The organism is Pseudarthrobacter sp. KH_020_B (assembly GCF_057840185.1).
On sequence record NZ_CM174506.1, the window covers coordinates 2,689,530 to 2,804,872 of the forward strand.

General features: G+C 63.6%; 105 protein-coding genes, 2 tRNA genes and 1 pseudogene (2 of these 108 cut by a window edge). 31 read left to right on the forward strand and 77 right to left on the reverse strand.

All coding sequences use genetic code 11. The features are described from left to right. Positions 1-343 precede the first annotated feature (343 nt). Positions 344-1,081, forward strand: coding sequence for an alpha/beta fold hydrolase (locus AC3IT0_RS12355; RefSeq protein ID WP_489320091.1), 738 nt, complete (start codon positions 344-346; stop codon positions 1,079-1,081). A 142-nt stretch (positions 1,082-1,223) separates the two neighbouring features. Here the strand turns inward: AC3IT0_RS12355 and AC3IT0_RS12360 are convergent, their stop codons facing one another. The 6 genes from AC3IT0_RS12360 to AC3IT0_RS12385 all read right to left on the reverse strand — a co-directional run bounded on the left by AC3IT0_RS12360 (position 1,224) and on the right by AC3IT0_RS12385 (position 5,414). Further along, on the reverse strand, positions 1,224-1,739 hold the full coding sequence (locus tag AC3IT0_RS12360; RefSeq protein WP_489320092.1) for a putative immunity protein: 516 nt from the start codon (positions 1,737-1,739) through the stop codon (positions 1,224-1,226). Between the two features lie 225 nt (positions 1,740-1,964). After that, positions 1,965-3,200, reverse strand: coding sequence for an RNA polymerase sigma factor (locus tag AC3IT0_RS12365; RefSeq protein ID WP_489320093.1), 1,236 nt, complete (start codon positions 3,198-3,200; stop codon positions 1,965-1,967). Next, complete coding sequence (locus AC3IT0_RS12370; RefSeq protein WP_489320094.1) at positions 3,197-3,520, reverse strand: YciI family protein; 324 nt, start codon at positions 3,518-3,520, stop codon at positions 3,197-3,199. Before AC3IT0_RS12370 ends, AC3IT0_RS12365 begins: the two co-directional genes overlap by 4 nt. Before the next feature lie 162 nt (positions 3,521-3,682). Further along, the gene (locus AC3IT0_RS12375) at positions 3,683-4,042 is read right to left on the reverse strand and encodes an MmcQ/YjbR family DNA-binding protein (RefSeq protein ID WP_489320095.1); all 360 of its coding nucleotides are present in this window, start codon (positions 4,040-4,042) and stop codon (positions 3,683-3,685) included. Positions 4,043-4,129: 87 nt separating this feature from the next. Further along, a complete protein-coding gene (locus tag AC3IT0_RS12380; RefSeq protein WP_489320096.1) occupies positions 4,130-4,495 on the reverse strand; it encodes a nuclear transport factor 2 family protein in 366 nt (121 codons plus the stop codon). A 307-nt stretch (positions 4,496-4,802) separates the two neighbouring features. Then, positions 4,803-5,414: a dihydrofolate reductase family protein gene (locus AC3IT0_RS12385; protein WP_489320097.1), complete on the reverse strand. Its 612-nt coding sequence runs from the start codon at positions 5,412-5,414 to the stop codon at positions 4,803-4,805. Positions 5,415-5,947: 533 nt separating this feature from the next. On the opposite strand from AC3IT0_RS12385, the gene AC3IT0_RS12390 reads away from it, so the two are divergent. Further along, positions 5,948-6,364 (forward strand): recombinase family protein, encoded by a 417-nt coding sequence (locus tag AC3IT0_RS12390; protein ID WP_489323785.1) that lies wholly within the window; start codon positions 5,948-5,950, stop codon positions 6,362-6,364. 57 nt (positions 6,365-6,421) lie between these two features. Here the strand turns inward: AC3IT0_RS12390 and AC3IT0_RS12395 are convergent, their stop codons facing one another. Beyond that, positions 6,422-7,483: an NAD(P)/FAD-dependent oxidoreductase gene (locus tag AC3IT0_RS12395; RefSeq protein ID WP_489320098.1), complete on the reverse strand. Its 1,062-nt coding sequence runs from the start codon at positions 7,481-7,483 to the stop codon at positions 6,422-6,424. A 123-nt stretch (positions 7,484-7,606) separates the two neighbouring features. On the opposite strand from AC3IT0_RS12395, the gene AC3IT0_RS12400 reads away from it, so the two are divergent. Continuing rightward, positions 7,607-8,191, forward strand: a complete 585-nt coding sequence (locus tag AC3IT0_RS12400) for a helix-turn-helix domain-containing protein (RefSeq protein ID WP_489320099.1) — start codon at positions 7,607-7,609, stop codon at positions 8,189-8,191. 72 nt (positions 8,192-8,263) lie between these two features. Here AC3IT0_RS12400 and AC3IT0_RS12405 read toward each other — a convergent pair whose 3' ends face one another. The 3 genes from AC3IT0_RS12405 to ribA all read right to left on the reverse strand — a co-directional run bounded on the left by AC3IT0_RS12405 (position 8,264) and on the right by ribA (position 12,743). Then, positions 8,264-9,727, reverse strand: a complete 1,464-nt coding sequence (locus tag AC3IT0_RS12405) for a protein adenylyltransferase SelO (protein ID WP_489320100.1) — start codon at positions 9,725-9,727, stop codon at positions 8,264-8,266. 117 nt (positions 9,728-9,844) lie between these two features. Further along, positions 9,845-10,816, reverse strand: coding sequence for a dienelactone hydrolase family protein (locus tag AC3IT0_RS12410; protein WP_489320101.1), 972 nt, complete (start codon positions 10,814-10,816; stop codon positions 9,845-9,847). Between the two features lie 73 nt (positions 10,817-10,889). Beyond that, the gene (gene ribA, locus AC3IT0_RS12415) at positions 10,890-12,743 is read right to left on the reverse strand and encodes a GTP cyclohydrolase II RibA (protein ID WP_489320102.1); all 1,854 of its coding nucleotides are present in this window, start codon (positions 12,741-12,743) and stop codon (positions 10,890-10,892) included. Positions 12,744-12,880: 137 nt separating this feature from the next. Here ribA and AC3IT0_RS12420 point away from each other — a divergent pair, with 137 nt between their 5' ends. Then, entirely contained in the window at positions 12,881-13,378 is a 498-nt protein-coding gene (locus AC3IT0_RS12420) for a MarR family winged helix-turn-helix transcriptional regulator (RefSeq protein ID WP_489320103.1), read from the forward strand. Between the two features lie 98 nt (positions 13,379-13,476). Here AC3IT0_RS12420 and AC3IT0_RS12425 read toward each other — a convergent pair whose 3' ends face one another. From AC3IT0_RS12425 to AC3IT0_RS12480, 12 genes are all read right to left on the reverse strand, one after another. After that, entirely contained in the window at positions 13,477-13,746 is a 270-nt protein-coding gene (locus AC3IT0_RS12425; protein ID WP_489320104.1) for a type II toxin-antitoxin system RelE family toxin, read from the reverse strand. Further along, complete coding sequence (locus AC3IT0_RS12430) at positions 13,743-14,024, reverse strand: type II toxin-antitoxin system Phd/YefM family antitoxin (RefSeq protein WP_489320105.1); 282 nt, start codon at positions 14,022-14,024, stop codon at positions 13,743-13,745. The genes AC3IT0_RS12425 and AC3IT0_RS12430 overlap by 4 nt, the downstream gene beginning before the upstream one ends. 90 nt (positions 14,025-14,114) lie before the next feature. Continuing rightward, entirely contained in the window at positions 14,115-15,902 is a 1,788-nt protein-coding gene (locus AC3IT0_RS12435; protein ID WP_489320106.1) for an FAD-dependent oxidoreductase, read from the reverse strand. Positions 15,903-15,914: 12 nt separating this feature from the next. After that, on the reverse strand, positions 15,915-16,754 hold the full coding sequence (locus tag AC3IT0_RS12440) for an aldo/keto reductase (RefSeq protein WP_489320107.1): 840 nt from the start codon (positions 16,752-16,754) through the stop codon (positions 15,915-15,917). Next, the gene (locus AC3IT0_RS12445) at positions 16,751-17,620 is read right to left on the reverse strand and encodes a sugar phosphate isomerase/epimerase family protein (protein WP_489320108.1); all 870 of its coding nucleotides are present in this window, start codon (positions 17,618-17,620) and stop codon (positions 16,751-16,753) included. Before AC3IT0_RS12445 ends, AC3IT0_RS12440 begins: the two co-directional genes overlap by 4 nt. Further along, positions 17,617-19,686, reverse strand: coding sequence for an FAD-dependent oxidoreductase (locus AC3IT0_RS12450; RefSeq protein ID WP_489320109.1), 2,070 nt, complete (start codon positions 19,684-19,686; stop codon positions 17,617-17,619). The genes AC3IT0_RS12445 and AC3IT0_RS12450 overlap by 4 nt, the downstream gene beginning before the upstream one ends. Positions 19,687-19,695: 9 nt before the next feature. Further along, the gene (locus AC3IT0_RS12455) at positions 19,696-20,820 is read right to left on the reverse strand and encodes a Gfo/Idh/MocA family protein (protein ID WP_489320110.1); all 1,125 of its coding nucleotides are present in this window, start codon (positions 20,818-20,820) and stop codon (positions 19,696-19,698) included. A gap of 46 nt (positions 20,821-20,866) precedes the next feature. Then, positions 20,867-21,610, reverse strand: coding sequence for an SDR family NAD(P)-dependent oxidoreductase (locus tag AC3IT0_RS12460; protein ID WP_489320111.1), 744 nt, complete (start codon positions 21,608-21,610; stop codon positions 20,867-20,869). An 8-nt stretch (positions 21,611-21,618) separates the two neighbouring features. Further along, positions 21,619-22,539 (reverse strand): shikimate dehydrogenase, encoded by a 921-nt coding sequence (locus tag AC3IT0_RS12465; RefSeq protein WP_489320112.1) that lies wholly within the window; start codon positions 22,537-22,539, stop codon positions 21,619-21,621. Further along, entirely contained in the window at positions 22,536-23,921 is a 1,386-nt protein-coding gene (locus AC3IT0_RS12470) for an MFS transporter (protein WP_489320113.1), read from the reverse strand. Before AC3IT0_RS12470 ends, AC3IT0_RS12465 begins: the two co-directional genes overlap by 4 nt. Before the next feature lie 168 nt (positions 23,922-24,089). After that, complete coding sequence (locus AC3IT0_RS12475; protein WP_489320114.1) at positions 24,090-24,992, reverse strand: LysR family transcriptional regulator; 903 nt, start codon at positions 24,990-24,992, stop codon at positions 24,090-24,092. A 67-nt stretch (positions 24,993-25,059) separates the two neighbouring features. Further along, on the reverse strand, positions 25,060-25,953 hold the full coding sequence (locus AC3IT0_RS12480) for a ribonuclease Z (RefSeq protein WP_489320115.1): 894 nt from the start codon (positions 25,951-25,953) through the stop codon (positions 25,060-25,062). 58 nt (positions 25,954-26,011) lie between these two features. Between AC3IT0_RS12480 and AC3IT0_RS12485 the strand changes: the two genes are divergently transcribed. After that, positions 26,012-27,076, forward strand: a complete 1,065-nt coding sequence (locus tag AC3IT0_RS12485; RefSeq protein ID WP_489320116.1) for an FAD-dependent oxidoreductase — start codon at positions 26,012-26,014, stop codon at positions 27,074-27,076. 179 nt (positions 27,077-27,255) lie between these two features. Further along, positions 27,256-28,119, forward strand: coding sequence for an SDR family NAD(P)-dependent oxidoreductase (locus AC3IT0_RS12490; RefSeq protein ID WP_489320117.1), 864 nt, complete (start codon positions 27,256-27,258; stop codon positions 28,117-28,119). Positions 28,120-28,166: 47 nt separating this feature from the next. Here the strand turns inward: AC3IT0_RS12490 and AC3IT0_RS12495 are convergent, their stop codons facing one another. After that, on the reverse strand, positions 28,167-28,985 hold the full coding sequence (locus AC3IT0_RS12495) for a CPBP family intramembrane glutamic endopeptidase (RefSeq protein ID WP_489320118.1): 819 nt from the start codon (positions 28,983-28,985) through the stop codon (positions 28,167-28,169). A gap of 203 nt (positions 28,986-29,188) precedes the next feature. Here AC3IT0_RS12495 and AC3IT0_RS12500 point away from each other — a divergent pair, with 203 nt between their 5' ends. Next, complete coding sequence (locus AC3IT0_RS12500) at positions 29,189-29,656, forward strand: DUF4383 domain-containing protein (RefSeq protein ID WP_489320119.1); 468 nt, start codon at positions 29,189-29,191, stop codon at positions 29,654-29,656. A gap of 147 nt (positions 29,657-29,803) precedes the next feature. Continuing rightward, entirely contained in the window at positions 29,804-31,333 is a 1,530-nt protein-coding gene (locus tag AC3IT0_RS12505; RefSeq protein WP_489320120.1) for an FAD-dependent oxidoreductase, read from the forward strand. Positions 31,334-31,340: 7 nt separating this feature from the next. Here the strand turns inward: AC3IT0_RS12505 and AC3IT0_RS12510 are convergent, their stop codons facing one another. Next, positions 31,341-31,745 (reverse strand): hypothetical protein, encoded by a 405-nt coding sequence (locus tag AC3IT0_RS12510; RefSeq protein ID WP_489320121.1) that lies wholly within the window; start codon positions 31,743-31,745, stop codon positions 31,341-31,343. Beyond that, on the reverse strand, positions 31,742-32,125 hold the full coding sequence (locus tag AC3IT0_RS12515) for a cupredoxin domain-containing protein (protein WP_489320122.1): 384 nt from the start codon (positions 32,123-32,125) through the stop codon (positions 31,742-31,744). The genes AC3IT0_RS12510 and AC3IT0_RS12515 overlap by 4 nt, the downstream gene beginning before the upstream one ends. 296 nt (positions 32,126-32,421) lie before the next feature. On the opposite strand from AC3IT0_RS12515, the gene AC3IT0_RS12520 reads away from it, so the two are divergent. Further along, positions 32,422-32,718 carry a hypothetical protein gene (locus AC3IT0_RS12520; RefSeq protein ID WP_489320123.1) on the forward strand — a complete coding sequence of 99 codons (297 nt, stop codon included), beginning with the start codon at positions 32,422-32,424 and terminating at the stop codon, positions 32,716-32,718. Continuing rightward, a complete protein-coding gene (locus AC3IT0_RS12525) occupies positions 32,715-32,876 on the forward strand; it encodes a hypothetical protein (RefSeq protein WP_489320124.1) in 162 nt (53 codons plus the stop codon). The genes AC3IT0_RS12520 and AC3IT0_RS12525 overlap by 4 nt, the downstream gene beginning before the upstream one ends. Positions 32,877-32,955: 79 nt before the next feature. Here AC3IT0_RS12525 and AC3IT0_RS12530 read toward each other — a convergent pair whose 3' ends face one another. Further along, positions 32,956-34,710, reverse strand: coding sequence for a plasmid pRiA4b ORF-3 family protein (locus AC3IT0_RS12530; RefSeq protein ID WP_489320125.1), 1,755 nt, complete (start codon positions 34,708-34,710; stop codon positions 32,956-32,958). 632 nt (positions 34,711-35,342) lie between these two features. Here AC3IT0_RS12530 and AC3IT0_RS12535 point away from each other — a divergent pair. Both AC3IT0_RS12535 and AC3IT0_RS12540 read left to right on the forward strand, forming a co-directional pair. Then, positions 35,343-35,765 carry a hypothetical protein gene (locus tag AC3IT0_RS12535; RefSeq protein ID WP_489320126.1) on the forward strand — a complete coding sequence of 141 codons (423 nt, stop codon included), beginning with the start codon at positions 35,343-35,345 and terminating at the stop codon, positions 35,763-35,765. Further along, positions 35,762-35,920, forward strand: a complete 159-nt coding sequence (locus tag AC3IT0_RS12540; RefSeq protein ID WP_489320127.1) for a hypothetical protein — start codon at positions 35,762-35,764, stop codon at positions 35,918-35,920. The genes AC3IT0_RS12535 and AC3IT0_RS12540 overlap by 4 nt, the downstream gene beginning before the upstream one ends. A gap of 430 nt (positions 35,921-36,350) precedes the next feature. On the opposite strand, the gene AC3IT0_RS12545 is transcribed toward AC3IT0_RS12540, so the two are convergent. From AC3IT0_RS12545 to AC3IT0_RS12555, 3 genes are all read right to left on the reverse strand, one after another. After that, positions 36,351-37,658 carry a hypothetical protein gene (locus tag AC3IT0_RS12545; RefSeq protein WP_489320128.1) on the reverse strand — a complete coding sequence of 436 codons (1,308 nt, stop codon included), beginning with the start codon at positions 37,656-37,658 and terminating at the stop codon, positions 36,351-36,353. Positions 37,659-37,848: 190 nt separating this feature from the next. Continuing rightward, positions 37,849-38,505, reverse strand: coding sequence for a DUF4352 domain-containing protein (locus AC3IT0_RS12550; protein WP_489320129.1), 657 nt, complete (start codon positions 38,503-38,505; stop codon positions 37,849-37,851). 41 nt (positions 38,506-38,546) lie between these two features. Next, positions 38,547-39,209, reverse strand: coding sequence for an Rv1352/Rv1906c domain-containing protein (locus AC3IT0_RS12555; RefSeq protein ID WP_489320130.1), 663 nt, complete (start codon positions 39,207-39,209; stop codon positions 38,547-38,549). 240 nt (positions 39,210-39,449) lie between these two features. Here AC3IT0_RS12555 and AC3IT0_RS12560 point away from each other — a divergent pair, with 240 nt between their 5' ends. The 8 genes from AC3IT0_RS12560 to AC3IT0_RS12595 all read left to right on the forward strand — a co-directional run bounded on the left by AC3IT0_RS12560 (position 39,450) and on the right by AC3IT0_RS12595 (position 51,924). Next, positions 39,450-41,510 carry a hypothetical protein gene (locus tag AC3IT0_RS12560; RefSeq protein ID WP_489320131.1) on the forward strand — a complete coding sequence of 687 codons (2,061 nt, stop codon included), beginning with the start codon at positions 39,450-39,452 and terminating at the stop codon, positions 41,508-41,510. Next, positions 41,510-43,189: a class I SAM-dependent DNA methyltransferase gene (locus AC3IT0_RS12565; protein ID WP_489320132.1), complete on the forward strand. Its 1,680-nt coding sequence runs from the start codon at positions 41,510-41,512 to the stop codon at positions 43,187-43,189. The genes AC3IT0_RS12560 and AC3IT0_RS12565 overlap by 1 nt, the downstream gene beginning before the upstream one ends. Before the next feature lie 50 nt (positions 43,190-43,239). Further along, positions 43,240-44,400, forward strand: a complete 1,161-nt coding sequence (locus tag AC3IT0_RS12570) for a restriction endonuclease subunit S (protein WP_489320133.1) — start codon at positions 43,240-43,242, stop codon at positions 44,398-44,400. A gap of 159 nt (positions 44,401-44,559) precedes the next feature. After that, a complete protein-coding gene (locus AC3IT0_RS12575) occupies positions 44,560-45,627 on the forward strand; it encodes a PDDEXK nuclease domain-containing protein (RefSeq protein ID WP_489320134.1) in 1,068 nt (355 codons plus the stop codon). Next, positions 45,624-47,039 (forward strand): ApeA N-terminal domain 1-containing protein, encoded by a 1,416-nt coding sequence (locus tag AC3IT0_RS12580; RefSeq protein ID WP_489320135.1) that lies wholly within the window; start codon positions 45,624-45,626, stop codon positions 47,037-47,039. Before AC3IT0_RS12575 ends, AC3IT0_RS12580 begins: the two co-directional genes overlap by 4 nt. Continuing rightward, positions 47,036-50,230, forward strand: coding sequence for a type I restriction endonuclease subunit R (locus tag AC3IT0_RS12585; protein ID WP_489320136.1), 3,195 nt, complete (start codon positions 47,036-47,038; stop codon positions 50,228-50,230). Before AC3IT0_RS12580 ends, AC3IT0_RS12585 begins: the two co-directional genes overlap by 4 nt. 78 nt (positions 50,231-50,308) lie before the next feature. Beyond that, a complete protein-coding gene (locus tag AC3IT0_RS12590) occupies positions 50,309-51,394 on the forward strand; it encodes a helix-turn-helix domain-containing protein (RefSeq protein WP_489320137.1) in 1,086 nt (361 codons plus the stop codon). Further along, entirely contained in the window at positions 51,391-51,924 is a 534-nt protein-coding gene (locus AC3IT0_RS12595; protein WP_489320138.1) for a hypothetical protein, read from the forward strand. Before AC3IT0_RS12590 ends, AC3IT0_RS12595 begins: the two co-directional genes overlap by 4 nt. A 314-nt stretch (positions 51,925-52,238) precedes the next feature. Here the strand turns inward: AC3IT0_RS12595 and AC3IT0_RS12600 are convergent, their stop codons facing one another. Then, a complete protein-coding gene (locus AC3IT0_RS12600; protein ID WP_489320139.1) occupies positions 52,239-55,466 on the reverse strand; it encodes an NACHT domain-containing protein in 3,228 nt (1,075 codons plus the stop codon). Between the two features lie 719 nt (positions 55,467-56,185). Next, on the reverse strand, positions 56,186-57,088 hold the full coding sequence (locus AC3IT0_RS12605; protein ID WP_489320140.1) for a zinc-ribbon domain-containing protein: 903 nt from the start codon (positions 57,086-57,088) through the stop codon (positions 56,186-56,188). A 210-nt stretch (positions 57,089-57,298) separates the two neighbouring features. Between AC3IT0_RS12605 and AC3IT0_RS12610 the strand changes: the two genes are divergently transcribed. After that, entirely contained in the window at positions 57,299-57,670 is a 372-nt protein-coding gene (locus AC3IT0_RS12610; RefSeq protein WP_489320141.1) for a hypothetical protein, read from the forward strand. A 511-nt stretch (positions 57,671-58,181) separates the two neighbouring features. Here AC3IT0_RS12610 and AC3IT0_RS12615 read toward each other — a convergent pair. The 7 genes from AC3IT0_RS12615 to AC3IT0_RS12645 form a co-directional block, all read right to left on the reverse strand. Continuing rightward, positions 58,182-59,288, reverse strand: coding sequence for an ATP-binding protein (locus AC3IT0_RS12615; protein WP_489320142.1), 1,107 nt, complete (start codon positions 59,286-59,288; stop codon positions 58,182-58,184). A 5-nt stretch (positions 59,289-59,293) separates the two neighbouring features. Continuing rightward, the gene (locus AC3IT0_RS12620; protein ID WP_489323786.1) at positions 59,294-60,112 is read right to left on the reverse strand and encodes a Mu transposase C-terminal domain-containing protein; all 819 of its coding nucleotides are present in this window, start codon (positions 60,110-60,112) and stop codon (positions 59,294-59,296) included. Between the two features lie 163 nt (positions 60,113-60,275). Next, a complete protein-coding gene (locus tag AC3IT0_RS12625; RefSeq protein ID WP_489319918.1) occupies positions 60,276-61,295 on the reverse strand; it encodes a tyrosine-type recombinase/integrase in 1,020 nt (339 codons plus the stop codon). Next, entirely contained in the window at positions 61,285-62,256 is a 972-nt protein-coding gene (locus tag AC3IT0_RS12630) for a tyrosine-type recombinase/integrase (RefSeq protein ID WP_489320143.1), read from the reverse strand. Before AC3IT0_RS12630 ends, AC3IT0_RS12625 begins: the two co-directional genes overlap by 11 nt. Then, complete coding sequence (locus tag AC3IT0_RS12635; RefSeq protein WP_489319920.1) at positions 62,253-63,497, reverse strand: tyrosine-type recombinase/integrase; 1,245 nt, start codon at positions 63,495-63,497, stop codon at positions 62,253-62,255. The genes AC3IT0_RS12630 and AC3IT0_RS12635 overlap by 4 nt, the downstream gene beginning before the upstream one ends. Before the next feature lie 58 nt (positions 63,498-63,555). Next, entirely contained in the window at positions 63,556-64,812 is a 1,257-nt protein-coding gene (locus tag AC3IT0_RS12640) for a hypothetical protein (protein ID WP_489320144.1), read from the reverse strand. Then, entirely contained in the window at positions 64,809-65,570 is a 762-nt protein-coding gene (locus AC3IT0_RS12645) for a TnsA-like heteromeric transposase endonuclease subunit (protein ID WP_489320145.1), read from the reverse strand. Before AC3IT0_RS12645 ends, AC3IT0_RS12640 begins: the two co-directional genes overlap by 4 nt. Positions 65,571-66,066: 496 nt before the next feature. On the opposite strand from AC3IT0_RS12645, the gene AC3IT0_RS12650 reads away from it, so the two are divergent. Continuing rightward, complete coding sequence (locus tag AC3IT0_RS12650; RefSeq protein WP_489320146.1) at positions 66,067-66,411, forward strand: hypothetical protein; 345 nt, start codon at positions 66,067-66,069, stop codon at positions 66,409-66,411. Positions 66,412-66,562: 151 nt separating this feature from the next. Here AC3IT0_RS12650 and AC3IT0_RS12655 read toward each other — a convergent pair whose 3' ends face one another. Both AC3IT0_RS12655 and AC3IT0_RS12660 read right to left on the reverse strand, forming a co-directional pair. Further along, positions 66,563-67,336: a metallophosphoesterase family protein gene (locus AC3IT0_RS12655; RefSeq protein WP_489320147.1), complete on the reverse strand. Its 774-nt coding sequence runs from the start codon at positions 67,334-67,336 to the stop codon at positions 66,563-66,565. Between the two features lie 361 nt (positions 67,337-67,697). Next, positions 67,698-67,904, reverse strand: a complete 207-nt coding sequence (locus AC3IT0_RS12660; protein WP_489320148.1) for a hypothetical protein — start codon at positions 67,902-67,904, stop codon at positions 67,698-67,700. An 89-nt stretch (positions 67,905-67,993) separates the two neighbouring features. Between AC3IT0_RS12660 and AC3IT0_RS12665 the strand changes: the two genes are divergently transcribed. Next, entirely contained in the window at positions 67,994-68,338 is a 345-nt protein-coding gene (locus tag AC3IT0_RS12665) for a helix-turn-helix domain-containing protein (protein WP_489320149.1), read from the forward strand. Positions 68,339-68,738: 400 nt separating this feature from the next. On the opposite strand, the gene AC3IT0_RS12670 is transcribed toward AC3IT0_RS12665, so the two are convergent. Next, a complete protein-coding gene (locus tag AC3IT0_RS12670) occupies positions 68,739-69,905 on the reverse strand; it encodes an EcsC family protein (RefSeq protein ID WP_489320150.1) in 1,167 nt (388 codons plus the stop codon). A gap of 284 nt (positions 69,906-70,189) precedes the next feature. On the opposite strand from AC3IT0_RS12670, the gene AC3IT0_RS12675 reads away from it, so the two are divergent. Genes AC3IT0_RS12675 through AC3IT0_RS12685 form a run of 3 tightly spaced genes read left to right on the forward strand, consistent with a single transcriptional unit; the run spans position 70,190 to position 76,244 of the window. After that, entirely contained in the window at positions 70,190-71,740 is a 1,551-nt protein-coding gene (locus AC3IT0_RS12675) for a type I restriction-modification system subunit M (RefSeq protein WP_489320151.1), read from the forward strand. Further along, positions 71,737-72,927, forward strand: a complete 1,191-nt coding sequence (locus AC3IT0_RS12680; protein WP_489320152.1) for a restriction endonuclease subunit S — start codon at positions 71,737-71,739, stop codon at positions 72,925-72,927. Before AC3IT0_RS12675 ends, AC3IT0_RS12680 begins: the two co-directional genes overlap by 4 nt. Next, positions 72,927-76,244: a type I restriction endonuclease subunit R gene (locus tag AC3IT0_RS12685; protein ID WP_489323787.1), complete on the forward strand. Its 3,318-nt coding sequence runs from the start codon at positions 72,927-72,929 to the stop codon at positions 76,242-76,244. Before AC3IT0_RS12680 ends, AC3IT0_RS12685 begins: the two co-directional genes overlap by 1 nt. Positions 76,245-76,354: 110 nt before the next feature. On the opposite strand, the gene AC3IT0_RS12690 is transcribed toward AC3IT0_RS12685, so the two are convergent. The 12 genes from AC3IT0_RS12690 to AC3IT0_RS12745 form a co-directional block, all read right to left on the reverse strand. After that, the gene (locus tag AC3IT0_RS12690) at positions 76,355-77,155 is read right to left on the reverse strand and encodes a DUF6602 domain-containing protein (RefSeq protein WP_489320153.1); all 801 of its coding nucleotides are present in this window, start codon (positions 77,153-77,155) and stop codon (positions 76,355-76,357) included. Then, a complete protein-coding gene (locus AC3IT0_RS12695) occupies positions 77,152-77,643 on the reverse strand; it encodes a Mov34/MPN/PAD-1 family protein (RefSeq protein ID WP_489320154.1) in 492 nt (163 codons plus the stop codon). The genes AC3IT0_RS12690 and AC3IT0_RS12695 overlap by 4 nt, the downstream gene beginning before the upstream one ends. Then, the gene (locus tag AC3IT0_RS12700; RefSeq protein WP_489323788.1) at positions 77,640-78,818 is read right to left on the reverse strand and encodes a HesA/MoeB/ThiF family protein; all 1,179 of its coding nucleotides are present in this window, start codon (positions 78,816-78,818) and stop codon (positions 77,640-77,642) included. Before AC3IT0_RS12700 ends, AC3IT0_RS12695 begins: the two co-directional genes overlap by 4 nt. A gap of 122 nt (positions 78,819-78,940) precedes the next feature. Further along, a complete protein-coding gene (locus AC3IT0_RS12705; protein WP_489320155.1) occupies positions 78,941-79,504 on the reverse strand; it encodes a hypothetical protein in 564 nt (187 codons plus the stop codon). A gap of 17 nt (positions 79,505-79,521) precedes the next feature. Then, positions 79,522-80,481, reverse strand: a complete 960-nt coding sequence (locus tag AC3IT0_RS12710; RefSeq protein WP_489320156.1) for a nucleotidyltransferase domain-containing protein — start codon at positions 80,479-80,481, stop codon at positions 79,522-79,524. 279 nt (positions 80,482-80,760) lie between these two features. Continuing rightward, positions 80,761-81,735 carry a class 1b ribonucleoside-diphosphate reductase subunit beta gene (gene nrdF, locus AC3IT0_RS12715; RefSeq protein ID WP_024368367.1) on the reverse strand — a complete coding sequence of 325 codons (975 nt, stop codon included), beginning with the start codon at positions 81,733-81,735 and terminating at the stop codon, positions 80,761-80,763. 96 nt (positions 81,736-81,831) lie between these two features. After that, the gene (nrdE, locus tag AC3IT0_RS12720) at positions 81,832-83,952 is read right to left on the reverse strand and encodes a class 1b ribonucleoside-diphosphate reductase subunit alpha (protein WP_489323789.1); all 2,121 of its coding nucleotides are present in this window, start codon (positions 83,950-83,952) and stop codon (positions 81,832-81,834) included. Positions 83,953-84,005: 53 nt separating this feature from the next. After that, entirely contained in the window at positions 84,006-84,479 is a 474-nt protein-coding gene (nrdI, locus tag AC3IT0_RS12725) for a class Ib ribonucleoside-diphosphate reductase assembly flavoprotein NrdI (protein ID WP_489320157.1), read from the reverse strand. 57 nt (positions 84,480-84,536) lie between these two features. Beyond that, the gene (gene nrdH / locus AC3IT0_RS12730; RefSeq protein WP_009356333.1) at positions 84,537-84,782 is read right to left on the reverse strand and encodes a glutaredoxin-like protein NrdH; all 246 of its coding nucleotides are present in this window, start codon (positions 84,780-84,782) and stop codon (positions 84,537-84,539) included. A 353-nt stretch (positions 84,783-85,135) separates the two neighbouring features. Further along, a complete protein-coding gene (locus tag AC3IT0_RS12735) occupies positions 85,136-86,509 on the reverse strand; it encodes a class I SAM-dependent methyltransferase (RefSeq protein WP_489320158.1) in 1,374 nt (457 codons plus the stop codon). Then, complete coding sequence (locus tag AC3IT0_RS12740) at positions 86,506-87,237, reverse strand: DUF1365 domain-containing protein (protein ID WP_489320159.1); 732 nt, start codon at positions 87,235-87,237, stop codon at positions 86,506-86,508. Before AC3IT0_RS12740 ends, AC3IT0_RS12735 begins: the two co-directional genes overlap by 4 nt. Then, on the reverse strand, positions 87,234-88,616 hold the full coding sequence (locus tag AC3IT0_RS12745) for an NAD(P)/FAD-dependent oxidoreductase (protein ID WP_489320160.1): 1,383 nt from the start codon (positions 88,614-88,616) through the stop codon (positions 87,234-87,236). Before AC3IT0_RS12745 ends, AC3IT0_RS12740 begins: the two co-directional genes overlap by 4 nt. A gap of 180 nt (positions 88,617-88,796) precedes the next feature. Here AC3IT0_RS12745 and AC3IT0_RS12750 point away from each other — a divergent pair, with 180 nt between their 5' ends. The 3 genes and pseudogenes from AC3IT0_RS12750 to AC3IT0_RS12760 all read left to right on the forward strand — a co-directional run. After that, a complete protein-coding gene (locus tag AC3IT0_RS12750) occupies positions 88,797-89,714 on the forward strand; it encodes a LysR family transcriptional regulator (protein WP_489320161.1) in 918 nt (305 codons plus the stop codon). A 45-nt stretch (positions 89,715-89,759) separates the two neighbouring features. After that, a complete protein-coding gene (locus tag AC3IT0_RS12755; protein WP_489320162.1) occupies positions 89,760-90,266 on the forward strand; it encodes a DUF2004 domain-containing protein in 507 nt (168 codons plus the stop codon). A 169-nt stretch (positions 90,267-90,435) separates the two neighbouring features. After that, positions 90,436-91,650: pseudogene (locus AC3IT0_RS12760) on the forward strand (ISAzo13 family transposase); the annotation flags it as partial. A 46-nt stretch (positions 91,651-91,696) separates the two neighbouring features. Here AC3IT0_RS12760 and metE read toward each other — a convergent pair. The 8 genes from metE to AC3IT0_RS12800 all read right to left on the reverse strand — a co-directional run bounded on the left by metE (position 91,697) and on the right by AC3IT0_RS12800 (position 100,563). After that, a complete protein-coding gene (gene metE / locus AC3IT0_RS12765; RefSeq protein ID WP_489320163.1) occupies positions 91,697-94,036 on the reverse strand; it encodes a 5-methyltetrahydropteroyltriglutamate--homocysteine S-methyltransferase in 2,340 nt (779 codons plus the stop codon). A gap of 56 nt (positions 94,037-94,092) precedes the next feature. Continuing rightward, positions 94,093-95,058 (reverse strand): methylenetetrahydrofolate reductase, encoded by a 966-nt coding sequence (locus tag AC3IT0_RS12770; RefSeq protein ID WP_489320164.1) that lies wholly within the window; start codon positions 95,056-95,058, stop codon positions 94,093-94,095. Positions 95,059-95,434: 376 nt separating this feature from the next. After that, the gene (locus AC3IT0_RS12775) at positions 95,435-96,190 is read right to left on the reverse strand and encodes a hypothetical protein (RefSeq protein WP_489320165.1); all 756 of its coding nucleotides are present in this window, start codon (positions 96,188-96,190) and stop codon (positions 95,435-95,437) included. Further along, positions 96,187-97,212 (reverse strand): VWA domain-containing protein, encoded by a 1,026-nt coding sequence (locus AC3IT0_RS12780; RefSeq protein WP_489320166.1) that lies wholly within the window; start codon positions 97,210-97,212, stop codon positions 96,187-96,189. Before AC3IT0_RS12780 ends, AC3IT0_RS12775 begins: the two co-directional genes overlap by 4 nt. Continuing rightward, on the reverse strand, positions 97,209-98,213 hold the full coding sequence (locus tag AC3IT0_RS12785) for a vWA domain-containing protein (RefSeq protein ID WP_489320167.1): 1,005 nt from the start codon (positions 98,211-98,213) through the stop codon (positions 97,209-97,211). The genes AC3IT0_RS12780 and AC3IT0_RS12785 overlap by 4 nt, the downstream gene beginning before the upstream one ends. Beyond that, positions 98,204-98,674 carry a hypothetical protein gene (locus AC3IT0_RS12790; protein WP_489320168.1) on the reverse strand — a complete coding sequence of 157 codons (471 nt, stop codon included), beginning with the start codon at positions 98,672-98,674 and terminating at the stop codon, positions 98,204-98,206. Before AC3IT0_RS12790 ends, AC3IT0_RS12785 begins: the two co-directional genes overlap by 10 nt. Then, positions 98,664-99,548, reverse strand: coding sequence for a DUF58 domain-containing protein (locus AC3IT0_RS12795; protein WP_489320169.1), 885 nt, complete (start codon positions 99,546-99,548; stop codon positions 98,664-98,666). The genes AC3IT0_RS12790 and AC3IT0_RS12795 overlap by 11 nt, the downstream gene beginning before the upstream one ends. Positions 99,549-99,555: 7 nt before the next feature. Then, a complete protein-coding gene (locus AC3IT0_RS12800) occupies positions 99,556-100,563 on the reverse strand; it encodes an AAA family ATPase (protein WP_489320170.1) in 1,008 nt (335 codons plus the stop codon). A gap of 154 nt (positions 100,564-100,717) precedes the next feature. On the opposite strand from AC3IT0_RS12800, the gene AC3IT0_RS12805 reads away from it, so the two are divergent. Next, positions 100,718-100,921 (forward strand): hypothetical protein, encoded by a 204-nt coding sequence (locus AC3IT0_RS12805; protein WP_489320171.1) that lies wholly within the window; start codon positions 100,718-100,720, stop codon positions 100,919-100,921. Positions 100,922-100,933: 12 nt separating this feature from the next. On the opposite strand, the gene AC3IT0_RS12810 is transcribed toward AC3IT0_RS12805, so the two are convergent. The 7 genes from AC3IT0_RS12810 to AC3IT0_RS12840 form a co-directional block, all read right to left on the reverse strand. Further along, a complete protein-coding gene (locus AC3IT0_RS12810; RefSeq protein WP_489320172.1) occupies positions 100,934-101,818 on the reverse strand; it encodes a carbohydrate ABC transporter permease in 885 nt (294 codons plus the stop codon). After that, complete coding sequence (locus AC3IT0_RS12815) at positions 101,815-102,732, reverse strand: carbohydrate ABC transporter permease (protein WP_489320173.1); 918 nt, start codon at positions 102,730-102,732, stop codon at positions 101,815-101,817. The genes AC3IT0_RS12810 and AC3IT0_RS12815 overlap by 4 nt, the downstream gene beginning before the upstream one ends. A 3-nt stretch (positions 102,733-102,735) precedes the next feature. Next, a complete protein-coding gene (locus AC3IT0_RS12820; protein WP_489320174.1) occupies positions 102,736-104,088 on the reverse strand; it encodes an extracellular solute-binding protein in 1,353 nt (450 codons plus the stop codon). 108 nt (positions 104,089-104,196) lie between these two features. After that, a complete protein-coding gene (locus AC3IT0_RS12825; RefSeq protein ID WP_489320175.1) occupies positions 104,197-105,399 on the reverse strand; it encodes an ROK family transcriptional regulator in 1,203 nt (400 codons plus the stop codon). 180 nt (positions 105,400-105,579) lie between these two features. Beyond that, positions 105,580-106,761 carry a class I SAM-dependent methyltransferase gene (locus tag AC3IT0_RS12830; RefSeq protein WP_489320176.1) on the reverse strand — a complete coding sequence of 394 codons (1,182 nt, stop codon included), beginning with the start codon at positions 106,759-106,761 and terminating at the stop codon, positions 105,580-105,582. After that, the gene (locus AC3IT0_RS12835; protein WP_489320177.1) at positions 106,758-107,840 is read right to left on the reverse strand and encodes an FAD-dependent oxidoreductase; all 1,083 of its coding nucleotides are present in this window, start codon (positions 107,838-107,840) and stop codon (positions 106,758-106,760) included. The genes AC3IT0_RS12830 and AC3IT0_RS12835 overlap by 4 nt, the downstream gene beginning before the upstream one ends. A gap of 18 nt (positions 107,841-107,858) precedes the next feature. Next, positions 107,859-108,212, reverse strand: a complete 354-nt coding sequence (locus tag AC3IT0_RS12840) for a zinc ribbon domain-containing protein YjdM (protein ID WP_489320178.1) — start codon at positions 108,210-108,212, stop codon at positions 107,859-107,861. 85 nt (positions 108,213-108,297) lie between these two features. Between AC3IT0_RS12840 and AC3IT0_RS12845 the strand changes: the two genes are divergently transcribed. Further along, complete coding sequence (locus AC3IT0_RS12845) at positions 108,298-109,614, forward strand: class I SAM-dependent methyltransferase (protein ID WP_489320179.1); 1,317 nt, start codon at positions 108,298-108,300, stop codon at positions 109,612-109,614. Positions 109,615-109,693: 79 nt separating this feature from the next. Here AC3IT0_RS12845 and AC3IT0_RS12850 read toward each other — a convergent pair. Next, positions 109,694-109,769 (reverse strand) — tRNA-Ala (locus tag AC3IT0_RS12850). Positions 109,770-109,981: 212 nt separating this feature from the next. Continuing rightward, a tRNA-Ala gene (locus AC3IT0_RS12855) sits at positions 109,982-110,054 on the reverse strand. Between the two features lie 100 nt (positions 110,055-110,154). After that, entirely contained in the window at positions 110,155-110,556 is a 402-nt protein-coding gene (rsfS, locus tag AC3IT0_RS12860; protein WP_489320180.1) for a ribosome silencing factor, read from the reverse strand. 47 nt (positions 110,557-110,603) lie between these two features. Then, positions 110,604-111,821 (reverse strand): hypothetical protein, encoded by a 1,218-nt coding sequence (locus tag AC3IT0_RS12865; RefSeq protein WP_489320181.1) that lies wholly within the window; start codon positions 111,819-111,821, stop codon positions 110,604-110,606. A gap of 7 nt (positions 111,822-111,828) precedes the next feature. After that, positions 111,829-112,443 (reverse strand): nicotinate-nucleotide adenylyltransferase, encoded by a 615-nt coding sequence (gene nadD / locus AC3IT0_RS12870; protein ID WP_489320182.1) that lies wholly within the window; start codon positions 112,441-112,443, stop codon positions 111,829-111,831. 55 nt (positions 112,444-112,498) lie between these two features. After that, positions 112,499-112,729 (reverse strand): hypothetical protein, encoded by a 231-nt coding sequence (locus tag AC3IT0_RS12875; protein WP_489320183.1) that lies wholly within the window; start codon positions 112,727-112,729, stop codon positions 112,499-112,501. Between the two features lie 75 nt (positions 112,730-112,804). Further along, positions 112,805-114,169: a glutamate-5-semialdehyde dehydrogenase gene (locus tag AC3IT0_RS12880; RefSeq protein ID WP_489320184.1), complete on the reverse strand. Its 1,365-nt coding sequence runs from the start codon at positions 114,167-114,169 to the stop codon at positions 112,805-112,807. A 26-nt stretch (positions 114,170-114,195) separates the two neighbouring features. Beyond that, a protein-coding gene (gene proB / locus AC3IT0_RS12885) for a glutamate 5-kinase (protein ID WP_489320185.1) crosses the window boundary here: on the reverse strand, positions 114,196-115,343 show its 3' portion. Its footprint extends 4 nt past the window's final position; 1,148 of the gene's 1,152 nt are visible here — the last part of the coding sequence; its start codon lies off the right edge, out of view; its stop codon occupies positions 114,196-114,198. Further along, a protein-coding gene (gene obgE / locus AC3IT0_RS12890) for a GTPase ObgE (RefSeq protein WP_489320186.1) crosses the window boundary here: on the reverse strand, positions 115,337-115,343 show its end. 1,583 nt of this gene lie beyond the right edge of the window; the window shows 7 of its 1,590 coding nt (coding positions 1,584-1,590); the start codon falls outside the window, past its right edge; it ends in the stop codon at positions 115,337-115,339. The genes proB and obgE overlap by 11 nt, the downstream gene beginning before the upstream one ends.

Below are 115,343 nucleotides of genomic sequence, written 5' to 3' on the forward strand. Positions count from 1 at the left end.
CGTTCCTGGGGTGATGCGTGTTTCGCCTGATACCGTCGCACAGCCTCCCAGGGCAAGGGGTAAGAGGAGCAAACTCATCCACCGGCTCGTCCGGTGCTTCATTCGTGGACCCTTCCTCAAAATCCCAGCCTGACCTGAGCATACGCTCAACCCGTAGTTCCCAAGGTTCCGCATGGCGGCTTGATTGGTTCGGCCCGTCGGTGCTGAGGCGACCGAAAAAACCTCTTGTTATCCCCCGTGCCGTGAGCATAGTGGACTCAGGTGGGGTGCCCTACCGCTCAAGGATCACTCGGAATGCCGGATCAACAGAGTCCCGGTTCACTACGTCGAGCATGGCGGCGGCGTGCCGCTTGTTGCGCTCCACGGTGCCGGTGTCGATCACCGCGAGATCGAGGCGGCAATAGAGGCGGTCGTCCCCAGCATGGGCTACCGGCTGATTTACCCGGATCTGCCGGGGATGGGCCGATCGACAGCCGATGGCCTAACGTGCAACGACGATGTCGTCAAGCTGCTCAGTGACTTCATTGGTCACCTGGGCGCGGGACCGGTGATGCTGGTCGGGCATTCCTACGGCGCCTATCTGGCTCGCGGCCTGGCGGCGGCACGACCGGACTTAGTGCTCGGCCTGGCGTTGGTCTGCCCGGTCGCTGAGCGGTCACGAAACGTGCCCGCCCAGGACGTGGTTCGCCAGGACGTCGACGCGTACGACGAACTTGCACCGGAGCAGCGGGCGGGGTTCGATGAGTACTTGGTCGTGCGGACGCTGGCCACTGCGCGGCGCTATCGCGACCACGTGGTGCCCGGCGCGTCGCTGGTCGCCGAAGCTGCGCTTGAGCGCATCTTCGCCGGGTGGACGGTTGACGTCGGATCAGGAAACTTCTCGGCGCCGACGTTGATCGTGGCAGGACGACGTGACTCGATCGTCGGGTACTCCGACGCGACCGAACTGATCGGGCGTTACCCGCACGCCACTTTGGCAATTATCGAGAGTGCTGGCCACGCGCTCATGCACGAGCGGCCCGAACTACTCGCCGCGCTCGTCGGCGACTGGCTGGACCGGACACGCACAGACGACAAGTGACCGTCTCGCCCCGACTCAACCGGTGACACTGCGTAGAGGAACGTTGAGAGGCGCAGATCGGGTAAAAACGCGCCGGGCCTTGATCCGCTGGCCGTTGTGTCACACGGGAACCTTTACCGGGCAAAGTGAGCGGGCCGACGTTTCAGTCGTTGAATACCGACCAGCAGATGTCGTTGCGGCGGGCTTGGTCTTCGAGGACGCGGTCGTGAAGACTGCCGGGAATCTGTCGGCGCTGCCAGTCACGCTCGGCCTGGCCTGCCTCTTTTCCGTTCCCGCTGGGTGCCGCGGCCTGAACCGCCTTGATGGCGTAAGCAGCGGCACCAAGGTCGTGCTCAGGCACATGAGCAACGCAGGCTGCTTGACCGGCTGCGTACGCCGCAAAGCGCGCGGCGCCCCGCAGAGGGCGAGCGGCACCCATGGCGTGCCCGCCGATCGCACGGGTATCCATCATCTTCGCTTGGCCGCGAGCCCAAGTCCGTGCAGCTTCAATCGCGTCACGAGGTCGGGTGTCCCCGCTATTCGATTCCTCAAACAAGGGCAGCACATGTTCGGCGCAGGTGGCCGCCCACACTGCCAGAAGCCGGTGGTCAGTTTCGGTGAGCGTCCCACCACGGCGGATGCTCACGAGCCGAGGGTCACGAACAGCGGGAAGGATCATGCGGCTACCTTACGCCGTCAGCACCGTTGCGACGGCTACTTCGTGCGGTGTCTGGTGCTGCGTCCGTAAGCCGAACGGTCTACGGGACGGCTTGTGATGCCCGTAGACGGATCTTGGGCCTGGACCCGGGAGGCACGGACCTGCTGCCCTGCCATCTGCTCCTTGCGGGGTATTCCATCCTGACCGGGCACCGCTTTGTACGGGTTTCGACTGGATCCGTTTGCACTACCGCAGCTGGTCGCGGCGGCGTGTCAAGTTGGCGGCCTCGGCGGTGTTGCCCGCCAATTCGATGGCTTTGTCATACGCCGCGCGGGCATCCTGACTGCGGCCCAGCCTGCGCAGAAGGTCGGCGCGGGTTGCATGGCAGGCATGATAACCATTCAATCCCTTTTCAAGCCGGTCGACGGTCGCAAGTGCCACTTCCGGGCCGTCTAGCTCGGCGACCGCGATGGCCCTGTTGAGGTCGATGATCGGCGACGGGTCGACGTTGACGAGCTGGTCGTAGAGCGCGAGGACCTGTGACCAGTCGGTGTCGCGGATGTCGCGGGCAGAGGTGTGCACGGCGCCGATCGCTGCCAGGATCTGGTAGCGACCCGGAGCCTCCCCGGCAGCGGCGGCGGCCAGGCGCTCGCGCACCAGCCGATGACCCTCAGCAACCAGCGCCGCGTCCCAGGCCCCTCGGTCCTGCTCGTCGAGGGGAACCAGTTCGCCGTTTGCCGAGATCCGGGCGGTGCGGCGGGCCTCGGTAAGGAGCATCAACGCCAGCAACCCGGCCACCTCACCATCCTCCGGCGTGAGGGCACGGACCAGGCGAGTGAGCCGGATCGCCTCGGCCGTCAGGTCGGCACGTACCGGGCCGGTGTCGGGGCCGGTCGCCAGGTAGCCCTCGTTGAAGACCAGGAAGAGCACGGCGAGGACACCGGAGACGCGGCCAGGGAGATCTGCCGCGGACGGCACCCTGTAAGGGATGCGAGCCGCCTTGATCTTGGCTTTCGCACGGGTGATCCGCTGTCCCATGGTGCTCTCGGGCACAAGGAAGGCGCGGGCGATCTCGGGCACGGTCAGACCGCCGATCATGCGCAGTGTCAGCGCCACCCGGGCCTCCATCGCCAACGCCGGATGACAGCAGGTGAAGATCAACCGGAGCCGGTCGTCGTCGATGGCACCGATCGACTCGGGTGGAGCGTTGTCGTACACCATCTGAGCCTCCTTGTGCTTGCCGTCGCGTTTGTTCTCGCGCCGCATTCCATCGATGGCCTTGCGGTTGGCTGTGGTGGTGAGCCAGGCGCCGGGATTGGGCGGTACGCCGTCGGCCGGCCACCGCTCGACGGCGGTCGCGAACGCCTCGGCCGCCGCCTCCTCCGCGAGGTCGAGGTTGCCGAAGCGTCTGGTCAGGCTGGCGACCACCCGAGCCCACTCGTCATGGTGTGCCCGGGTGATTGCGTCCTCGACGTCGCTCACTGGAATGGTCGCACCTCGATCTTCCGATCGCAGATCTTCGAAGCCTCGGCAGCGAGGGCGAGTGCCACATCCAGATCGGGCGCCTCCCACACCCAAATACCGGCGAGGTACTCCTTCGACTCCACGAACGGTCCGTCGCTGAACACCGGTTGCTCGCCCCGGTTGTCGATGACCGTGGCCGCGTCAGTGTTCGCGAGTCCGCCCGCGAACACCCAGTAGCCATCGGCGATCAGTCGTTCGTTGAACACGCTGATCGCCGGCCGCTTGTCCGTGCTGCCGGGATTGCTCTTGTCATCGATCACGGAAACTAGGTACTGCATCTGAAGATCCTCTCCTACGGTTTTCAAGAAATTGTGTCACGCCTGGTTTTCAAGACATTGTGTAACGCCGCTCAGGTACTTCAGCCTGCTGCATATTGCGGCCGGCCGGTAGAGCGTCAGCGCACCAGCCAGTGGTGCCGTTCATTGGGCGCTCGTGAGTTGTCAGTGCGGGCCAGCGGGATGCAAGAGGTCGTAGGCGCGGGAGACCTTCGCTGGGACGACCTTGCGCCAGGCATCGACGACGAGCTCGCGGGCCTCGGTCGGATCCAGGGCCGCAAGATCGGCGTGGACCCAGTTGAAGCGCAGGTCTGACTCCGAGGGCATCTGGAACTTGCGTGGATCCCCCGCGACTAGCGCTGCCCGCTCCTCCTTCGGGAAGGCGAACCCCATAACGCTCTCGTCGAGCGAGAACGCGACGTAGACCATCTGACCGACGCGGTACTTCAACCGCCCGCGCACGTAGGCATGGTAGGAGCGCTCCAACTCTGCGCCCAGCGCTCGAACGTCGTCGATGTCCGCCATGTCTAGAGTCCGTAGGGCGTGTTCGACACGGAGCGATCCGCGATCGGCAAGCAGACCGTTGTGCGGTCAAGCTTCAGCCGCACCTCCTTAGGCCTTCACGTAGCCGCGCGCCTCGACGAACCTGCCGTCGCGGATGCGGATGAGGTTCACGCCGCGGACCCAGTCGTTCTCGCCACTTCCCCAGCGCAGGATCCACGGTGCCACGGCGAGATCACCGAGGATTTCCGCGGGCTCGGTCGAGAAGTTGAGGTCCGCGTTGCCCGCGAGCTCGGACCAGCGCGCTAGACAGGCTCGACCGCCCTCGTGACGGGCTCCGTCGGGAGCCGGGCTCGTGTCCTCGATGACGCATTCGTCTGAGATCAGATCCTCCAGGAGCGTTGGATCATGCAAACGGAATACCTTTATGTATCGGTCTATGACCTCATGGATGGTGCGGGGTGTTGTTTCGGTCATGGCGACGCCTCCTCATGTGTAGATGAACTGATCGGTTTTCGGCTGGCGCAGTCGCCTGCGGTGATGGCGCTGCGAGCACATCGCCCAAGCTCGCGGGCGCGCGCGATGAGGTCCGGCAGTGCGGCAACGTGGCCGTTGCTATCGTCGGCATTCACGCGTTAAAGCTTGCGATGATCATGTCGCTCTCTCAGGCTGTCCGCAGGCCGGTCATTCCGGAAGCGGAAGGACATCGGGGGTCTTGGCGCCACTCACTCTTACTACGAACAGTCCCACCTCGATCGGACAACATACGGCAGAAATATGTCGATCAGAAGGTTGCGTAGTTGGGGCCGCCAGCGGGCCGATAGGTCTGAATCATCACTCCCTTTGAATCGGAACGCGAGTCAACCAGGTTCATCGCGATATCTCGACCTGAGTCTGCGAAAAGTCGGGCACCCTGCCCGAGGACCACGGGGATGGTGATGAGTTCCATTTCGTCGACGAGGTCCTTGTCCAGTAGCCACTGAATGAGACGACTGCTTCCGTGTACTTGCAATTCGCCGTCCCCGCTGGCTTTCAGTTCCGTGACGGCGGCGAAGAGGTCGTCTCCGAGGACTGCCGTGTTTGCCCATTCCGGCTCCGTCAGCGTTCTGGATGCCACGTACTTCGGCTTCGAATTCAGGGCCACGCCGATCGGGTGCCGTTTCAGGTCCTCGATTGTGCCCCAGAATTCGAGAAGAATGTCGTATGTTCGGCGGCCGAAAAGGAACGCGTCGGCGCGCTGGAATGTCGCGGCAATGTGATCGCGGGTCGTGTCGTCAGCCGCTCCCCTCGCCCATCCACCTCGTTCGAATCCACCCTTGCGGTCGTCATCAGTTGGGCCGCCATTACCCTGGGTCACTCCGTCAAGAGTGAGCTGCGTGATCGTCGTAAGTTTCATTTCTTTTGTTCTCCATGACTTCGGCACCCACACATTGGGCACTTTTCACCTATTCAACGAACGACTCCGATCGGATCCGACACCAGCCGAAAAAGAATTCATTCGGACAAGAAGTCTCACGGTGAACAGGCCCGAGTCTCGAGCCGCTTCTTTCTCATGAAAGGCCGCTTTTCACTAGCGCGACAAAATCAAGTGCTAGGCCTGTGCGTTGCAGCCCACTTTGCACCCGTGTAGCTGCCCGCCAGCGGGTCCCCCAGCGGCGCAAGCTCCACTCAAAATTTCCGGATCGCGATCGTCGTGTTTCCGGGGTTGATAGATTCCTGTAAGGACCCGCCCGAGAAAATGCCCGGTGATGGGGGGACAAACGGTACCTTCTGAAGCACGACCGGACGCCTGATCGCATACACCCGCGTACCCACCAACGATCAAAAGGCTCACCGCCCAGAAAAACGCCCTGGCCGCCTGCCGGACCGGGACACACTCGCCGTGACCAACTCGATCGTCTGGCCAGATCGCTCCGCGATGCGAACGACATTGTTGATGAAGTCACCCGCCGCGAATTCAAGCTAAGCATCGGCGGCTCCGTCCGAGACGGGACCGATCCCGTAGACCGCCCTCTCTTCAATGTCCTGGCCGTGGTCGCCGAATTCGAAGCCGACCTGCTCCGGGCGCGGACCCGAGAGGGCATGCAGGTAGTGAAAGCTACCGCGCCATTAGTTGCTGCAATACACAGGCCTGACCTGCAACATCGTTACCGTCTCAGTACTGCTCCTGGTACGAGTTGGGGGGTGGCCACGCAGACGGTTCGGGTGGCGAGGGCTCCAGCCCGATGTCCTCGGAGATCCGTCCGCGCTCATTGCCGTCAGGTGCGAAAAGAGCGCGAACCACTGCTGGGCGTACGCCACTGCGGCCGTGGCCACGGGTGCGGTGTTGTCACCTCGGACGGGTGACGCCGAATCCGGCGGCCTCGATGACCCGCGTCCGGGTTGGCTGGTGATCCATCCTGATCAACTTTCTACTGCGGCCGCTGGGCTCATGCTGGCGGCTGTCTGCACATCATCAAGGCCATGGCGTCGGTGACCCAGCACGATCTCCGAAACGGCCGCTTCCGAGGCGGCCGAGAAAGGGCCGAAGTGCCCTTCAACGGCCCATCGGGTTTCCTCTTCGATGAGGTCGGCGTTGATCATTGCGCCGGCCATGACACCCTCGGCCGCTGCGGTGATCACTTGAGCCATTAGGTTGGAGACATTGCCCGCCGCATACACGCCGCGGACGGCCGTCGCACCCATAGCGTCGGTCTCGATAAACCGTCCGGCCTTCCACGGGTGCACCTGGGAACTTAGCCCGAGTGATTCCAGCAGGGCGGATCTGGCCTCCATCCGCGCTCCGACAGCCAAAGCCTGCAGATCGAACGAGCGGCCCTGGCGGAGCGTGAGCCCCGTGAGGACACCATCGACAGCATCAACGGAAGCCACGGCGCCGTCAACGACCGTTACGGACCGGGCAGCAAGCTTTTCCCACTCCTCGTCGGTGGGTTCCACGGTGTCGTTGAGGAAAAGGGTGATATCCCCTGACCACTGCCTGAACAGCAGAGCCTGGTGGACGGACAGCGGGCCTGTGCCCAGCACTCCAATCCGTTGTCCGCGGATTTCCCAGCCATGGCAATAGGGGCAGTGCACAACGCCCTTCCCCCATTGCTCCCGCAGCCCGTCGATGGGAGGCAGCTCGTCCGTCAGGCCGGTAGTGACCAGGAAGCGCCTGCCGGAGAACCGGCGGGCATCACCGAGCATCACCTCGAATCCATCGAGGATTCGCCGTGCCGAAACGGCTTCTCCGTCAATGACCGTTCCGCCGTAGGAGAGAACTTCGGTGCGTCCGATGGACAAGAGTTCCCAGGGGTTCATACCGTCCCTCGACAGATATCCGTGCACACCCGCCGCGGGTGCGTTGCGTGGAGTTCCGGAATCGATGACCAGCACCGAGCGCAGCGCCCGGCCCAGCGTTGTGGCCGCGCTGAGTCCCGCGGCACCGCCGCCAACAATCACAACGTCATACTTTGTCATGTCCATGCTGATTTGCCCTTCGCCTCTTCCTGAAAGTTCGCCACCAGCGTCCTCTGTGGCGGTGACACCAGCATCCACCGCATCCAAGATTGTTGGCAAACCATGTTGCCGTTATGGCAAACTGGAGCAATGGTAAATGAGCTCGATGACGTTCTCGGGACGGTTGGCCCCCGGCTCCGGGGACTCCGTACGGAACGGAACCTCACCCTCGGCGAGGTGTCCTCCGCATCCGGTGTATCGGTCAGCACTCTGTCCCGCCTGGAATCCGGCCAACGCAGGCCAAACCTGGAAATCCTCCTGCCTCTCGCGAGGTTGTATGGTGTTCCCCTCGATGATCTGGTGGGCGCACCGCCCACCGGGGATCCGAGAATCCATCTGCGGCCCATCACGCACGGCGGCATGACGGCTGTTCCACTTACGCGCCGCCCAGGCGGTTTGCAGGCCTTCAAGATGGTGCTCGCCGGTGGTGCCCGCGGGGCGGAGCCTGAGCCGCGCGTTCACGAAGGCTACGAGTGGCTGTACATCCTGAACGGACGGCTGCGTCTGGTACTGGGCGACAAGGACTTTGAACTTAGCCCCGGGGAAGCCGCGGAATTCGACACCCATACACCGCACTGGTTCGCCAGCGCCGACGGAAAACCCGTCGAGTTCATCAGCCTTTTTGGCCAGCAGGGCGAGCGGATGCACGTACGGGCGCGACCCAAGCCCTCATAGCCCAAGTCCGCGCAGTCAGCTGGCTCGGCGGCACCCAGCCGTGCGCCGCCGTCGTCCGTCCCTGGTGTTCGCTCAGGTCCCGCAGAAGGTCCGGTAGCTCCCGAAATCTTCAGGGGCGGGGCCGGCGTAGCGTTCCAGGCCGGGGCGCTGCGTGTACGGATCGGCCAGGGCGTCCATCAACCGGTTGAAGGGGACCAGGTCGCCTGCCATGGCGGCCGTAAGGGCCTCTTCAACCAGGTGGTTCCTGGGGATGTAGACGGGGTTGACCCGGTCCATCAGGTCCGCGTCCGGTTTCAGGTCCAGCCACCGTGCGGCCCAGGCGTCGAAGGCTTCGGGGTCTGCGAACATGGCCCGGGCGGTTTCCGGGGTGCCGCGGGCTGCCGAGCCGAGGCTCCGGAAGCAGGACGTGTAGTCCACCTGGCCTTCCTGGAGCAGGCCCAGGAGGCGGTCCACGAGCGGCGACGCGACGTCGTCGTGCGTGTCCGCGCGCAGCCCCAGCTTGGATTTCATGCCGGCTGACCAGGCTGCGCTGTACAGCGTGCGGAAGGCGCCTAGGGATTCCACGGCGAGCGCCACGGCCTGATCCTGGTCTTCGTGGAGCAGGGGCAGGAGCGCTTCGGCGAGCCGGGTGAGGTTCCATTCGGCGATCACCGGCTGGTTGGCGAAGGCGTAGCGTCCGCCCGCGTCGATGGAGCTGTAGACCGCGCCGGGGTTGAAGGCGTCCATAAACGCACACGGACCGTAGTCGATGGTCTCGCCGGAGATGGCCATGTTATCGGTGTTCATCACGCCGTGGACGAAGCCCACCAGCATCCATTGCGCCACCAGGGAGGCTTGGGCGGCGATGACGGCATCGAAGAACGCGAGGTAGGTCTTGTCAGCGCGCGCCGAGTCCGGATAATGGCGGCTGATGGCGTGGTCGGCCAGGCGGCGGAGAAGGTCTGTGTCGCCGTTGACGCGGGCGAACTGGAAGCTTCCGACGCGCAGGTGGCTGCTGGCCACCCGGGTGAGCACGGCCCCGGGCAGCATGGTTTCGCGGCGGACGGGCCGGCCCGTGGCCACCACGGCGAGGGACCTCGTGGTGGGGATGCCCGTGGCATACATGAATTCGCTGATGACGTACTCGCGCAGCATCGGACCGACGACGGCGAGACCGTCACCGGCGCGGGCGAACGGTGTCCGGCCGGAACCCTTGAGGTGGATGTCCCGAAGCTGCCCGTGGTTGTCCGTGACCTCACCCAGCAGGAGGGCCCTGCCGTCGCCGAGCAGGGGTGAGTAGCCGCCGAACTGGTGCCCGGCATAGGCCTGGGCCACGGGTGTGGCACCTTCGGGGACCCGGTTGCCGATCAGCAGCAGCGTCCCGTCGGGTGTCCGCAGCGAGGACGGGTCCAGGCCCAGCTCGCGGGCCAACGGCTCGTTCAGGACCAACAGCCGCGGGTCGGGTGCGTCCTCCGCCTGCCAAGGAACCGCCAACTCCTCGAGTTCGCGGGCGAAACGCCCGTCGAACGTGAGTGTCCATGGGATTGCGGTGCTCATGTTCCAAGCCTACCCGCGGCAGCGACTGAGTGCCCCGCCCTCCCAACTGAGTAGCGCCATCTATCGTTCTGGAGGCTCAATACGTCAGATAGCGCTACTCCGTTCAGCTGTGCTGTCTCAAACGTGCTGTCCGAACCAGGCAAGGGTGTCGTTCCAGGCAGCCGTGGCCTGGGTTTCGTTGTAGCGCTCGCCGGTGTCGTTGTGGAAGGCATGGTCCACGCCGGGGTAAACGGTGAGCTGATGCGTCACCGTGGTGGCGTCCAAGGCATCGCGGAGTCCCGGCATCGCGCCGGTGATCCGCTGGTCACGTTCTGCATAGACCCCGAACGCCGCCGCCTTGATGGCCGGCACCTTGTTCAGGTCCGGCGCCGGCCCATAGAACGCGGCGGTGGCCTTCAGCCCGGCCAGCTCGGTGGCCGCCTGCCACGTGATCCCGCCGCCGAAACAGTACCCGTTCATGGCAATCCGCTCAGGGTCCACGAAGTCCTGGCCCTGAAGGTAGTCAAAGGCCGCCGCGAAGTCAGCAACATGCCGTGGAGCGCCGGCGCTGGTCAGAGCACCCGACACGGCGTCGGAGTCAAGGCTGGCAGTGCCTCCCTCCCGGCTCAGCAGGTCAAGGGCCAACGCGGCATACCCGGCCTTGGCAAAGCGGCGGGCAACGTCCTGGATGTGTGGGGTCAGGCCGCGGTTCTCGTGGCAGACCAGCACCGCCGGGCCGGCTGCACGCGATTCGGGCCGGGCGAGGTAACCGCTGATTTCGGTGCCGCCGGCAGCGAACCGGACGGTCGCCGTCGTAAGCCCTGCGGCGCCCTCCGGGACGGAGAGCGGGCTCTTGGCCCCCGGAACAGCCCCGGCGGAAGCAGTGCCGGTTCCCGCCGTCGTCGCTGAAGGCGTGGGCATAGGGTCGGTGCTGCGTGGGACTTCCTCGGGTGTGCATCCGACAAGCAGCATCGCGCCCGATGCCGCCGCCATGCTCCCCATGATGAACGCGACGCGGCGGGTAAAGGTGCGGTGCGTCATTTCACCGGCACGGTAGTCGTCGAAGAATTCCTCGATCAGGTACCGTTCAAACTTTCCAAGCTGGACCATGGATGGCCTCCTCGAGTGAGGCTCATATCCTTCTCCGCTGCGGGCCGTCCTGCAAGGGGTCCATGCCCCCTGGTCAGAACTGTTCGGACGGGATGCTGAACCCAAGGTCCAGAAGTCCGCGGCCCGCCTGTTCCAGGATCGGGTCCATGGTCAGCGAGGCGTGGTTGAGCAGCACGTTGACATCGCGCTGGATCCGCTGCAGGGGGTGCGTCAAGCGGTGCACGCTGCCGCCGGAGCCCGTCAGGATGAGGCGGACAGCCTCGGCGGACGCCGCGCCGCTGAGACCAAGCGAAAGCCGGTACTGCGCCCGCTCCTCATCGGTGAAAGCGACAGGCCGGCGGTCGTAGGAGGCGGCCACCACCCTCACCGCTTCCTGCCAGTGCAGCCGCGCGGTGGCCACCTGCCCATAGGCCTGGGAGAACCGGGCCTGCGCGAGCGGCGAATCCGCCTGCCGCGCCTGCGTTGTCTGTTTGACCTTGCGCACCGTCATGAGATCCTGGAACACCTCCAAGGCGTGCTCGGCGGCCCCGAAAGCAGCGGCCGGGGCAACCATGTTCAGGAATGTGGCCATGGGGATGTGGATGTTCGGATCCGCGTGGATATGGCTGCCGGGGTTGTCCGCGGCTGCCAGGAGGTTCCACTCGAGGACGCGGTGCGCCGGGACAAAGAGGTTTTCCACACGGAGATCGTTGCTACCGGTCCCCCGCAGGCCGGCCGTGTGCCAGACGTCAAGGAGCTCAAGATCGGACACCGGGACCAGGCACTGCAGCCGAACGTCGCCGTGGTGCACGGCCAGGAGCGCCCACTCGGAGTGCATCACGCCGGAGGCGAAGCTCCAGCGGCCCGAGATGGCGAACCCGCCGGGAACCTTTTCTGCTTTACCGGGAGGGGCGCCGGTGGCGGCAGCCAACGGGGCCGGCCCGTTGGCGAAGACTTCATCCTGGGCTTCCTGCGGCCAGCGGGCCAGCATCCAGACATGCTCTACCAGGTGCCCGACGGTCCAGGCTGTGGAGACACATCCTTGGGCAAGGCGGCGGACCACTTCCACATAGGTTTCGAGGCCCATGCCGAAGCCGCCCACAGCTTTCGGCGCGAGCATCTGGAACACGCCCGCTGCCTTGAGTTCAGCCATGGTGGCCGCCGGGATGCGGCGGATCTCCTCGGTCTCCGCCGCGCGCTCCCGCAGCCGGGGAACGAGGGCATCCACCCTGGCCAGCAGCTCGTCGTGGGAAGGAATGATCTCGGCGGGCAGAATCTTGGCCGGCAGCTCGATGGTGTGTGCCGTGTGGCTGCGCTTCGCGGCCAGGTAGCGGTGATTGGCTTCAGAGAGGTGCACCCCGGTGGGGACCTGCTCCGAGACGTCGACGCCAAGGGCGGTCAGCTGCCCCACCTTGTCCGGGTTGTTGGTGAGGAGGCGGATCCGGCCGGCGCCGAGCGCGCCGAGCATCTGGGCGGCGGCACTGTAGTCCCGTTCATCCTCACCACGGCCCAGCGCCACATTGGCTTCGTAGGTGTCAAGGCCCGTGTCCTGCAGGGCGTACGCGTCCAGCTTTGAGTACAGGCCGATGCCGCGTCCCTCCTGGCGGAGGTAGAGCAGGAAACCCCCGACGGCGGCAATCTCCTCGACTGCCTCGCGCAGCTGGGGTCCGCAGTCGCAGCGCTCGCTGCCGAACACGTCGCCCGTGAGGCACTCGCTGTGGAGCCGTACCAGCGGCACCGCGCCTTCCGGCCCCTGGTCCAGGAGCCTCTGCTCCCACTCGCCGAGTGCCAGCAGCAGGTGCTCCTTGCCATCGGCCAGTCCATGGAACGTCATGATCTCGGCGGTGGCCGCATAGCCGTCAGGGAAGCGCAGCGGGACGGCGACCTGGCTGCGGACGGCGGCCGGCTGTTCGAATGGCCGCGCGACGGTCTCGGTCATAACGGTCATCTGAGCTCCTCAGGAAGTCGGTTCAGTCCGGGAAGTACTTGAATGTTTAAGTAAATGTACCGCTCATTAGTTCACGATGCAAGTGATTTGACGGTCGTAAAACTTCATTCATGAAGTAACTGACCTAGACTTGCCCTATGGAAGATGCCAAGGAGCCCCGCTGGCTGAGCAGCGACGAACGCGACGTCTGGCTGACTCTGGTGGGCGTGATGATGAAGCTGCCCGCTGCCCTGGACGCCCAGCTGCAGCAGGACGCCGGCCTGAGCCACTTCGAGTACATGGTCCTGGCCGGCCTGTCCGAGGCCCCGGCCCGTACACGCCGGATGAGCGACCTGGCCAGCTTCACCGAGTCGGGGCTCCCACGCCTGTCCCAGGTGGTGGGCCGTCTCGAGAAGCGGGGCTGGGTGCATCGCTCCACGGACACTTCTGATAGGCGCATCACGCTTGCCACCCTGACCGACGACGGGTGGGAGAAGGTCGTCCAGATAGCTCCGGGCCACGTGGAGGCCGTCCGCAGCCTCGTGTTTGATCCCCTCACGAAGGCGCAGTCGCGCCAGCTGGGCAGCATCGGCAAGCGCATCATGAGCGCCATTGACCCGCAGGACCGCTGCCTGCGCGAAAGCGCCCCACTCTGAGACGAGCAGGGCGCTTCCTGACGGCTAAGCAACGGCTAAGCAACGGCTAAGCAACGGCTAAGCGTAAACGGTCTTTTCAACCTTCCACTGCATCAGCCTCATCTGTAAGCATCCCGACGGTGAGCAATCGCGACCACCTCGATCAAAAGGATGTCGTCAATGATCCGGTAGATGACTCTGTATTCGCCGCGTCTGGCCGAATACAGAGGATACAGAGGCCCATGTAGCTGCTTGCCCAGCCGGCGAGGATTCTCGCAGAGCGCACCCGTGATGAACTCGAATGCTGCCGCTGCCACCTTTTCCGGCAGGTCATGTGTCAGTGCGCGCCGTGCAGATTTGGAAAACCGGACGTCATACCCGCTACTCATTCTGTTCCGGCTGGAGGCCGCATGGCAGCCTTAACCTGCTCGGCGTCAAACGTGTCACCGTGTTCGAGGTCATGGAGGCCTTGGCCGATCTCTTTCACAAGCTCCGCGTCAGAGAGAATGGCCAGCGTCTCCAACATCGCATCGTAGTCATCGGCGCCCAGCAGCACAGCCGCCCGCAGTCCGTTTCGAGTAATCTCAAACCGCTCGTGCGTCTTGGACGCCTGTTCCACAAGGCGCGAGAAATTTGACCTTGCTTCTGCCACCGGAAGGGTTGTCATGTACATAATTCTAGCGCACACGAACGCGGTAGTACCTGGTCGCTGGAGGCTGCACGGCCCGTCTTACGCAGGGGCATGACTAGCCTGTAGTCATGCCGGGGCGTCGTTTGTCACCGTTCCGGATGCCGGGCTGCCGTCGTCCTCATAGTGCGTGGCGTTGGCGAGATCGCGGCCGGCGATGTATCCGAACGTCAGGGCCGGGCCGAGGTTGATTCCCCCGGCCGGGTAGTGGCCACCCATGACAGAGGCCTGATCGTTGCCGGCGACGTAGAGGCCGCCGATGGGCTGCCCGGCGTTGTCCAGGACCCGTGCGCGTGAATCTGCTGCGAGGCCCGCAAACGTGCCGAAGGATCCGGGGACGATTTTGACGGCGTAGAACGGTCCCTTTTCCAGTGGCCGCAGCGATGGGTTCGGGGTGTTCGTCGGGTCCCCGCCGTAGCGGTTGAATTCACTGGCGCCGCGGTCAAACTCCGGGTCTATTCCCCTGCGGGCGTTTTCGTTGAACTCGGCGACGGTCGCGGCGAGGGCCTGGGGATCGATGCCGCACGCTGCGGCGAGTTCCTCAAGGGTGTTGCCCTTCTTGAGGTAGCCGGAGCGCAAGTAAGGGAACAGCGGCACCGGCAGCGGCTTGGCCATGCCCAACGGGAACTTGCGCACGAATGCGGCGTCGGCGATCTGCCAGGCCTCAACGGGCTCGCCCTCAGGGGTGGCTTTGATCAGGCCTTCGACGTAGTCGTAGTAGCCATTGGCCTCATTGACGAAGCGCTTGCCGTCCCGCCGGACCCCGATACTGCCGGGCTTGGCCCGGTCCATGATGTGCGGGAACGTGCCGGTACGTCCGTTCCGGTACGGGACCAGCGAGACCGGGCACCACGCGGCCGGGGACTCCACATCCGTGTCAAAGCGGGCGCCCACCTCCTGGGCCATGGTGATGCCGTCGCCGGTGGTTTCCTTCGGTGCGAGCGTCCAATGCTCACGCCCTGTGGGGGTCTTGGGGAACAGCGCCTTGCGGCGGCCGACGTCGTTGGGGAAACCGCCGGCGGCCAGGACGACGCCGCGGGAGGCGTTGATCTGCACGTCACCGTCCGGGGAACTGACGACGGCGCCGGTCACCTTGCCGGACTCGTCGGTGAGCAGGTGCTTGGCGGGGGTGGAGACGCGGATGTCCACGCCCAGGTCATCGGCTGATTTGAGCAGCCGGCCGGTGAGCGCCGTCCCGTTGACCAGCTGCATATTGCGGCGGTGCGTGATGAGGTCCAGGAGGTGGAGTCCCACCCGCCAGCCTGCGTGGAATATGCCCTGGATGTTGCCCTGGGAGGCGGAGAGGAACTTGGTCAGGTCCGGACCTGCCATGATGCCCATGCCCAGGAATGAGGTCTCGTAGAGCTGGTGGCGCATCTTGGCGCGGAGCTCGGGCTTGATTAGGCGCGCGTTGAACGGCTTGGGCCCAACTGAACGGTTTCCGGTACCGGCGCCCGGTGTGCTGCCGTAGATGTCCTTGATCTTGGCTCCGGGCGCGAACTGCAGGCTGGTTTTTTCCTGGAAGAAGCCCACCATGTGCGGGACCGCTTCCAGGAAGGCGTCCACCCGGTCTTCCTGGTAGTGCCTGCCGAGGCAGTGACGCAGGTACGTGCGGAAAAGCTCGCGGTCCTCGTTCACTCCCGCTGACTTCGCCAGCGGGTTTCCGGGGGTCCATGCCCATCCCCCGGACCACGATGTTGCCCCGCCGCACACCTCGGCTTTTTCAACCACCACGACCTTCAGTCCGTGGTGGGCGGCGGTCACGGCGGCAGACAGACCGCCGGCGCCGGAACCCACCACCAGGACGTCACAGTCCACGCTCGAAGGTACGGATGAATTGTGCAAGGATGCAGTCATTTCAGTGCTTTCTCAGTGGAAGTAGGTGTCAGAGTCCAGGCGCGGCGGCGCACCGGTTTCGAGTGCGTCAATCGCATCGAGTTGCGCCTGTGTCAGGGCAAAGCTGAAGACGTCCAGATTCTCGCGTTGACGTTGCCGGTCCGCGGACTTGGGTATGGCCACGCGGCCGTGCTGAACGTGCCAGCGCAGGACGATCTGCACTGGTGTTTTGCCCAGGTCCCTGGCGGGGCCGCTCACTGCCGGGTGGGCCAGAAAGCCGCCGTTGCGGCCAAGGGGGCTGTAGGCCGCCGTCAGGATCCCGTTGTCGCGGTGGTACGCCAGCTGACCGGGCTGGCCGTGCTCGGGATCAACCTGGACCTGGTTCAGCGGGACGTTCAGGCCGGCGTCCTGGACGAGCCGCAGGTGGGCGGGTTTGAAGTTCGAGACACCCCAGGCCCGGATGGAGCCGTCGTCAACAAGTTCCTGCAGTCCCTCGCAGGCTTCAACGAAGCGCCCCTGGGCGGGGTTGGGCCAGTGCACCAGGAACAGGTCCACGTAGTCCGTCCCCAGCCGCTTCACGGCTTCGCCAAAGGCTTGGCGCACTCCGCTCCGGCTGTGCCATCCGGTGTTGAACTTGGTGGTCAGGAACAGCTGTTCGCGCTCGATCCCGCTGCGGCGGATCCCCTCCCCCACGGCGGCCTCATTGGCATAGTTCTCGGCGGTGTCGATATGGCGGTAGCCGCTGGCGACGGCCTGGGACACCGCCGCAGCGGCGTCTTCGCCCGTCAGAGGCCAGGTTCCCAGGCCAATGAGCGGGATACGCACACCCGGCGTCACTTCCGCCGTCGTGATCTCTTCCGCAATGCCGCTCATTTCGCCACCGCCGGGTGAAGGGTTCCTGTTTCCTGACGAGGGCCGGCCTCCGCCAGCACAGCGTCCAGGCCGGATTTGAGCCTGCGCGCCCACCCGAGCTCGCCGAGTTCCGCCACCCGCCGGTCCGACGGCGTCTCCGCACTTACCGGGAGTCCGGCAGGAAGGGCGGCCACCACCTCCGCAAGCCCGAACTCGCCCTCGCCGGGGACCTCCCGTTCCGAGCGGGATTCGATGACGAGCCCTTCGCGGCTGGTGGGCCGCTCCGCCGCCCCGTCGCACAGCTGGAGCAGCGGCACGAGGTCCGCATTGGCGCGCAGGTCTGCCCACTGGCCGGCAGCCCCGGCACCTACGTAACGGTTGAAATGCAGGGTGTCCACCACGATGTGGCAGCCGGCCTGGCGGGCAATATCCGCGGCCTGGGCGATCGAAGCAACGGGCTGGTAGGAGATCGCTTCGAGGGTGGGGGTGATTCCGAACCCGCGGCCGTCCTCAGTCATCCGGGCCAGGGTGTGGACCAGCCGGCCGGTGTCCGGGTCGGCTCCTGCCACAGTGAGGGAGCTGGCCCCCAACGCCTGGCCGGCTTCCATCATGCGCAGCCAGGCCTCCCGCTGGTCGCTGCCATCCAGCAGCAGGAATTCGATGTCCCGCACGGTCACGCCGGTGTCCCTCATCCGGGCCAGGGTCTCCCGCAGCAGCGGAGAACCCGGCTGAAGATCGTAGGGCCGTTCAGCGGGCGTCACCGGGCGGACCCGGACGCCAATAAAGTCAAAGCCGGCTTTTGCCGCGATGCCCACCAGGTCCGGCGGGGCGGTGTTGAGCAGGGACAGCTGGGCCAGGCCCAACGGCCGGGGGGTGTTCTGGGTCATGAGTTTGCTCCGTTCAGGCTCAGTTCGTTGGTGCCGGCGGACACGGGCGCCAGCAGCGCGGCGATCCGCTGTGCGGCGTCGTACCCGCTCTTGACGGCATTGGATGCGATGGCCGGCGTCTGGTCCACCACGGTTCCGGCCAGCGTCACCGGCACTCCGCCCGTGCGGCTCAGTCCCGCATCGCGGTCCGGTGCCGGCACGGAGCCATCCAGCGGAACCACGGAGCGCGAGACCAGAAGCGGTCCGGGCGCGTCAAGCCATTCACCGGCCGGCGGAAGGCCCGGACCGCTGATCCGGACGCGGGCGCCGTCGTAGCCCTCAATGGTAGAGCGCAGCCGGATCCGCACGCGGGGGTTGGCCTCAAGCCGGGGTACCGCCAGGATCTTGGCCCTGCGGCCGGATTCGGGGGCGATGACCTCCTGCGGGCCGACCAGCAGGACAGCAGTCCCGCGGTCCGCCAGGGTGTCAGCGACGCTCATGGCGACAGAGTCGGCGCCCCAGATGGTCACGGATTCCGGCAGGCCGGGGCTGGTGGCCGCGCTGCGGTCGAGGATGTCCGGATGGGCGGCGAGCCAGTCGCGTACATCCAGGACGTTCGGTGACCCGTCGCCGGCGAACCCTGCGGCCGGGCGGAAACCGCCGGTGGCGAGCACGACGGCGTCTGCTTTCGTGTGGCGGACCAGCCCGCCGACGTCGGTGGTGTCCACCGTTGTGTTCAGCCGGACGTCGATGCCGAGCCGGGCGTTCTCCTCCGCCGACCATTCGGCGAAGCGGTGGAAGTCAGGGGTGGACTTCATCCGCTCCGCGAGGGCGAACTGGCCGCCGGGGCGGGCGCCGCCGTCGAGCACGGTCACCTGTGCCCCTGCTTCGGCAAGCTCGCGGGCGGCGGTGAGGCCGGCGGGCCCGGCGCCCACCACCACCACGCGTGCACCATCACGGACGGCGGGCGTGGGGACGGGGACACGGGAGCGCCCCACCGCCGGGTTGACGGTGCAGGTGACCTGGCCGAGTCCCAGGTTGTCGATGCAGACGTTGCAGGCGATGCACGGGCGGTAGCGCTCGCCGTGCAGGACGCCGCCCACGAAAGCCGGGTCCGCGTGGATGGCGCGGGCCAGGCTGACGAAGTCGCAGGTTCCTTCGCTGAGGACCTCCTCAATGATGGCCGGGGAGTTCAGCCGGCCGGCCATGCCCAGGGGAAGGCCGAACTGGCGGTAGGCCTGGGCATAGCCGGCCAGGATGCCCGGCTTCCATTCGCCGGACTGCACGATCCACTCGCCAGCTTCGTAGCTGCCGGCAGAGAGGTCCAGGAAATCCAGGTGCTCCAAGTGGGCTTTGGCGATGATGGCCACCTGCTGTTCGGCTGAGATGCCGTCTTCAGGGCCCTCCACCACGGAGACGCGCATACCCACAATGGTGTCCGGAACTGCGGCCCTTACGGCGTCGATAACCAGGTTCATGAAATGTTCCGGCGCAGCGAACTCGTCCGAGCGGTGGTTGGAGATGGGCGACATGAACTGGTGGATCAGGTAGCCGTGGGCTCCGTGGATATTGATGACGTCGAAGCCTGCGTCCACGGCCCGGCGGGCTGCCCGGGCGTAGGCTTCCACGAGCTCATGACACTCGGCCATGGTGAGTTCCCGGGGGACTTCTCCGCCGGCCACCACACACGGCACCGGTGACGGCGCCAGGTTCTTGAAGCCGGAGACGGCGGTTTGGGCGGTGCGTCCGCCATGGTTAAGTTCGACGGCGGCGAGCGCGCCTTCCGCGTGCAGGGCGTCGGTGAGTTTCCGCAAGCCCGGGATCATGGCATCGCTGTGCAGGCCCAGCTGGTGCGTGCGGCCCTTACCGTCGGCTCGGACATAGGTGGCCTCGGTGGTGACCATCCCGAGTCCGGCCTTGGCACGGGTGACGAGATAGTCGATGTACTGCTCGGTGATGCGGCCATCCGTGGTGCCATAGTTACGTTCCATGGGAGCGGAGGCGAGGCGGTTCCGGAGGGTCTTGGGGGTGCGGCCGTTGCGGCCCAAGGTCAGGGGACGTGCGGCGTGGCGCGTGTTCTGTTCCATTGCTGTTCCTTAGCCCGCAACCGGTGCGAGGGGTCGTGTGCGGTCAGGCAGTGGGGCGGAGCGGACCGGAATGCCCGTCCGGGACGATTCGTAGATGGCCAGCAGGATCCGCAGGGCCTTCGTGGCGTCCTGGCCCGTGATGGCCGGTTCACCGCCGTCCCGGACTTGCTGGACAAAATCGCGGACCTGGGCGGTGTGGTGCGGGATCAGCTGGCCGTTGATGGTGGCCAGGTCCACGTTCGGCTGGAGTCCCTCGGGGTGGGGTGCCTCGGTGGTGATCGTCCCGGACGCGGCCCAGAGGTCCAAGCGTCCGTCGCTGCCTTCGGGGAACTCCGTGAGGGAGGCCGAGGCGCCGGTCTCCCCGGTGACGCGGAGCTGCACGCCGAGGCTCGGGGACACCGCCGTCGAGGCTTCCAAGGTGGCCATGGCGCCGGAGGCGAAGGTGATGACGGCTGTCGCTGAATCTTCCACTTCGATGTGCTGGCCATGCTTGTAGGTGTTGATTTTGCCGTAGACCTCGGCCACATCCCCCATGAACCACTGCAGCAGGTCGATGTAGTGGATGGCCTGGGTCATCAGTACGCCGCCGCCATCGCTGGCCCAGGTGCCGCGCCAGGCGTCCTGGGAGTAGTACTCGGGTTCGCGGTGCAGCATCACCGAACACTGGCCCATGATGGGCCGACCCAGAGTCCCGTCGTCGATCGCCGCGCGGATGCGCTGGGCGGCTGGCCAGAACCTGCGTTGGAAGAGAACGCCCAGCTTCACGGCAGCGTCGTCGCAGGCCTTCACCATTCGCTCCGCTGACGCCAAGTCGATCGAGATCGGTTTCTCGCAGAGCACGTGGACACCGGCTGCTGCGGCCTGCAGCACCACATCTTCGTGGGTGGGGTGCGGCGTGCAGACCGAGACAATGTCCAGGTCCAGGTCCAGGAGTTCCTGGACTGTATTCACGGCGGCCGGGATCCCCCATGCCGCAGCGGTAGCACGGGCGCGGTCCGGGTCGATGTCGCAGACGCCCACGATTTCGAGGTCATCCAGGGCGTGGAATGCCTCCAGATGGTTGCGGGAGATCGCCCCGCAACCTGCGATTCCAACGCGGAGGGTGCGGGTGGTGACGGATGATGAGGTGGTCATCGTAAAGGGCCATCCTTCTGGTGCTGGTGGGAAGCTGTGGTGCGGGCTAGTAGGTGGCCCGGCCACCGGAAAGGTCGAAAACGAAGCCTGTTGTGTAGGAGGCCGCCGGTGAAACGATGAATTCGATGAGTGCGGCCGCTTCTGCGGGTGTCCCGAACCTGCCCATCGGGATCTTGGTGGCCTGCGCCGCCTGTTGTTCGGCCGGAACTTCGGCAAATAGCGGGGTCATCACATTGCCCGGGGCGAGCGCGTTGACCGTGACGCCGGACAGTGCGAACTCCTTGGCGAGTGACTTGACCAGGCCCAGAATGCCGGCCTTGCTGGCTGAGTAGGCGGGCATGTTGACCACGCCTTCCTTGCCTGCCGTCGACGAAATGTGGAGCAGGCGCCCGTAGCCCGCTTCGGCCATCCTCGGCAAAACGGCCTGGGAGACGATGAATGCCCCCGTCAGGTTGATCCTCATGATGCGTTCGAAATCTTCGACCGAGAGGGTAAGGGCCGAGGCCACCGGTCCAAGGATGCCCGCGCAATTCACCACCGCGTCCAGCCCGCCCATTTCCTGCGCCGCTGCGGAAACGGCTGCAGCAACGGACACTGGGTCTGTGACGTCCATGGCGATTGATGACGTGCCGGGTTCCCCGGGCCAGCTGGCTGACGGCAGGTCCGCTCCGACGACGGCGGCGCCGGACGCCCTCAGACGTTCCGCCGTCGCCCGCCCGATTCCGCTGGCTGCCCCGAAAACGAGGCAGCGGGACTCGGCGACGGTGCCGGGTGATGTCTTTGGATTCATGGTTCTCCTCAACGGACGGCTGAGCCTGCAGCTTGGCGGAACGTGGTGAGCATACGGTCGGCATCGGCGGGGGTGCCGGTGAAGAGCTCGAATGCTGCGGCTGCCTGCCCCACCACCATTCGTCCGCCGTCAAGTACGGCGCAGCCCAATTTGCGCGCGGCCGTGATCAGCTGGGTTTCGAGCGGCCGGTAGATCACATCCGCCACCCAAAGCCTTGGGTGGATCAGGGCGGGATCCAGGGGAAGACCGGGGTGCCCGGTCATGCCGATTGGCGTGGTGTTCACCAATCCATCGGCATCCCCGATGCTCCCGGCGACAGAGTCCGTCCGGGTCGCGGACACCTCGCTGTGCGGAAAATGCGGGGCCAGCCTGGCCGCGAGGCTCTCGGCGCGGGCCGGTTCGATGTCTGCGATGACCAGGTGCCGGGCTCCGGCGCTGAGGAGCCCGAAGGCTACTGCCGCTCCGGCTCCTCCCGCACCGATCTGCACCACCGAGTTGGTGGCGGCGGACGGGAGGCCGGCCCGGAAGCCGCCGATAAAGCCGGTGTGGTCGGTGTTGTGACCCACTGCTTTGCCGTCGCGGAACGTGATGGTGTTCACCGCGCCGAGGATGCGGGCATCCGGGGAGAGCTCGTCCAGTCCGTCCTGCACCAGTTGCTTGCTCGGGTGGGTGACGTTGAGACCGTCATATCCGAGGTCAGCTGCATTCCGGACCAGCGCTGCGGACCTGTCGGCATGCTGGCCCAGGACGTCGAGGTCGATGACGCGGTAGGTGTAGGCCAGGCCCAATCTGTCAGCCTCCGCTTCGTGGAGGCCCGGGGTAAGTGAGCCGCCGATGCCCGCGCCGAGCAATCCCACAACGAATCGGTGATTCGTATCAGCTGCACGCGGCTGAAACGCCCACGTGTCCGCCAGGGTTTGCTGGCTCACGCCCGTGCCTTGTCTGCAGTGGCAGGTGCAGTGCCATCCGACGGGACGGACGACGGCGCGTGGTTCCGCGCATCGGATTTCTTCAGTCCCAGCAGGGCTGTCGGAGTCTTGAACGTCTCGGGTGCCATGAGCGCTGCTATCGCGGACACGGCACAGGCCAGGGCCGCAAACGTTGCCACGGGAACCCAGTTGGCCTTGTCGCCACCGATCAGCAGCTCGGAAATCACCGGGGCGAATCCGGCCAGAAGCAGTCCGAACATGAGGCTGATGGCCATACCCGAGTAGCGGACCTTGACGGGGAACTGCTCCGGGAAGTAGGCGGGGTAGATGGAGTTCGAACCGGTGTAGGCAACACCGATCAGCAGGATGCCGGTGAGGAAGATCAGGGGAACATTGGCGGCTGACAGGGCCGAGAAGAATACGTAGATCATCCCGCCCTGAAGCACCAGGGCGGAGACGAAGACGGGTTTGCGGCCGATCCGGTCCGACAGGATGCCGGCCAGCGGGCCCATGGCGACTGCGGCCAGGTTGGCTACGGCGATCACAGTCAGCATCAGTCCTTTTTCTACACCGACGACGGAGGTGGCGTAGGAGAGAGCGAAGACGTTGATGATGGTGTTGATGATGGTGAACAGCGACATCGCGGTAACACGGATGACGGTGACCCAGTGGTGCCGGAACAGGGTGACAATCGGTACTTTGACCACTTCATCGTGCTCTTTGACTTCCGCGAACACCGGGGGCTCTTCGAGGAGCCGGCGGAGCACAAAGGCGACGACGGTGACTACGGCGCTGGCAAGGAAGGGGATGCGCCAGCCCCAGGCAAGCAGCTGGTCCTCGGGCATGGACGCCACGGGAATGAAGACGAGGGTGGAGAGCACGATGCCGAACATGATGCCGCTCATCGTCCAGCTCGTGTAGAAGGCGCGCTTCCGGTCGGGTGCGTGCTCCAGGGTGAGGGAGCTTGAACCGGGCGATTCGCCGCCCGCCGACAGTCCCTGAAGAAGCCGAAGAAGGACAATGAGGATGGGCGCTGCCATGCCGACCTGGCTGTAGGTGGGCAGGCAGCCGATGAGGAAGGTTGACGTGCCCATCAGCAGGAGGGTGAGCAGCAGTACTTTCTTGCGGCCGAATTTGTCGCCGAGGTGGCCGCAGATCACGGCCCCGAGCGGACGGGCGATGTATGCAACGCCGACAGTTGCGAATGACAGCAGCATCGCCGAAGGGCCGGGGGCGAAGAACAGCTTTCCGAAGATCAGCGCGGCCGCGGAGCCGAAGATGAAGAAGTCGTAGTACTCAAGCGCGCTGCCCACGAACCCCGAGACTGCTGCGATCTTCGCATTGTTTTTCGGGCGTTTTGGCGCCGATGTCGACATTGACATGGTGTTCCCTTCGTGTGACTGGGACCGTTGCGAGGGCACCTTGCGTGGGCCGTGCTGCGAAACGGTTCGCCGCGATGTGCGGCTCCTACATCCAGTGTGGCTGTCATCACTTTGTTAGTCCACGACTAAAATGATCTATCACTATGCTGTTATTGGACTATATTGCGCTCATTTGTTGATAGCGGGAAAGATCTCTTCGACGACGGCGAGCACGGCCGCCAGCACGGCGGAATCATTCTCGGAAGACCAGGCGATGGCGTGATTCATGTAGTGCTGCGGCTCATCCAGGGCCACGTACGTCGCGCCGGAGGGAATGATGCCCGCTATTCCGCTGCTCATCAGCGTGACGCCAACACCGGCGGCCACAAAGGTCAGAACCATGTACGGATCCGACATCTCCTGGACAATGCGCGGTCGGAATCCCGCGGCCATGCAGGATGCGAGCATCACTTCAGTCATCGAGGACGATCCGTCCGTTGGCGGCGAGATGAAGTCGTCACCCGCCAGTGCCTGCAGTGGTATCGACTTCTCCTGCGCCAGCGGATGATCCAACGGGAGTACCGCCCCGATTTCCTCGCTGGCAACCAGCCGGGTCATCACCGTGGGCACCGGGGATTCGGGAAGGCCGACGAAGGCAAGGTCAAGCGTGCCGTTTGCGACGCTTGCCAACCCATCGGCTGTCCGCACCCTGCTGGTGAGGTCCAGCTTGATGTCGGGATGCCGCCGCCGCACAGCGCGGGTGAGGGGCGGGAGAGTCAAATGGTTCACAGCACCGGAGAAACCGATTCTGATGTTGCCCCGGATACCGGCAACCTCCGCCTGGGCGGCCTCGCGGGCCAGGCGCATCTCCTGGAGCACACGGTACGCACGCGGAAGGAGGGCGTACCCCGCCGGCGTAAGCGCCACGCTTCTGGTGTTGCGCTCAAAAAGCCGCGTCCCGAGGTCAGTCTCAAGCTTCCGGATCGTCTGGCTCAGCGGTGATTGCGACGTGTGCAGACGCAGCGCCGCCCGGCCAAAGTGGAGTTCTTCCGCAACCGCAACGAATGCTTCAAGCCATCGGATCTCAGTCATGTACTCAGAATGTACACTCTGATGTCCGAAACGTACGAGGCATCAGGGCAGGACGTCCTGACTTGGATTAGGACCAGTGCCGCCGTTTGGGAAAAGGGATCCGGTCCAGGTCATTTGCCGCTACCACGGCCGCCTCGCCGGCACGGGCCCTGGCCTGCTCGGCGAGCGCCGTGACGTCGTCGCCGTACCGTGACGAGAAGTGTGTGAGGACAAGCGTTCCGACGGCGGCGCTGGCCGCCAACTCCCCCGCCTGCCCCGCAGTGAGGTGACCGTACTCCTTGGCGAGATCAGCGTCGTCGTCGCTGAAGGTGGACTCAACCACGAGGAGATCGACGCCGTCGGCCAGTTCCTCGGCACCGGCACACAGTGCCGTGTCCATGACAAAGGCGAAGCGCTGGCCGGGACGGGGAACGCTCACGTCCACCAGCCGTACGCCTGCCAGGCTTCCGTCGCGCTGCAGGCGCCCGACGGCCGGACCCGAAATGCCGGCCGCCGCCAGCCTTTCCGGGAGGAGACTGCGCCCATCGGGTTCAGTCAGCCTGTAGCCATAGGTCTCTATGCGGTGCCGCAGCGGCCGGACCTCAAGGCCGGGTGAGATCGTTTCCGCACCACCATGCGGGTGAAGCTTCAGGTCAATCCCCGGCGTGCTGATGGCTACGAGCGCGCGGACCACATCCTCACCCGAGGCGGGATAGTGCAGATGGACCAGATGGCTCACGCCGTCCAGAGCCATGCGTGACAGTACGCCGGGCAGCCCGAAACAGTGGTCACCGTGCATGTGGGTGAGGCAAATGCGCGTAATCTGCGTGGCCGACACGCCGGCACGGATCATCTGCCGCTGGGTCCCTTCGCCGGGATCGAAAAGCAGGCCCTCGCCGTCCCAACGCAACAAGTACCCGTTCTGGTTGCGGGTCCGCGTCGGGACTTGGGAGGCTGTGCCGAGGACGACAACTTCACGCATGAGAGCAATCCTCGCAGGTCCGGCGGCTTTGGGTGAGTGGGGTCTGTACCCTTGAGGCGTGGGACATTCAGCGGTCATCATCGGCGCGGGAATCGGCGGCCTGAGCACGGCACGTGCGCTGAAGCGTCACGGCTGGTCAGTGACTGTTTTGGAGCAGGCTGCGGCCCTGCCGACGTCGGGCACCATGCTGGGCATGTGGCCGGCTGCGATGAAGGCCCTCGACAGCATTGGTGTTGACGCCTCAAGCCGCACTGACGGCTGGGCGCATATCGCCTCCGGCGCAGGAACCCGGCTCTGGACGCCGGCCGGGCGGACGCTGGTGGCAGCCCCCGGCGGCGCCGACCTGAACCTGGTCTCCCGGCCCGCGTTGCTCGCCGCGCTTGCCCGGGACATTGACATCAGCTTCAGCATGCAGATTGTCGACGCCGGACAGCTGGACGATGCAGAGCTGGTGGTTGGTGCCGACGGCACGTTCAGCCGCACCCGGCAGCGGATGTTCGGTGACCGGTTCCGCGCCCGGTCGCTTGGAGCTGTCGCATGGCGGGGCACCGTCAAGGGGTCCGTGGCCGAATACGGCGAGACCTGGGCCCCTGGGGCGCTGTTCGGCATTACGCCAGCAGGTCCTGATGCGACCAACTGGTATGCCTGCATCCGAGCGGACCAGACGTTTGAAGGACCGCACCTGGCGCACATCGTGAACCATTTCGGGTCCTGGCACCCCGGCGTGCGCGGGCTCATTGACAGGATCGAAGAAGATGCCGTCCTGCACCATGGGCTCTTCGAGGCGCCGAAGTTGCCGCGGTACATCACCGGGAACACAGCGCTGGTGGGCGACTCCGCCCACGCCATGGCGCCCTTCCTCGGACGCGGCGCCTGCGAGGCCATAGTCGATGGAGCCACCCTGGGGCGGTACATGGCGCCGGCCGCATCTGTTGAGGCGGGTCTGGCCGGGTTCGATCGCGAGCGCAGGGCTCGGACGCAGCGGCTGGTCCTGGCCTCGCGCCTGATGGGCCAATTCGCCATGCTGGATACCGGCTCGGGAATCCGCAACGCCGCGGTTGGTACCGTCGGCCGGCTGGTGAATCCGCGGCCACGGCGGGATCCCATGCTCCCGCGTCACTAGGAAATCACAGTGAGATTGGGCGAAAGGCCGCTGCGGCTGGTGGTGTAAGCAAGATGTCTGGCCAATCCGGCTCGCGTGTGTTGTGATTTTGACTAGCCGAGGAACAGCGCCGGGAATCCCCGGCTCCACGGCGGCCTCATCGTTACGACAAAGATGGCAACGCGTCAGGAGGCGAGGCGATGGCATCCATGGACGGGACCGTGGCCCTGGTGACGGGCGCGGCCGGCGGCTTGGGAAACGCCGTGGCAACCGGCCTTGCACGCGAAGGTTCCACGGTCGTCTTGGTGGGACGCTCAACAGCCCGGGCCAACGAGGCGATAGAGGGCATTCGCCGGCACGTTCCAGGCGCCAAACTTGAGCCACTGGCCTGTGACCTCTCAGACCAGGCCTCGATACATACGGCGGCTGCTGACTTCCTGTCCCGCCACGACCGGCTCGACGTGCTGGTCAACGCAGCGGGCGTGTTCCGCAAGGAGCGTCAGGTAACCCGCGATGGCATGGAACTGACCTTCGCCACCAACGTGATGGCCTACTTCCTGCTGACCAACCTGCTGCTGGACGCGCTCACGCGCCGCGCAGCCGCACCACCCGGCAATTCCCGTATCGTCAACATCGCGTCCCGGTACGGCAATACCAGGCTGAACTTCGATGACCTCCAGACTGCAAGCGGCAAGTACAGCTACCTTCGCTCGACGCCGCCCACAATGCTCGCCCGGGTTTTGCTCACGCAGGAGTTCGCTGAGCGCCTGCGCGGCTCGGGCGTGGTCGCCAACGCCGCCCATCCGGGGCTGGTCAAGAACACGACGCTGCTACAGGACGTCGGAGGCCCTTTCCGCTGGATCACGAACACCTTCGGCGCACCGGCCGAGAAGGCAGCGGACACACCGCTCTGGCTCGCCACGTCAAATGAAACAGCGGGAGTCTCCGGAAAGCTATGGGCCAAGCGCAAGGAGCTCCCGACGCCCGGAATGGGATCGGACCCCGAAGCCCGGAAGCGCTTGTGGGACGCGTGCGCGCACCTGGCCGGGATGAGGGCCACGTGAAAGTCTCTGTTGCGCCAGCCAGTGCGACGATCGGGATAGGCCGGCCATCAATATAGGAAGATTGGCAGCCAGTCGCGGTTGTGCGCGTGCACCAGCGCGAGGAACAGCACGAAGTCGAAGACCAAGTGCACCGTCACCACATAGGTGAACGACTTGGTCAGCTTGAAGGTGTACCCCTGGAGCAGCGCGAACGGGAACGTCAGGAGCGGGCCCCAGGCCATGTAGCCGATCTCCCAAAGGAATGACGAGAAGACGACGGCCTGCAGAATGTTGGCGAGCCAGTCCGGGAAGTGCCGCCGGAGCAGAGTGAAGGTGGTGCAGATGAAGAACAGCTCGTCCCAGATCCCAACAGCGTTCACGCCGAGAAAAAGGCGCCAGAAGATGGTGGGGTCGGACGCGTCCGGCCAGTTCTGATATACCCCTGTGCGTATCAGATACACGGGCAGAATCAAGTAACCGAGTGCCACAACGGCGACCAGGTACAGCTTCGCGCTCAACGGCCATTTGCGGCCCGTGTTCACCGGAAACTTGATGATCCTCTCGCGGTAGACGAAACGGGACACCAGCCACGGCACCAGCACTGCCAACGCGAGGGCACTACCCATGAGCGTCATGTGCGGGATGCTCAAATCAGCGTTCAGCGGTACCAGGCTGATGATCAGCATTCCCGCCGCAATCAACGCGAGGTGCCGCAGGAGTTCGTGGTCGATGACTGCGGCGGTGACCAGGCTCAACGCAAGCATGCTGTAGCCCATGAGGTCGTGCTCGACACCGAATAGCAGCACTCCGGACACCGACAGCAGGACCGCTGGCAACAGTTTCCAGGTGAGCGCGGTACGGATGGGTTGCGTCGAGATCGAGGTCACACCACCAGCATGTCAGCGACGGTCACTTCTGGAAAAGGTGGCCGCGGCGGATCGCCGTCTGGGCGAGGCCCCATTCTCTGTTTCCCCTGCCCACACGCGGTTTTCCGGAGTACGATATGGGCGTCGGCAGGATTCCTGCGACTCCTTGCCGCGAGACCGGTTCGCCATCAGATGAACCGGTAATCAGTGCGAAAGGGAAGGCCATGACTACCGCTTCACACCCTGCGCAGCACCACATGATGGGGTTGACGCTTCACAACACCGCCCTCGGTATTGGTGCGGTTTTCCTGCTGGTTGGAGTTCTCGGGTTCATCCCGGGAATCACCACCAATTACGGCGCCATGACCCTTGCGGGACACGAGTCCGGGGCCATGCTCCTTGGAGTCTTCCAGGTGTCAGTGCTGCACAACATCGTGCATCTGCTGTTCGGTGTGGCTGGCATTGCGATGGCGCGGACCAACCCGATGGCCCGCTTGTTCCTGCTTGGCGGCGGCATTGTTTACCTGGTCCTGTGGATCTACGGCCTGGTCATCGACATGAACGCGGCTGCCAACTTCGTCCCGTTCAACACTGCCGACAACTGGCTGCACCTGGTTCTGGGCCTCGGTATGGTGGGCCTGGGCCTTTGGCTCGGCAAGGATGCCATGGAGAAGAAGGGAAGCACCCCATAGCGCCACGGTTCGTGGAAAACCGACGACGGCGGCAGTCCCCAGGGCGCGAAATCCCCGGGACGGTCGCCGTCGGCTCCCCCGGCGTCGGCTACTGCTGACGCAGCCTTAACACAGCCGAGTAGTACAGGGTGAACCTGAGGTGACGCAGTGAATGCCGCATCGAACAGCGGACGGCCGGAAGGTGAACCCGTCTCCCTCTGGGTCGCGACCGCCGGAACCACCGATTATCCCGTCTTGCGCGGGGATCTGCGGGTCGACGTCGCGGTCATCGGGGCGGGCATCGCGGGGCTGACCGCCGCGTTGGCGCTCAAGCGTAAAGGCCGGACCGTCGCGGTCATCGACACCGCCCGCGTGGGAACCGGCGTCACCGGCCACACCACCGGCAAGGTCACGTCCCTTCACCGCCTTGCCTATACCGAACTTGCACGCAAACACGGCGACGCGACCGCCCGCATGTATGGGCAGGCGAATCAGTCGGCAGTCGAACACGTCGCGCAGCTGGTGGCAGAGGAAGCCATCGACTGTGACTTCCGCCGCGTCGCCAACTACACCTACGCCGAAACCGAAGACAGGCTCGACCTTGTGCGCGTCGAAGCCAACCTTGCGGCCGGGTTCGGCCTGCCCGCCGCCTACACCACCGATGTGCCACTGCCTTTCCCGGTCAAGGGTGCGGTCCGATTTGACGGGCAGGGGCAGATCCATGCCGTGAAATATCTCCAGGGTCTCGCCCGTTCGGTCAATGGTGGGGGCAGCTTCGTCTTCGAGCGGACCCGGGCTCTACGAATCCACGACGGCTCCCCTGCCGTCGTCGATACCGAACACGCCACCCTCCGGGCCCGCGACGTCATCGTCGCCACGAATGTGCCGTTCGGCGGTCAGGGCCTGTTCTACCTGCGGTGTCATCCGCACCGCTCCTACCTTGTCGCCGGACGCGTGGACACCGCCCCGCTGGATGCCACGTTCATCAGCGCCGACGAACCGATGCGCTCCATTCTGACCGCCAGCGTCAACGGCACAAGCTACGTGCTCACCGGCGGCGAGGGCCACCGCGTGTCCGAGTCCGGCGATACTGCCGCGCGGTACCGCAGACTCGCAGCCTTCGCCCACGACCGCCTCGGCGTGGATAAGGTCGCCTACCGCTGGTCAACACAGGACGGCATCCCGCTCGACGGGCTGCCCTACGCCGGACTCATGTCCCCCACTGCAAAACACGTCTACGTGATCACCGGTCTGCGCAAATGGGGCCTGTCCAACGGAACTGCCGCCGCCCTCATTCTCGCCGACACCCTCAGCGGCCGGGAGAACCCCTGGGCCTCCGTGTTCAACAGCAACCGGATTACCCCGGCGGCCAGCGCGGGACGGTTCATGAAGGAGAACGTCAAGACTGTGGCAGCTGTCCTGGCCGGAAAACTCCGGAGGCTGCCAGGCCACACGGAACTGTCCCCAGGAGAGGGGAAAGTCGTCACCGTCAACGGCGCGAGCACCGCCGTCTACAAGGACGCGGACGGGCAGGTCCACGCCGTCTCCGCCACGTGTACCCACCTTGGCTGCACGGTGGGCTTCAACACCGCCGATGCCACCTGGGACTGCCCCTGCCACGGCTCCCGGTTCTCCACCGACGGCACCGTCATCCAGGGGCCCGCCGCCAAGAACCTCCCACCCGCACCGGCGCCCTGACGGCCCGCTACGTGCCCTCGGCCCGTCGCTTCGGGGCGGTACGGACCAGACCTACGGCGGCCAGGAGTGCTCCCACTCCTTCGGCCACGGCGCTGAGGGTTTTCTCAAAAAACCACACCGGCTCATACATCGCGGGGAAGGGTCCGAAGGCCGGAATATCCACATACCGGTACAACACCACAGCGACGAATGCACTCAGGGCCACCACCAGGGCCACCGCAAAGGAGGCTCTGCTGCCGCGGAACAGAACCCATAGCCCCGCCAGCACCGCCGCGGCCGATTCGAGCAGGAACAAATTGCCTTGTCCGATTCCGCCAGGCGAGGCCGCCTGGTAGCCGGGGGCCAGATAAATATGTACTCCGGCATCGATGAACAAAGCCAGTGCCGTCAGGACCCTCAGTGCCACGTTCATTTGACGATCAGCGTCCCGCGCATATTGGGGTGATAGGCGCAGAAGAAGGGGTAGGAGCCGGGTGCCGAGGGCGCCGTGAACGTGGCCGTCCCGCCGCTTCCGCGGACATCCACGTCAAATACCTCGCCCTGGTCCGCGGTGACGGTATGGCCCGCTGAATCCATGTTGGTGACCGTGACGGCGGCCCCCGGCGCGACGGTCAGCGGCGCGCCGTACTCGAAGTCCTTGATGGTGATGGTTGGCGCTCCCGGTGTGACCGCTCCGGTTGTCGCTGTCCCCGGCCCCGGGGACGTCGCGGTGCTCCCGCCCCCGGAGCCGCACCCGCCCAACAGGAGCGCCGCCATCAGCAGCACTGCGGCCTTGGCCTGAATCGCTCTCACGGTGACCGTCCTCGACTCCGGAAACCAGGGCCGGCCAGGCCCTGCCTGTCTTTACTATTGTGCGCGCATCGGAGAGAAATGGCGCCTGCGGTTCGGTGCTGGGCGGCCGACGGCGGTGCTGCCGCAGCCTGCGCTAGGTCTTCCCCGGTGCGGCGGAGGCAACCGAACGGGACTATCGGTTAGCCGACTGCATACTTGCCGTAGACATCGCCAACCCGGACCCGAAATCCCGGGCGGCCCCGCAGGGCGATGGCCTTGGGCGGTCGCGGATCGGATCCGAGGAGTGCGATGGCGCCGTGGATACGATCGCATGGCTCACCCCCTCGCTATCCCGCACGTGGTTGGCACGTCGGCGCCACCGCGTCAAAGCACCTGACCTGGCGGGTACAGCTGCGCGAGCCGGCTCCGTCAACTTCCGCTCCCTGCTACCGCTCCGACGACGTCGTCTCCCGCTGCGGTTCCCGCAACGCCGGCTCCAACTCAGGTTCCGGGCCGTAGCCCTGCGCTCCTTCGCGCTCATCAATGAATACCGGTTGGCCAACGGCCTCGCCGCGCTGCGCTACAACACGGGGCCGCGGAGAACATCGCAGTGAACGCCGACGCCGATGCGCTCTTCGCCGCGTGGAAGGCCTCCCCGGGCCATAACGCCAGCCTGACCGACTTTGGCTTCGGCTCTGCCCGGCTCTCCGCCGGTTCCCCGTACGGGGCGCAGTTGGTGGCCACTCAGAACTTCGCCACCTACGGGAAGTAAGCAAGGGAACGACGGCGGCTGACCGCCGTCGTTCCTTGTCGCCGGTTCTGAAGCCAGCCAGCATCGCATCTGGGTGCGGTTAGAAGAGGTCCGCCAAGTCCTCGTTGGCCTGTTCCAGGTCAAAGGCCTTGGGATCCAGGGTCTCGCCCTTGCCGAGCCCCATCCATTCCCGGTACTGCTTGTGCTCCGCGTGGGCGGGATCGTTGACGGCCTGGACGACGTCCATCCATCCCCAGACGCCCCCGCTGTCCTCCGCAGGTGCGGCACCGCGGCCCGCGGTGCACCGCGGGAGCTGCCCGCCGTCGTCGGGATTCAGGACTTTTTCCAGAGTGATGGCGTGTTCCCAGTTGTCGCCAAAATCGTACGTGTAGGTCATGGTGCTGCCCACCGCGGGCAACAGCTGGGCAACCGTCACCTTCGATTCGTCCAGCGAGTTCTCGCCATAGAAGTCATCCACTCCATCGGGCGCCACCGGTGCATATGTTGGGCCGCGGAATCCCCCGGTCTGGAAGTGATGCAGATGATAATCCAGCCATGCGAACACTTCCTGGATCACCAGGTGCAGTTGCGAGAGCGGCATACCGGCTGGGACCAGGACCCGCCGCCAGATGGGCGGCTTGGACCCTTTAAGTCCGATTTTCAGTTGCAGAACTGAGCCGTCACCCGGCAGCGGCGGCGTCTTCGGCGTTCCATGCCCGGCCGGCTCTGCTGGCTCGGGCGGCGTTTCTTCCTCGTCCGGCTCTTCGCCCAAACCCAGTTCCGCCAGCACCCAGGGGTTGTCGAACGTATCCGCGACACAGCCGATAAGCGCCGGGGGCACGCGGAAATGAGTATCGATGGTCAGCAGCCCAAGTTCCGCGAGTTCCTCCAGCCGGGCCATTGCCACACTGGTCAGCAGCGCGGTCATCGCCTTCTCGGCTTCCGGGGCGTGGTCCGGGGCAGCCAGGACACGTTCCAGTGAGGGTGGCTCCGGAGTCGATGCCGCCAGCAGGAGGGAGGTCTGCATGGCGGATATGAGCTTCTCCCACGGCTGTTCGGGATCGTGGCGAAGTACTGCCTGCTCAAGGAAACAAGAGACGAACATGGAGAAGTCGTCCAGCTGCTCTGTCGCGTCCCCGGCAAGGAATGCGTCGGCGTCGAATGGAACCACTTTTGTTGACTTGATGGCAATCAGTTCGGCGGCCTCAAGCGCGGCCCACATCTGTGCCAGCAGGGGCACCTCATACATGCTCTGCACCGTCGGGACTCCGTCAGCTGCAGCTGTCCCCTTAGTGCCGCCCCGGACCGTCACGCCCACGCATGCGGCTGCCGCTTCAACGTCCCGCAAGCGAAGCGCCCCGGTTCCAGTGACGGGCTTACCGTCGCCGATCCACCGGACCAATGCCAGGGCCCGCCGGATCAACGGCAACTCGGAAAAGACTTCGAGCGCCTTCTCTTGGGAAACCTCCGGAACGTCAATGAACCGGGGTTCATCGTCGCCCTCGGCCAGGACGTCGAAAAAGTCCAGCACTCCCCCGAGCTGCTCCGTGGTTCCGGTCCACCGGCCGGTTTCCGACAAGAAACCCACATAGGCGTGGACAGCGTCAACCATGAAAGCGGCGCGTTCGACGTCCGGCAGCCCGACGGCCGAAACACCCGCGGTGGCAGCGGCCTCTTCCGAGATGGCAAGGGCCAAGGGAACCGGCTCCAGATTCGTCGCGTCCGGCACCGCCGCCTTGTCCAGATAGCGGCCCAGGACAGGTTCAATCAGCTTCAGGTACTGCACGGCGGCAGCTGCGGCGCCGGGCGAGCCGTCATCAAACCAGTGAACAAAGGCCGGGGCCAGCGCGTCCAAGGCTCGACTGGCCCGAAATAGACTGAGAGAGACCGATCCGGGGCTGTGATTTCCTGCCGGACCCTTTTCCACGCGACGCGTCTTGCTCGTCTTGCCCACACTGCACCTGTCTGTCGGGAGATTTGAGTTGCTGGTACGACGCTACTGACTCTCCCTGGGGGATGCCACTTATGAGCGGGGCAATTTTCGAGACGGCGGCACCACGGCTTGCCGATACGCCGCTGTGCGCCGCTAGATCTGTTGGACAGCCTGGCCATATGAAGTCGCTGACGGACGAGAACCGGAACCTCGCCGCCACCCGCGACGCCGTTCTCCCCCAGCTCATGTCTGGCAAGCTCCGCGTCAAGGATGCGGATCCGTTACTGGAAAAGCGGCGTATGACGCCGGGGTTCGCTCCACCGGAGTGGCTGGGATGGTTATCGATTGTGCAGCAAGCTTGCTGCACAGTCGACGACGTTCTGGGCGCTGCTAATTGTGCAAGCGCCTGCACAATTGCTGCCGAGCAAGCACCGGGGGGTGTTCGGCAACCTACCCTTCTAGGAGACCACTGACTGCACTACCAGGGAGCCAGATCGGATGTCAGACCTGTTGCCTGTGTTGGTTCCGTGAACTCAAGTCCTTCTCCAGAACCCTTGGAAGTCGTCCTCCGCACTGGGCCGGCTGAATGGTGGCAAATCCTGGCCGCACTTGGTCCGCTGGCCATCCTGTTTGGTGCGCTCCTCGCGGCCTTCATCAGTTGGAACACGCTCCGCCAGCGAACCGCCTCGGACAAGGAAACGCTGTCCCAAAAACGTGACGCTGACGGCCGGGCGGAGTGGTGGCGGCGGAGGCAATGGGCGCTGGAAGCATCGTTGGATGCGAAGCCGGAAAAACAGGACGTTGGCTTGGCAGTGCTGGAACTCCTCACCACCAGTACTCTGGCGGGCCCTGAGGAGGTCGAGATCATCGCCGAAGCGTGGAAACAACCCCTTTCCGGTGGGGAGGCCACGCTAGACCTCTTGCCCCCATTGCCGGACAATAGGGGTAGCGAACCGCCTAAGGAGGACGGGACATGAGCGCAGTTGCTGAAAAGAAGACCATCGATGATGGCAATCAGAAAGCCTTCGTAACTCCGGCGCAAGAGCGAGCCCGCCTCCGCCTGACCACGGACAAGAAGCAGGGAATCGAGAGCCCCGTGTGGGTCAAGAAGATTGCCAACCGCCCTCTCTGAAGACTACGAGTCCTGGAGCCCCCAGGCTCTGAGTACCAGCGAATAAGAATGGCCAGTCGGATCCGATCCGACTGGCCATTCTCCTAACAGAGCATGAAGTGTGAGTTGCAGGTCATTTGGGAAGAACTTCAACAAGGAAGCGCCTTGATCCAGCGGGAGCAAATGGCTCTGAGCAGGGTCATCGCGGCCAGCCCAATTGGAAGTTTGGGCGCAGCTTCTCTTGTTTTTTCGGAGTCAGAGGGGTGCAGGTGGGATCAAGAAAAGACTGCAGCGGAAGATCGATCATAGTGGTGGCCCGCAATCGCCGACTATGGCCGCGGACCCTCTTAGTCGGCGCGGGACGCCCGAACTCAGTGAACTTCGATGTCGCGCATGGTCACACGTCTTGCAGGCTTCCCGGTCGCCGGATCTAACCCCGTTCCCTTGAGGTTTAGGTTTTGACCGGGTCATCGCTGCCGGTCGCAGACCCATCGGAGGCGTCTCTGCCGCGCTTTTTTGACTTAAACATCCCGGCAACCTTCCCACTCACTGAGTCTGCGGCACCAGCGATGGCACCGCCGACACCCTTAACAGCAGCAAGCGCCTGCGGCTCATCCGGAATACCGTCACCGTCGACGTCGACACTTCGGAAAGGTCGTGTCACCGTGCCGGCTGCGCTCGCTACCCCCGTTCCCACGGTGGCGGCGCTCTTCGTCACTCCTTCACCCACTGTGCTGGCAGTGCCGGAGATCCAGTTACCCGTCGACTTCGCAGCGTCCTCCAAAGCTGCAAGTGCCCGGTTAGGCTCGGCCTCACGGTCATCGGTATCCGCCTTCGCCTTCTCGTGAAGGGCCAGATGTGCGGGAAACGCGTCCGGGGCCTCCGGAAATGCGGCTCGGGCTGCTTCGACGACGTCGCGGCCAAACACGAAACGGCTGACTCCCCCCGTCAGTGCACCAACTCCATATTCGATCGCCGACTGTTGCTTTCCGCTCAAGGATTCACGCACGGTGTCCAGTTGACCCGTCTGAATGGTCCGGACGAGGCTCTGAGCCGCACCGCTCGGCAGGGTGTCAGCGAGCGTCGTCGCCCAGTGTGACCAGTCACCGCTTCCAGCGGCAATTTTGTGACCAACGCCCACCACACCTTCGGGGGAGGCTTTCGCGACGTCCGTGGCCATGACGGCGATCTGCTGCTGACTTACGCGGTCATTGGTCAGTCCGTAAACCAGAGCATGAGCCTGGTCCTGGTCAAGATCCATCCCGTGGATGTCGGCGAGGGCCAGCCCGAAGACCGCTGTGATCTCGAATTGAAGTTGCTGATCTCCCGCAGGGAGGAGCGCCGCGACCCGCTGGGCGCCGGTCTTTGCCGCACCCATGGCTACATTCTTCGCCGCCACCTTGGCGGCTTCCTTTGCGGTTACCTTCACGGCTTCCTGCACAGTCCTCTTCGCGGCCTGTTTGCCCGCATTCTTCAGCCCCGCGGCGGCGACACCGCCGCCGGGAATCAGAGCGATGCCGACTTCGGCAGCGATCGAACCAGCAGCGATGGCCGCCCCTGCGGCGCTGATCGAAGTGCTGTAGTGACGCTCAAGCATCTTGATCACTTCTGCCGGCGTCGCCTCGGGATGCCGGCGCCGGATCCTCATGACGTACTTGCGAGCGATCGAGTGACGAGCACTGACCGCCTTCGCGATGTCAGAATTGGCCTCGTCGTCGTCGACCTGTGCCTCCAGCGTGACAGCTTCGCTATCGGTCATTACGTTGTCCCCCTCTAACCACAGGCTCGTGCCTGGGCTTATTCCTCGTTGCTGCAAGTCGGTTCGCCGCGCGGGAACAAAAGAAGGCTTCCCGCTGCGACCTCATCAGTGTCCCGCATCATGCGGCACGACTCCGTGCGCCACGCTGCACCATCCGGACCCGGCACCACGGCCCGGGTGAGTACTTTACTTATCCAGGGATCTGGATCCGCGCGGCTTCCTGCATCAGCGGATCCGAAATCATCACGGTTGCTGCCCCGGGGGCCATGTCGAACGCGATAAACCCGCGGGACTTGTCGCCCGGCAGGACGTCACCGGAGCCCAGCTGGTTATCGGCAAACATGCTGAGGTCAGCCTTGCGGCCGCTTTCATCCTTGGCTGAGAAGTAGAAGGGGTTCGAGCTGGTCTTCCCCGCCTCGGTCTCCCACAGCACGTCCAGGAGCAGGTAGGTTCCGTTCTTCGGCGGCGACGCAAACGCCGTCGTGGTCACCGTGTCCGTCCGCACGGCGGAGACGATCGTGATTCTGGCGACGTCACCGTTGCGCATCTTTACGGCGAAGGGTGTCCCCACCGTCGGTGCCGTGGGAGCCGCCGGTGCGGGGGCGGCCGACGGCGGTGCTGCCGCGGGCTGCGCCGCGGCCTCGACCGGAGCAGCGGAGGCAGCAGCGGAAGCGATGGGGCTGGAATCCGCCACAGGCTTGCTGCCGCTGGAGCAGGAGCCCATGACGATTCCGAGCAGCAGGACGCCAATCGGAATCACAAAGCGCTTCTTCTTGAAGAACGGGCGCTTGACCGGGGCCGCAGCAACCGGCGCGGACGGGACTGAATCAAAGTTCTGGTGAGACATGGTGGTGCCTTTCGAGAGTGCGGTTGGTGATGCTGCGGGTGCTATTGCTTTTCCCATTTGCCGCAGCGGCTGGATTTGAAATCTTGGCCGGCGGACAGTGCAACGGAGGGCCGGCCGCCGCCCGGGAGGTCGTTGTCGATGATGTTGCTGCCGTTGCTGCCGGTGGCATAGATGCCCCAGTAGCAGGAGGAGCCGACGTCGGCGGATGCCCGATAGGTTCCGGGCTCGATGTCCGTGCCCACCGTCCAGGTGCCGTCGCCAATGGTGTTGGCCGCTTTGGTCTTTTCCGCTCCAGTGACAGCCTCTTCGCGGGCTTTCACCGCGGCTTCGGCAGTCTTGACTGCAGCGTCGGCCTTGCCCACTTCGGTCTCCCGTGCGGAAACCTTGGACTCCCGGGTTGTGATCCCGCCCTGGAGGCTGTCGTACTTACCCTTCACGGACGCATAGCTGGACAATGCGGCGTCGCGCTCGATCTCGACCGTTCCCTTCTCGTCCGCCAGCGCCATGTAGGCATCGCTGGTCTTCGGGTCAGGAAGTACGGTTCCGAAGGCCACCCCGCCGGCGAGAAGAACGACGGCGGCTGTCGCCAGAAGGGTGCCCTTCTTGCGGCTGGACTTCGCCGCCGGAGCGGGTTCCTCCTCGGCTGCCTCAGGAGCTGTTTGGTCGTCAGGCATTTGCGCCTGGCTGGCGTCAGTGTTCAACATGTTCTCTTCCTCTTGTTTGTGGATGACCGCTAAACGGCGGCGGGATACTGATCCCCCAATACGCGGTTCCCCGCCGCCGCCGCAGCTCCGGAAGATTGCTTCGTGGCTGCAGAATGAACTTATGAGCGAATCGGGCAACGGCGCCCGATATAGCTGATAACCCGGGTTATCAGTGCCAAACCCAGAATGTCGGCTGTCGCCACTAAGCTGATGGGACGATCACGACTGAAGGGGGCAGCCATGGACACAGTCACGGAAACATTGCGCATGACACTCTCCGATGTCGCCTCGCTCGCCCAGGTGCAGCGCCCGGTCGTCTCCATGTGGCGCAAGCGCAGCAGCGGAGGCCCGCTGCCGTTCCCGGTATCCACTGCGCAGGCCAACGGCGTCGAGCTGTTCGACGCAGACCAAGTCACCGCCTGGCTCCAGGCCACCGGCCGGGGGAACAACCCCGAGGCTCGGAACGACGTCGCGGTCTTCGCGAGACTGGCTGCTCCGCCTGGCGAAATGCCAAGGGACAGCCGGCAGTCCTTCGATGGTCTGACCGCGCTCCTCGCCCTGAAGATCACCACGGGACAGGCTCTGGCACAAAGTACTGCAGCCGAACTCCTGGACGCCGCAGACGAAGCGGACCCTGACGATGTGTTCCTCTACGCCGAACTGGAGGCACTCGGCTCCGCGCTCTCGGGATTGGCCGGCTTCGCGGACAGGTTGGCGGACAGCGCCTTCAGCGCGCCGGCCGCCTTCGAAAAGTTGCTGACCCACCGGTTCAAGGAGGGGCTGCGCGAGCATTCAGACACCGCACTGACGGACGAAGCACTAAAACTCGTGGGCGCAACTGCAATGGAACTGGCATCCACTCTCGACAGCAGGCTCCTCTTCGTCGACTCGACGCCGGGCGGGAGCGACGTGATGCTGAGCATCGTCGAGCAGTCCGGAGAGTCACGGCCCATCACTCTCCTGGCAGCAGACCACCACGGCAGCGCATCACGGCTGGCCCGCCGTCGTCTGGCAGTTCATGGCACGGACAGCAACCCAGTAAAGGTCGATGCCAAGGGAGCCTTTGCGGTCAACGGCCCCGCGGTCCACGTGGCGCAATATCCCGCCCCGGGCAATCCCGCCCTGGACACCACGGGCATCCTGAACAGCATTGAGAACATCGTCCTGCAAATGGACGACAGCCAGCGGGCCGTTGTCATCGCGCCTGCCCGGGTGCTGTGCGACGCTCTCACTGGAGAGGCCGGCAACCTGCGCTCAGACCTGTTGCGTTCGGGCAGAGTCCGTGCCATCGCCCGTCTTCAGCCTGGACTTCTCCGCGCAAAGCCGCGGGAGCCGCAGGCCCTCTGGGTGCTGGGACCGTCCTTCGCTGATGTGCCGATCGCGGAGCGCTGGACGAGCGTGGCGGACCTGAGCACCACTTCGCTCACCCTCGATGTCAGCCAGGACCTGATCAGCGACGTCGTCGCATCCATGGGCGATCGCGCCACCATCCGCGCGCACTCGTTCAGGTTCACCCGGCTGGTACAGACGCGCTTCCTTCTCGCCGGCAAGGGTTCCCTCGTGCGCGGTCTGCCTGCCAGAGGTTCGACGGCGACCGGCGGCGCCGAGTCTGCGCTCCGGGTCGAGGAACTCGTGCGCCTGTTGTCAGCTGGGACATCATCATCTGTTCTGCCCGAAGTGCAGCCTGCCGTACCGGGCACCGGACTCCGGCCCGCTTCAGTTCAGGAACTGTTGACGGCCGGAAACCTCAAGTACGTCAAAGGCATCAGGTTGGAAGCGACTGACCTCAACCGGCAGGCCGGAATCAGGATCCTGGGCCGCGAGGAACTCATGGATCCTAACGACGCCAAGCCACGGTTCATCACGCTCCTGGACTTCGCGGCGAAATACACTGCCGGGCGCCTCACCGAACCTGGTGACGTTGTCTTCTGTACCAGCCCGCGGCCCGCAGCGATGGTCGATGCGGAGGGCGGCGCCGTCGTAGTCTTCCCCGCCCGGATCCTGAGAATCGACCGCGGTGATCCCGGCGGTCTCGTGCCGGACGTGGTTGCCGCTGACATCAGCAGCCGCCCCGCCGCAGACAAGACCTGGCGGAACTGGCGGTTGCGGCGCGCACCGGAAGTTCAACGACAGCCGCTCTCCAACGCCTTAGGCCGGCTGCAACACGAGCAGGCTGAAGCCCGTCAACGCCTCAATCGACTGGAAGAACTCGCTACCCTGATTACGGACGGCGTAGCAGGCGGAAGCCTAACCCTGACAGACCCCATCTCCATCGCCGCACCAACAGAAGGAACCGCATAATGCCCCCGAAATTGAAGGCGGACCTCGCCCCTTCCACTATGAAGGAACTGAAGGACACCCTGTGGAAGGCCGCCGACAAGCTGCGCGGTTCCATGGATGCTTCCCAGTACAAGGATGTGATTCTGGGCCTGGTGTTCCTGAAGTACGTCTCTGACGCGTTCGAGGAGCGCCGCGGGATCATCCAGGACGAACTGGAGGCCGACGGCCTCGCCGAAGAACAGATCGCGCAACTGATCGACGACGTGGATGAGTACACCGGCCACGGCGTGTTCTGGGTTCCGGCCCGGGCACGGTGGGGCTACCTGGCAGAAAATGCCAAGGGCTTGGATGCAGTCGACGGCGCCGAGCCCAAGTCCATCGGGCTGCTCATCGATGAAGCCATGGACCTCATCATGGCCGACAACAAGAGCCTGGCCGCGACGCTCCCCCGCATCTACAACCGCGACAACGTAGACCAGCGCCGCCTGGGTGAGCTGCTGGACCTCTTCAACTCCGCACGTTTCACGGGCCAAGGCGCCAGTAAGGCCCGCGACCTGCTCGGCGAGGTCTACGAGTACTTCCTGGAGAAGTTCGCCAAGGCCGAAGGCAAGCGGGGCGGCGAGTTCTACACGCCGGCAGGCGTGGTCCGTGTACTAGTTGAGGTGCTCGAACCACACAGCGGCCGCGTCTACGACCCCGCCTGCGGTTCAGGCGGCATGTTCGTGCAGACCGAGAAGTTCCTGGACGCCCACAACGAGGACCGCACCGCGATTTCGGTCTACGGTCAGGAGCTCAACGAACGCACCTGGCGGATGGCAAAGATGAACCTCGCCATCCACGGCCTGAACGCCAACCTCGCTTCCCGCTGGGGCGACACCTTCGCCCGGGACCAGCACCCGGACATGCAGGCCGACTACATCATGGCCAACCCGCCCTTCAATATCAAGGACTGGGCCCGCTCCGAGTCCGACCCGCGCTGGAAGTACGGCGTCCCGCCGGCCGGCAACGCCAACTACGCCTGGATCCAGCACATCATCTCTAAGCTGGCACCGGGCGGCAGCGCCGGCGTTGTTATGGCCAACGGCTCCATGTCCTCCAACTCCGGCGGGGAGGGCGAAATCCGCGCCCAAATCGTGGAAGCCGACCTTGTCTCTTGCATGGTTGCGCTGCCCACCCAGCTGTTCCGCAGCACCGGCATCCCTGTGTGCACCTGGTTCTTCGCAAAGGACAAGACAGCCGGTGCGCACGGCTCCGTGGACCGTACCGGCCAGGTGCTGTTCATCGACGCCCGGAACCTCGGCTACATGGTGGACCGCGCCGAGCGCGCCCTGTCCGACGAGGACATCGCCAAGATCGCCGACACGTTCCACGCCTGGCGCGGCACGTCCTCGGTGCTTGAGCCTGTCGAAACCGTCGAAACCCCGGCGGTTGAGCCCGTCGAAACCAAAGCCCCGGTGGTCGAGCTTGTCGAGACCTACGAAAACATCCCCGGCTTCTGCTATTCGGCCACACTGGCGGAAATCAAGGCAACCGACTATGCGCTTACGCCCGGACGTTACGTCGGGGCTGCCGAGGTGGAGCACGACGGCGAGCCGATCGAGGAGAAGATCGCGAGGCTTTCGAAGGAACTGTTTGCACAGTTCGACGAGTCCGAGCGGTTGGCTACTGGTGTGCGCGAGCAGTTGGGGAGGGTTTCGTGACCAGTCGCCGAATCTTTGGGGACCTCATGGCCTATCCGCTTCGGAGTGGAGTGACTATTCCCGCGGGCAACCGCGGCAGCGGCATGAAGATGCTCAACATGGGTGAACTATTTCGACACCCGCGCGTACCTGCGGTAGAGATGGCCAGAGTTGAACTCGCAGATTACGACCCCGACAGGACGCTTCTAAGGCGACACGACCTCCTGTTTGCACGTCGTTCATTGACCCTCGAAGGAGCTGGGAAGTGCAGCATCGTCGACGATGTGGACGAACCCACCACTTGGGAAGGATCGATTCTCCGTGCTCGCCTCGATCCTGCGATCGCACATGCTCCCTACTATTTCTACTATTTCGCGTCGTCCCAAGGCCGCCGGAGCATGGAGACAATCGTCGAGCAGGTTGCTGCAGCGGGCATTCGCGGATCTGACCTCAAAAGACTAGAGGTTCCGTACCCAGAACTACGCGAACAAGTCGCGATTGCAGAAGTACTGGGCGCCCTCGACGACAAGATCGCCGCCAACACCAAACTCGCCACGACTCTGACCACACTTCTTGAGGCCCGATTTGAGGCTTTAGGGCTAAATCAGGACCCTAGGGAAGATTTAGACGTCATTGGGCTCGGAGACCTTGTGGAGATTAACCCCAAAGTCGCGGCACCCTCAGAGGCCGAACCAGTGTATGTCGACATGCAGAAGCTTCCTGTCGCAAATATGGGAATCAGCCATTGGGACCGTCGCCCTGCCAAAGGCGGAGCCCGTTTCATGAACGGTGACACCCTTCTCGCTCGAATTACGCCATGCCTTGAGAATCGCAAGACCGGCTTCGTGGATTTCCTCGGCAAGGGGCAAGTTGGCATCGGATCGACTGAATTCATCGTTCTTCGATCTTTGCCCGACGTACCAACGCCTCTCTCATACTTCCTGGCGACCAGCGGTCGCTTCCGAACGTTTGCTATCCGGCACATGGTTGGTACGTCAGGGCGACAGCGCGTCTCGGCCCTTGATCTGGCGGGATACAGCTTGTGCGAGCCAGATCCGGTCGCACTTGCACACTTCGGAGAGATTAGCGAGGCCAATTTCCAGCTAATGAAGTCACTGACTGACGAAAACCGGACCCTCGCCGCCACCCGCGACGCCCTCCTCCCCCATCTAATGTCCGGCAAGCTCCGGGTCAAGGACGCCGAACGTGACCTGGCCACGGTAGGAGTGTGATGGCAGCGCTGCCGCTAATTGTGCAGCACCTGTTGCACAATTGCCGGCACACCATGAGGAAATTTTGCAAGCACCGCTTGCCAGATTGAGGGGCAAATAATGTCGGTGCCCACCGATACATTCATGGTGAAATGGCCGCCAGGGAAGGAACCGATCAGTATGTCATCAGCAGCATCGTTTGAAGAAACGCCCGCTAAGTCCGATATGCCGCATTGGTACCCAGAACTACTGGCATCGGTGACACGCCAGATTCATGCCGGCAGGTCGAAGGCAATCTCAGCCGCCAACCGGCAGATGCTGCTTTCGTACTGGGCCATCGGCAATGAACTGAGCCAACGCGAATCCGCACAAGGTTGGGGCAGTAAAGTCGTCACTAGGCTCTCGGCAGACGTCCGCGAGGCCTTCCCTGAGGCTAGGGGCTTCTCGCCTCGAAACCTCCGCTACATGAAGTCATTTGCTGAGGCTTGGCCTGAGTTTCCAATGTTGCAAGCGCCGCTTGCAACATTGCCTTGGTATCACCAAATCGCTCTCCTGGAGAAGCTCAAAAGTGCGGATGAGCGGCTCTGGTATGCAGCGTCGGCGATCGATCAGGGCTGGTCTCGAAACGTCTTGGTCCACCAGATTGATACGCGGCTTCACGAACGCTCCGGTCAAGCCATCACCAATTTCAAGGTGACCCTGCCGCCGTTGGAATCGGATCTTGCCCAGCAGTCCTTCAAGGACCCCTACGTCTTTGACTTCGTGTCCATGACAGGCAAACGGAACGAACACGAACTCGAGGGACAGCTGATCCTGCATGTGGAGAAATTCCTCCTGGAACTTGGCCAGGGCTTCGCGTTCGTGGGACGGCAAGTACGGCTGACCATTACCGACGACGAATTCTTTGCCGACTTGCTGTTTTACAACTTCAAACTGCGCTGCTTCGTTGTAGTAGAGCTCAAGGCCACCGCTTTCAAGCCCGAGTATCTAGGACAGATCAACATGTACATGTCTGCTGTGGACGATTTGCTTTCACACGCGGACGACCAACCGACCATTGGACTGTTGCTCTGCAAGACCAAGAACAACGTGGTGGCTGAGTATTCTCTTCGCGGATTTTCCAAGCCGATCGGCATTGCCGAGTGGGAGTCAGAAATTGTGGAGTCGCTACCCGCGGAATTCGCATCCACGCTTCCCAGCATCGAACTCCTTGAGGCAGAGCTGAGCGCTAAGGAACGGCGAAAATGACTGTACTGGCGGCCGGAAATGCTCTTACAGGGCTAATCATGGATGGCGTTGAGGAGACACCTTGGACAACAGCGACTTTGTCCGTGGAAATTCGAGGCGGCGTTGTTCTTGAAGTTCCATTTGTATCTCATCAGGGGGCGGAGCAATTCGCGACTGTAGAAGGATGGTTTCGTGGAACGGAGCAACCACGCAATCTCGCAATTGCCACCAATGATGGCACGTTCACTCTCATTGATTGCCACTACTCCCCAGCAATCGAACACCGATCCAATGGACTCAGCATCGGAAGGATTCGTCCGCAGCTCACAGTGAGCTCAACGCGTGACGCTGACCTGCACGAACCGCTCGTAGTCGCAGAAGTCCGGTCCAGGATTGATGGCCTTCTTGAGTGGACCAGCGCCACATCCTTTCAAGTCAACTTGGACCTCCCCAGCCACGGGCCGCGTCAGAGCATAGATATCGAATTTCCCGAAGCGGTTTCGTTCAGTTGGCGTCAAGGGACCGCGGTGATGAAAGTTGACGCGGTGCACAGTTGGCAATCAGGCCTCCGATCTTTCGCCATTCAGGACGAAGTTTTCCTAACGAGTCTTTTCGAAGCGCCAGTCGCCTTCGACGAGCATTTAGCTGAACAAGGGAAAGTTTCTGCCCTCATTACGATCCTCAATGGCGCACCCGCATACTTCCGCCAGCATCAAGTCCGCGATGCTCAATTCCCTGAGCACTTCGTCAGCGGAGACGTTTCCCATGTCCCGTTCCAAGAGATGATCAGCCGCAAGACTTTCCGTGACTCTCAGCAACCACAGCCGAGCAAGTATTTGTTTCGATACTCACTTTCCGATCTGGAGACGATCGGCCAAGCTGGCCTTGAGAGCTGGTCCTCAGTTCATGACACTTGGAAACGAGCAATCGAACCCTTGGTTGCACTATTTCGTCGGCGGACGACATCCGAAGATGCCCTCCTCAGCACCTGTGTGGCGCTAGAGGCTGCTGGGCATCTGCTAGGAAGTGTCCCAGCGGAATCGGAAACTTACAACCGAACAGGGCGTCCTACCACGGCGACGTACATATACCGTTGTCTTGCGCAAGTGCCCGTCAACTGGGCTCCGGTTGCCGGATCGATGCTCGCCCTGTCGCGCGCCATTGCAAACACGTATAACGACATCAAACACTTCGACCGTCAGACCACGCCTGATCCGATTCATCTGGATTTGATCTGCCAATTGACCATTCTGGTCGCAAGAATATCTATCGTCAGGCAAATCGACGTAACTGGAGAAATCGTCGAAAGAGCGTCCACTGGCAATGAATTGAGCAGAATCCTGGCAGCCTTTGGAGACCATGGTCTTTTCATTTCGGAGACTGGCCAAATGATCGAGCAGGACCAAACGGTCAACCAGGGGGAATCACCGTGACAGCAGCACCCGCAGCAACCTTTTCAGAAGCCGACTGGGAAGGCCTCGCACTCGAGAAGCTCGCCGAACCGCTCGGCTGGCAGCCCCAGCGCGGCGACGAGATCGCGCCCGGCTCCGGCGAACGGGATAGTTGGGACGAGTTGCTCATCCGGCCACGGCTCATGGAAGCGCTGCAGAGGCTCAACCCAGACGTACCCGTCCAGTACGTGCACCAGGCGTTGGCCGAAATCTCCGCGCCCAGCTCCAACGACGCCATCACCGAAAACCACCGCATCCACACATACCTGGTGGACGGATTCCGGCTCAGCTACATCGATGCCGACGGCAGCGAAGCCAACCCCACTATCCGCCTCATCAGCGCCGAACCCAGCCAGAACGACTGGCTCGCGGTCAACCAGGTCACCATCATCCAGGGCGATTACAAGCGCCGCTTCGACATGGTCCTTTACTGCAACGGCATGCCCGTCAGCATCATTGAGCTCAAGAAGGCCGGCAGCCTCCACGCCGACGTCGCGGCCGCCCACGCCCAGCTCCAGACCTACCTGCGCGAATTCCCCATGGCCTTCCGCTTCTGCGTCTTCGCACTCGCCTCGGACGGGATCCAGGACAAATACGGGACGCCCTTCACTCCACTCAACCACTTCTCACCGTGGAACGTCGACGACGACGGCGAGCCGGTGCCGCCGGGAACGTTCGACGACGGCGAGGCCGTCACCGCGCTGGAGACGGCCCTCTACGGACTCTATGAACAGGGCCGTTTCCTGCAGCTACTGCGCCTGTATACCGCCTTTGACCAGGGCTCGGACGGCCTCACCAAACGGATCGCGAAGCCCCACCAGTATTTCGCCGTCGCCAAGGCGGTGGGCAGCACCGTGCAGGCAGTAGAGAGCAACGGCAAGGCCGGCGTCGTCTGGCACACCCAGGGCTCCGGCAAGTCCATGGAAATGGAGCTCTACACGAACCAGGTGCTCCGCCATCCCCGGCTGCGGAATCCCACCGTGGTGGTCATCACCGACCGGAATGAACTGGACGGCCAGCTCTACGAGGGTTTCGCGAAGAGCCTCCTGCTGGCCGAAACGCCGAGGCAGGTGCGGCGGCGTTCCGAGCTGCGCGAAGAATTGAGCAATCGCACCACAGGCGGAATCTACTTCACCACGCTGCAGAAATTCGGGCGCAGCCAGGCTGAAAAGGAATCCGGAACGGACCACCCCCTGCTTACGGACCGGCGGAACATCGTTGTGATCGTGGACGAGGCCCACCGCTCCCACTACGACGACCTGGACGGCTATGCCCGGCACCTGCGCGATGCCCTCCCCAACGCAACGCTGATCGCCTTCACAGGCACGCCGATCACATTCGAGGACCGCAACACCCGCGACGTTTTCGGTGACTACATCGACATCTACGACCTCACCCGCGCAGTGGACGACGGCGCCACCGTGCCTGTCTACTTCGAGCCGCGGCTGATCAAAGTCAGCCTGGCGGAAAACCTCACCGAAGATGTACTGGACCAGGCCGCCGACGAATACACGGCTGGCCTGGACGATACGGAGCGGGCGCGCATCGAGGCGAGCGTCGCCGTCGTGAACGCCGTGTACGGTGCGCCGAAGCGCATTGCCGCGCTGGCCGAGGACCTCGTGGCGCACTGGGAAAACCGGCGTGACCGGATGGGCAAGTTCATCGAGGCGCCGGGCAAGGCGATGATCGTGGGCGGGACGCGTGAGATCTGCGCGAAGTTATACACGGCAATCGTGGAGCTGCGGCCGGAGTGGCATTCGGATGATCTGGACAAGGGCAAGATCAAGGTTGTGTATTCCGGGACCGCGTCCGACAAGCCCCCGGTGTCCGACCATGTACGGCGCGATTCCCAGAACGCCACAGTCAAGGAACGGCTCAAGGACGCGGACGACGAGCTCGAACTCGTGATCGTCAAGGACATGATGCTCACCGGCTTCGATGCTCCCCCGCTGCACACGCTCTACCTGGACCGGCCGCTCAAGGGCGCCCTGCTCATGCAGACTCTGGCCCGCGTCAACCGTACCTTCCGCGGCAAGGAGGACGGCCTGCTGGTGGCGTACGCGCCGCTCGCCGAGAACCTGGCCAAGGCGCTGAGCGAATACACCAAAACGGACCAGGAACACCGGCCCGTGGGCAGGAACATCGACGAAGCGGCTGACCTGGCGCGCACTCTGGTGGAGACCTTGCGGGGACTGCTGGCCGGTTACGACTGGAAGGCAGTTTGGCTCAGGGGCGGGCCGAAGGCATTCATCAATGCCGTCACCGGCGCCGTGAACTACCTGCGTTCACCCTCCACACCCGGGAACCTGCCGGCCGAGGGTGAGGAGTCCCTGGCGTCGAGGTATCGCCGGTTCTCCAGCCAGCTTTCGCGGGCGTGGGCCGTGTCCTCCGGCTCGCAGACGTTGGCCGACCTGCGTCCGGAGATCCAGGTGTACGAGGAAATCCGGGTCTGGATGGCCAAGTACGATGCGTCCGAGCGCCAGGGCCGGGGCGAACCCGTGCCGGAAGACATCCAGCGCCTGCTCGGTGAGCTGATAGATTCGGCGACATCGCCAGGTGGCGTGCTGGACATCTACGAGGCGGCCGGGATGCCCAAGCCGTCGCTGGATGACCTGACGCCCGAGTTCATCGCCAAGACCAAGAAGGCCCCGAACCCCCACCTCGCAATTGAGGCCCTGCGGAAGTTGATCGCCGACGAGTCCGCCGCCACGATGCGCAACAACGTGATCCGCCAGCGGGCATTCTCCGTGCGCATCACGGAGCTGATGAAGAAGTACACCAACCAGCAACTGACGTCCGCGGAGGTCATCGCCGAACTGGTGGAGCTGGCCCGCGACGTGGCAGCCGAATCCCGGCGCGGCGAGCATTTCACACCGCCGCTGAACTCCGACGAACTGGCGTTCTACGACGCCGTCGCTTCGAACGAATCGGCCGTGGAAGTCCAGGGCGAAGGCGTCTTGGCTGACATTGCCCGCGAACTGGTGGCCGTGATGCGGCGCGACGTACGGACGGACTGGACTGTGCGGGACGACGTGCGGGCCAAGCTGCGCTCGTCCATCAAACGGCTCTTGGTGCGCTTCGGCTATCCGCCCGACAAGCAGCCGGAGGCCATAAAGCTGGTCATGGAGCAGATGGAATCCATGGCGCCGCGGTTTGTTGAGGCACGAGGCTAAGTCGTACGACACAGCAAAGAATCCCACGCTCCGAACTAGACCGATGTGAATATCGCAACAGCATGATAGACTGGTTACATGGAGACATTACGCGAGCGGGTTTTGACGCGCCTTGAAGAAGTGGCATCCGGCACTTCTCAGAATGAACTCGCTCGACGCGTTGGTATGGCGCCGAGTGCCTTATCACGCGCCCTGGGCGAGACCCGTGGCCTCACCGGCGATGAACTAGTGCGCCTGGCCCGGGAGCTCCAGGTCTCGGTGGACTGGGTGCTAACAGGTGAGGATCCATTTCCCGTCAAAATTGCAGCGCGCCATCTTTTCAGCGCCGAACGCGGACATGAACTGTCGCGGTCAGCAGTTGCGGAGCGCGCCCTGCTTGAGGACATCGCTCTCGCATATCGGCAGGCACCTGACCTCACCGCGAACTTGCAGCGGGCGGTTCCAACTGACCCTGATGAGGCTCGAGCTCTGCTTGCGGAGAAGTTTGGCGACGACTGGTCCCGCTTCTTAGCGGATGCCGTTGAGCAAGTCTTTGGCGTCGACGTCGTAAAGGTGGACCTGGCGGATGGCGCCGGTTACTCGATGAGCCTGAAGGCGGGCATCATCATTGTCGTGCCCACATCGAATTTTTGGGGCCGCCAGAACTGGACGATCGCCCATGAACTCGGGCATATTGCGCGTGGTGACTTCACCCCGATCGAGCAGAAGGCTGCCGCTGACGCGGAATCGGCTGCAAATGACTATGCAGCTCAACTGCTGCTACCAAAGGAACGCCTGTCCGACGTCCACGCCATCGCAATGGATCCCCCGGGGCTCGCGAAGTTCCTGTGGGATACCGGCGTGTCGCTTGATGCGCTTAACCGAAGGCTAACCCGTTGCGGACTGGCCAGGGTGGAGTCCGAGCTGACTACTGGGCAACTGATCAGGCGCTATCCTCCGGTCCCCATCAGGCAATTCGATGATCCCATCACCGATCGTTGGCGAGCTGCGGGTACCAGGCGGTTCCCCACGAGACTGCTCGCTGCGCATGAAGGTTCACCGTCCACGAAACGCACGCTGGCATGGATGCTGGGCGTGACCGAACCGGAGGACGAAGAAACTAAGCCAACGTCTATTGATATGGACACCGCAATGGCGGCATTCGGATTCACTTCCGACCAGTGACCTACTTCTTCCCGGACAACACCGTCCTAATCAACTTTGCACATATTGGACAGCTTTCCCTCCTTGAGACCTTGTTGCAGGGTAGGGGGCGCTGGGCGGCCGCCGTCGCGGCGGAGTGTGAAAACTCCGCCGAATTCCCAGGTCTGCATGAACTCCGATTTGTTCCAGAGTTCATGGGCGAAGCACTCCATCCGGACAACGCCGAACGGATCGATGCGCGGACGATTCAGTCCATGCTTCGATTTCCTGGAGATGCGCCGGACAAAAGCTACGGGGAAGCGGTCACAATCGCGATAATCCGACGGCGGGGCCTGGACGCTCTGTTTCTGACCGATGACGGCGGTGCCATCGCTTGGCTTGCAGAGAATCATCCCGAGCTGAAGACGTTCAACACCCCTCAGCTTCTTGCCCTCGCTGTTCGCGCCGGAAGGTTAGCTCTCACCGATGCAACAATCCATATGGCAACGCTTCGGCGGCTCCGACGAACTCGGATGACGGACTCCGCGTTCCGCACGCTCGCTGGGCCGTAACGTCGCAATGACCACGATCTTCAGCCATTGGATTCCCTTCACGGCCGTACCACGAATGGCGGGCAACGCATCACTCGTTGCCCGCCATTTGTGAAGTTCCTAAGGATAAGGGCTAGTGTGAGATGCCGACCTAAGCTAGCAATTGCTCAGAAAAAAAGCCCCGCCATCTTCCGGCTAAGCCATGGAGCCGTCCACCTAAGTTCGTCGAGCTATCTGAGCAATTCGGACAGCTCGTTATCTGGGAAGAACCAGCCACAGTAGCCGGAAGGCTCGCACCCAGCTCAGTAGCGGTGCGCTCATCAAGTCCTGAGATGTCACGTCAGCAGTTTACTTAGCTCATCGTCTGGCCTATGGCCCCCGCAAGAGCAGGTGTCCGAATCGATTCCTACATAGGTCCCGCACTCTTCGCAACCCCAGAACTCTGGGTAACGGAGGGTGACTGGCAGGAGCTTGATTAACTCATCTGGCAGCGGCTCCTCTGGCACAGCTTCGTTTCTAACTGCAAGATCCAGATCCTGAAGGTAATCAACCAAACTCCCGTAGTCCTGGGCCTCCCACGCTCGCGCAGCCTGCACACGGCGCACTCCGACGCGTGCTCGTTGATCTGAGAGAAGCCAGGCCTCACCCGGGTGGTGGTACTCGACCACAACCCCAACTTGAAGCCGGGATGTCGGCGAAAGCTCAGTCAGAGCCCCTTCGAGCTTGCTGCGGAAGCCTTCAGTCAAGCCTTCTACGGCCAGAGACATAGACTGCGCCAGCAAGCCGAGCCAAACGTTGCCCGATTTCCAAGCAGCTAAAGTGAACTCCTCCCATCCTTCCGAAGGTGACAAAGCAGGCACCGGAGTCCGATAGGACGGAATGCTCAGCAACGAACTGCCCTGTCGGCCGAGCAAGGAAACAACGCGAAACTGAGCGGCAACTTCACTCGTATTGAGCGAGGAGTCATCTATCAACTTACGAAGCACTGCCGCACTGAGCTCCGGAAACGTCTCGATGGCCCAATACAGTTGTCCGAAAGGAACATCGTTGACTCGTAGTAGTAGATATGCGGCCGCGGCCTCGCTCAAATGCCACAAACTCGCTCTTTCGCTTTCGCCTGGTTCTCCAAGGCAATCAAGAAGCAGGCTTATTGGCTGGTCTGTGGTCATGAAGGACTCCGGGAGGCTGGCGAATAGATCAACACCGATGTGAAAGTCCAGCATCCCGAGATCTTCGCCGAGTCCCTTCTCAACGAGCAGGGTGTGCACGTCATCCACGTCTAAGACCGGGCCCATGTGGGCTGCTGCCAGAACCCGGAGTGCCAGGTCTCCACGTTCTGTGGCCAGCTTCTCTGCCGCGTAACGCGTAACGTTGTGCAGACCCCAGGTGTCTATGCCTCGCCAAGGTGCGACATATCCTTCTTTTCGGCTACGATCCGGCCGCGGGGGCAAGGCATCAGCAATCACCTGCCAATGCTCATCCGAGTCGACAGAATGGCTCGGACTTTGAATTTCCCTGATAGCAAGAACGATAGCCCGTTGCGCGGAGTCCAACTGTGACGTCGCAAAATCTCTGATGGCCAAATCTTGGGGCCCTGTCAACGAGTGTTGGGCCACCCGAACCGCCAGGCGATAGGCGTCGTCCACTGGCCCCGTCTTGAACTTCCTGATGCGTGTTTTCACCGTGCTCTCCTCGGTAACCTCGCCTTGGGCCGAGTGGTTCCGGGGCAGATCAGGGAGCCTGGCTAGCTGACGGTCAAGTACCTGATTGAAGAGGGATGCATTCATGGTGGCACCCTCGTCCACAGCACGGAGAATGAGATCAAGGAGTTCAGAGGCTCCTTGCAAAGCGAGCTCAGCAATCCAATCCAACGCATTTGAGTCAAGACCAGCGAGAAGGCAAATGGCCTCGTAAGAGTCGGCATCTTCCTTGTTTGATAGCACCCATTCCTTCATCGCGGCAGTGTCGCGATTAAGTAACATCGCAACACCGAGTTCGGTGAACAAGCGCGACCTAGCGGTAAGTTTGCCTTCTTCAGCAGACGTGACAAAAACAGCTGCGGTCTCGTCCCAGAATTGAACAATGGCCTCGGCCCATGAACGAGCAGCTGGAGCAGGAATCCCCCAATGAGGGAGCCGATTGACAACCGCTTGTATCGCGTCGCCCTGTCGGCCACCACCGGCTACTACGCCAGCAATATCGGCAAAAGTGTCAAATACAATTTGCGGCTGGTAGTCCAAGGGCAAACCCGCCTCGATACCATTCAGGCGCCGCATCTCCCACCGCCTGACGCTTGACTCAATCGCCGTTCGCAAGAGCCCCGACCTCGACTTGGGAATGCTTTCCGGTCCCTTATCAACGAGCGTGGCGATCATAAGAAGCGCTAGCAAAGGAACGCGCCAGAGATCCCTATCTTGACTCTGGGCGAGCTTCACAAAGGCGCGTCGAGACTGCAGCCAAACAGTTCGCTCATCGCCCTCTACTGCAAGGCCCTCCGAGAATTTGACTAGAACGTCATCAGTGAGTGCGGTGAGATCGTCCGGGGGCAAGAGCTCGAATTGAGGAAGGACAAGATCGGCCCGTCCGGCCGCTGCATATCTGCTGGAGATAACCAAGTCAGTGTGAGCATCGATGTTGTCCAAGAAATCCCTCAGCCAACCCACAATTTTGGATCGATCACTGGCAACCTCGTCCAGCCCGTCAAACAGGTAAATAACGTCGCCCTGCTGCATGCGTGCAAGTAAAGCTCTTTCGAGAACAACGTTGTTCACGGCGAGATGGTGTGCGATCTCCTTGAAACCCCAGGAAGACGACATGGGTAACGCACTGAGCGAATTGGAAACATCACGGAGTCGCAGCAGTAATGGGAGCGGCGCATTCGGCTGATCGGCCAGGCTCGCGGCTATCTGTCCAAGGCTGAATGATTTGCCAACGCCGGGGCCACCAACCAGAACGAATCGTCCTTGTCTCCTGGTTAAGTTCAGGAGGGGGACCACGTCGGACTTTCCTTGCCGTTCCGACTTCGGTGTACCCAGTGCACGAACACGGAGGGCCTCGGAACACTTAGGACGGACAAACTTTTGAACCTCAAGGTCGAGCGAGAAGAAGTTGACTTCGTCTTTGGTCTTGGCCAAGCTCCCTCGGTAAGACGCGATTTCTTCATCTTCTGCCTGCAGTTGGGCGGCCAGCACTCCATTCGGATCAGAGTGCACGGGCAACTGAGCAGCGCGGAGTGCGGAACGCCAATCGTTGAGGTCAGTTTGCTTGCGCTGCCGGCTATTGTCATGGAAGAAATTGGTCAAGATTGCAAGTGCGGCCGTCCCGGTCCCGGCTGCAACGACACTTGTATCCAGGAGAGCGGCCCCTAGTTCCGACGCCTGCCCGGAAGGATCCGTATCAAGTATCGCCACGAAGACCTTCTTCAGGACGTACTCGGCGTCTTCACTGCTCAGCTTGTGCTTGGTGGTCATCAGTTTGAGGACACCGTTCAGACTGTCTTCTTCACCCTTTGGCAGCGTGGAGCCTGCGCGCCAGTGATCGAGCGCGTTGCGGAGCACTTCCAACGAGCCCGTTGGCTTGGAGACCAGGAGGATGAACCTGCTTACGGAAGTGGCTTCCCCGGTCTTGGCGGCTGCGGCCCATTGCGCGGCCGACTTCCTGAAGCTGGGCCCAAGGCCACAGCTGCTCTTTGCCTGTATGTGAACCGAGCGCTTGTCGCTGAGTATGACTTCAATGTCGTCGACCGCATGATCCGTCTCTAACCCAATTCTGGCTGGCCAAGCGTCTCCACCCAGCCATGAGACTTCTTTTCCGTTTAGCCCGTAGGCCGCAATAAGTGCCGCACCAACACTTCGGTGGTTCGACCCGCTTTCATTAGCTACGCCCCCGATAGCCCCTTGCATCACCACACTGATCCCACTCCTCAAGCTCTCCAATAGCTTAGTAGGGACTATAAACAGCCAGGACAGTTGAGCGCCGAGGACGCGCGGCCCAACGGTCATGCGATCCTTCGGGGAGCACAACTCGCCCGGCGTAAGCAGACAGTCGAGAGCCGGTCATGGGTGAAGAATGTTGCCGACCGGCCCCGCCTGGGAGCAAATGGGTTCTCTTCCGATCTACTCGTATGGGGACCCGAATGATGCATAAACCCTCCTTTCACGAGCGTGTCGCCCGTGCCCTGCTCATTCTTCTTTCACACGTCTGGCTGGAGCGCTGCGGAGTGGGTCGGGTTGAGTACGTTTTAGCCCCCATCTGTCGATGCTGCGTTCGTAAAGTTGTGTCGTCAGCTAAGTACGTTCGGCCTGATGCGTTTATCCCAGCCTTGCCGCCCGCGAGCAAACTCGCTTGCTGGTGTTGCGATACGCGCCTCAGGAGGGCACTCTGAGCATCCACCGGAGCGTGCACGATTGCGAACCGCTGTGTGCTGGGTGTGGTTGTTTCGGCAAGTCCACCATCGGTTCTTGGTACCCGGAACGACCTGTGTGGGGTCGACGTTGTTGCGTTCATAATCCCAGTCAGCAACGAGACCCGGCTGCTTGGTTGCCAAGTCATTTTCTCCAGTAACCATGAGGCGACCGGTGTCGACCGGGCACTGCTGTTTTTTCTGCCTGGCACGATAGTCGATCTGCTGCTCGAATTCGTGACCGTCCGGACACTGCCACCACACGCGTTTTTCAGAACCAGCCTTCACATCTACCGGTTTCAGCGCGCCGTTCTTGGATGGGTGCCACCATGAAGCCACCCAGAGGTGCGTGGTCACAAGGTCGTTCTCCCCCTCGGCCACGGCGCGGCCGTCACAATACGGACAGAACGGGCGCAAGACGAGCTTGGCCGGAGTGCGAACGAAACGGTGGCCTGCCGCACACCGCAGATGTAATTTCGCAGTCGCGTTGCCAGCGGAGACTTCGTGCGCCTGCTTCTGCTCTACTCCGGGGTCCCAAAACTTTGCCAGCGTTGGATGCGTCGTTGCTAAGTCGTTGTAATTGGGCAGGACAGCCTTGGCGGCGCAGTATGGGCAGCCTGAACCGAGCAGCGCACGGTTGGAAATGATGGCTTGCCAGGAGTGCCCCTCAGCACAGCGCCACCACACTCTCTTGTTTGACCCGCCCAGCATCGCGCCGGCCGTGACGTCGCCATTTCGCTTCTCGTCCCATTGAATGGCCACGGACGGGTGGGTGTCGGCCAAAGAGCTGATGCCATCCACAGCGCGGGACCCTGCACAAACTGAACAGTGGAACTCATTGTGCGGGTAACGCCGAGCTCTGGACTGGCTGTCGTGGAGGCAATGGCCCGCCGGACACAGCAACGTCCAGGCGCTGCTGCCCCTCACATACCCTGCCGTCCTTGCTGCAAAGCGGTCAATCCACCAAAAGTCGTCAGTACGTTTAGTCCTCAAATGCCCGAACCAATCCCGCGGGTCCGCCTTGAACTCAGCACCGGCAATGGCAACGGGCAGAGGCACCACGGGGTCCAAATCATCGACGGGGATGTCCTGACCAGACGCAACACGCGCGGCAACTACTGTCGGGCGGAGAAGCAACCAGGCCTGGTCGATCAGCTGAACCAACTGCTGCTTTGTCACGACGTTCAAAAGTTCCGCAGCGACGTCCTCGATGCGACTCTGGAGGCTTTCGCGAGCGGCCGTTGTGTCACAGGCTGCAGCCAGGTCAAGCAGGGTAAATGGGTTGAGCCCAACGGCAACCAATACGGAAACGACTGGCAGATCACAAGGCTCCGGGATTCGGCGGCGGCCATGAGAACGCATTGATATAGTACGGCGCAGACACTCGCCCACGAGGTCGGGGTGCGTCTTTCTGCGCTGCTCAAGAGTGGCCGCTGCACTCACGACCACTGCTGCCACCGGCTCCCCGTGCCGAGGATCTGGCTTTGCGGGGTCCAATCGATCGTGAGATTCGACGCAAACTGGTCCCGTCCAAAGGCAATGCTTCAGGCAGACGAAATTCGCGCGCCGGGCGTCAAGTTCGACGACAGGGCCGCACTGAGGACATGAGGACCAGGCCATTTCCATGTCCCATAGGCCGGGCACAAAGTGGTCTTCTTCCAGATCACAGCGTTCCCTGAGGAGATCCGCCAGCTGGTCATATTGCTGGGATGTGGTCGGTTCGGTGATCCCGAGTCTCCGCAGTTCAGAGGTAGCTTTGCCGAGGTAAGTACCATGACGAGCACCGAGGCGGTCCTCAAGTCGGCGGGCATAGCTTGCCGGTGTCTCTCCGGGCACGGGCTCGGGGACTAATATTGAGGCCAAGGACGGCCTGGGTTCAAGCACTCGCTCGTTTCCTTCCCCGCACGTGGGCACCAATTGCAGCGGTCTTCCTGCCAGAGGGTTTCGGGCCCGCCGTCACTCGGACCCGGTGGCGTTCTGCCTGCAAAGTTAGTGAGATGCGGTCGAGGTCCTCAGCAGTCACCTGTTCCTTGTCAAGCGCTCCTTCAGAGATCTTGCGACGTGCTATCTGGGTCAGCGCAGAGTTGAGCATTCCAACAGAGCCTCGAGTGATGTCGAAGAGCAGTGCGGAGAGCTTCACTGTCTCCCTAGGGTCACTTGCATGGAGCGGCAGAGCTGCGGCCATCCCACCCACCAAGCCGAGCCAGTGCTTCTTCCAATCTTCCTGCGCATCGTCGGCATAGTCGTAAACGGCGGCGCGACGAAACCGATTGGCGATTTGAGCGCCGCGGCGGCCTGTCGTGATCGAGGTGTGCTCGAGGTCGATGCCGGCCAAGATGATGGTGGCGTCCACATCGTCCCCTAGTCGCCTGAGTGCGTCAGCGACAGATCCGGCGTTGGCTGCGTTATCAAGGTTTTGGACCTCGTCGATCGCTAAGAGCTCCATCCGGGTTAGGTTAATTCCGTTGCGGACCATTGTTGACAGCTCGGCTTCGGTGACGCCTGCCGTGTAGTCGATGCCGAGATAATCGGCGAGCACTTGGTAGACGGAGCGCGGTGTTCCTAGTGCCGGGATGCACACGTATCCGACCGGGACCTCTCCCCGTTCAAGCAATTCCGGGTCGTCCTGTTTTAGATCGGCGAGCACGGCACCGAGTACTCGGTGCAGGGATGTTGTCTTGCCAGCCCCGGATGGCGCAGAGAGGAATATGCCATGGCCGCCGCCACGTTTGGCGAAGTTCGTGTCCATTTGCTCCACGACAGTCGCGTCGAGGTCATGGACAGTCCTGGTAGCGACCGTTATGCCGCGCGACAGGTAGATCTGGCGAGCCTCGTCGTATTCGCGCCGCTGCAGGGTGGTCATAGAGGCGACGGCATCGTTCGGCGGCATGCGGACAGCCTCACGCTGGGATTGTGCCCAGGTCAGGTACCCAAGATAGTGGGAGAGGTTTCCGCCCGTGCGCAATCGTTTACGGTACTTCACCTTCTTCAGACCTCCTTTTCGATGCCGAATGCTTCGTCCGGCTCCCAGTCGTCAAGGTTCCAATCATCGACCTGGCCGTCCGCCCGATTGGTCCTGGTGGCGGCGGGTGCCTCGTCGTCAACAGCGCGAAGGGAGGCACGACCCGTACGGGCCGTACGGCCCTGCACTTCGTCGAGGTGCTCGGCAAGCTCGGCCCGCTCGGCTTTTGCGGCTTCCTTCTTCCACTGCCTGTGGGCGCGGTCGATCAGTGAGATAGTTTCTCCGAGGCCGTCATCGGGATCAAGGGGATGGAAAGTGCTGCGCACCTGCCCCGCCAAGTCCCACATCCGTCGGGAGTGAGGCGTGTCCACGCGACGATCGCGCCAGTCGCATGCGACGTACTCGTCAGTCTGGTCGATGTAAACCCAGATTCGGCTGGGGTCGTTGGGCTGGTAACGGAGCTCGTATTTTTTCTTGCCCAGCAACCCCGAGGATCGGTGTTCCGCCAGCGCGGGAGAGTCGTAGGTACGCCGACCAAACTCTACGCCGTCCTTCTGTATCGTGCGCTCGTCGACGGGCATTAGCGATATGTAGTCGCGTTCACTCAGTGGCATCGGTACGTATCCGACGAATGGAAACATCGCTGCGTACATCGCGTTTGGGCTCAGCGGCGGTGCCGAGGGATGACGAGGGTCACGCAACCCCTCCATTGGACTGTTCTGCCAGACCTGAGCTACCCAGGCATCGAAGAGCCAAATCAGTTCCTCGACATCTAGAAGGTCCTCGCGCTCCGGCTGCTGACCGCGCGCCTCGACGGTGCCGCCCGTCTGGCCGGGCAGAAGCATCACGAACCTGGTCTTGATTGTGTGGAACGCCCGCTCCACGTTGGCTTTGTCTGTATAATCCCGAATTCGGGATTAGAAAGAATATCCCGAGGATTCTGTTATCCCGAGTTGTTGCCGCGCTGTGCCTGTGGGAGCGGCCTTGGGGCGGTATTCCTCGGGATAACTATTTGAGTCCGGCGAGGCGGAGGATCAGGTCGTCAGGTCCTTTCCAGATGGGGGCGAGGTCGGGTGTGGTGCTGGCGGCTTTCTGGATTGCCTCGCGCACCATCTGGTTATCGGCCGAGGCGTAGATGCTGGTGGTGGCAATGTTGGCGTGACCGAGGAATTCTTTGATGTGGGGAAGGGGCACGCCGGCGCGCAGCATCTGCATGGCGCGGGCGTGCCGCAGCTGGTGGGCATGGATCCGCCCGGGAATCTCCGGACAATGCTCTCGCGCGGCTGTGGCGTGCTTGTTCAGCAGGTAGGTGATGTTGTCCTGGCTCATCGGTTGGTGTTGGCCTGCCCGGATCGTGTAGAAGAAGGGCGCTTCCGGTTCGGGCGTGCCGGAGTGGAACACGTTCAGGTATTGGTTCAGGTGGCGGCCGGTTTTGTCCATGATGGGGATCGTTCTGGTCTTCTGGCCTTTCCCTGTGAGCGTCACGCGCCCGCTTCCGGGGGTGGTGTCGATGTCGGAAGGCGTCAGGTCGAGGACTTCCTGGATTCGGGCGGCGGTATCGAAGATGAGCAGGATGATGGTGGTGTCCCTGAGTCCATGGCTGGTGTGTTGTCCTGGTGCTCGGATCAGCGCCTCGACGGCGGGCATGGTCAGCGCGTCGGGTGCATGGGCCGGTGCTCGGGCTGGCCGGATTTGTTTGATATCCAGCCAGATCGCGACGAGTGCCGGGTCCTCGCCGGCGCAGTAGGAGAGGAAGGACTTGATCGCGGCTACCCGTTGGTTCGCTGAGGAGGCTGCCATGTGTTTGGTATCGAGCAGCCAGGTGGTGAACCCGGTGATGGTGGCGTGGTTGATGGCGCCGAAGGTGATGTCGGCCAGCTCCAGGTGCCGTGTTTCGCGAAGATAGGCGAGCAGCGTGTTCAGTGCGGTCTTGTAGGAGCGGATGGTGTGCGGGCTGAGCCTGCGTGCCCTGGGAAGGTGGATGGTCAGCCAGGTGCGGACGAGGCGGAAGAAATCATCAGATCCCATGGGATGCCTCCGGGAGAGTGGATTCGATGCCGGTGTTGGCGAGCCTGCGCAGCTCGGGATGGAAATCGGCTGCAAGGTGGAAGTAGTACCAGGTGTCTTCGGTGCTGCTGTGCCCAAGATGAAGACTCAGATAGGCCACCAGCGCTTCCGGGTCACGGCCGGCGCGCACCCACCTGTTGATGCTCTCGATCACGTGGGCGTGGCGAAGGTCGTAGGGGCGCGGCGGTGAGCCGGGGCTGGACACGACTGCCGGGCCGGCGGTGGTCAAGAGCTCGTGAAACCAATAGTCGATGCTTGATGCGTGGTAGAAACCGCCCGATCGGTTGGGGAAGAACGGCATCCGGTCTGGGTGGTACGCGCTGATCGCAGCGTCATAACTGCGGCAGTAATCATGCAGGTCCGGCGACATGAACACGAGCCGGTCCTTGTGCCCTTTGGACTCGCGGATACTGACCGTGCCCCGGGCCAGATCAACATCATTTCGATACAGCCGCCGGGCCTCTCCCGGCCGCAGGCCCAGGCAATAGATCATCCGGAATATCACCGGGATGATCAGATGCCGTTGCCAGCCGAACCCGGAGGCCCGAACCTGGTCGGCCGCGTCAAAGATCGCCCGCAGCTGCTCGCGCGAGAAGATGTGTGGGCGGTAACGGACCTGTCTGCCCGGAATGCCCGACGGGATGACATACGCGGCGACACCGAGACCGGCCATGTGCTTGGCGAGCTGCCTGACCGGGGTGATCCGTCGCATCTGCCCGTTCACGTGCTCATCGGGGCGGCCAACGGCCCATGCCATCGCCATGTCGCGGGTCAGTGTGTGCTGTCCGGGAAAGTCCCGGGCACACATCGCATCGAAATGGTGCAGGTGCCGCTCGGACCCCTCGTAGGGCAGCCCCAACGCGTGTTTGAGCGCCAACAGGCTCTGGATATGAGGGGCCAGGCTGCTGGCGAAACCGTTCACGGCCGCGCCGTCCTCGGCTCAATGCCAGCGAAATCGAGACAGCATTCCCGCATGCGCCTTTCATCGGCCGCGAGATAGTGCTTTGCCGAGTCGATGCCCCGGTGACCGAGCGCGCCGGAGATTACCGGCAACGGAGTGCTGCCTTCGAGCATCCTGGTCGCGAAGGATGCCCGCAGCACGCGGAAACCGCGGCCAGTGCCGTTCGGTGCAGCTGTCTCGGTGCGGGCAAACGCATGCGAGGCCACGTTATACAAACCGGACGAAGGTGACAGGCCAACGTACGGGGCATGGGCTCGCAGAAACACGTGATCGTCGGCAACACCGGCGGGCCTGCTGTGGAGAAGATAGTCAGCGATCGCCTCCCCGACATCGGCCAGCAGCGGCAACGTCAGCACAGTCCCCGTCTTATGCTGGGTGAGCGCGATCTGTCCCTGCTTCCAGTCGATGTCGCTCAAACGCAAGCCCACCATGTCAACAGGGCGCAGGCCTGTTCTGGCCGCCAGCAGCAGCAAGGCCCGGTCCCGGCGGCCGGACGGTTTGGCCACGTCCGGCGAGTTCGTCAGTTCCTCAATACGGTCGGGCGGGAGCGCAACGGCAGAATTGACCCGCCTCGAGAACCGCGTCGGGACCGCCCGTGACAGCCCTGCGCAATAGCCCGAGTCCTCAAGAAAGCGGCACAACACCCGCACCACCGTCACCGCAGTCCTCATGCTCCCGGGCCGATAACGTCCGCCGAGAAAGACCACCGCCGCAGACACATCCGCACCAGAGAGCGCCCGAACATCGGCCACACCACGTTCGGGCAGCCACGCCAGCACCGCGCGGGACACCACTGAATACAAATTCCTGGTAGCCAACGCCAGCCCTTGATCGCCAAGCCAGGCCTCGAATTGCTCTTGAACCGGACGGAACGCCGCACTGAGTGCATCATTCGGATGAATCCGGCGAGACAACCCCCACCGGTACGTGCCTGTCCTCGCTACCTCGGACAGGACCAGGACCGATTTACGCCGCAGCTTTCGCTTCCACTCCTTGATCCGGCCCTCCCGGTGCTCTGCAGCGACGGCCTGCAGATACAAGGCAACGACGTCCTCCGTGAACTCGTCAACGCCCTCCCGGGAACAGAACTTCTCGAACTGGGACCATGCCCACCGATACTGCATGTGCGTCGATGGCGCATGCCCAAGGCCACTCATTGCAGCATCCGCCTGCACGATCAGCCCGGCGATAGAAACATTCATCTCCTGCTCACCTCCAAGTGAAAATCAATAGAGATGAGTCAACGAAAACACGCGATGGTTATCCCGAGGAATACCGCCCCAAGGCCGCTCCCACAGGCACAGCGCGGCAACAACTCGGGATAACAGAATCCTCGGGATATTCCGTGGGGGTTCGGACCGCCGAGCGCGTCAAGACGATCCCCAGCTGCGCGCAGGCCGCCTCGACCACCTGCGACCTGTAATCCTTGCCATTGTCAGTAACCAGCCGGTTGACAACTATTGCCGGGCGGGTCGTGTCAAGCAGCGACTTCTGGTCGTGGGTCAAGTTTTTGGCCCACGGCAGTTCCATGCGACGCAGGCGCCAAGTGTCGATCGCTGGCAACCCCGTTGGGCGAAGCGGCGGAGGCGTCATGGAGTCGGCCAGCATTGCGGCAACGTCCATACCGGTGTTCTTCTTCTTGACGCTGCTGGCCATGATCGACCGCGTGGCCTTGTCAATCATGATCGTCAGTTCGACCTTGCCGGGGCTTCCGTCAGGCATCCGCACGATCACATCGAATGGGCTCGAGTCGACTTGGACCTCGCCTCCTGGTAGTAACGCAGGACGCGGGCTGAATACCCGTTTCGGTGAGTTCTCGGCAGTCTGCCGGTTTTTCGCTGAACCAGTCGGGTCAAGATCGCCGGACAGCTCCTGAAGGACCTGAATGACCTTCTTTTTTCCCGGAAGCAAAGATTGCCTCGTCGGCCATTCGGCAAGGAACCGGACGCGCACTTCGGCGGCGAGATTGGTCCAGGTGGTCGACGAGCTACGAACTCGTTCCCGGAGCAGTCCGTCACAAGTTGCGATAACCTCGTCGGCAACACCGTCCAAGGGCAAGTAGGTTCGAGTTGATCGGCCATCAACTATCGCTGCTGGCCCGTACTTCCGGTACTCCGTGACGTACCGGCGTAGAGTGCTATTGCCCACCCGAATTCCGAGCCCTTTTAGCTCCTCCACCTTCCGGCCGTTGCGCTGGCCCTGGGGATGGCCAAGTCCATACTCGGGGCGTGGATCTCCCCCACCCGGCGCAGTTCCGTCGACCAGTTCCCGCACATGCTCTGCCAGTAGGATCGTCGCCTCGTCACTGTCGTGAAGCGCGATCATCCTAGATCTCGATGAATCAAGCGTGTCAGTTCGTCCGATAGCCAAGACCAGCTCTGTCAGCGTCGTGGACATGAAATCGTCAGACAACACATCCCGCAGACCGAACACTGTACCGGCCATAGTGGCAATCACCCACTCTCGGTCCCGGAAGGCCACGGCGTCGCCGAGCCTGAACCCACCTAATTGATTCACGATTCAACCTCTGCTGCCACGATTAGCATCTCCTCGAAGAATGGGCCATCGGAAAGGGTTACGACTTCGCGCGTCCACATCAGATGGTAAAGAGCAGCTTTGCCCGCCTCCGGCGCCCGCAAGTCGATCAGCCTGGCGGCGTCAACGAATGACCGAGGATTCCTGAGGTACGGCGTGAGGCGCTCCACTACCGGAGCAGCCAAGGCGAACCGCGAATGCCGGAACGACGACAACCACTCAAGGTTCATGGCCGCCCAGCCGGTCAAACCATGCATGATTTCGTATTCCCACCCGACCTCGCGACAGAGCGAAGCAGTCAGCTCGTATTGGGCACGAGTCGCTCCATCAATTTGGTCGGCGGACCGAACGTCGACAACTACGCCCGCCCCGTCCGAGGCACGACGGTAAAAGAAGTCGGGGTAGTGCCGGAACCGGTCCGGTCCGACTATGCAGAACGGCTGGGCCGAGATGCCGGAGAGGTCGCCAGTGTGCTCCAGTTGCATAAGGCACTGCCACTCAAGTATCGACTCATACCAGACTGACTGTCGTGTGGAAATCACCGGATAGATCCCCTCGTAGTGCCTGCGGTGCTGGTAGTTCCGGCCGGACCGGACCGCCGCGGTGTCCTCGAAGCTCATCTGGGTCAAGCCGGAGCCCATCTGCTTTTGCCTTGTCATCCCGTCGTTCTCCCACAACAGTAGGTAGCGATCGGTCGACACCACGTGCCGATACGGATCCGACGTGTCGCGCCTTCCCATTGCGCTACTCCTCGCCAACAATGGCCCGTTGAGCGGGCTGCGGCTTCTTGTTGCGTCCCACGGTGCACCTAGAGATCGGCGCATCCAGCCCGCTCGCCTCCAGCAACTGAGGGAGGCCCTGCGCCGCTGATTCCGTCCAAGGGAAAACAGCGAGGCCCAACGTATCAACCATGTTGCCGTCCCGGTCTGCAGTCTCCGCTGCATTCTTCACGTCAGCCTCCGAGCCCTGAGTCGTCCACCATCCGGCAACTCGTATGCATGTCTATTAGACATACACGCTATCCGACATCTTCTCGTTTTCGGGCCAGCCACGCCCGGGTCGCACTCTTCGACGCGACCCTTCAGGATGTGATTCCCGCAGCCCCGCCTCGTCCAGCAACACCCGGAACTACGAGGCATCTCGGCCAAGAACCCGTGTGGCGCGGCACCCTCCCGTTCCGCATGAGCCCGAATTGGACATGTCTAATTCCGCATGCGCCCGGCATAGAATCGGACCATGAGCGATCCTCGATTCCGGCCCCGCCAACTGGCAGCACCGCAGGACCGTCGGAATTTTGGCAAGGTCGCGGAAATTTCATGGCTCCATGGCGCCTCCGAATCGGAAGCATCCCAGATCGACGCCGCCCGCCTTCAGCACACTCTTGCACTCACGATCACAGGCCGACTGAGAGAAAGGGGCTACAGCATCCGCACTTACGCCGACCTTGCGGGCGTCGGATATGACCGCATGGCAAAGGTTCTCCGAGGAGAAGCTCTGATGCGACTTGAGGATGTTTCGGATGCCGAACGCCTGCTTGGCGCGGTAGTACGACCCCTAATCGAAGACAGCACGTCCCCGTAGCCGGAACACGATCGCATCGATAAGCTCGTCACCGAGCGAGTACAACTACTCGAAGCATTGGTGGGCTCCTCCAATGTGGCCAGCATCCGAGCAGGGAGATTCTTGCTGGCCCGGCCTGCCGCAGTCAGCGATCAGCCTGCGCAAGCGCGCGTCAGGAACGGATTCTCAGCGGCGTGACCTCTGGCCTCCCGTCTTCCGCCCATTGCACAAGAACGGTGTTCCCGCCCCATGAGCCCTCGTGGGCGAGGACGTGAGCGGCTGTGAGAGTGCCGTCGCCCCAGACAAGCTCTTGACTCTTGCGCTGGTGCCAGTGTCCGGAAAACAGCAGGGCAGGTTGCAGCACCTCGACCGTTCTCTGGAGCAGTCCCCGCGTGCGTTCTGCTGCAAAGGCGATGTCTGGCGGCAGCGCGAGCCCCTTGAGTCCCTTGAAAATGACCGGGGCGTCGTGCGTCAGAAGCACGTCAACTGGAGCCGATGCGATGAGCCGTTCGGCTTCCTCTGGTGTCGGTTCCTCAAGGTCGGCCCAAAGGTCTTTGCCCTCGGTTCGCCATCGCCGGTCAACACTGTATGCGCCCCCTAGGCCCCCGATGCGGATGCCATAGCGCTCGATTACAGTCCCCCGGGGCAGGTAGCTCATCCGATCGGACAGCCTCCTGGTCCCGTCAGGGAGGGGGGTGAGCTCGCGGAGTTCCTCGTGGTTGTCGTGGTTGCCGTCGATGAAGAGAAATTCGATGTCGGCATCGTCGAGCAGCTGACCGAGGCGCTTGTCGAAACGGCCCTTCTTGGGGCCCGGCCATCGAACGGCTAAGTCGCCGACGTGAAGGAGCAGGTGTACGTCCTCGCTCTTCAGCGTTCGGACTACGGCTCGGGCGATACTGAGGTCGCCGTGCCAGTCGCCGGCCACAGCGAACCGGACGACGTTCACTCTGTGAGCCTTCTGATGACGCACACGGAAGTTGTCATTCTGGTCGTCTCGATACCATCGCCCCTAACGTCGATACGGAAGACCCCCGGACGCCCGAGCTGAAGTTGGATGATTCCGAGTAAGGCCATAGTCTCCCCGTCCCGTCGAAGGGATACCGTCTCCCACTCGCGCACGGTTTGCCACTGGAAGGAGCGGGTCAGTGAGCTGGAGTGGGGTCCAACGTCCAGGACATACTCCGAAGCTGAGGCGGTTATGACTAGATAACGGCCGTAGTCGAGGTCGGTCACAGCCTCTACCAGTCCGGAGTCGATGCACTGGGCGCTAACGGGCCTTTTTGCGTTCTTGGATTGCGAAGGCTTCGTCATGCGGCCTGGCTGCTCGGAGCCGCTTCGATTTGCTGGGACGCGGAGGGGAACTCTACGGCGAGGTAGACGAGCCTTTCCTCCTGCACGTAGCCGTAGCGCAGGTCCTTCGTTTCGTCGACGTACTGCGGCATGCAGTTAAGGAAGGTGCGGAGATCGCGGATGGAGACTGAGTTCGAAAGGTCGAGTCTGACCTGTACTGCCAAGGCTGATACTCCTCGTTTGAAAGGTGATTTAGGTCCCATGTCCAACTAGTTGGACAGACAACAATGTCCCATCTTAGTGACATTGAACGATGCCCGTTCCCCGTAAGCCCTCCGCTGACCAGCTAGAGCGTTGGAGTACGCGTCGCAAGGCGGTGGGAGCTCGGATACGCGAATTGCGATTGGAACGAGGCCTGACGCAGGAGGAGCTCGGAAACGCCGCAGGAATGGATCGGAAGACCGTGCTGTACGTGGAACTGGGCCAGAGGAGTCTGGGCTATGAACGCCTCTGGGACATCTGTGCGGTGCTGGGCGTTGACATCGTCGATCTCTTTGTTCCACCTGAAACCATGCCCCAGAGAATCATTTATCGGGGTGGCCGACGTCGGCACAGAGACCGGAACTTAAGTTCTCGAGAGTCGACGCCCGAGCCCTAGCGCGGAGCAGGCCCTCACTAATTGGGCAGGAAGTTCCGCCTCCGCGTTACACAGGATCGCCCGTGCTCCAGCTGGCGATCCTGCTGCCTGGGCTGCGCTACAGCTCATCGCACGGGCATGGCGACGATCGCGAGCTTCGCTGGTACCAAAGCCGCAAGTCCTTACCCGCCTTCACGTTCCGTAGTTGCACTCCTGAGAACGGGCGGGAACGGACCTGGGGCGGCTGGCTTCTCTACTGCCGCAATGCCGCCGCTGCCGGCTCCCTCTCCCCCACCAACAGGGAAGGCCTCGCCGTTATCCCAGGCTGGGACAACCAGCCGAACCGGGGCAGAGGAGAACGGCATCTACTAGCTGCGCGCACGCTGGTGGAATTATAGTGCGAGAGGCGCTCTTGAGGTGATCATGATTCCTCGTCCGGGTCCGGTTCTTCTCCGCGCAGGTCCGGGCCGCCGGCCTCCGCCACCTCCCCCAGGATGCTGATCTCCTCGACCTCGATAACTTCGCCGTCCACTACGACGGCATCCCTGTCGGGCATCGTCACATCCTGGACCTGGTCGGCAAGGTGGGGGTACTTCTCCAGAAGGAACCTGCGCCGGAACTCGACATCCGCTACGGAGGCGATCTCATCCAGAGTGGCCCAGTTCAGGACAGAACCCAGCGCAATCCCAACACCGGGGGCCAACTTGCCGAGCCCCTTTTGGGTCAGCCGCCTGCCAAACCGATCGGCGAAGGATTTGGAGACCTTGGCAATCAGGGATGCGTCCATCAGGAAAGCCCAGGTCTTGCCGCGCATCAGCCCCTGAGTCAGCCGCGAAATGTCAGCCATGGCCGCAGCCTTCGCCCCGGCGGTTGCAGCAGTGGCTAGATTGAGGACGGACATGATGAACAGCTGCTCTCCTGGCGCATCAGGATCGAAGCCGTAGGACAGTGCGATCTCGCCGACGCAGCGGGAGGCGAGCCCGTACGTTGCTGCGGCGTCGGCAGCGAAAGCGCCGGCGATGGTGGCCCCGGAGGGTGCGGCTGCAGCCCCTGCCGACACCACCGTGGCCAGTGAGCTTCCGGAGATAACGAAGCTGGAAATTGCGCTGACAGCAGCACCACCCACGGGGTACCCCCAGGTCGATCCCCGGCCGCGGACAGCATCGATCTGCTCAAGGTCAAGGCCGCGCAGCTCGAACAGATGCTTGATCTCGTGCCCGGCCTCTTGGTGCTTGGCCACGACGCGCTTGGGTGAAAGCCCGATGCGCGCGACCTTGCCCACCGCTCTCTGCACCGAACCGACAGCAGTCCCCTGCCATGCGCTCACCGCAGAAGGGATCGCCTCGGCGACCTTTTGTTTCGTGGCACCGGCTATCTGGGCAGTCCTGGCGACCAACTCCTGCGTCCGGGCGGCCATGGCCTGGGTCCGAGGCCGGCTCTCCAAATACTCAACCGCGCGGTCATTGGCCCTGCTCAAGTAGCCAGAGGCGTGGCCCAGCGTGCTTTGTATAGCCTGCGTTGCGGGGCTCACTTTGTACTGCTGGATGCCGCGCCATGCGTTGAGCTCATAGGCCGAGGGTTCAGTCATGGCGTCAGTGTAGCGGTCCGCACAGTCCGGCCTGTCAATGGAGACTGTGAATGGCTCCCTTTGGGGACCACGGCTACTACAAGGTGCCTGCGGGTCTCATGGCGTCACGTTCGCCACTTTTGCCGCCTAGCCTGGGCCGCGCCCGCCGCGCGCGACGTCTGTGCCGAGCTCGTGCGACGACTTCCTTCCGTCGCACAGAGCGGACGCGTCGAACAGTAGTCAGAGTATGCGCGACCCACTGTGAAGGTGCCCTCGGTGTCGTCCTTTGCCGATATTGTCTAATTGTGAAAACTTCCGATCTCGCCCGGGTGCGGGCCACACTCTGGGCTGCCGCCGACGAACTGCGAGCCAACTCGAAACTCACACCGGGCCAGTACCGCGACCCGGTGCTCGGACTGGTGTTCCTCGCGTATGCCGAGAACCGCTTTGAGGCAGTCCGTGGCGAGGTAGAGGCGAAGGCCAGCGCTCGGAACCCTGCAACGATCGCGGACTACAAGGCGAAGTCCGTGCTCTATGTCCCCGCCAGGGCACGGCTGTCGAGTCTTGTTGACTTGCCCGAAGGCGATGACGTCGGCAAGGCCACCGACGAGGCGATCAAGGCCATCGAGAAGGACAACCCCGAACTCAAGGACATCCTTCCCCGCGGTTACCAGAAGCTGGAACGGTCGACCCTGATCGAACTGCTGCGGCTCTTTGCACCGCTGCCCACCCAGCTCGAAGGCGACGCTTTCGGCTTCATCTACGAGGACTTCCTCTCCAACTTCGCAGCGCAAGAAGGCAAGGGCGGTGGAGAGTACTTCACGCCCTACTCCATCGTCCGCCTCATCGTCGAGATCCTGGAACCGTTCCAAGGTCGGGTTTTCGACCCGGCCTGCGGGTCGGGCGGCATGTTCGTCCAGTGCGCGAAGTTCGTTGAGCGGCACAACGAGTCGGCCAGCCGCAAAATCTCGGTCTTCGGAGCGGAAAAGACGGAGGACACTGTTCCGTTGGCCAAGATGAACCTCGCGCTCCACGGGCTCTCGGGCGACATCCGCCAGGCCAACAGCTACTACGAGGACCCGCATGGCGCGGTCGGCGCCTTCGACTACGTGATGGCCAACCCGCCGTTCAACGTCGACAAGATCAAGAAAGAACAGCTTGCCGGCGACAAGCGATTCCCGTTCGGCGTACCGAAGGCCGACAACGGCAACTTCCTGTGGATCCAGCAGTTCTACGCGGCGCTCACTCCGAAGGGCCGCGCCGGCTTCGTCATGGCGAACTCTGCCGGAGATGCCCCCCACTCCGAGAAGGAAATCCGCAAGCAACTCATTGAGTCCGGCACTGTCGACGTCATGGTCGCCATCAGCTCCAACTTCTTCTACACCGTCACACTGCCGGTGACGCTTTGGTTCCTCGACAAGGCCAAAGTCGGTACGCCGCGCGAAGACACTGTGCTATTCCTCGACGCACGGCACATCTACAACCAGATCGACCGTGCCCACCGCGACTTCAAGCCCGACCAGATCGAGTTCCTGGCCAACGTCGTGCGGCTCTACCGGGGCGAGGAAGTCGAGTCCATTGACGGCAACGACACCCTGTTTAAGGAGAACTTCCCCGACGGGAAGTACGTCGACGTCGCCGGTCTGTGTAAGGTCGCAACTCGCGCCGAGATCGAAGCCAAGGGCTGGAGCCTCAATCCCGGGCGGTACACGGGCACCGCAGCGGTTGACGAGAGCGATATCGACTTCATGGGCGATCTCGAGGCTCTGTACGAGGACTTCACGGTGCTGAGCGACGAGGCTGAGGCCCTGCGCGCGAAGGTCGATGCAGCTGTTCAAGGGATCCTTGAAGTATGAGCGGATGGCACGTTGTCCCGCTTGGGGATGTGTGCGAGCTGAAGCGTGGCTACGACCTGCCCAACGGTTCGCGTAGGAATGGTCGGATTCCCGTTGTCTCTTCGTCCGGGACGACGGGATGGCATGACGAGGCGAAGGTCGCAGCACCCGGCGTCGTGACCGGCCGATATGGCACGCTCGGTCAGGTCTTCTACATAGTGGAGGACTTTTGGCCGCTGAACACTGCTCTGTACGTCCGTGACTTCAAGGGGAATGACCCCCGCTTCGTTGCTGCCCTGCTGCGATCGATGGATCTGGCGCAGTATGACGGAGCAGCGGCCATTCCTGGTCTGAACCGCAACCACCTACACACGGTGCCCGTCCGGGTGCCGGCAGTAGTACGGACGCAACGGGCGGTCGCGGATGTGGTCCAAGCATTCGACGACCTGATCGAGAATAACCGGCGGCGGGTGGGGGTGCTGGAGGAAATGGCGCGTGCCATCTACCGCGAGTGGTTCGTGAAGTTCCGCTACCCCGGCCACCGCGACGTGCCATTGGTCGACTCGGTTCTCGGCCCAATTCCTGAGGATTGGGGCGCCGGGAAGATCGGCGAGCTTTGCTCACGCGTTCAAGCCGGTGCCACGCCTCGACGGTCAACGCCTGAGTATTGGGACGAACCTTCAGTCGATTGGTACAAAACCGGCGACCTAGCCGATGGCGTTTTGCTTAGGTCCTCGGAGAAGCTCTCAGACGCTGGGCTTGAGGCAGGCAGGACATTCGAGCCTGAGACCATCCTCATGGCCATATATGGAGCAACCATTGGTCGACTTGGCCTACTTACGTCGAAGGCAAGCGCAAATCAGGCGGCGCTGGGCCTCGTTGCGGATCCTGACGTTTGTACGACCGAGTATCTCTGGTTCGCCCTTGAGTCCCTACGCGGTCACCTGATTCAAATCGCGCAGGGTGCTGCCCAGCAGAATGTGAGCAAGGAGAAGGTCATTGATTGCGATGTTCTCCTGCCACCTCGTGAGATCATGGAAAATTTCACCCTTCGGGCCGGGCCAGGCTGGAGGCTGTCGCACGAACTTGCACGCCAAGCTGCAGTGCTCGAGTCTATGCGGGACCTCCTGTTGCCAAAGTTGGTGACAGGGCAGATCGACGTGTCGACGCTCGATCTTGATGCGTTGCTCGTGGAACTGGTCGCGTGATGACTCCCACGGGTCCGGAGTACTTCTATGTCGAGAAGCCGAGCCTCGAGTTGCTGGAGCGGCTTCGCTGGACGCCTGTGGATGCCTTCCATGAGGTCCTCGGAGCCCAGGGAACCCTTGGGCGTGATTCTCAGCACGATGTCGTACTCAGTCACAGGCTGCGGTTCGCGATGCGGAAGCTCAACTCCGAAGACGTGCCCGACACGTCGATCAACGAGGCGATCGAGGTGCTGACCAAGGACCGCTCGGCCATGGACCGGGTGCGTGCCAACCGTGAGGTCCACAGCCTGCTCCGTGACGGCTACCTAGCCGAGTGGACCGACGACTGCGGCGACAAGCAGATCGACACGCTTCGCTACCTCGATCTGCAGAACCCCTTACACAATGACCTCTTGGCTGTGCGGCAGCTGTGGGTAAAGGGCAACCTCCACAGCCGCCGCCTTGATCTTGCGTTGTTCGTCAACGGCGTCCCCTTGGTGCTGATGGAGTTCAAGGAGCCGAACGAGTCGGTTAAGTCCGCGTACGACGACAACCTGACCGACTATCGCGACACCATCCCGCAACTCTTCATTCCGAACTGTTTCGTGCTGTTGTCCAACGGCAGCGTCGCCAAGGTCGGGTCGACGTACTCTCCGTGGGAGTTTTTCAGCGATTGGATGGTCATAGACGCCCTCGGTGCCCGCGGCGCGATCGCCTTGGAGACAGCCCTCCGGGGCACCTGTGACCCCGCAGTGCTGCTCGACCTGATCGAGAACTTCGTCGCTTACATGGAGCGCCCCGGCGGACTGATCAAGGTCTTGGCGCGTTCGCACCAGTACCTCGGGGTCAACGCAGCGATCGAGAACCTCCATCACGCCCGCGCAGAGCAGGACAAACGCCTCGGTGTCTTCTGGCACACCCAAGGCTCGGGCAAGTCGCTGTCGATGCTGTGGTTTACGCAGAAAGTGCTGCGCCAGGTGCCCGGCAAGTGGACGTTCGTTATGGTCACGGACCGCACCGAACTCGACACCCAGCTGCATGGAGAGTTTGCCGACGCCGGGGCGATCTCGCCCGAGGCCCGGGTGCACGCGGAGTCCGTTGCGCACCTGCGCGAACTGCTGGCCGCAGATCACCGGTACGTGTTCACCCTGATCCACAAGTTCCAGCCGTCCAAGAGCCTCGGGGAACGGCAGATGCCGGTCCTCTCAAGCCGTTCCGATGTCATCGTCATTACCGATGAGGCGCACCGAAGCCAGTACGACACGCTCGCCCTTAACATGCGCACGGCGTTGCCTAACGCCTCGATGATGGGCTTCACCGGCACCCCGCTGATCGCCGGCGAGGAGCAGGCGACTCGCGAGCAGTTCGGTGACTACGTCAGCATCTACAATTTCCGCGATGCCATGGAGGACGGTGCGACTGTCCCGCTCTACTACGAGAACCGCATCCCCGAACTCCAGCTTGTCAACGAGAACTTCTCAGACGAACTTGACGCGCTCCTTGAAGAAGCCGAGCTTGACGAGGACGCCGAGGGCCAGTTGGCTCGCGCCTTCGGTACGCAGTACACGCTCCTGACGCGTCCCGAGCGCCTGAAGACCATCGCCAAGGATCTCGTGACTCACTTCGTGGGCCGCGGCTTCACCGGAAAGGCAATGTACGTAGGGCTCGACAAAGCCGCGGCAGTGCGGATGTACAACTTCGTCAAGGAAGCCTGGGCTGAACATCTGGACGAGTTACGGGCTGAGCATGATGCGCTCCCTGAGTTGGAGCGACCCTGGCTCGCATCGCGGGTCGAACTGATGGAAACCGCCGACATGGCGGTGGTGGTGTCGCAGAGTCAGAACGAACTCAAGATGCTCGACGACCTCGGACTAGACATCCGGCCACACCGCGAGCGAATGAATCGTGACGATCTTGCCGAGAAGTTCAAGGACTCGGCGGACCCGCTGCGCCTGGTGTTCGTCTGCGCGATGTGGATGACCGGCTTCGACGCACCCAGCGTCTCGACCGTCTATCTCGACCGGCCCATGAAGAACCACACGCTGATGCAGACCATCGCTCGCGCCAACCGCGTCTTCCCAGAGAAGGACAACGGCCTGATTGTCGACTACGTCGGCGTCTTCCGGAATCTCGAGAAGGCTCTCGCTATCTACGGAGCCGCAGAGACCGGCCAGTCGCCCATCGAGATCATCGACGCGCTCTCGGGCGAGCTGGATGCCGCAGTGGCCGACTTGTTCGAGTTCTGCTCCGGCTTGGGGGTGGCTCTTGCCGCGATGCGTGACGCGGAAGGGTTCGATCACATCGCCAAGCGCGACGCCGCAGTCGAGGCTCTGCTGGTGGACGAAGACACCCGGACTGACTTCCAGCAGAAGGCCCGCCAGGTACGTAAGCTCTTCAAAGCCCTCCTACCGGATCCCAAGGCAGCCGCCCAACAGCGCAACGTCGCCGCGATCCGGTTCCTCGCCGAACGCATCGCAGATGTCACACGACCGCCTGGGGCCGACCTCGGAGTCGTCGCCGATGCGGTCGATGCCTTGCTCGACCGATCGGTCGGTGCGGAGGAGTACGTCATCCGGGCGGCTGCGGAAGGGACCAAGCCCGACCCCTTGATCGACCTGTCCTTGATTGACTTTGAGGGATTGGCAGCCAAGTTCGCAGGTCGCAAGCGAGCCGAGACAGACCGGCTGGCCCAACTTCTCCGCGAACGGGCCATTGGAGCAGCGACCCGCAACCCTACCCGGTACGAACTCGTCGAGCGCATCGAACAGCTGATCTCGGAGTACAACGCCGGAAGCGTGAACATCGACGAGTACCTCCGACGCCTGATCGAACTGTCACAAACCCTAACCGAGGAGGAGGAGCGGTCGGCACGAGAAGGCATGACCGAGGCGGAGCTCGCAATCTTCGATCTGCTAACCCAGCCCGATCCCGTGCTGACCGGCGACGAGCGTGACACCGTGAAGGCCAGCGCCAAGAATCTCCTGGAACATCTCCACGACAAGCTCGTCCAAGACTGGCGTCGCAAGGTTGACGTAATGAACGACGTTGACAGCACCATTCGTCGGGTCCTGGACCAAGGGCTGCCCGAGACGCCCTACACACCTGACATCTTCACCTCGAAGGTGCAGCTCGTTTTCGACCACGTTCTCACCGCATACGGCGACGACGGTGAGAGTGCCTACACTCCGAGGGTCGATCTTCATTGGTCGGTGCAGGGGTCCGAATACGGACCGCTTGACGTGAACAAGATCGCTGACGACGTCGTGGCCCGCATCCACGACGACCCCGTGTTTGCCGCTCATATTGCGGCGCAGCTGGGCGTCACGGACGTTCGATGATCCGCTGTTGACCCTGACGCTCGGTCCGGTCCTGCAACTCGGCGGTGGCGGGCTTCCCTCGACCGCTTTGGCCTCAAAGTGGCTCAGTAGGTCGCCGGTGGCCCTAGACATCACGTATCTACCGCACCACGCAGCGTGCGTCGCTCTAGTGCCTCTTCATATTCCCTCATGTCGAGCGCTACAGCAGTTCCGATGAGCTGCAGTTGGCGGAACAGGCGGATGGCGAAGTGGATAAGTTGATTGCCTGGTTCACTGAATTGGAGCGGCGGGTTAACAGCCACATGGTCGTCGTCTCCGTCGACAAGGTCAGGAGTAAAGTCAAAAGCCACTGTATCCAAGGCGATGCCGATGTCCAGGAACCCTGGTTCGCCGTGCTCTGGTAGGTGTTTCGCCAAATGACTCCGCGTGGTCTCTTGGGTCCAATCAGCACGAGTTGCCAGGATTCCTCCCACAATGGGCTTATCAGCAGGGTCTGCCGCCTTGTACTTGCCTCCGGCATGGATAATTGGCGCCGATGCGCGTTTGAGCGTGCGGACAGAGGCGATTTTGGCCTGTCCATATTCAAGGTAGGCCTTGGTAAGTTTTGGCTTGACCTCGAACACTGCGTAGACGCTCTCCACTGGAACGAACCGAACGCCTTGTCTCGTGCCGAACCACTGCGGTGAGTACTGCTGATCGTAGATGGCTACGTCGATTTGGTCGCTGCTTTCTCCAGTGGAGTCCACCGCGAAGATTGGGCCGACCTCGTATCGGGCAGGCAGAAAGTCCCTGATCAAACCCACCCAGTCCGCTTCCGCTTCGTCACCCATGGTGCCCGGGTGAGCAGTGGCAGCACGGATACCCGAATAAGATGCCTCCAGGCCAGCTTGCTTGCTCAAGAAGGCGCCAGCGATGTCGAACGTTTTCTTCATAGGGGTTCTTTCGTCGAGGTGAGACTGAGGACTGACGGGTACGCTCCGTGCGTATAGATTGTCCACGCCGATACACACGGCGACCCGGCAGGCGACGACGTCACGATCAGGCTAAAGAAACGGTCAAAACCGAGTTCCGAATCCGTCAAATGGCCGAGGTATGAATTAAGGTCTGCGCCGCTGGGAGAGGGCTGTCCTCCTGGGTGTGTGTGCCACTCCCCTATCCACTGCGCACCGCTCCGCCCCCAGGCGTCGTTAGCCAGGCGCTGAGCGTACTCTGTGTCCCGGCTGAAGAATTGGGGTCGATGGATAGCATTCGGCCCGGGAAGACCTGCCATCAGGACCATTGGACCGCATTCAGGCGAATCTGTGCCGAGCAGTATCCCACCTGTTTCGAGACCGTTGTTCGACCGCGAGACTTCGGTGCGGATTGTCTGTAGTGCCTCGGCCGTGATGGATATGGACCTGGCTTCATGATCCTCGGTCACGCTGATTTACACGTCGGACAGTGTGGTCGTGGCTCCGGGATGGTGTCCCAGCGTATGGTGCATGGCTGGTGCAGATCGAATGGAGCGGCGAGGTCTCCGGCGGGACGAAGGCCGATTACTGCATGTTCACCAGGGAGTTGGTGGGTATGGTCTCCGTGCTGGGACTCCAAAATGGTGGCTACTGCGGCCTTTGCCGCGAGATGGCCGATGGCGTGAAGGTCTGGGCCGACGGCAGTCATCGGCTGATGGACCTGACCCGTTCCGTAATCGAGTTCCTGGTCGGCTTCCGCATCGATGGTGCCCCGGGATGCAAGGCCAGCGCGTTGGCAGAGGAGGCACCCGAAGCGGGGACCGGGCCGAAGTCGAAGTATCTCGCCCACCGACCCTTGGTCGAGGACGCAGGCAAGAACGGCAGGGATCCCTGCACGTCGGGCGAGGTGACTTACGACCCGGCGTGGTGCAATACCATCAGCCGCACACAGTACGAGGTCCACGTCGGCCAGCATGCCGCGGATGTACTGGGCGTCGTTGACTACATCCAGCCGATAGCCTTCGACTTCGACGTTGCTACCGACCCACCGGCGGTCAAGTCGATCCTTCATGGCGTCGACCTTGTGACGCCCGACGCTCTCTGCGCCAAGAACATGACGCACCATGTTGTGCCACAGGAACCGGTCGGGATCGACAAATAGAAGGCGTCCGACGCCATATGCGCCAAGTGCATCGGCGGATGCGCCACCAATGCTTCCGAGGCCGACCACCATTACGGTGTGCTGAGCCAGTTCCTGGATCGGCCATTTCCCGCTAAGTTGTTGAAGTCCTATGGTCTCGGGCTCAACCTCCACGTGGATTGGAACCACGCCGTCTCGATCGACGACCCAGGCGGCAAACTCGTACGCGCCTAAGCTCCGCAAATCCGGGGGCAACGCGGGATCGTGGGTTATTAGGAAACTGCGGTTCCCTCCGGGGTCTTGTACTTCCGGGACGTAAGTCCTGAACGCGTTGAGGGGCATACTGACATCAACCCTTCGAAGCATGTCCAAGTGAATCAGGTTGATCTCGCTCCCGGAACGCCGCACCCACTGTCCCGCATGAGCCGCGTCACCCCAGTTAAGCGCCGTGTATTCTCGGGGGATTTGCACACGCATTCGCGTCCCACTGGACACTTCCACCATGCTGACCACGTCCAGGTCTTCCGATGGGGCATGACGAAGTGCCAGAGTGCCAGCGGAGGATGGTGCTGATGATATTTTTTCTGCGGCGTCGCGGGAGATGATCAAGAACGGGCTTGCAATTGTCACTGACCTTGCTCTCCATCCTCATTCAAGTGCTGGGGCTTATTCAACTGCGTGGCTTTGGCAATGAGCTTGTCGCGAGAACTGTCTGACACAATGCCGTTCGTTGACATACTCTCAATCAAGCCGGCCTTCATGAGTGCATACTCGATCCGCCAGCCAGCGGCTTTGAGCAGCAACTCAACGATGCTCGCTTCAGGAGTCCACGCGCCATCGGATTGCAGGAGGCACAACGATCCCCCGGGAGCGACATGCCATCTGTTCTGTGTTCGCTCTACGAGGGCAGGCTCGGGCTCAAGGGCGTATAAGACCGGCGGGACCATCGGATACGCCGCCTTGTAATAGAGCGCGAATTTGAGGCCTCCGACAATTGTCAGGTCGTCTAGCCCGTCCGGCGCTGGACGATCAAACGGCCAGATCGGCAGTACCCCTGTCCAGTACCCATGATGTGCGTTCGCTGAAGGTGATACGTATTCAATATCTGGCGCGAAGGCTGCTATTTCTGCGCTGTCCCGCTCAAGACGAGCCGGTTCGGCCTCCATCCAGCCAATTGGTGTTACAGCCACGCGCCTTGCCGCCCCAGTCATCCTTGTGGCGTGTCTTTAACCGGCCGTGGCACTGCCGCAACCGCAGCAGGGCCACTTATGCTCTTCGGCGGCCTGGGAAAGTCATCCCCGAAAACTTCACCCCAATACGAGACAGCCGCATCGTCTTTGTTACTAGCCTGAGCCGCAACGGCAAGGCTAGCGGCTTTAGCTGCTGCACGAAGTCGTTCCCCGAACTCCACATACTTCAGGTCCGTTTGGATGGGGCCACAGATTCCGGCCGGATCCTCGACTAGCATGCCGCTCTCAACGTGGAATGCGGCCTTCACGAAGAAGTTTTTCATTGCGACTGGGCGTATCTGGGAGGTGGGCATATGGTGAAGGGCGAGTACCTCCATAACGAGGGACTTTACTTTGATGTCCTGCTCAGCACCCCAGGCCTTAAGCATCCGCACTGAACCCGCGAACTGGTTCCAGGCCTTATGTTTGGCGGCCACGCTGGCAATCAGGTGTTCCGGGTCAGCTGGCACCCAGGTTTTGGATTTCGCCTCGGGGATTAGCAATTTGCCTTCGGAACGTAAGGCGGGCATTGCATCCACTGTAAAGGCGTCGGAATCCTCGGGGTCGTCGAGAAAGCACTTGACGGCATGGTTACGCCACTTGGCGAGACGGACTTCTTTCGCGAAGGTACCATGCGATGCGCCCAGCAACGCGTTGACCTTGCCGCGCGTGTAATGGAGAGCTTCTTCTGCAGATGCACCTGGTTGGCCCCAAGTGGGGTGGTGGTCACCATCAAAGACTATGACGACGTCAACATCGTGGATGGGGTCCCGATGGGTTCCCCTCCGTAGGGACCCTGAGGCAATCACTTCCATGACATCGGTCGCCGGGCTGAAAGCATCTTTGAAGAGATCCCGGCGCCGCCGGGCTTCGCGTATGGACTCTTCGTCTGCATTTACTACTCGTTGGTAATTGTCGAAGGCGCTGCTGACATTCATAGGTCTCCCCTAGCGTGCAAACTACGTCACCGATTGGCCCCGCAAGCAGGTGACTACCTCCGGAGGCAACAGGTCTCTCTGTCTCAGCAACTCCGGACGTTGTTGGGTCCGCTGCCCCTGTATCAACCAAATAGATACAGGGGCAGCCGGCGCCCAAGAACGTGGAGGGCCGAGCGAACGCAAACGAGCAAATTTCGCCACAAACTGAGCAATGCTCAGATAGGAGGCTGTTTTTGCTCAGATACTGCGAAATTGCTCAGTTAGGTCGGGGTCTCACAGCTAGAAGTCCCAGTCATCATCCTCGGTGTTGACAGCCTTGCCAATGACGTAAGAGGAACCCGACCCGGAGAAGAAGTCGTGGTTCTCGTCCGCGTTGGGCGAAAGGGCCGAGAGGATGGCCGGGTTCACGTCGGTGACGGAAGCCGGGAACATGGCCTCGTAGCCCAGGTTCATCAGCGCCTTATTGGCGTTGTAGTGCAGGAACTTCTTGACGTCCTCGGCCAGGCCAACGGAATCGTAGAGGTCGTGCGTGTACTGGACCTCGTTCTCGTACAGCTCGAAGAGCAGCTCGAACGTGTAGTCCTTGATCTCCTGCTTGCGCTCCTCGGAGAGACCTTCCAAGCCCTTCTGGAACTTATAGCCGATGTAATAGCCGTGCACGGCTTCGTCGCGGATGATGAGTCGGATCAGGTCGGCCGTGTTCGTCAGCTTGGCCCGTGAGGACCAGTACATGGGCAGGTAGAAGCCCGAGTAGAACAGGAAGGACTCCAGCAGCGTGGAGGCCACCTTGCGCTTCAGGGGATCGTCGCCCTGGTAGTAATCCATGACGATCTGGGCCTTCTTCTGAAGGTTCACGTTCTCAGTGGACCAGCGGAATGCCTCGTCGATCTCCTTGGTGGAGGCCAGCGTGGAGAAGATGGAGGAGTAGCTCTTGGCGTGCACGGACTCCATGAACGCAATGTTCGTGTAGACGGCTTCCTCGTGCGGGGTGATCGCGTCGGGAATCAGCGAGACGGCGCCGACGGTGCCCTGGATGGTGTCCAGCAGGGTCAGGCCGGTGAACACGCGCATGGTGAGCTGCTGCTCGTCCGGAGTCAGCGTGGCCCACGACTGCACGTCGTTGGACAGCGGGATCTTCTCGGGCAGCCAGAAGTTGTTGACCAGACGGTTCCAGACGTCTACGTCCTTATCGTCCTGGATCCGGTTCCAGTTGATCGCTTCGACGTGGCTGAGCAGCTTGACCTTCTCGGTCATGTCATCCCCTAAAAGTTGGGTTGTTCTTTGAAGTTAAGCGTACGACGGCGGGCGGGCGCCCGCCGTCGTACTGTCAAGATTTAGTTGAAGCTACAACTACAGCATGCAGCTGACGCAATTGTCCACCTCGGTTCCCTCCAGCGCGAGCTGGCGGAGACGGATGTAGTAGATGGTCTTGATGCCCTTCTTCCAAGCGTAGATCTGGGCCCGGTTGATATCGCGCGTAGTGGCGGTGTCCTTGAAGAACAGCGTCAGGGACAGGCCCTGGTCCACATGCTGGGTGGCGGCGGCGTAGGTGTCGATGACCTTCTCGTAGCCGAGCTCGTACGCGTCCTGGTAGTACTCCAGGTTGTCGTTCGTCAGGTACGGCGCCGGGTAGTACACGCGGCCCAGCTTGCCTTCCTTGCGGATCTCGATCTTGGACGCCACTGGGTGGATCGAGGAGGTGGAGTTGTTGATGTAGGAGATGGAGCCCGTCGGCGGGACGGCCTGCAGGTTCTGGTTGTAGATGCCGTGCTCCATGACCGAAGCCTTCAGCTCGCGCCAGTCATCCTGGGTGGGGATGTGGATGTTCTTGAACAGCTCCGCAACCTTCTCGGTCTGCGGCACCCACTCCTGTTCCGTGTACTTGTCGAAGAACTCGCCGGAGGCGTACTTGGACTTCTCGAAGCCGCCGAAGGTCTGCCCGGTCTGGATGGACAGCAGGTTGGAGGCGCGGACCGCGTGGAACACCACCGAGTAGAAGTAGATGTTGGTGAAGTCCAGGCCCTCTTCGGAACCGTAGTGGACCCGCTCACGGGCCAGGTAGCCGTGCAGGTTCATCTGGCCCAGGCCGATGGCGTGGGACTGGTCGTTGCCGCGGGCAATGGACGGCACCGAGGTGATGTTGGACATGTCCGAGACTGCCGAGAGGGACCGGATGGCCGTCTCGATGGTCAGGCCGAAGTCCGGGCTGTCCATGGCCTTGGCGATGTTCAGCGAGCCCAGGTTGCAGGAGATGTCCTTGCCGGTCTCATCGTAGGACAGGTCATCGTGGTACGTGGTGGGCTGGGAAACCTGGAGGATTTCCGAGCACAGGTTGGACATGATGATCTTGCCGTCGATCGGGTTTTCCCGGTTCACGGTGTCCTCGAACATGATGTACGGGTAGCCGGATTCGAACTGGATCTCGGCGAGGGTCTGGAAGAACTCGCGCGCCTTGATCTTGGTCTTCTTGATCCGGGAATCATCCACCATCTCGTAGTACTTCTCGGTGACCGAGACGTCGGAGAACGGCATGCCGTAGACGCGTTCGACGTCGTACGGGGAGAACAGGTACATGTCCTCGTCCTTCTTGGCCAGCTCGAACGTGATGTCCGGGATGACAACGCCCAGCGAGAGGGTCTTGATGCGGATCTTCTCATCCGCGTTCTCGCGCTTGGTGTCCAGGAAGCGGTAGATGTCAGGGTGGTGCGCGTGCAGGTACACGGCGCCGGCACCCTGGCGGGCACCGAGCTGGTTGGCGTAGGAGAAGCTGTCCTCGAGGAGCTTCATCACAGGGATGACGCCGGAGGACTGGTTCTCGATCTGCTTGATCGGGGCGCCCACCTCGCGGATGTTGGTCAGCGCGAACGCCACACCGCCGCCGCGCTTGGACAGCTGCAGCGCCGAGTTGATGGACCGGCCGATCGATTCCATGTTGTCTTCGATGCGGAGCAGGAAGCAGGAGACCAGCTCGCCGCGCTGCTTCTTGCCGGCGTTCAGGAACGTGGGCGTGGCCGGCTGGAAGCGGCCTTCGATGATCTCGTCCACCATCTGCAGGGCGAGTTTTTCGTCGCCGCGGGCCAGGTGCAGGGCCACCATGCAGACGCGGTCCTCGTAGCGCTCCAGGAAGCGGTTGCCGTCGAAGGTCTTCAGCGTGTAGGACGTGTAGAACTTGAACGCGCCCAGGAAGGTCTCGAAGCGGAACTTCTTCTTGTACGCGCGGTTGTAGAGCTCGCGGATGAAGTTCATCGTGTACTGGTCGAGGGTTTCGCGCTCGTAGTACTGGTTCTTCACCAGGTAGTCGAGCTTCTCTTCCAGGTCATGGAAAAAGACGGTGTTGTTGTTCACGTGCTGCAGGAAGTACTGGTGTGCAGCCTCGCGGTCGGCCTCGAACTGGATCTCTCCGTTCGGGCCGTACAGGTTCAGCATGGCGTTGAGCTCGTGATAGCCCAGCCCCTTATAGGCGGCCGGCATCTCGGGCTTTTCGACGGCGGCGCCTGCGCGGGTGCCCTGGCCTTCGGCCCTGGTTACTTCTGTGTCTGCGACAGTCGTGTCCAAAACGTGTCCAATCCATTGTGTACGCGGGCCACGTCTTCTGGCGTGCCCATAAGTTCAAATCTGTAAAGCCGGGGGACGTTGCATTTGGCGGCAATGATGTCCGCGGCCATGCAGTAGTTGTCCCCGAAGTTTGTGTTGCCTGCACCGATAACCCCACGGATCAGTTGCCTGTTCTGCGGGCTGTTCAGAAAGCGGATCACCTGCTTGGGCACTGAGCCCTCTCCCCCGGTGCCCCCGTACGTCGGCACTACCAGCACGTAGGGCCGGGTGGCGAGAAGGGGTGCATCCTTTGCATGGAGCGGGATCCGTGCCAGCTCACGTCCGAGCTTCGCGACAAAGCGGCTGGTGTTCTCGGAGGTGGAGGAAAAGTAGATGAGCTGGCTCTGTGTGGTGACAGGCGGCAACGGGGCCACCTGGGCCCTGGCTACTGCCAGTGCTGACACGGGAGTCACCTCATGTGTGCGGATTGAAAGTTGCCGGCTGGCGAAATGTGTAGGGCCTTAGGCCACGGAGGAAACGGCAGACAGCGCCAGTTCCTCGATCTTGTCCGGGCGGAAGCCTGACCAGTGGTCCTGGTCCGTGACTACAACAGGTGCCTGCATGTAGCCCAGCGCCTTCAGGCGCTCGAGGGCATCGGCGTCCTGTGAGATGTCAACGCTCTGGTAGGTGATGCCCTTTTTGTCCAGTGCACGGTAGGTTGCGTTGCACTGTACACACGCAGGTTTGGTGTAAACCGTAACGGTCATTGTCCCTGTCCCCTTTATCGAAATCTTCGCTCGTCTTAGTCCTGCCCAAGCTGTACGTCGATACTACATGTAGTGCAGGCGGCTCTTCGGAACCCCAAGATGATGTATTACAAGTATGTCATTTAATGCACTTTTAATCCACAGGCAGAGGCCTTCAAAATGTCCGGAATCCCGCCGTTTTTGCGGACGAAATCCACACCCTGTGGAGTAGTTAGCCACAATTAACCCCCAGCGTGTCGCATGTTTGACGGCGTGTCGCGCCTAGGGGGAGGACCACTACATCTAGTGCCGGGCACGCAAGAGGGGCCCTGAAGATGCCTTCCGGACCCCTGCGACGTGATGAACCTAACCAGCTACAGCTGAGCCTCCCGGCGGTCCAGGACAATCTGCTGCACGTCCAGGTAGCCGGACTGGAATCCCGCCCGTGAGTAGCACAGGTAGAACAGCCACATCCGCTGGAACACGGCGTCGAACCCCAGCTCGCCCACCTCCTGCGAGCGGGTGATGAACTGTTCCTCCCAGAGGCGGAGGGTCGCGGCGTAGTGATCGCCCAGGCCCATCCGCTCCCGCACCCGGAGTGTGGTGTGCTGCTGGGTCACGCTTTCGATGGCCCGCACGGACGGCAGGAACCCGCCCGGGAAGATGTACTTGTGCACCCAGGTGTACGCGTTGCGCGTGGCAAGCATGCGGCCGTGCGGCATGGTGATGGCCTGGATGGCCACCTTTCCGCCCGGTGCCAGCACGCGGTCGATGGTCTGGAAGTAGATGGGCCAGTACTCATAACCAACCGCCTCGATCATCTCGACGGACACGATGGCATCGAACTCGCCTTCAACGGCCCGGTAGTCCTGCAGCGCCACGCTCACCCGGTCTGCGTAGCCGGCGGCCGCAATCCGTTCCTGCGCCAGCGCCCGCTGCTCGCTGGAGAGCGTCACGCTGTAGACGGTGGCACCGCGGGCTGCTGCCCGGAGGGCCAGCTCACCCCACCCGGTGCCGATCTCCAGCAGCCGCGTCCCTGATCCGACGCCGGCCTTGTCCAGCAGCCTGTCGATCTTGGCCTGCTGGGCCTCCGCCAATGCGTCCCACGGGACCGATTCCAGCGCACCGTCGCTCAGCGGGAAAAGTGCCGAGGAGTAGCTCATGGTGGTGTCCAGGAAGTGGGAGAAGAGCTCGTTGGAGAGGTCGTAGTGCCGCGAGATGTTGCTGCGCGTGTTGTGCTCTTCGTTGCGTTCCTGCCGCGGCGTCCGCGGCAGGTACAGGGTCCGCAGCTTCTGCAGCGGTGCGGGGATCAGCGTGTCAACGGAGGCGGCGAAGACCTCCAGCACTCCGGCGAGGTCTGATGCCTCCCAGTCCCCGGCCATAAACGATTCGCCCAGCCCGATCAGGCCGTTGTCACCGATCCGCACTTCGAACGCTGCCGGCCTGAGCATGGTCATCACCGGCGCTTCCGGACCGCCGGTGCCCAGCACTGAACCGTCCGGGTAGGCAACGCGCAGGGGCAGCCGGCGGATGGCCGCTTTGAACAGCAGGCCGGCGGCCTTGCCCGCCACCAGCGCTTTAGTGCCCGACGGCGCGTGGGCAACACCGGGCCATACTTCCGGATCGACGGTGGCAGGTGACGCCGGTACCCCGGCATTAGTCTGCCCCGTCACCGGGTGCCGTGCGGCTGACTTCGCGGCGGAAAGCTCCGCCGTTGCGGCCGTTCCGTTCTCGTCGGTCATAGTCATTGGACTGCCTCCTGTGAGGGGTGGTGTGGCTTCTTGATGACTGGCAGGCGTCGTGCCCAGAGTTTGATGCCCTGAATCCGGATCAGCGCCGATACGAGCAGCGGCGCGGCGGGGACGGCGATGGCTGCTGCCAGGATGTTCCTGACCGTGGCCGGGTGCCGCTCCCCGCCCATGGTTGCCGCGAACGGCCGCTGCCCGTCCCGTTCCAGAACGATGGAGACGGACAGCCGTTGCTCCGGTGCGGGCAGCTTCATCCGGTACTGCCCGTCAATGTCGTTGAACGGCGAAACGTAGAAGGCCTTTGGCACACTGGCCCGGCCGGAAGGATCCGTCTCCAGGAGGTAGCAGTGGCGTTCGCCGTACGTGTTGTGGACCTCGGCGATGACACACTGCAGCTCCCCGGACGTCCGGTAGCACCAGAAGAGGGTGAGCGGGTTGAAGACGTGGCCGAAAACCCGGGCGCTGGTCAGCATCCGGATGGCCCCGCCGTCGGGCTCTATCCCCCGGGTCCGCAGGAACCGTTCCACGTTGCTGCGGATGGTGCCCTCGGGATCGCCCAGGTGGTCTGCGGCCCGGAAGACTGCCAGTGGCCGCATGAGCCGGGGCAGAACCGGGAGCCGGTCGACGTCCACAAACCAGCTGTAGCTCCGGTAGGTGAACGCATTCTTCAGCGGGGTCTGGCGCACGTGGGAAATGGACGTGCGGTAGATGGCTGCGCTTAAGCTCATGCGCCCTCCGAGGCTGAGAGCAGTTCGGGCTCGGGTGCCTGAGTCGCGGGCGTATCCCAGGTGCGTCCCAGGCTCGCGGCGGCCCGGACCCCGGCCAGGGCGCCGTCCTCGTGGAAGCCCCAGCCCAGATACGCGCCGGCGTACGCGATGCGGTCATCACTTAGCGCTGCAATGCGCTGCTGTGCCCGCAATGATTCGGCGGTGTACTGGGGGTGCTCGTAGACCAAGTGTTCCAGGACCCGGTCCTCCGCGATGAGTTCGGATTCCCCCAGGCTCACCAGGTACGGCTGGCCGTCGGCCGGTTCCAGGCGCTGCAGCCGGGTGAGGTCATAGCTGACCAGCACCTTGTCCGGGCGGGCTTCGCAGTCGGGGAGCCGGTAGTTCCAGGACGCCCTGGCATTGTCCGCGGCTGGCAGGACGGCCGGGTCCCGGTGGAAAACGGTGTGGTTGACGGAGTACGGCATCTGGCCGAGGGCTTCCTTTTCAGCCGGCGTGGCGTCCGCGAGGAAGCTCAGGGCCTGGGCCGGGTGCGTGGCGATGACCACTGCCTCAAAGTCTTCAATCCCCTGGTCGGTGGCCACTTCTACGCCCAGGGCGTGCCGCCGGATACTCGTGACAGGCGTACCGAGCCGGATGTCCGGGAGCGTCGCGGCGAGTTTCTCCACGTACCTCCCCGAACCGCCGGTGACAGTCCTCCACTGCGGGGAGCCCTGGACGCCCAGCATGCCGTGGTGGCCCAGGAACGTGAAGAGGTAGCGCGCCGGATAGGACAGCGCCGTGGTGGGATCGCACGACCAGACCGCGCTGACCACCGGCGTCATGAAATGGGAGATGAAGTACTTGCTGAAGCGTTCCGTTGCCAGGAATTCACCGAGGGTGAGCTCCGCGCCGCCCGCACCAGGGCCGGCGTCGGACGCTGGAGCCGAATCAATCAGCGCCCGGGCCCTGCGGTAGAAACGCATGACCTCCAGCAGCATCAGCAGGTAGCGTCCGCGCAGCAGGCTGGACGGGCGGGCAATGATCCCGCGACCGCCCCCACGGGCCCCGGCGTACTCCAGGCCGCAGCCGTCACAGCGGACGGACATGCTCATTTCGGAGTCCTGGGTCTCCACACCGAGCTCGGAGAACAGCCGCAGCAGCGTGGGATAGGTCCGCTCGTTGTGGACGATGAAGCCGGTGTCGACGCCGAGGGCTGATCCATCCGCTTGCGCGACACTGTGGGTGTGGGCGTGGCCGCCCAGCCTGCTGTCCGCCTCGAAGAGGGTGACGTGGTCGTGCCGGTTCAGGACGTATGCGGCCGTCAGGCCGGATACTCCGCTGCCCACGACGGCGACGCGCCGCCCCTGCGGCTTGCCGGTCGCGTTCCCTGCCAAAGACACTGTTTTTCTCCCCTGCTTGGACTTCGTGGTGCACTTGCTCGGTGCAAACTCTCTAGGGGCAGTTCGACGCCGTGAGGCCGGTGGATGACTGAGTTTGAAGTAAATCTTGTGCCAGAATGAAGCGGGCCTTCCAGACCCGGCACATTGCAGTGCTGAGGCGGCCCTGACCGAAGGGCTAAGTTGGTAAATCCCGTACATCTGAAGACACTTCTCGAGGTGACCCGGCTGGGTTCCTTCGCGGCCGCCGCGGCACGGCTGGGGTACACGGCGTCGGCGGTTTCGCAACAGATGTCCGCCCTGGAACGCGAGACGGGCGTGGTCCTGTTCCAGCGTTCGGCCCGCAGCGTGGTCCCCACGGAAGCGGCGGTGGTGATGACCCGGCACGCCGCGAAAGTAATGACGGACATCGAAGCCCTGATGGCGGCTGCCTCCAAGACGCACAACAGCACCAGCCAGGAGCTCCGGCTGGGAATCTTCCCCAGCCTGGCAACCTACGTCCTCCCGCGCATCCTGAAGAATCCAGCCTGGAAGGACCTCGGCATCGACCTCAAGGTGTCCGTTGCCGAGCCGGCCCAGACCATCCAGGGACTGCGCACCGGCGGAGAGCTCGATGTGGCGCTGGTCTTCCAGGTGGGCCAGTCCGGGCTCGCCTGGCCGCACACGATTAATCGGCAGTGGATCGGAGACGACAACTTCCGTGTGGTGCTGCCCGCGGGCTGGGGGTTCCGTACGGAGGCCAAAGTGGCGGCGGACCACCTGTCCGAGCTGCCCTGGATCATGCACCACCCCGGGAGCCCGGATGCCGTGGTGATCGAACGGCTTTTTGCCAGCTGCAACCTGCATCCGCGCGTAGTGGCCCACAGCGACGACTTCCACGCCAGCCTCGAAATGGCGGCCGCCGGACTGGGTGCCGCGCTGGTGCCTGAGCTGGCTTTGCGGAACCGGCCGGCCGGCGTTGTGGTGCTGGACGTTCCGGAGATCCGCCTGGCCCGGAACGTGTTTGCCCTGCTCATCAACGAGAAGAAGACCGCCCGCGTGCAGCTCTTCGTGGACCTGCTCGCCGAAACCATGGCCGCTGCGGGGTCCTCAGGCAATTAGCCCGGAATGCTGGAAAGCGCAGCACTTGGGGTCTATGTTGAAGGTATGAACAGGGTAGCGAGCCAGCACTTTGGAGAAATCGAGCTCAACCACGGCACGGATCACAACATCGCTGCCAAACATGAGCTGGGTGGCCAGTTACTGGAACTCGACCTGAACATCAACGCACACGACCACTTCGACGAAGCCGCCATGCACAAGGTGGACTACCGGCTGCGTTTCCTCCCGGAGCTCGTGGACGAGGTGCGGGAAATGATCGCGGAGGAACTGGGCCAGGAAGGCACCAGCCCGCAGGAGTACCTCAATTTCCACTGCAGTGCCCTCAAGTCCGAGCAGCTGCAGAAAATCTTCGGCGTGGACGACCGCAGCCAGCTCACCAACGACGTCTTCCTCAAAGCCCTCAAACTCGGCCACGTGGGCATCTTCCCCGGCCAGCCTGAGCGATACTTCGTAATGGACTTCACCCTGGGCTCACACTTCACGGACGAGGTTCTGGTGGTAGCCGCCGACGAAGACGGCGTGGTGGACGACGAAATCCTCTGGGTGTCCTGAACCCACCGGTGGTTGAGCTTGTCGAAACCTCAGGTTTCGACAAGCTCAACCACCGGATTCCTTAACGCACGACGGCGGCCGGTCACCTTTGGTGACCGGCCGCCGTCGTGGTTAGGACACGCTGATAAATAAGTGCGTCTACTAGCGGTTTTTGGTGGGATGATGGTGTATGCCTATTTCCACTGAAGCCGTCGAGGCCTTGCGCGCAAAGTTCGATGCGATCCTGCCGCACCTCGACGAACGCTCAACTCGTCTTTTGTTGGCAGCGGAGGCGCGTTCCCTGGGCCACGGCGGGATTGCCGCGGTCGCCCGGGCGTCCGGGGCTGCGCGTTCCCGGGTCCAGCAGGGCGTCGCCGAGCTGGAGGCCGGCGAGGCGCCGCTGGGCCGTGTCCGCAAGCCCGGTGCGGGGCGAAAGACCCTGGTGGAGAAGGACCCGGGCCTGGTCCCGGCCCTGCTGGAATTGGTGGAGCCCACCCGCCGCGGGGACCCCGAATCGGCACTGTCCTGGACCACGCTCTCCACCGCGAAGCTTGCCGCCGAACTGACCGGCAGGGGGCACCCGGCGGGCGCGGAAACCGTGGCGAAACTGCTCAAGGACAACGGCTTCAGCCTGCAGGCAAACGCCAAGACTCTCGAAGGCGGCCAACACCCGGACCGCGACGGCCAATTCGGCTACCTCAACGACCAGGCCGCCGGGCACCTGGACGCGGGCCAGCCGGTCATCAGCGTCGACACCAAAAAGAAGGAACTCGTCGGCCAGTACAAGAACAACGGCGCCGAATGGCGTCCGGCCGGAGAGCCGGAACAGGTCAAGGTCCACGACTTCATCGACAAGGAACTCGGCAAGGCCAACCCCTACGGCGTCTACGACGTGGGAACGAACACCGGATGGGTCTCGGTGGGCACCGACCACGACACCGCAGCCTTCGCCGTGAACACCATCCGCTCCTGGTGGAACACCGCCGGCCAACCCGCCCACCCGCAGGCGAACCGCCTGCTGATCACCGCCGACGGCGGCGGATCCAACGGCTACCGCACCCGGCTCTGGAAGACCGAACTCGCCGCCCTGGCCGCCGAGACCGGCCTGGAAATCACCGTCTGCCACCTGCCCCCGGGCACCAGCAAATGGAACAAAATAGAGCACAAGCTCTTCTCCCACATCTCGATGAACTGGCGCGGCCGGCCTCTGTCCAGCCACGAAGTCATCGTCAACTCCATCGCCGCGACCACCACCAAAACAGGCCTCACCGTCCGGGCCGAACTCGACACAGGACAGTACCCCACCGGCGTGAAAATACCAGACCACGAAATGACCTCACTAGAGACCAGCGGAACCCTGAACAGACACGAATGGCACCCCGAATGGAACTACACCCTCAAACCAGGCGACACACCAACTAAATAATCAGTGCGTCCTTAGTGCGGGGGTGTTACTTCGCGGACTCCAGCAGGCTTGCGCGGACTGTCTTGGTCGCCTTGACCAGGTTGCGCAGGGACTCTTCGGTCTCGGTGTAGCCGCGGGTCTTCAGACCGCAGTCCGGGTTGACCCAGAGCTGGCGGGACGGGACATGCTTGACCGCGGTTGCCAGGAGTTCGGTGACCTCGGCCTCGCCCGGAACACGCGGCGAGTGGATGTCGTAGACGCCCGGGCCAACGCCGCGGCCGAAGCCGTGGGACTCGAGGTCGTGGACAACCTCCATACGGGAGCGTGCGGCTTCGATGGAGGTGACGTCTGCGTCGAGGCCGTCGATGGCGTCGATGATGACGCCGAACTCCGAGTAGCACAGGTGGGTGTGGATCTGCGTGGCGTCGGCGGCACCGGCGGTGGACAGGCGGAAGGAATCCACTGACCACTGCAGGTAGGCAGCGTGGTCGGCCTTGCGCAGCGGCAGGAGCTCGCGCAGTGCGGGCTCGTCCACCTGGATGACCTTGATGCCGGCAGCCTCGAGGTCCGCGATTTCGTCGCGCAGGGCCAGGCCAACCTGGTTGGCGGTCTCGCCCAGCGGCTGGTCATCGCGGACGAAGGACCACGCCAGGATGGTGACCGGACCGGTGAGCATGCCCTTCATGGGCTTGCTGGTCAGCGACTGGGCGTACTCGGCCCAGGCCACCGTGATGGGGGCGCTGCGGGTGACGTCGCCCCAGAGGATGGACGGACGGGTGCAGCGTGAGCCGTAGGACTGGACCCAGCCGTGGACCGTGACGTCGAAGCCTTCGAGGTTCTCGGCGAAGTACTGGACCATGTCGTTGCGCTCGGGCTCGCCGTGCACCAGGACGTCGTAGCCGAGCTCTTCCTGCAGCTCGACGACGCGCTTGATCTCGTCCTTCATGAGCTGCTCGTACTGCTCGTTGGTGAGGTCGCCCTTGTTGTTGCGGGCACGCGCCGCGCGGATTTCGGACGTCTGCGGGAAGGACCCGATGGTGGTGGTGGGCAGCGGCGGGAGGTGCAGGGCCTCTTCCTGGGCGGCTTCGCGGACTGCGTAGGCGGAGCGGCTGAAGTCGGCTGCGGTCAACGCCTCGGTGCGGGCCCTGACGTCTTCGCGGCGGACGCCCTTGGCGACCGCGCGGGCGGCAATGACGGCGGATGCCTCGTCGATGGCTGCCTTGGCGGAGGCCGGGTTTGCCAGGTAGGACGCGAGGGTCTTGACTTCCACGGCCTTCTGGTCGGCGAACGCGAGCCAGCTGCGCAGCTCCTCGGAGAGCTGGCCTTCTTCAGTGACGTCGTGCGGGACGTGTTGGGTGGACGTGGAGGTGCTGACGGCGATCCGGCCTGCGGCAGCCTTCAGTTCATCCAGCTTGGCGGCAGCGACGGCGAGGTCGTTGCGCCAGATGTTGTGGCCGTCAACGACGCCGGCAACCAGGGTCTTGTTGCCAAGGCCGGCCAGGGCCGCCGCGGACGGGACCGCACCCTTGAAGGCGTCGATGTGCAGGGCGTCGATGTTGGTGGCGGCAAGCGTGCCGAGCTGGCCATCGAGGGCACCGTACGGGGTGGAGACGAGGATCTGCGGGCGCTTGGCGGCACCGGAGAGGACCTCGTAAGCGCGGGCAACGGCTGCTTCGATTTCGGCGGCCGGGGTGTCCTGGTCAACAACCAGTGCGGGCTCGTCAAGCTGGATCCAGCTGGCACCTGCAGCGGCAAGCTTCTCGAGGAGCTGCGCGTAGACCGGCAGGACGTCTTCGAGGCGGGACAGCGGGGCGAAGCCTGCGGGGGCCTCGTCGGATGCTTTGGAGAGCAGCAGGTAGGTGACCGGGCCCACGATGTACGGGCGGGTCTCGACGCCGTTGGCCAGGGCGAACTCGAATTCCTCAACGATGCGGTTGGAGGCGAGAGTGAACTCGGTCTCCGGGCCGATCTCCGGAACGAGGTAGTGGTAGTTCGTGTCGAACCACTTGGTCATTTCCAGCGGCTGCTGGTCCTTGGTGCCGCGGGCCAGGGTGAAGTAGCCGTCGATGTCGAGCTGGCCTTCGGCGTTAAGGAGCTTGCCGAAGCGGGCGGGGACAGCGCCGAGGTGGGCGGTGGCGTCCAGGACCTGGTCGTAGTAGGAGAACGTGCCCGGAACGGCGGCGGCTTCGGTGAGGCCGAGCTCCTGCAGGCGCTTGGCGATGGTCAGCTGGATGTCCTTGGCGGCAGCGTCCAGGGCTGCGGCGTCGATCTTGCCGGCCCAGTAGGCTTCGACGGCCTTCTTGAGCTCGCGGCGGCGGCCGATGCGCGGGTAGCCGAGGAGGGAGGCTGCCGGGAACGGAGTGGCGGGGGTGTTCTGTTCAGTCATGGGAGATTCCTTGAGTGTTGGTGGAAGCTGTGAATGGTCTGGCGGATGTTGGCAGGTCAGCTGGCGAGCTGGCGCCGGAGGATGGCGCTGCGTCGGCCAACTGACCGGGATTGGCGCGGCAGTGCCAGTTTGTCCAGCACCTCCAGCGCGCTCTGGTGTTCGTTGAAGGTGTAGAGGTGGATGCCCGGCGCGCCGGCGTCGAGGGCCGCGTTGGCCAGGTCCACCGTGGCCCGGACACCGATTCGGAGGCGTTCGGCGTCACTGTCCGCGGCGGCGAGGCGGGCCAGGAGTTCCGGTGCAGGCTCGACGCCGGTGAGTTCGCCGAGCCGAGTGACCCGGCGCAGGCTGGTGAGCGGCATAACGCCCGGGATGATGGGGATGGTGACCCCGGCCCGGCGTGCGCGGCTGATGAGGTTCGCGTACTGGTCGGTATGGAAGAAGACCTGGGTGATGGCAAAGTCGGCGCCAGAACGCTGCTTGGCGAGCAGCACCTCGACGTCGTGGGCTTCACTGGGTGATTCCGGGTGCCGGGTGGGGTAGGCAGCGACGCCCACGGCGATCTTGCCTGCGCACAGGAGCGCCGACCGCCGCTGTTCAACCCGGCGGATAAGTTCGATCAGGTCCTGCGCATACCGCAGTGACCCTGCGGCGGGCGGTGCGCCGTCCTTGGGCTGGTCGCCCCGGAGCGCCAGGATGCCGCGGACCCCGGTGTCCAGAAGGTCGCCGATGATCTCCGCCAGTTCCTCCGGCGTGTTGCCCACGCAGGTGAGGTGGGCGAGTGGCCGGAGCGTGGTTTCCAGCAGGAGCCGGTTGATGAGTTCGACGGCGGTATCCCGGTTTGAGCCGCTGGCACCGTAGGTGACGGAGACGTAGTCCGGCTCCGTGGTTTCAAGTTCCCGGATGGTGGTCCAGAGGGACTCGGCCGCGGCCGGTGTGCGGGGCGGGAAGAGTTCGTAGGAGAGCGCTACGGGGGCCGTGTCGGTGAGATTCGGATGTGTTTCGATAAGGCTTGGCGGTGACATTTGCGTCCTTGGCTTTGGGCCATTGCCGGCTACCGGTCAGCAGATGTGACGGTAGTGCCCGCAATGAATTGAGTTTGGGGAACACGGAAGAACTCCACAGGGACGCAGCCGCGACTGTTACGCCTGTAATGAAGCTTTCCGTGAGCAAATGTCAGGCCCACATGGGGGCACCCACACCCTCCACAATGGGAGGATCGCTGACACGTTACCTCGGTAACTTGAATAGAACTCTAGGATCCCGCAGGACACCGTTCAAGTCCACTGCCGAATTAAGACGCAGCTTTACGGCGTGTTTCGTCATGGTGCAGAATTTTGTTCGCCGCTTGGGTCAAAGAATTCATCGGGGCATACTGCGGACTGCTGACACGCCGGCCTGCTACCAGGGCCGGTCAACGCCCGGGCCGAAGTCGTCGTCCCGGAGGTACTCGTCCCGTTCCTGACCGGAATTCCGCTCGCTCTGGGCTTCCTTGGTGCTGTCCTTGAGCTGCTCAAGCTGGCTCTGCTGGCCCGGATCGGCAGCCGGATCGTTCGCGCCAGGCTGCCCTGACGGTTGCGGTGTGGTGTTGTCTGCAGCCGCTGCTTCGGCCTTTTGCTTCAGCCGCTCCCCCGCCTGTTCCAGCTTCTCCCCCGCGGCGGCGTCAAAACAGCCCTCCGGAGCAGCCTCCACCACGGCAACGCCTTCGGCGAAGAGCCGGGCCGCCGCCGTCGGATCTTCTGCTTTGGCCTGCGCATCGCCGAGGCGTTCGATGGTGAGCGCCAGGTTGACCCGGATCACGCACTCGTCGGCCGTCCCTGCCGAGGACAGTGCTTCCTCGAAGCGCTGGCGGGCAGCAGCGAAGTCCCCGGCGAGGAACAGGCCGTCACCCTCGGCGAACGGCGCCTTGTACGGTTCGATGAAGTTGGCGATCTGCAGTCCGGCCGCAGCATCCGTTACACCACCGGAGTCCCCGGTTGCGAAGGACCGGGAGGCGGTATCGGCGAGAATGCCCACGCTGAGCATCTTCGCGGCCAGGCACAGGACCAGGAGCACGGGCAGCGCAGACCACCACAACAGCCGACGGCGGCGCTCCCGCGGACACGGTGCCTGCGGTGTCGGTTCGCGCGGTGTTCGTTGGTGTGCTGACCGCATCATGTTCGAACTCCCGGTCCGGGCCGGAGCTGCCGCCACTGGCGCAGCACCAGGACAGTTTCGCGGAGGGCCAGCAGGAACGCCCCGGCGGCGAGGAGCCAGTACAGCTCCGTCCGCCCGCCAACGACGCCGTCCACCTGCGCCCGTTGGAGTTCCTCCGGATGAGCCGCCTGCATCATCGGCGCCACCGGGTCTCCGGCCGAACGGTGGACATACGGAACCCCCAGCTGCCCAGCAATCCCCCGCAGCCGGCCTTCGTCGATGACCGACACCGCATCCTTGCCGGTTCCGGACGTGCGGTCCTGGATGTAGCCGGCACCGGTGTCCTGCCCGGAACGCCGCCCAGGGTTTTCCTTCATCCGGCCACCGTCCGCCGTGCCGTAGCCGAGCACTGCCCCGCCGTCAACCAGGCCGCCGTCGAGCCTTATCGCCTCAGGTGCCTTGGCGCTGGTCTGTTCACCGTCGCCCAGGTAGTAGACCAGGCGAGGCCGTTCGGGATGGCTGTCCCGCGCGGCGCGCAGCCGTTCGGCCAGCAAGGTTCCGGCAACCGTGACGCTGCTGCCCTTCGAGAATGCCGTGACCTGTGGCTGCAGGACGGTCACGCTGGTGTCCAGGGCGGTGGTGTCGGTGGTGAGGGGCATCCGGACCATGGCGTTGCTGTCGAACGTCAGGAGCGAAAAGCGGGCGCCGGCCAGTTCACCGGCGATGGCCATGATGTCCTGCCGCACCCCGTCCAGCCGGGGCGAGCCGTCGCCATAGTCCTCGGCAGCGATGCTGCTGCTGGTGTCCACCACGAAGAACACGCTGACATCCGCCGTCGCGGCTTGGGAACTTCCACCGGGAACACCCGGCCGGAGGGCCGCAGCCAGGAGCAGCAGCACCAGGGCGCTCCTGAACAGCCAGTCGCGGCGCATACCGGCAGAGCTCTCCCGCGAGGCCTGGACCAGCCGCCAAACCAGAAACAGCACGGCCCCTGCGATGAGCGGGACCATAACCCACCAGGGCAGGATCGGTTGAAGTGTCATGGCCGGAGCCTCCACGATGCGCCCGCCAGCACCAGGCTGGACAGGAGCGACAGCGCGAGGGGCAGATCGGGCCGGTCCGAGACCACGGCCCGGGGTGCGCCTTTCATGGCGGCGGCTTCGGTTTCCTGCACGGACCGGACGATGTCCGCAACGGCTTCCGGGCTGTCCAGCCGGTAGTACTTTCCACCGCTGGCTTCGGCCGCTGTGCGCAGCCTGGCTCCGGGCTGGCCGGGGCCGGGTCCATAGTCGAAGTCGCCGGGATTCAGGGCATACACCGTCACTTCGCGCTCCCTGGCCAGGGCGGCCGCCTGTTCGAGCGTGAAGATGGGATCGCCGGACAGGTAGTTGTCCGTTGCCATGACAATGGACCGCGAGCGCCGCTGACCTGCATCCGCGGCAGCATTGCCGGTGTCCGGGAATCCGTTGACGCAGGACGCCAGGCCGTCACCGATCAGCGACGATCCGCGGCCATTCCACGTACCGTCCAGGAATCCCGCGCTGCCTGGGTTTCCGTCGAACGCGTCTTTGGCGAGCGTGAGCTGTTCCTGGACATACGAGTAGTCGTCGGTGAGCGGGAAGACCTGGACGGCGCTGCTGTCAAAGACGGTGAGGCCGATCCGTTCGCCGTCGAACTCCTTCGCCAGTTCGGCAAATACCTGGACTACGGCCGCGTCAGCGCCGCTCATCGAGCCTGAGGTGTCCAGGCACAGCATGATGTCCCGGTTGCGCTGCTCGGGCTGAATCGTGGTCAGCTCCACCGGTCGCGCGGCCGCGGCCACCGCGGAAACCACCAGGGTTACGGCTCCGAGCCCTGCTGCCGCCAGCCAACGGCGGTGCCGCCGGAGGGCGGCCTGGTATTCGGGCAGCGCGGTGAGGCGGTCCGCGTTGGCCACCGGCCGCCGTCGTGCGTTTGCCTGTCCGTCCGGCCGGAAGGCGCGCCAACCGGCCAGAGCCGCGATGACCAGCGCCGGCGGGATCAGCCACCAGAACATCAGTTCCATTGCCACACCGCCTGGCGGGCGGTCTCGGCCGATTCCGCGACCGGCGGCAGCGGTTCCAGGCCGAACTCGCCCGGGTAGATCTTCCGGACGGCCTCGGCCACTGGGGGCAGCGGGTGCCCGTGCAGCTCCGCCAGGGTCATCCTGGGGGCATCCACGCCGGTGACGTCGCGGGCGAACCTGCGGACCAGCAGGCTCAGTTCCTGGTGCGACTCCCGAGCGGTCAGCAGCCCGGCGGCGGCGTCTGATGTGACGGCGTCGATCCTTTGCAGGTAGGCCTCCTTGAGGCCCGCAAGGTCCGACGGCGGCGTGAACCGGGGCGCCGCCGCCGGCGCCTTTGGTTTGCGCGTGCTCAGGAAAACGAACGCGTACCAGCCAAGGACCGCTGCCAGCAGGGCGAGCCCGGTCAACAGCCACGCCTGGCTGTACTGGAGGGGTCCATAGATGCCCGGGTCAGCCTGCACGCCGGTGCCTTTCCAGGAGGGCGAAGAGTTCCGTGATGACCGCACTGCTGCCGGCCACGTGGCCGTGGGTGATGCCGGTGCGGCGGAGCATGGCATGCCTGGCGGCGTCCCGTTCCGCCGTTGCCTTGGCATAGGCCGACGCGATTGCCGGGGATGCTGTCAGGTGTGCAGGCAGTACCGAGGAGTCTGCCACGCTGAACGCGTCCCGGCGGGGGTGTCCTTTCCCGGCCAGGTCAGCGTCCCGGATGGTGAGCCAAAGGACCTCGTGCTGGGCACGCAGCCGGCGGAGCAGCTGTTCCGTATCGGGGCCCGCAGTATATTCGTCGGACACCACAAACACCAGGAACCTGCCCTTGACGTTGCGGGCCACGTATTCCAGCTGGTCCTCTATCCTGCTCGGGCCGGAGTCCAGGGACGTGGACGAGTCAACCTCGCGCAGGAGCCGTTCCAGGTGCGGCTCACCGGCTTTGGCGGGAATGGAGCGAGTCCCGTTGCGGTCGCCGCAGACCAGGCCCACCACGTCGCCGTGGCGGTGCGCCAGGTAGCCCACAACACCGAGCGCCATAACGGCGATGTCCTTCTTGGTTTCGCCGTCGTGGGACTCGGCAGCCATGCCCCGGCCGGTATCTGCAATGAGCAGGACGGTCTGGCGCCGCACGGCGACATACCGCTTGATGAGCGGCGAGCCGAAGCGGGCCGAAGCCTTCCAGTCGATGTCACGGACATCGTCGCCCGGGATGTAGGCGCGCAGGTCATCAAAATCGAGGCTGCGGCCGCGGAAGACGGAACCGTATTCGCCGTCGAGCATGCCGCGGGCTTTCCGGTGGGCGAAGATGGCCATCTTCGACTTCACGCGCTGCAGGAGGCTGGTCACTGCTGGCTCAGGGAGTCTGGACGGAGGCCACGACCGCGTCGATGATCGTCTCCACCGGCACCTGCTCCGCGACGGCGTCGAACCCCAGGATGAGGCGGTGCCGCAGCACACGGTGGGCGAGGGACTTCACGTCCTCCGGAATCACGTGGTCCCGGCCGTTAAGGAGGGCCACGGCACGGGCGGCCTGGCTGAAGGCAATGCTGGCACGCGGGCTGGCGCCGAATTCGATGAAGCCGGCGAGGCGCTGGTCGATGTACTGCCCGGCGTTCCGAGTGACGAACACCAGGCCCACGATGTAGTTGATGATGGCCTGGTCGATGTAGATCCGCTTCACCAACTCCTGGACGCCGATGACTGCGTCCAGCGAGGCGGCGGCCGCCGGCTTCTGCTCCGCGCTGAAGACCCCGGCGTCGATCCGCCGGATGATCTCTGATTCTTCGGCCGGAGTCGGGTAATCCAGCACATCCTTGAGCATAAAACGGTCCATCTGCGCCTCCGGCAGCTGGTACGTGCCTTCCTGCTCGATCGGGTTCTGCGTGGCCAGCACCATAAAAGGGGACGGCAGCCGGTATTCCTCTCCCCCGATGGAGGTCTGCCGCTCCTGCATGGCTTCCAGCATGGCGCTCTGGGTCTTGGCGCTGGAGCGGTTGATCTCATCGAGCAGGACGATGTTGGCGTGCACCGGCCCCAGCTGCGTGATGAAGGTGCCCTTGGCGGCGTCGTAGATCTGCGTGCCCACAATGTCGCTGGGGAGCAGGTCCGGCGTGCACTGGATCCGGCGGAACTCTGCACTGACCGCTTCGGCCACGGTCTGGGCGGCGGTGGTCTTCGCCAGCCCCGGAACGCTTTCGAGCAGGATGTGCCCGCCGGTCATCAGGCCCACCAGCAGGGATTCACGCAGCCGTGCCTGGCCCACCACCTTGGCATCGAAACTCCGGGAAATGTTCGCCACCACCTGCTGCGCACGGGCCAGTTCCGCCGGGTCGATGCGTGCGGGCGCACTGGTCTGAAGCAATGGATTTCCCCCTGATGGTGGTGGTCTAAGGACGTGAGGCCGGCGGTCCTGCCGGGCGGCGGCACTCCGCCCGCCATCCTATCCAAGCCACCTGCCGGTCCGCCCGCAATGGGGACCCCTCCCCATCGCGGGCGGGCAGGTTTATCCTGTTGGAATGAGCGAGCTTCCAGCCAGTTACAAGCAGTTCCTCGCCGATAAGAGCGAGAGCTTCATCCTTGCCGTCAAGCCTGTTCTGCAGCAGTCCGCTGCCGACCAGTCCCATGGCGTCCGGGTCACCTACAACGTGGGTCCCACCGGCCACCAGGCCCACCTCGATGACACCATTCCCTTCGGAGTGGTGGTCGAGGACATTGACTGAGGCTCCGGCAGGCTAGCCCTTCACAGCACCCGAGAGTGCGAAGGAGCTGCCCGCGCCCTTGGCCACGATGACGTACAGGGCAAGCACCGGGACTGAATACAGGATGGAGAAGGCGGCCAGCTGGCCGTACGCCACTGCGCCGTGCTGTCCGAAGAAGCTGAAGATGGACACCGCCGCCGGCTGCCGGGACTCGGACAGCAGCAGGACGAACGGGACGAAGAAGTTCCCCCAGGCCTGGATGAACACAAAAATGAACACCACACCCAGCCCCTGCCGCATCAGGGGCAGGACGATGGTCCGCAGCGCCGTCAGCCCGGAGGCACCGTCCACCCAGGCCGCTTCCTCCAGCGATACCGGAACCGCGTCCATGAAGTTCTTGGTCATCCAGACGGCCATGGGCAACGTGGTGGTGGCCATAAAGAAGATGGTGGCGGGCATCGAATCCAGCAGTTGAAGCTGCACAAACAACCCGTACACCGGCACCATGATGGCCGTAATGGGAAGGCAGGTTCCAAACAGGATGGTGTACATAAAAGGCCTGTTGAACCTGGACTGGTAGCGGGACAGCGGGTAGGCGGCGAGGACTGCTGCCACGAGGTTCACCGCTGCTGTTCCGGCGGACAGCACCATGCTGTTCCATAGCGGCTGGAAGAGCAGCCCCGGCGTCATGATGGCGGCAAAGTTGTCCAGCGAGACGACGCCCGGGAGCCGGGCCTCATGCCCGGCGGAGGCGTCAAGGGACGCAAACACCAGCCAGAGCAGCGGGAGGACAAAGCAAGCGCCGATCAGGATCAGCGACACGTTCGCCGGCAGCCGGGCCCGCTGCCGGGCACGGGAAACTGCGCCCGCTCCGGACCGCAACTTCCCCCGGGCGGAGGTCCCCGCCGTCGTCGTCATGGTTTGTTCTCCCGCAGGAGCCGGACGTAGGCGGCACCGAACACCAGGCCGATCAGGATCAGCACTGACGCCACCGCGGTGCCGTAGCCGATGTCGCCGAATTTGAAGGCCTCTTGGTACGCCAGCACCGGCAGCGTGGTGCTGGCGTTGGCGGGACCGCCCGCTGTCATGACCCAGATGAGGGTGAACACCGCCAGCGTCTGCAGCGTAATGAGCATGAGGTTGGTGGCGATGCTGCCGCGGATCATGGGGATGGTGATGAAGGCCAGCCGCTGCCAGCCGCCGGCACCGTCCATCAGCGCGGCCTCCGTGACTTCACCGGGGATGTCATTGAGCGCGGCACGGTAAACCAGCATGGAGAACGCCGTGCCCCGCCAGATATTGGCAAGCAGGATGGCAACCATCGGGAACGAATACAACCAGTCGGTCTGCCCGAACCCCAGCCCGCCCAGCAGCTGGTTCAGCGTCCCGTCCCGGCTGAAATAGGCGTACGCGGCGAAGGCGGCCACGATCTCGGGCAGCACCCACGCAGCCACCACCGCGGTTCCGACGACGGCGGCCACCGGGCGGCCGGCGCGCCGCATCAGCACCGCGAGGGTGAGCCCCAGCAGGTTCTGGCCCAGGATGGCAGAGCCGCCCACGAACAGGACTGTCAGGCCAAGCGAGAGCGGCAGCACCGGATCGGACAGGAGCCTGGCGTAGTTGTCGAACCCGATCCAGCCGGGATTGCGGGCATTACGGCCGGTCAGGGCTGCATTGGTGAATGACGCGTGGAAGGCCCACAGCACGGGGCCGGCCAGAAACACCAGCAGCAGAACAACCGCCGGGAGCACCGGAAGCAGCCGTGCCTGGCGCCGGAGTCCGGGGCGCCGCCGCCGGTGGCCGGTCCGGTCACGCGTTAGGGAAACCGCCACAGGTTACTTCGCGACGGTCTTGGCCTCACCCACGATGCCCTTCACCGCCGCGTCATAGTCGGCGGCTGCCTGCTCCGGGGATTTCGCCCCGGTGATCACGGCTTCGGTTGCCTCCTGGACGGCCGCGGAGATCCGGGGGTAGTCGGCGGTTGCGGGGCGGTAATGCGTGACGGCCACGAGCTCGGACACGTCCTTCACAAACGGGTTTGCCGCCTGGTAGCCGGCATCGGCGGCGACATCCTTTCGCACGGCGATCTGGGAGCTGGCGATGTTGAAGGCCAGCGAGTTCTTCTGGTTCAGTGCCGTTGCGAGGAACTTAAACGCGAGGTCGGGGTTCTTGGTCTCCGCCCCTACCGCCAGGGTCCAGCCGCCGGACATGCTGACGCCGCCGGGTGCCTGGCCGTTCTGGGTGGGGAACGCCGTGACGCCCATGTCCTGCCCGTACTCGGCCCACTCGTAGCTGCCGCCCTTCTGCCAGAACGACGGCGAGTAGGAACCCTCCACGGTTGCGCCCATCTTGCCCTGCGGCAGCCATTCGCCGAAGACTTTCTTCCACACATTCGCGTCGAGGGCCTCCGCCGGGGAGACGGCCAGTTTTTCGTCGTAGAGGGTCTTGAGGAACCCCAACGAGTCGGTGAACCCCGGGGACCCGACCACCCACTTCTTGGCGTCGGCGTCGTAGAGTTCGGAGTCCGTTCCGTAGAGCAGCTCGTAGAAGCTCTGCATCACGGTGCCTTCACCGGAGGCCTTGCCGGCGTACATGTTGAACGGCACCACGGTGGGATCACTTGCCTTGATCTTCCGGGCGGTGTCCAGGATGTCCTGCCACGTGCGGGGCTCCCACGGGACGCTGACTCCCGCGGCGGTGAGCACCTTTTTGTTGTACCAGATGGCGCGGGTGTCGGTGCCGAGCGGGACCGCGTACGTGCCGCCGTCGTCCCCCAGGCCGGCGGCCTTGGCGCCGTCGTCAAAGGTGTCCCAGTCCGCCCAGCCTGCCAGGTGGCTGTCCAGCTTCAGAAGATAGCCGGCGTCGACGTCGGAACGCACCTTGAAGGTGTCCTCATAGAAGACGTCCGGGGCGGTTGAGGGCGAACGGAGAGCGAGGGCAAGCTTGGTGCCATAGTCGTCGTCGTTCGCCTGGATGGGCTCCAGGGCGACCGTTACGCCCTGGTTGGCGGCCTCAAACTCCTGCTTGGCCGCCTGGAAGAGCGTGTCCAGGGCAGTGAAGGAATCGGTCTTTTGGTAGACCACCTTCAGCGTTTTGGTCTCCGCTTCGGGGGCGGTGGGGGAACACGCCGTCAGCACTAAGGCTGCGGCAGCAATGAGTGACGTGATTCCAAGGGCATGACGACGCATGATGCTCCATTTCGGTCAATGGCTGCCGTCCCCTGTGTCTGCGGGCCCCCAGCCGCGGCGATATCCACATGCTAGATGGGGCTCCTGCCACTGGCAAGGAGCCGCGGTTCAGACTTCCAGGAGAAGCCGCTGCGCCCGGGGCGCCAGTGTATGCTCCAGGACCAGGCAGGCAGCTCCAATTGCGCCCACGTCCTCACCCACTCCCGTGCCGACAACCTCGATGGTGTGGATCAGGCGCGCCGCGCTGTTGGCGTCCACCAGCGCCGGGACCTTCTCCAGGTAGCGGTCAGCGATCCGGCTCCAGAAGGGCCCGCCGAACACAACCCGCTCCACATCCAGCGTGTTGGTGACCACGGAGACGGCCCGGGCCACCAGCACGGCTGACTTGTCGATGATCGCCATTGCCTTGGCGTCGCCGGCATCGGCGAGATCGCACAGCTGCGCGAAGCTCTGCTGCACTTCGGCTCCGCTGGTGTACTTTCCGGAGCCGTCCAGGATGCCCGCGGCAACGGCCTCCGCAACGAGCACCTGTGGGATGGCCGAGGACTTCACGCAGCCGCGCAGGCCGCAGTCGCAGGACGGGCCATCGGGGTCCACCACGATGTGGCCGATCTCGCCGGCGTTTCCTGACGTTCCCCGGACCACCTCATCGTTGAGGACGATGCCGCAGCCGATACCGGTTCCCATGTACATAAAGACGAAACTGCCCGAGCCGCTGGGCCCGCCAGCCCAGGTTTCGGCGACGGCGGCACTGGTGACGTCCTTATCCACCAGGACAGAATAGCCGGTGGCTTTGGCCAGCGCGTCCCGAAGTTCCACGCGGTCCCAGCCCGGCAGCAGCGGCGGATCCACCACGGTGCCATGGTCCAGGTCGATGGGTCCCGGAGCGGCCAGGCCCAGGCCGGCGATCCTGCCGGTGTCCACGCCGGACTCGGCAACGAGCTGTTCGATCTCGGTGGCCATCGTGGACATCACGGCGGCAGGATCATTCCCGCCGGGTGTTTTGATCCGTGAATGCTGCACAACGGCGCCCACGAGGTCGAGGACCACAAACGTGGTGACGGCGGGGTCCAGGTGGACGCCGATCGCATACATGCCGCCCGGGTTGAGGCGGAGCATGGTGCGCGGTTTGCCGGGGCCGCTGCCTTCTTTGCCGGCTTCGATGATCAGGTGCTGGTCCAGCAGGCGGCGGGAGATGTTGGAGATGGTCTGCGGCGAGAGGCCCACAATCTGGGCGAGCTCCACGCGGCTGAGTCCGCCGGATGACCGGCGGATGGCATCAAGGATGACCGTGAGGTTAAAGTCCCCCATGCGCGGAAGATTAGTCCCGCGCCGTGGCGCCGAGGACTGGCGGATTTCTGGCACGGTCTCCCCTAGGTTTTCGGCCACGTATTCATGATGTCTGAATGGTACGTTACCTCCTGACCAACGCCCAGAGCCGGAGGTGGGGCCGCGCCGCGGCCGGGGCGCCCCATTGCCGTCCTGGCACGCCTATGGCCTTCTGGTGCTGACGGCCACCGTGAACTTCGGATTGCCGCCCCTCACAGTGGTGGGTCCCACCAGCCGCTCCAGCGCCGGGAGGTACTGCAGGTGCCTGTTGAAGACCGTCCACAACTCACCGCCCGGAGCCAGGACCCTGGCTGCCGCCTCGAACAGTTTGATGCCCGCACCGGCATGCACACTGGCGCCCAGGTGGAAGGGCGGATTCAACAGGACCAGGTCAGCGCTTCCGGCAGGTAGGGTGCTCATCGCGTCATCCTGGAGGGCAGTAATCCGCTCCTCAAGGCCGTTGGCCCGCGCCGTGGCCAGGGCGGACGCGACGGCGGCTGCGGACCGGTCCGTGGCCGTAACCCTTGACGCCGGGTTCTGCCGGGAATACATGGCAGCGAGGATGCCGGTGCCACAGCCCAGATCGACGGCGTGCCCGGCCTGCGGCATCTCCGGCAGGAAACTCAGGAGGAACCTGGTTCCGATGTCCAGTTTCGTTCCGGCAAAGACGGCACCGTGCGCAGCAACGTCCAGGTCCAGCTCGGCAAGGCGTTCGACGGCGGCACTCCACTCGTGCGTCCCGGTTTGCCGGGCGCCGCTGGCCAGGATGATCCGGGACTTCTGCCGCGCCAGCTGCGGCTGGACCGTCTCGAAGTGGCGTTCCAGGACCGCGTTCATTCCCAGGGACATGTGTTTGATCCGCCCGCCGGCGAGCAGCACCACGTCAGGGGCGGCATAGCGCGCCACGGCGGCTGCGATTTCTTCCAGCTCCGCCAGCGTCCGCGGCAGCTGAAGCAGCACCAGCTCCGCGCCGGACAGCAGCTCCTCCCCCAGCGGCAGTTGTTCGAACCCCGTGGCGTCAACGGCTCCGGAGTCCGCCGCTGCGAGCCCCACGGCCGCAGCGTTGCTCCGCAGGGCGCGCTCGCCCGTGATGAGGTCCTCGTGCACCCGGACCCGCCGGACCCCGAGAGTGGCCAGCGCACCGAGCGTGAGGGCGCCGTAGCGGTCGCCGATCACAGTCAGCCGGATATCCGGATCCGTGCGCGCTGCGGCGGCTTCCAGCAGCAGCCTGTCCGTGGCGTCCCAGGCCTGGAGGTTCGGGGCTTCGACGTCCGGGTGGCGCCGGAGCGTGCCGAAGATGTCCTCAAGATTGTTCTGTACCACTGGTTCCTGCCGTCTGGTCATGAGCTGGTTGGTTTAAGGGGTTGGTACGCAAGCGCGGGCAGTTTGAGGAGCGCCGTGACTGCCGCCCGCCCCGCCCGGTTTGCGCCGATGGTGGACGACGACGGCCCGTACCCCACCAGATGGACGCGCGGTTCAGCTGCCACCTGGGTTCCCTCCATGGCGATGCCGCCGCCGGGTCCCCGGAGGTGCAGCGGGGCCAGGTGTTCGAGCTCGGCACGGAATCCAGTCGCCCAGAGGATGACGTCGGCCCGCAGCAGGCTGCCGTCGGCGAGCCGGACGCCGTCGGGCTCTATGGCCGTGAACATGGGGCGACGGTCCAGCGCGCCCCGTTGTGCTGCCGCCCGCAGGGCGGGCGTCCAGATGAGGCCGGTCACCGCCACGACGCTTTGCGGCGGCAGGCCCTGCCGGACGCGTTCCTCCACGAGGGCGACGGCGTTGTGCCCGGCCTGGGCGTCGAACTCGGCGTCGCGCCAGTCCGGTTCCCGCCGGGTGAACCAGCTGGTGCTGGTGACCTGCGAGATCTCATCCAGCAGCCCGACGGCGGAAATTCCGCCGCCCACCACGATGACGTGCAGGCCGCGGAATTCCTCGGCGGAGACGTAGTCGGCCACGTGCAGCTGCCGGCCCCTGAACGTGGCGCGGCCCGGGTAGATGGGCCAGAAAGGCCTGGTCCAGGTGCCGGTTGCGTTGATGACCGCCTTCGCTGACCAGTGGCCGCGGTCGGTGCTGATGCGCAGCCGTCCTGCGGGATCCTCATCTTCCCTGGCCACGGAGATGACCTTGACCGGGCGCAGGACGTCAATCCCGAGTTCGTGCTCGTAGCCGCCGAAGTACCGGCTCAGGAACTCCGAGCTGGGTTCCGCGGGGTCCACGTCGGGCTTCGCGATGCCGGGAAGGTCGCTGATGCCGTTGACCGTGGCCATCACAAGGCTCTTCCAGCGGTGGCGCCAGGCGCCGCCGGGGCCTTCCTCGGCGTCGAGGACTTTATAGGCCAGCCCCCGGCGCTGCAGGTGGTAGGCGGCAGAGAGTCCCGCCTGGCCCGCGCCGATGACCGCTACGTCCGTGGTTCCGTTGTCCATGGTCTTGACCGGTTCCGGCTAGGCCTTCTTCACTACGGAGGATTTGAGCTGCATCGGCCCGACGCCGTCCACTTTGCAGTCGATGTCGTGATCGCCCACGCCGTCCATGAGCCTGATGCCCCGGACCTTGGTGCCCACCTTGATGACACCGGAGCTGCCCTTGATTTTCAGGTCCTTGATCACCGTGACCGTGTCGCCATCGGCGAGGATATTGCCCACGGCATCCTTGATGACCCGCGGACCGGCCTCTGCCGTCGCTTCTGCTGCCTCTGCGGACCACTCGTGGCCGCATTCCGGGCAGACCAGAAGCACACCCATCTCGTAGGTGTAGGCGCTGGAGCATTCGGGGCACGGCGGCAAAGTATCGTTCACTCCCCCATGATAATCGCGGCCGCTTCACTGACAGGCGCGCGCCGCCGTCGTACTGTTGGGCCTAGGCGGAAGAAAGGCGAGGACCATGGGAACGGAAAAAGGGGCAGCGTCGCTGCTGGCAAACGCGCTGGGCATCGTAGTGGGGGCGGAGGAGATACCGCTGCGGCTGCGGGCGTGGGACGGTTCCGAGGCGGGGCCGCCGGACGCCCCGGTCGTCGAATTCAGGTCACGCCGCGCCCTGCGCCGGATCCTGTGGTCGCCGGGGCAGCTCGGACTCAGCCGCGCCTACGTCGCCGGGGACATCGACGCCCCCGGTGACATCTTTGCGGCCTTCACGGCGCTCAGCTCGGTGGGGAAGTTTTCCGAGCCGGGCCCCTTCCGGCCCCTGACTCCGCGCGAACTGGCCACGCTGGTCAGCACCGCCGTCCGGCTGGGCGCGCTGGGTCCAAACCCCGCACCGCCGCCGGAAGAAGCAAAGGTCACGCGGAAGGGCCGACTCCACACGCGCCGGCGGGATGCCGCGGCCATCTCGCACCATTACGACGTCGGCAACGAGTTTTACGCCCTCGTGCTGGGACCGTCAATGGTTTACTCGTGCGCGGTGTGGGCGGATGGACCCGACGGCGGCGGCGCCCCTGCCGGCCGCGGCCTCCCGGCCGGGCTGGATGAGGCGCAGAAGGCCAAGCTGGACCTTGTCTGCCGGAAGCTTGGGCTGAGGCCCGGGATGAGGGTGCTGGACGTGGGCTGCGGCTGGGGCAGCTTCGCGTTGCACGCGGCGCAGCACTACGGCGTCACGGTGGTGGGGGTGACGCTCTCCACGGAACAGGCCGTGCTGGCGCGCAAACGTGCGGCCAACGCCGGCCTGACCGAAAACATCGACATCCGGGTCCAGGATTACCGGGACATCACCGACGGTCCGTTCGATGCCATCAGCTCCATCGGCATGTCCGAACACGTGGGCCGGGAACAGACACCCCACTATGTCGACGTGCTGCACGGCTTGCTCCGTCCCGGCGGCCGGCTGCTCAACCACGCCATCTCCTGGAACGCCGGCCCCACCAAGCCCGACCCTGACTCCTTCATTCCGCGCTACGTCTTTCCGGACGGCGAAATGATCAGCCTGGGCGAGATGGTCAGCGCCCTGGAGACCGGCGGGTTCGAAGTACTGGACGTGGAGGCACTGCGCCAGCACTACGCCCTGACCCTTCGCGCCTGGGTACGCAGGCTCGAAGAGAACTGGGACGAAGCTGTCCGGCTTACCAGCCTGGGCCGGGCGCGGGTGTGGCGGCTCTACATGGCCTCAAGTGCCCTGGGCTTTGAAACCGGGATCACGGGCGTCAACCAGATCCTCGTCCAGCGCGCCGGCGGGGAAGGGCCACTGCGCCGGACCGACTGGATCTGAGCACTGAGCGGTTGCTGCCTGGGAAATAAAAAGAGCCGCCCGGCCGGGCGGCTCTTTTTGTGGACCTTGGGTCCTGGTTTGGTGGAGCTGAGGGGACTCGAACCCCTGACCCCCTGCATGCCATGCAGGTGCGCTACCAGCTGCGCCACAGCCCCAAACCTGTGCCCCTCCGCGGTCCAGACCGCCCGAAGCAACCTGATCAGCTTAATAGAAATCTGCGCGCGGCGCCAATCGGGAGGCGCCGCGCCATAATTCATGGGCCTGTTCGCGGATCCGAACCTTCAAGGCCAGGATCCGCGAACAAGGACTTTTGCCACGAGGCAACAAAAAATCCGCCGGAATCTTTCGATTCCGGCGGATTATCCGGTGGAGCTGAGGGGACTCGAACCCCTGACCCCCTGCATGCCATGCAGGTGCGCTACCAGCTGCGCCACAGCCCCGGACCTTCGTTACTCCGTGGTCTCCCCGGAGCAACTCAAATATCTTAGACCAGCTTTTCCGAAAATTCCAAATCGGGCATATTCGGGCCGGCAAGGCCGGCTATTCCGCGTCGGAAGCCGCCGTCGCCTTGACTGAAGTGTCGTCGCTCAGCTGCAGGTCAACTACCGGGCAGTCCTTCCACAGGCGCTCCAGGGCGTAGAAAACGCGGTCCTCTTCATGCTGGACGTGGATGACGATGTCCGAGTAATCCAGCAGTACCCAGCGCCCGCCGGAACGGCCTTCGCGGCGTACCGGACGGAGGTCCTGCTTGGAAAGTTCTTCCTCGATGCCGTCAACGATGGCGTTGACCTGGCGCTCGCTCGGCGCGGAGGCGATGAGGAAGACGTCTGCCAGGGCCAGGCGTTCGCTGACATCGAGCGCCACAATGTCGTGGGCAATCTTGTCTGCGGCTGCCTTGGCGGCTTGGCGGGCGGTGGCTATGGATGAATCAGATGCAGTCATGGGACTCCTTGTAGTTTTCTAAAGCTTCGTAAAACGGCGGTGCCTGGTCAGCTGGAGATGCCGCTGACGATGAGGATGACACCGGAAATAAGGGCCACAATCCCAAATGCCAGGACGAGGACCTGCATAAGCCTGAGCCGCTTCGCGCGGGCCAGGCCTGCCGTTGCCGCATCCAGCGGCTCCAGCCCATGCGCTGACCGGGCCGGGATGCGCGGCAGGTCATCGAACAGATCGTCCGGCTCCCCCACAGGCGCATTGGCCACGACCGGCTGGACGGGAACAACGCGTTTCGGTGCCGAGGCAGCCCTGGCAGCCGCCTCCGCACGGGCGATGACCCGGGAGCGGCCCGAAGCGGCTGCCTGCGCAGCACCCGCGGCCGGCGCCTTTGACGTCGTGGACGGCCGCCCGCCCTTGCCGCCAGGCCGGACCTTGGGTCCGGTCTGGGTCGCCAGCGGCACATAGGAGGTGGCCGGGGGTTTCATCACAGGACGGTCGACGCCGGGTACCTGCACGAATTCCAACGGCGTCACCATGGCCAGGTTGTCCGCGGTGGCCGGACCCGTCTGCGGCACGGACTGGGTGGACACGGCCTGCGTCGCGGGGGCGGCCTGCTCGGCCAGCCTCTGCTTGGCCATCGCCCGGCGGTTGAGCACCGCCGCACGCTCGGCCAAGGCGATCTGTTCCGCAAGGATGTCCGGATCCACCGCTTCGGGGTCCAGCGAGGCGATGTGTTCCATCTTCGCCAGCTGGTTCTTGGCCTGCTCCGCAATCAGTGTGCGGGCTGCGAGTGCCTGCTCCACGCTCATGCCAGCCGGAACGCCCTTGGCACTGTCGGTCTTCGTTGGGCCTGGCTTGGCCTGACCTGGTTTGGCCTGGCCTGGCTTATGTTGGCTCGGCGCAGGATTGCTTGGCAGAGGCTGCCCCATGGGAGCGGGAATGATGGGATTGGCCGAGGTGACGGCCTGTTCCTTCAGTTGCTGGAGCCGTAACTGCCTGCGGGTGGGAGGGCCGCCGGCAGAAAGCTGGTCCTCTTTCTCCTCAAGTTCCTTGATGGCACGCAGTGCAGCCCGGTCGCGGGCGCGGATCTGCGAGGACCGCTGCGCCTGGGACTGCTCGGGGACAGTGTCCACCGGGGCGTCAGCCGCGCGCCGTTGTTTTGAGGCAGGCGAAACCTGGCCCGGGCTGTTAGACCCGGGAGCCGTATTCTCATCTCTGGCCTGCCGCAGTTCGCGGCGGCTGCGGACGGGGGGCTGTTCCTGACTCATTGAGGACTCATTCAGTACTGGCTGGCTCGTCTGTTTCGGTAGTTCGGACGTCCTGGGGATCTGATCCCTCGGCGTACAGACCGTATTTGGCGATGTATTGGACCACTCCGTCCGGCACGAGGTACCAGACAGGGTTGTTCCCGGCTACACGGACACGGCAGTCCGTGGACGAGATGGCCATGGCGGGCACCTCAAGGAGGCTGACGTCCTTGCGGCCCATCCCATCAAGCACATGTCCCGGCCGTGTCACGCCGACGAAATGGGCCAGGGACCACAGCTCGTCGATGTCCTTCCACGACAGGATCTGTGCCAGTGCATCCGCACCGGTAATGAAGAACAGATCCGCATCCGGACGCTGGGTCCGGAGATCCCGCAAGGTATCAATGGTATACGTGGGACCGGGCCGGTCAACATCCACCCTGCTGACAGTGAAGCGGGGATTCGATGCCGTGGCGATCACCGTCATGAGGTAGCGGTGTTCAGGCTCGCTGACCTGCTTGTGCGACTTTTGCCACGGCTGCCCTGTGGGGACAAAGACCACTTCATCCAGGCCGAACTTGGCTGCCACTTCGCTGGCTGCAACAAGGTGGCCGTGGTGGATGGGATCAAACGTCCCGCCCATCACGCCCAGCCGCAGCCGCCTTTGCGCACCGTTACGGTGCAGAGCACGCGAAATGTCAGTGGCCTTGGCCGTGGTCGTGCTTGTTGGGGTGCTGGCGGTGCGGATCGGCGTGCTCGTCCGTAACGGAGTGCCGGTTGCCCAGGTTGGAGTAGGACAGCGTGACGAACATCATCACCAGCAGGATGGCGAAAATGGATACGCCGAAGACCCACGGCTCAGCCCACAGCGGAGCGGGTTGGTGTTCTCCGCCTTCGGCAACGGTCATGGCAATCTGCTGGAGCAGCATTTTCTCCCCTAAGGTTCAAGGATGTGGCAGCGGATTGTCCCGCCGTTCCGGACTTCTGTCTATATTACCGCGTTGCTACCCGCGGACCTGGCCCTCGCCCTGCACGATCCATTTAGTGGTGGTGAGCTCAGTGAGTCCCATCGGGCCGCGGGCGTGCAGCTTCTGCGTGGAGATGCCAACCTCGGCACCCAGGCCCAGCTCGCCGCCGTCGGTAAACCGCGTGGACGCATTGACGATGACAGCCGCCGAGTCAACCTCGGCGATGAACCGCTCAGCGTTGGCGAGGTCGTTGGTGAGGATCGCTTCGGTGTGGCCGGTGGACCAGGTCCGGATGTGCTTGACGGCGTCATCCAGGCTGTCCACCATGGCCACGGCGAGGTCCAGGTCCATGTACTCGGTTCCCCAGTCCTCATCCGTTGCCGGTTCGGACTCAACGGATGACGGCAGGGCGGCGCGGATGCGCTCGTCGGTGTGGAGGGTGACCCCGGCACCGCGCAGAGCGGCGGCGACGGCGGGCAGCACGGTGGACCGCGAATGGACCAGTAGGGTCTCAACGGTGTTGCAGACACTGGGCCGCTGGGTCTTGGCGTTCAGCAGGATCTCCACCGCCATGTCCTCGCTGGCGGATTCGTCGATGAAAATGTGCACGTTGCCCTCGCCGGTCTCGATGACCGGCACGGCGGCGTTCAATACCACGGATTGGATCAGATCCCGGCCCCCGCGCGGAATCAGGACATCAACTCGCCCGCGGGCCCGCATCAGCGCATTCGCGCCTTCCCTGCCGTACTGGTCCACTGTCTGCACGGCATCGGCGGGCAGCCCGACGCCTTCCAGGGCTTCGCGCAGCACGTAAACAAGGGATTCGTTGGTGGCCGCGGCGGCGGTGCCGCCGCGGAGGATAACGGCGTTGCCGCTCTTGAGGGCCAGTCCGGCGATGTCCACGGTGACGTTGGGCCGGGCCTCGTAAATGGCTGCGACGACGCCCATGGGGACATTCACCTGGCGCAGGCGGAGGCCGTTGGGGAGGGTCTGGCCGCGGACCACGTTGCCCACCGGGTCAGGGAGGTTGGCCAGGTTCTCCAAGGCGTCAACGAGCCCGGTAATGCGGGCTTCGTTCAGTGTCAGCCGGTCCAGCATGGCCGCGGACGTGCCGTTGGCCTTGCCGGCGGCAACATCCTTGGCGTTGGCGGCCAGGATCTGGTCCTTCCGCGCCAGCAGGGCAGCACCGATGGCGCGCAGGCCACGGTCCTTCCAGGCCCGGTTTGCCCTGGCCATCCGGCGGGCCGCGTGCTTGGAGCGATCGGCAATGGCGTGGACCGCCGCTTCGACGTCCTCGGCGGACAACGGAACGGCAACTGATGCAGGCGCTTCCGGGGCAGCGGGAACAGAAGTGGTGTCCCCGGAAATCGCAGCAGTGTTGTGGGTCAGTGCCTCAGTCATGATCCAAGTTTAGGCGAGCCGGGGGCTCAGACAAGCACCAGGTCGTCAACGTGAACAACTTCACGGTCATATCCGCGGCCCAGCGCCTTGCCCAGCTCCTTGGTGGACCGTCCCAGCATCTGGGGCAGTTCCGCGGCGGAATAGTTGACGAGGCCGCGGGCAATAACGGTGCCGTCGGCACTGACGATTTCGACGGCGTCGCCCGCTTCGAAATCGCCGTCCACCGCGGAGATGCCGGCCGGAAGCAGCGAAGTGCGGCGGTGGCGCACTGCCTTGACGGCGCCGTCGTCGAGAACCAGCCTGCCATGCACGGAGGCAAGGTGCTCAAGCCACAGCAGCCGGACCGGCTTGCGGGCGCCATTGACCTTGAACCAGGTGCCAACGTCCTCGCCGGCCAGCGCGGCGGCAGCGTTGGCGGTGGAGGTGACCAGAGCGTGGATCCCGGAGCCGGCCGCGATGGTGGCGGCTTCCACTTTGGTGGTCATGCCGCCGGTTCCGACGCCGGCTTTGCCTGCCTTGCCGATGGTGACGCCGTCGAGGTCGTGCGGACCTTCCACGAGCGGAATCCGTTTGGCACCGTGCGACGGCGGACCGTCATAGAGGGAGTCGACGTCGGAGAGCAGCACCAGCGCATCGGCGCGGACGAGGTGGGCCACCAGGGCCGCAAGGCGGTCGTTGTCACCGAAGCGGATCTCGTGCGTGGCCACGGTGTCGTTTTCGTTGACCACCGGAACCACGCCAAGGTTGAGGAGCCGGTCCAGCGCACGGAAGGCGTTGGTGTGCTGGCTGCGGCGCATCAGGTCATCGGCGGTGAGGAGCACCTGGCTGACGGTCACGCCGTGAGCGCCGAACGCCTGGGTATAACGGGCCATGAGCAGCCCCTGGCCCACGCTGGCCGCGGCCTGCTGCGTCGCCAGGTCCCGTGGCCGCTTGGCAAGGCCCAATGGTGCCAGGCCGGCCGCGATGGCACCGGAGGACACCAGGATGATCTCGGTCCCGGAGTTCCGCTTGGCTGCCAGCGCATCGGCTAGGGCGGTCAGCGATTCTTCCGAGATGCCGCCCTTGATGCTCGTCAGCGACGATGAGCCGACCTTAACAACAATCCTGCGGGCGCCCGAGAGCACGCTGCGGTCCGCGGCCCGCTTGCGCGGGACCGCGGAAACGGTGCTACTGG

Coding starts and splice junctions, on each gene's coding strand:
- AC3IT0_RS12360 (WP_489320092.1), bottom strand. CDS start 1,739: ATGATCCTTCCCGCTGTTCGTGACCCTCGGCTCGTGAGCATCCGCCGT.
- AC3IT0_RS12370 (WP_489320094.1), bottom strand. CDS start 3,520: ATGCAGTACCTAGTTTCCGTGATCGATGACAAGAGCAATCCCGGCAGC.
- AC3IT0_RS12375 (WP_489320095.1), bottom strand. CDS start 4,042: ATGGCGGACATCGACGACGTTCGAGCGCTGGGCGCAGAGTTGGAGCGC.
- AC3IT0_RS12380 (WP_489320096.1), bottom strand. CDS start 4,495: ATGACCGAAACAACACCCCGCACCATCCATGAGGTCATAGACCGATAC.
- AC3IT0_RS12385 (WP_489320097.1), bottom strand. CDS start 5,414: ATGAAACTTACGACGATCACGCAGCTCACTCTTGACGGAGTGACCCAG.
- AC3IT0_RS12395 (WP_489320098.1), bottom strand. CDS start 7,483: ATGGACATGACAAAGTATGACGTTGTGATTGTTGGCGGCGGTGCCGCG.
- AC3IT0_RS12400 (WP_489320099.1), top strand. CDS start 7,607: ATGGTAAATGAGCTCGATGACGTTCTCGGGACGGTTGGCCCCCGGCTC.
- AC3IT0_RS12405 (WP_489320100.1), bottom strand. CDS start 9,727: ATGAGCACCGCAATCCCATGGACACTCACGTTCGACGGGCGTTTCGCC.
- AC3IT0_RS12410 (WP_489320101.1), bottom strand. CDS start 10,816: ATGGTCCAGCTTGGAAAGTTTGAACGGTACCTGATCGAGGAATTCTTC.
- ribA (WP_489320102.1), bottom strand. CDS start 12,743: ATGACCGTTATGACCGAGACCGTCGCGCGGCCATTCGAACAGCCGGCC.
- AC3IT0_RS12420 (WP_489320103.1), top strand. CDS start 12,881: ATGGAAGATGCCAAGGAGCCCCGCTGGCTGAGCAGCGACGAACGCGAC.
- AC3IT0_RS12425 (WP_489320104.1), bottom strand. CDS start 13,746: ATGAGTAGCGGGTATGACGTCCGGTTTTCCAAATCTGCACGGCGCGCA.
- AC3IT0_RS12430 (WP_489320105.1), bottom strand. CDS start 14,024: ATGACAACCCTTCCGGTGGCAGAAGCAAGGTCAAATTTCTCGCGCCTT.
- AC3IT0_RS12435 (WP_489320106.1), bottom strand. CDS start 15,902: ATGACTGCATCCTTGCACAATTCATCCGTACCTTCGAGCGTGGACTGT.
- AC3IT0_RS12440 (WP_489320107.1), bottom strand. CDS start 16,754: ATGAGCGGCATTGCGGAAGAGATCACGACGGCGGAAGTGACGCCGGGT.
- AC3IT0_RS12445 (WP_489320108.1), bottom strand. CDS start 17,620: ATGACCCAGAACACCCCCCGGCCGTTGGGCCTGGCCCAGCTGTCCCTG.
- AC3IT0_RS12450 (WP_489320109.1), bottom strand. CDS start 19,686: ATGGAACAGAACACGCGCCACGCCGCACGTCCCCTGACCTTGGGCCGC.
- AC3IT0_RS12455 (WP_489320110.1), bottom strand. CDS start 20,820: ATGACCACCTCATCATCCGTCACCACCCGCACCCTCCGCGTTGGAATC.
- AC3IT0_RS12460 (WP_489320111.1), bottom strand. CDS start 21,610: ATGAATCCAAAGACATCACCCGGCACCGTCGCCGAGTCCCGCTGCCTC.
- AC3IT0_RS12470 (WP_489320113.1), bottom strand. CDS start 23,921: ATGTCAATGTCGACATCGGCGCCAAAACGCCCGAAAAACAATGCGAAG.
- AC3IT0_RS12475 (WP_489320114.1), bottom strand. CDS start 24,992: ATGACTGAGATCCGATGGCTTGAAGCATTCGTTGCGGTTGCGGAAGAA.
- AC3IT0_RS12480 (WP_489320115.1), bottom strand. CDS start 25,953: ATGCGTGAAGTTGTCGTCCTCGGCACAGCCTCCCAAGTCCCGACGCGG.
- AC3IT0_RS12490 (WP_489320117.1), top strand. CDS start 27,256: ATGGCATCCATGGACGGGACCGTGGCCCTGGTGACGGGCGCGGCCGGC.
- AC3IT0_RS12500 (WP_489320119.1), top strand. CDS start 29,189: ATGACTACCGCTTCACACCCTGCGCAGCACCACATGATGGGGTTGACG.
- AC3IT0_RS12510 (WP_489320121.1), bottom strand. CDS start 31,745: ATGAACGTGGCACTGAGGGTCCTGACGGCACTGGCTTTGTTCATCGAT.
- AC3IT0_RS12540 (WP_489320127.1), top strand. CDS start 35,762: ATGAGCGCAGTTGCTGAAAAGAAGACCATCGATGATGGCAATCAGAAA.
- AC3IT0_RS12545 (WP_489320128.1), bottom strand. CDS start 37,658: ATGACCGATAGCGAAGCTGTCACGCTGGAGGCACAGGTCGACGACGAC.
- AC3IT0_RS12550 (WP_489320129.1), bottom strand. CDS start 38,505: ATGTCTCACCAGAACTTTGATTCAGTCCCGTCCGCGCCGGTTGCTGCG.
- AC3IT0_RS12555 (WP_489320130.1), bottom strand. CDS start 39,209: ATGTTGAACACTGACGCCAGCCAGGCGCAAATGCCTGACGACCAAACA.
- AC3IT0_RS12560 (WP_489320131.1), top strand. CDS start 39,450: ATGGACACAGTCACGGAAACATTGCGCATGACACTCTCCGATGTCGCC.
- AC3IT0_RS12565 (WP_489320132.1), top strand. CDS start 41,510: ATGCCCCCGAAATTGAAGGCGGACCTCGCCCCTTCCACTATGAAGGAA.
- AC3IT0_RS12575 (WP_489320134.1), top strand. CDS start 44,560: ATGTCATCAGCAGCATCGTTTGAAGAAACGCCCGCTAAGTCCGATATG.
- AC3IT0_RS12580 (WP_489320135.1), top strand. CDS start 45,624: ATGACTGTACTGGCGGCCGGAAATGCTCTTACAGGGCTAATCATGGAT.
- AC3IT0_RS12590 (WP_489320137.1), top strand. CDS start 50,309: ATGGAGACATTACGCGAGCGGGTTTTGACGCGCCTTGAAGAAGTGGCA.
- AC3IT0_RS12610 (WP_489320141.1), top strand. CDS start 57,299: ATGCCCGAACCAATCCCGCGGGTCCGCCTTGAACTCAGCACCGGCAAT.
- AC3IT0_RS12620 (WP_489323786.1), bottom strand. CDS start 60,112: ATGCTTCTGCCCGGCCAGACGGGCGGCACCGTCGAGGCGCGCGGTCAG.
- AC3IT0_RS12625 (WP_489319918.1), bottom strand. CDS start 61,295: ATGGGATCTGATGATTTCTTCCGCCTCGTCCGCACCTGGCTGACCATC.
- AC3IT0_RS12635 (WP_489319920.1), bottom strand. CDS start 63,497: ATGAATGTTTCTATCGCCGGGCTGATCGTGCAGGCGGATGCTGCAATG.
- AC3IT0_RS12645 (WP_489320145.1), bottom strand. CDS start 65,570: ATGGGAAGGCGCGACACGTCGGATCCGTATCGGCACGTGGTGTCGACC.
- AC3IT0_RS12650 (WP_489320146.1), top strand. CDS start 66,067: ATGAGCGATCCTCGATTCCGGCCCCGCCAACTGGCAGCACCGCAGGAC.
- AC3IT0_RS12665 (WP_489320149.1), top strand. CDS start 67,994: ATGCCCGTTCCCCGTAAGCCCTCCGCTGACCAGCTAGAGCGTTGGAGT.
- AC3IT0_RS12670 (WP_489320150.1), bottom strand. CDS start 69,905: ATGACTGAACCCTCGGCCTATGAGCTCAACGCATGGCGCGGCATCCAG.
- AC3IT0_RS12680 (WP_489320152.1), top strand. CDS start 71,737: ATGAGCGGATGGCACGTTGTCCCGCTTGGGGATGTGTGCGAGCTGAAG.
- AC3IT0_RS12685 (WP_489323787.1), top strand. CDS start 72,927: ATGACTCCCACGGGTCCGGAGTACTTCTATGTCGAGAAGCCGAGCCTC.
- AC3IT0_RS12690 (WP_489320153.1), bottom strand. CDS start 77,155: ATGAAGAAAACGTTCGACATCGCTGGCGCCTTCTTGAGCAAGCAAGCT.
- AC3IT0_RS12700 (WP_489323788.1), bottom strand. CDS start 78,818: ATGGTGGAAGTGTCCAGTGGGACGCGAATGCGTGTGCAAATCCCCCGA.
- AC3IT0_RS12710 (WP_489320156.1), bottom strand. CDS start 80,481: ATGAATGTCAGCAGCGCCTTCGACAATTACCAACGAGTAGTAAATGCA.
- nrdF (WP_024368367.1), bottom strand. CDS start 81,735: ATGACCGAGAAGGTCAAGCTGCTCAGCCACGTCGAAGCGATCAACTGG.
- nrdE (WP_489323789.1), bottom strand. CDS start 83,952: ATGCCGGCCGCCTATAAGGGGCTGGGCTATCACGAGCTCAACGCCATG.
- nrdH (WP_009356333.1), bottom strand. CDS start 84,782: ATGACCGTTACGGTTTACACCAAACCTGCGTGTGTACAGTGCAACGCA.
- AC3IT0_RS12735 (WP_489320158.1), bottom strand. CDS start 86,509: ATGACTATGACCGACGAGAACGGAACGGCCGCAACGGCGGAGCTTTCC.
- AC3IT0_RS12740 (WP_489320159.1), bottom strand. CDS start 87,237: ATGAGCTTAAGCGCAGCCATCTACCGCACGTCCATTTCCCACGTGCGC.
- AC3IT0_RS12755 (WP_489320162.1), top strand. CDS start 89,760: ATGAACAGGGTAGCGAGCCAGCACTTTGGAGAAATCGAGCTCAACCAC.
- metE (WP_489320163.1), bottom strand. CDS start 94,036: ATGACTGAACAGAACACCCCCGCCACTCCGTTCCCGGCAGCCTCCCTC.
- AC3IT0_RS12770 (WP_489320164.1), bottom strand. CDS start 95,058: ATGTCACCGCCAAGCCTTATCGAAACACATCCGAATCTCACCGACACG.
- AC3IT0_RS12775 (WP_489320165.1), bottom strand. CDS start 96,190: ATGATGCGGTCAGCACACCAACGAACACCGCGCGAACCGACACCGCAG.
- AC3IT0_RS12780 (WP_489320166.1), bottom strand. CDS start 97,212: ATGACACTTCAACCGATCCTGCCCTGGTGGGTTATGGTCCCGCTCATC.
- AC3IT0_RS12785 (WP_489320167.1), bottom strand. CDS start 98,213: ATGGAACTGATGTTCTGGTGGCTGATCCCGCCGGCGCTGGTCATCGCG.
- AC3IT0_RS12805 (WP_489320171.1), top strand. CDS start 100,718: ATGAGCGAGCTTCCAGCCAGTTACAAGCAGTTCCTCGCCGATAAGAGC.
- AC3IT0_RS12810 (WP_489320172.1), bottom strand. CDS start 101,818: ATGACGACGACGGCGGGGACCTCCGCCCGGGGGAAGTTGCGGTCCGGA.
- AC3IT0_RS12820 (WP_489320174.1), bottom strand. CDS start 104,088: ATGCGTCGTCATGCCCTTGGAATCACGTCACTCATTGCTGCCGCAGCC.
- AC3IT0_RS12825 (WP_489320175.1), bottom strand. CDS start 105,399: ATGGGGGACTTTAACCTCACGGTCATCCTTGATGCCATCCGCCGGTCA.
- AC3IT0_RS12830 (WP_489320176.1), bottom strand. CDS start 106,761: ATGACCAGACGGCAGGAACCAGTGGTACAGAACAATCTTGAGGACATC.
- AC3IT0_RS12835 (WP_489320177.1), bottom strand. CDS start 107,840: ATGGACAACGGAACCACGGACGTAGCGGTCATCGGCGCGGGCCAGGCG.
- AC3IT0_RS12845 (WP_489320179.1), top strand. CDS start 108,298: ATGGGAACGGAAAAAGGGGCAGCGTCGCTGCTGGCAAACGCGCTGGGC.
- rsfS (WP_489320180.1), bottom strand. CDS start 110,556: ATGACTGCATCTGATTCATCCATAGCCACCGCCCGCCAAGCCGCCAAG.
- AC3IT0_RS12865 (WP_489320181.1), bottom strand. CDS start 111,821: ATGAGTCAGGAACAGCCCCCCGTCCGCAGCCGCCGCGAACTGCGGCAG.
- nadD (WP_489320182.1), bottom strand. CDS start 112,443: ATGGGCGGGACGTTTGATCCCATCCACCACGGCCACCTTGTTGCAGCC.
- AC3IT0_RS12875 (WP_489320183.1), bottom strand. CDS start 112,729: ATGCTGCTCCAGCAGATTGCCATGACCGTTGCCGAAGGCGGAGAACAC.
- AC3IT0_RS12880 (WP_489320184.1), bottom strand. CDS start 114,169: ATGACTGAGGCACTGACCCACAACACTGCTGCGATTTCCGGGGACACC.